A 115,343-nucleotide genomic window follows, 5' to 3' on the forward strand; every position below is an offset into this window, starting at 1 on the left:
TTTTAATGTTCATTATTTTGTAGGCTTCTTTAATCTTAATTAACTTTCCCTATTTTAGAGGCTCAATAAATACTCTATAGAATGTAATGGCATTATTTCAAGCATCAGTACTTAAATCCCATCTCGCTTTACTCGATGAAGCAGTAGTAGATAAAGCATATAAAAAGTATCAAAAATATTTCTGGAATACGGCGATACAAGAAAACATCAAAAGTGCAAAGGAAGAACAGTATCAGGCAACCTTTCTAAATGAGTTGTTTGTGAATATTCTTGGCTACACGCTGTTTCCAAATCCCAATTCCAATTTAACTACGGAATTTAAGAACGAGAAAAACCAACGTAAGGCAGACGGTGCTATTTTAAAAGATGGTGTTGCTATTGGTGTTATTGAATTAAAGGGAACAAACACCAAAGATTTAGAGAGTATCCGTCGTCAAGCCTTTGATTATAAGGCAAATCAAAAAGACTGTGTCTATGTGATTACATCTAATTTCGAAAAGCTTCGCTTTTACATCAACGATGCCACAGAGTTTGAGGAGTTCGATCTGTTTACACTCTCGCCAGAGCGCTTTAAGCTACTATTCCTGTGCTTACAGATAAATAACATACTAAATCAGACACCGCTTAAAATTAAGGAAGCATCGGTTAGAGTAGAGGAGGAGATTACCAAAGCATTCTATAAGGACTATTCAATTTTTAAACGTGAACTGTTTAGGGATCTCGTTAAACGTAATGCCAAAACTGTAAAAGCGAAGTTAAGTGAAACTAATCTTCTAGAAAATCAAGAGTATATTGTTAGACTTGAAAAGAATGTGAAACTCACATTGTTTCAAAAATCTCAAAAATTAATTGACCGTTTCTTATTTGTTTTCTTTGCAGAAGACAGAATGTTGTTGCCTTATAACTCGACACTTCAAATTCTCAAAAAATGGAAAGATGACTGGGATTTTGGCGATGAACGTCCATTATACGATCTTTTTAAACAGTATTTCCACTTCTTAGATACAGGCAGAAAGGGAACACAAAGTCGCGCTGAGATTTACGCCTACAACGGTGGTTTATTTAAGCCAGACGCCATTCTTGATGCATTGGAAATTGACAGTGAGTTATTGTATAAATACACGTCTAAACTATCTAATTACGATTTTGAAAGTCAGATAGATGTCAACATTCTTGGACACATTTTCGAGAATTCCCTTAATGAGATTGAAAGTGTAAATTCAGAAATTGAGGGTGGCAATTTTGATAAGCAAACAAGTAAACGTAAAAAAGATGGTGTTTTTTACACGCCCAAATATATTACTAAGTACATCGTAGAAAATACAATTGGTAAACTTTGTGAAGAAAAGAAAATCGAGTTAGACTTCCACGAAGAGGAATACTTCAAAGGACGAAAAAATAGAAATAAAACAACCATTGAGAAACTCGTAAATATTCTTGATGAATACCGTGAATGGTTATTACAACTTACCATTTGTGACCCTGCTTGTGGTTCTGGTGCATTCTTAAACCAAGCATTAGATTTTCTAATCAAAGAACATACTTATATTGACGAACTAAAAACCAAAATTTTAGGAGGTGGCTTACAGTTTCCGGATATTGAGAACACCATTTTAGAAAACAATATTTATGGTGTTGACTTGAATGAAGAAAGTGTTGAGATTGCTAAGCTCTCCCTTTGGTTGCGTACAGCACAACCTCGCCGAAAACTAAACGATTTAAGTAGTAATATTAAATGTGGTAACAGTTTAATTGATGATAAAAAGGTTGCTGGAGATAAAGCTTTTAAATGGGAAAAGGAGTTTCAACATGTTTTTGAAAAAGGAGGGTTTGATATAGTTATAGGCAATCCGCCTTATGTGAGTGTTGAAAATATACCTAGTTTAGATAAGAGTTATTATGGTAAACGCTTTTTAACATTTTATAAGAGAAGCGATCTTTTCGTAAATTTTATTGAACTATCAACTATGACTCTGACTGGAAATGGAATGATTTCATTCATTATACCTTCTATAATTTTAAATAATTTGTCATACAAAAAAATTCGAAACTTACTTTTAGCTAATGAATGGTTGGCGGAAGTTTGTTATACAGGCGGAGGAGTTTTTTCCGATGCTACCGTTGATACAGTTATAATTACTATTAAAAAATCTAATTTAAAAGAGATTAAAGTTATTGATGCATTGGATTTTGAAGCCAAAAGAGAACATGTTTATCCGTTGAATTATTTTGAAAAGTATCAAAATACAATTAGTGTATCAATAGATGGAAATGAAAAACTGTTTAACAAACTTTTTAATGGAAAATTCGTTCTTGTTAAGGATTATTTTAAGGTTTTTCAAGGTGTGGTCACAGGAAATAACGAATCATATTTATTTGAAAATAAAGAGAGGTTGAGACACGCAAACCTTGATGAAGAATTATTAAAACCAATTGTTTCGGGAAGAGATATTGCTAAGTGGAAAATAAAAGATGATAGTAAACGAATTTTATATGTAGACTCGAAAACAAATATTGATAACTTCAAAAAAACCTTGAAATGGTTAGTTCCTTTTAAATATAAATTAGAAAAAAGAAGAGAATGTTTGAGTGGCGTAATCCCATGGTACTCATTGCAATGGCCTAGAGATAAAGAGGATTTGGATTATACTCCAAAAATAATGTTACAGCGAACTAGAAATGAAAGTTTGAAGACTAGAATCGTCGCTACTATAGATGAAAATGGGACATATGGAATGGAAAGTATAATTTTCTTGACTCCTATCACGAATAAAGTCAGCACTTACTATTTCTTGGCAATATTAAACTCCAAATTGATTAATTACTTATTTGCTACCAAGTTTTTAAACTTAGCCGTTAAAGGCAATTATCTAAAAGAATTGAGATTTCCATTAAGTGATGATAATAAAATTTTAGAGGATTGTGCAAAGTATATGATCTCTGGGAATACGAACTTAAGCTCTATAGTTAGCCAGTTTCTTAAATATGTTTTGAGCAATTACAGTATAGCTAAAATGAGCAATAAATTAAAATCTTGGCATGAACTTACTTTTGGTGATTTTATCAAAGAACTCAACAAAGCCATAAAATCCACCAATAGAGAAAGAGCCAAAGAATGTTTAGACCCAATCCCAGAACTAACCAAAAAAGACGAATTTAAATGGATGGAGCTCTTTGAGGAAAATAAAAAGAAAGCACAAGAACTTCAAACCAAAATCGGCCAAACAGAAAAGGAAATCGACAAGATGGTTTATGAGTTGTATAGGTTGACAGAAGAAGAAATTGCAATTGTAGAGAACAGTTGATTTTTATAAAATTTTGTTCATTGAATTAACAAAATAAACATCATAGATATGAGTGAAAATAAATTTGATATTGGAGATATTATTACTTTAAAGTCTCATCCATTAGTCTATCAGGAAGATGGGTTAATTGATGCTTATGTAAACCAAATTCCGCCATTAATGTGTGTTAAGGAAGTTTATATCGAAAGAAAAAAGCAACTCTACAGTAACGAGTTAATAAAAGCTAAAATTGCGGATAATGTAAAATATTTATGTGCTTATTTTAATCAACATCGAATGATTTTTGAGGAAGCTTTTTTGTACCAAGATTGTATAGTTTCAATTAAGGATCTCACTTTTCATAGTGAAAACGAAGAAGTTGAACAAAGTCATAAAAAATTAATAGATGAAACTTTGAAATATTCAGTGGCAGATTACGAATTTGGTAAAAAAGTATTTTTCAAAACATACAAGATAGAAAAACGAAAGAAATTCAAAACCGCGGGACAAGATGCAAAGTCTTCTACAAGAACTACATTAACCCATACATCACCAGCCTTCATTTTAAATGGTTATAAGGCAAATACTCAGAAATCCCAATTTTGTCCAAAAAGCGGAGAATTACAACGTAAAAGTTCTGAGGAGTTATATAAAATTATTTGGTACAATTCCTTCCAAGAAAAATTCTCGGAGGAATATTTACCGAAGGAGTTCTTTACTGATGATTCACTTATTTATGAGAATATTAAAAAGATCCAGAAGAAAAAAAATAATACTGTATCAAATAAGAAATAATAGTTAAATTAGGCTTACAATTAGGAAGTCCTTTACATTTAAAAATGACATCTACAGTACCGTGGTGAGGTAATACTCCAATCAATCAGACCTCTAAATTTAGAGGGATAAATCATACGTAGATTGATTTCTGTGTACCATTTCTCCATAAATGTCAATCCCAACGTTGGGCTCAACATTTATTACGAAAGGTATAAGAACCAGAATAAGAGCATATATCAATCTTTGATAGACTTTCATACTATTTGGAAATTTATTGATTAGAGATGACATTATGGCTTCTATAATATGGTCCTGCAAATATCGTAACGACGCGAAGTGAACCGAGAATTCGGTTAGTGGTACAATTAAGTTTTCTTAATGTTATGCATTTTTAGTTAATTAGCTTTGAGGGCTTCCTTTTTTTAGAACTATGCAACACTCTTCCTTAAAGAAAAAAGATTGGTTTAAGGATAGAGGATATCTGCATTTAACTAACCGAATCAATAAAACCGATAAATCTAATGTAGAAATCTATGTCTCTAGTCCCAAAAATGTACAGAAGCATAGATTTACACCATTTATATTAAAACAGACAAATAATAGACGATATAAATTTTCAGCAGGTTTAAATAGGCGCTCGCATAAAACTGTCGATGATAAAGGACACATTTCTTCAAATGTAAAAATGCGTCCAATTATGTACGCTACACACATAGATTCCCATATCTATTCTTATTATTCTCATAAAATTATTCAACCAAAATATGAAAAGCTCATAAAAAGCGATGAGCTTTTAAATGAATGTATTACGGCCTATCGACAAATTCCTAATGAAGATGGGATACGTTATAAGTACAATGTCGATTTTGCTAAAGAAGTTTTTGATGAAATTAAATTAAGAAAGGACTGTGCTGTTTTAGCATTTGATATTAAAAATTTCTTTCCAACCTTAAATCATTTACAGTTAAAACAGATATGGAGTAGGATCTTAGGGACTAAAAGCTTACCCAAGGATCATTATGCTGTATTCAAATCAATAACTAATTATAGCTATTTTTATTACGATGATTTAAGACAGAGACACAAAGGACATTTGGATGAAAAGAAGATAGCTCATTTAAAAAATAAAGGCAAATTCCAATTATTTGAGGACTATCCCGATTTTAATGAATCAGAAATTCAAGTTTATAAGAATCAAAAGAAAAAGGATGGAGTGATTTCTGGAATTCCACAAGGTTCACCTATAAGCGCAATGCTTGCAAATTTGTATATGCTTCCATTTGATGAAAGTATAGTAGAGAAATTGGTAAAAATGAAGGGGTGCTATTATCGGAGATATTCAGACGATTTGGTTGTTATTTGCCAAATTGACGATATAGAAGAAGCTCATAAGACAATATTGGAAGAAATGGAAAAAATTAAGTTAGCCATTTCAACCGATAAAACTGAAAAATTTATATTTAAAACTATAAATAACAAACTCGAATGTTTCAAAATTAAAAATGATCAGTTGATTCCAAATTCCTATTTGCAATATCTAGGATTTGATTTTTATGGATATAAAACGTTAATAAAATCTGCGAACGTTTCTCGGTTTTATCGTGAAATGAAAGAAAGTATTGCAATGAAATCTAAGCGGATAGAGAAGGTACAAGCAAAATGTTTGACAGATGAAGCAGTTGTTTTTAAGAGAAAACTTTATAGACTATACAGTTTCAGAGGGGTTAAATCCAGAGAATTGCCAGGTTCTAAAATAGTTTTTAAGAATGGAAAGCTTGAAAAAAAGACATTCTCTCGAAAATATAGAGGAAATTTTATAAAGTATGGTTACCGTGCATCTGATATAATGGAAGCTCCTGAAATTAAGAGACAATTAAGAAGGCATATGATTGTCTTGAAGAAGTACATGCAACAATTTAATTTCGATAACATTCCTAAATAACAATTCTATTATCATGTTGCAAACTTTTATTTCTTAATTAACTGTTCCAATCTAAGAATCACTATCCTGATAAAGTAAAAAAAAACACCCAATTCATACAGAATTGGGTGTAATTTTGGGTGTCAAACTCATAACTAACTGATTATCAATTGACTTCGCGGAGAAAGAGGGATTAATAAATTGATCCCAAAAGAGGAATCCTGGGCAAGCATTGAAACCCACGCATCGTCTAAAAAGACGATGCTAAGTTTTTTATTTATAGTCTCTCTCCTTCAAGCCTAAGGGGCTTGAGTCGTTCCTATAAATAGAAAATCCACGACTAAAAAGTCGTGGGTTTCCTTTTGCGGAGAAAGAGGGACTATTTGTTTAGCTTTAAAACGTTGTAAATCAATTAATTAAATTTGCACGTAGAGAGTTCCCCGCCGAATAACACACCTCACGTAAAAAAATCGTTAATGCCAGCAACATTTTATTGCTGATCTTTCATTTGGACTTTCTTAAAACTCAATCAAATTATTCATTGAGAATATTTACATTATTCCTTATGTGTCCAAATCTTTGTCCGTATATACCTAGAATTCTTAAATCACAAACAAATCCTAAGATCTGGGAAATTGGGACCTTAATAATTTACATGTAAGCAATTGATTATTAGTATTTTTTTATTAAATTTACAAGTGATTGTTTCTATATTGTTAAAAGTTATTGTCATTACATTTCTCCCCAACGAGCATTTAATAAAAAGGATTTTTTCTAAGTCGTGTATTATTTAAAATAATTGAGCTTGGTTCAGTATGTTTAAACGCATATCCTATTATACTTTGCATCTCTAGTTTATTTATATTCATTAGTGTCCGATAAAAATAAATAATAAATTAACAAACTCATTTTAAGCAAGGGACATTAGAAGATTTCCGAAATGAGACCTTGCAATTTAGGAACTGTTTCTACCGAGAGGGAATGTGCGATTTTAATTTTAATGATCGTTGTTTGTCAGTTAGTTGCAAACAAGTCTTAATTCTTTATTCTAACAGCGCAGCGGTCTTGATTCTTTATCGGACAACAATGATTTATATTATTTCTTTGGACAAAATTCTTTAATTTTTTCTGATTGGAGATTATGAAAATTCAATTGACGAACCTAAGAACAAATTGAGAATTATAATAAATAAATTATATAGTCATGAAACAATTCACGTGTCACAATATAGGTTGCTTATGTTTTATCCTTTAGGTTTATAACCTGTATATATTATAACCTGTATATAAGAGATCAAACTCACCAGTCAGATATGGGTTTGTTTTAAGTGTCTACCAGGCTGATTTACTTTGAGTTGGTGCAAGAAAAATATATGTATTTAATGGATTTTTAAATTTGGAGATGAGGCTTTTTTTTTTACCCAATTTAACACCAATAGTTTAGTTGAAATTTTGGTTTTTCTCCTCACAACCACTTTCAAAGATATGATTGGGTTACCTCCCTAAGATTCATGTTTCTAATGCGCTTTCGGGACCCATCAGCCATAAAATATTCTTGGAAAACCAATACTTTGATAAAAATTAACTATGAGCAAAAAGGCAAAAATAGTAGGGGTAAAGCGTGAAGTGGAGGGCATAGATTATATTGTTCCAAAAACTCTCAACCAGAAATTTGAACTAAAATATTACATAGAAGTATCAGCAACACGATCGCAAAATCAGATTAATTTGGTGAATTTTGATGAACACGATATCGTGGCTTTGCAATTTACTGACGATACGGAGTGGATAGGTCATCCAGAAGATGTGCAAGCTATTTACGATAAGGACGTAAGGACCAAACGATCGCTTTCAAACGGCGATTATATTTTTGATATTCAAATTACATCAGAAGATGCCAGTCGTGGTTTCTTAAAACGTGCGGTGGTTAAAGTTTTTAGTGTTTTTAAACCTAAAGAAGTGGCCAAAATAGGTATTAGAGAATTGGCCGATGCCTACGATAAAAGAGTACAATCACATCCTGGCTTATATCAAATAGATTCTAAATTCAATAGAATTGAATACTCCAAAAACTTTTCAAATTCAAAACCTTTTTTATTGCTGTTGCACGGCACTTTGTCAACAACCGTTGATGCTTTTAATAAACTATATGACCATAATGATGCTTGGGACAAAATCATTGACATTTATGATGACCGTATTCTTGCGTTAGAGCATTATACACTGTCTCTAAATCCTCTTCAAAATGCACTGGATTTTTTAAATGATTGCCCGAAAGGATGCAGTATAGACATAATAAGCCACTCACGAGGTGGTCTCATCGCGGATATTTTAGCGAAATGTGATCATAGAAATACCATTGTAGGCTTTAGTTCAACCGAAATCGGGATTTTAAGTTCGGATGAAAATGAAGAGAAGAATCTACAATTACTTAATCTGATAAATGAGATTGCAAGGATCAAGCGCATCACCATTAATAAAGTAGTTCGCGTCGCATCACCGGCAAGTGGCACCACTATTTTATCGCGTCGGGTTGACCATTTTTTCAATTTGTTTTTAAACGCGGTTGTATTGGCCTTTGGTGCCGGTAATCCTATTTATCATTCTGTAAAAGCGTTTTTATTGGAGCTGGTAAGCCAGAAGGAAAATCCCTTAGTCTTGCCAGGATTAAATGCCATGATGCCAGAGTCACTTTTTCAAAAGATGATGAATTCATCAGAAACTACCGTGGTGAGTGACCTTTACAATATTGCTGGTGATGCAGATGCAGGAGGTCTTAATTTCAGTTCCTTAAAAGTAATTCTTGCTAATCTTTTTTACCAATCTGAAAATGATTTGGTAGTGGATACCAAACGTATGGAGCATGGTGTAAAAAGAAGGGATGGTATTTATAAGTTTCTGGCCAAAGGCAGTACTATCAATCACTTTAATTATTTTTCTGCCGATAATTCAAGTTTGGCCATTGTAGAAGCTTTAAAGGCAAATGAAACTACGCCCTCCACTTTATTTGTAAAGCACGTTTATGCCGAAGGTGAGCGTGGTATTCTACTCGAGCCATTATCTATGGTGGGTTTCAAAAAAACACCAAAATCCATTTCTAAGGATATCGTCATTATTGTTCCAGGTATTATGGGTTCAACCCTTGCTAATAATAATGAGGAACAATGGGTGAATATGCCAGAATTAAATCGGGGTGCCATTGTTAATAAATTGAGTATTAATGAAGAAAAGGTGACGGCCAGTGGCATTATAAAGAATTATTATTACGATCTAGCCGATCATTTATCTGAAAAATATGACGTGCTTACATTTCAATTTGATTGGCGGAAGTCTGTTCATGAAGCTGGTGCGCAATTAAAAACTCAATTAGAGGATTACCTTAAAAACAATAGCACCAAAATTCATATTATCGCCCATTCTATGGGTGGATTGGTGGTAAGACAATGTATGATTGATTATCCCGAAACGTGGTCAAAGTTTAAGGAAAACGTACAGAATAAATTCATAATGCTGGGTACGCCATGGCTTGGATCGTACCTGATTATGGAAGTATTGACAGGACATAGCAAAAGGGTAAAACAATTAGCCTTCATCGATTTTAAGCATAGCCGTAGAAAATTATTAGAAGTTTTTTGGAATTATCCAGGGGTATTTGAGTTAATGCCCATAGAACCCGATGCGGTTAATAGAGCGTTTTGGGCACAAAGCTTTTGGGATTCTGTGAAAAACAAAGCAAACCTTGAGGATTTGCCAGATCCGAAGGAAAATGAAAAACCTTTACAAGACTTTAAAGCTTACAGAGATGCTGTAATGAAATTTTTAGATAAGGATTTGAACAACGATGATTTTAGAAACATCTATTATATTTGCGGACAATCCGAGCAGACAGTTTTTGATTACACCTTTAAGAACCGCTTCCTGTCCAAGAGTGAAAAATTAGTTTATAAAGCGACCTCCTTCGGAGATGGTAGTGTCACCTGGAAAAGTGGCATTCCAAAACAATTGCTAAATTCGCCCAATCTTTACTATACCCACACCTCTCATGGAGATTTAGCTAATGAGGTGTATATCTTTAATGGTATTACAGATATACTTGAAACTGGTCACACCAATAGGCTGAGCACGCAGCAACCAGCTTCCCGTAGTGGGGAAGTTATTTCAGAAGTATTTGAAGCGCCGGAACCACTTTATGATTCTAAAGCTGTAGTTGATGCTATTTTTGGAATTCATAAAAACATAGAACCCGAAGCTGAATTATTTAATGTCAAAGTTATTCATGGCGATTTAAAAATGTCTGCATATCCAGTTATGGTAGGACATTTCTTTACGGATCTTATTTTGAGTTCTGAAAAAGCTCTGGATAATTATTTAGATAATCGTTTATCTCAAAGGTTTAGTATTGGTAATTATCCAGGAAAAATTGGAGAGAGTGAGGTGTTTTTCAATCTTAAAACCCAACCTAAAGGGGCCATTGTTTGCGGATTGGGGGATACCGATGCGTTAACGCCATATGTCTTGTCTAAAACCGTGAGACAAGCAGTGTTAAAATATGCCATGTTTATTCGTGACAATTATACCTTACCCGAAGCTAAAGGGTATGCGACTGGAATATCATTTGTATTGATGGGCACTGGCTACGGAAAGCTTCCAATCGAAGATTCCATTAAGGGGATCTTACTTGGGGTGGCCATGGCGAATAAGCAAATAAAAGCGATGGGGGAAGGTCTAAAACCTATAAAAGATTTAGAGATGGTTAACTATTATGAGTCTATTGCAAGTGAGACTTATTTCAGCTTAACAAGATTATTTAAAACCGACAATAGAATTGCTTTTACCTACACTAAAGGCATATTAAGACGGCCGGGAGCTAAGAAGAAAAATACATTTGAAAGTTACGCTAACAACTGGTGGTTTAATCTTCATATTGGTAGTGTAAAGCTAATTAACGGATCTGCATCTGAACAGGAGAACATAAGTGGATTTACCTATTACGCCTCTAATGGTTTGGCTAGGGTAGAACAAGAAATGGTGGGCATAGGATTAAATAAAATCGATCATTTGTTGGGAGAGATGTCCACATCTTCACGCTGGGACGAACGTTTGTCCAAAGCGCTCTTTGAAATGTTGATACCCAACGATTTTAAAAATACGTTCCGAAATCAGAATAATTTAATTTTGAAATTGGATAAATATGCAGCTCAAATTCCTTGGGAATTGTTGCATGATTGCCGCACCACAGAAATTCCTGCTTCAGTAACATCGAGTTTTATTCGACAGTTGATTTCTGAGGAATCCACACGGTTTAATCAGTTAGGATTTTATAATAAAGATGTATTAGTTGTGGGCGACCCTATATATAATCAGGAGGGTTTATCGCAACTTCCAGCGGCCAAGGTAGAAGCTGAGATGGTCGCAGGCAAATTATTGAAAGAGGGTTATAATGTGAATGTCCTAATAAATTCCAACGCAAAAAGCATCATGATGGAATTATTCAGCAAGCATTATATGATTATGCATTTTGCAGGACATGGCATTTACGATCCTAAAAACAATAATATAGGAATTGCCATCGGAAGTGACATTTGCATTGATCCGGCAATGATTAACCAAATGGGATATGTGCCAAAATTCGTTTTTATCAATTGTTGTTTTTCTGGTGTGGTCAATGCCAAAGATGATATTTATAGTCAAAATAGATACCGGTTGGCAGCGAATATTGGAACGCAACTTATTGAAATGGGTGTTAAGGCAATTGTCATTGCAGGTTGGGCGGTAGATGATGCGGCGGCCATGGCCTTTTCTCAGACATTCTACGAACGGATGTTACAAGGTTATGATTTTGGCAGCGCGGTGCAAGCGGCCAGATTTAAATGCTATCAGCAATTTCAGCATACCAATACATGGGGAGCTTACCAATGTTATGGAAACCAATTTTATAAATTCAGTGATCGACAAGAAAAAGATGAAGACCACCAGGAATACGTCGTGGCCTCTCAGGTACATACCGATTTGGACAATTTATTAATTTCCATTCGCGATAAAAAAGAGGATGAGAAATCTGCATTTACTAAGCTTGATGCCTATATTGACAAGGCGGAAGCGTCGAATTTATTGGATGCCATGGTGCTCGAAAAAGAAGCACTTATTTATGACGAAATGGGACATGTGGATATGGCATACCAAAAGTACAAAGGTCTTTTTAAATTTGATAACGGCAACTATTCCATAAAAGCCTTGGAACAATATTGTTCAATCCAAGCCTATCGATTAGAGGGTTTGATCGCGACAGCATTATTGTCAGCTAAACCAACTGCCGTAGCCCTTACTATTTCAGAATATCTAACTGAAATAAGTTTGTTAACACTTGCTGGTAGAAATGCTAGTAGATTAAATATTGTTGGAAACGCATATAAGTTATCCGCAAAATATTTGGACCAGAAAAAGGAAATTGAACATTTAAAAATCGCCTATAAATATTACAATGAAGCGATGGAAACAGCCACAGATAAATACAGCGGCCAGTATTTAGATGCGCTATCCAATATGTTGTTCATTGGTCATATTCTTGAAACTTTAGGAAGTGTAAAACTAATTAAACGCCTAAAAACCAACAAGCTTTTTGATAAAGTCACCGATTTACCTAAGTTTTTAACAGCATATCTTCAAGAATTGGATGATTTTGATAAGGCAGATTTGGATATGTCCGTGTTAATAGGAATGACCGAGATCAGTTATGCCATACTTTTAATTTCAAATAATAGCAAAGCAAACCAGGAACAAGCCATTCTTGGATGGTATAAGGAAATTTACCAGCAAATATATAGCCCAAGGTATGTAAAAATAGAAATTTTACAAATTGATTTCTTGTTGAATTATGCCAAGGAAAAACATATCGTTACTGTGTTAAATTCTATAAAAGCAGAATTGCAGAATATTTTAACTCACTAAAATAGTATAACATGGCCGTATTAAATTTAGGGCATTGCGATGCAGGGAAAATCCCAACTATTCGAGAAGATTTTCTTAAACCTTATCATATGGATGGTTTGCTAGTGGGCAAAGTGTCCTTTAGAGATGATGATAGAACGCAGTGGCGATCATTTAGAGAGGGTCCGGGGACGGATGTTTTAAGGCTCCAACAGTTTTTGTTTAAAGCTGGTTTCATGCCACGATGTGTTTTTGATGGCGTTTTTGGCTATGTTACCCAAGCAGCGGTAAGATTATTTCAAGAATATATCAGGACCATGGAAGGCGTTATTGATATGGTACCAGACGGTATTGTCGGTAGCATTACACTGAGCCACGTAGAACGATGGAGAGCTGAAAATAAAGTTTCAGAATGGGGAAGCGTTACGAGTAATAATCCTTCTGATCGTTATAAGGAATGGATGAGTTTACTGGATCAGGCAAAGCATTATTACACCGCTAACCCTGGACCAATTTTAAAACTTTTAAATAGTTTAACAAATACTTATTCTTCCAAGAAACCATCGGAGTGGGAGTTTCATAAGGATCAGATCCATCTCATAGGAATCAGAAGAAAACAAACCCAAAGTACAGTTAAAAGAGACAATGATGATTTGTTTGTTTTGCTTATTAATGGCATGGTATTTACGTTTTGGGGATCTACAGATGCAAGCGTAGCCATGGCGAATAGGGGTGATGAACCTTTTCTAATTGAGGGGCAACATCTTTATCGGTTTGGGTGGCATAAAATTTCTGAAGAAAATAAAATTTACAGAGCTTTAAAACCTGCCAATCCTAATGGCGTGATAGTGGTGAGAGATTGGGATGGTGATAATGCATATACCGATAACGATATTCTTGTAAAAAACAGTTACGGTACATTGCAAGAGCTTAGTGTAAATCCATCTATTAATATTCATTGGTCTGGGATTGGTACCACCAATTTTTCAGCAGGTTGTCAGGTGATTGCGGGTAAAAGTTATCTAAATCATAAAAACGAATTACAAGATTGCTCTAATTTTGCATCTTCGAGTTATAGTGGACTTACGGAATCCAATAAAAAAACTAAAGGCGCCTATAATGTGTTGACCGATTTAATATTATGCTATGCGCCACAGGGAATTAACCACATTTATTACACCTTGGGACGCGAAGAATCTCTGAATTTATCGGCAAGTTTTGGTGGGCAATATGCACTGAATACATTGAATAAACTGCAATCTGTATAGTAAATTTAATCTTTCAAATAACATAAAAATCAGATACTATGAATTCAATTCTTGTAAGATTAGGGCTAATCGCATCATGTTTTATTTTCACATCGTGTTATACGGTAAGGCTCAGAAGTGTCAATGGTACGATGCAACCAGATCCATTGATGTCTAGGGATGATTATTATCGCGGGATGGAAGTTGTGGAACTGGACACGGTTATTAAAATAAATCTGACTTCTAAAGATTTTACATATCTCATTAAGGAAACTGACAAATGTAAGTCTGGAAAACTACATACCATTGAGTTTAAAAACACCTTTGGAGGCTCACTTTTAAGTATGGTTACCTTCGGCAGAAATCGGAAGATGAAAATAAAATATGTATGTATGAATTCAACCAATTAAAATATGGCAACTACCAAAACACATCATCTTAAGGAATGGAATACTTTACATAGAAATGGACCCTTTCCGTTGAAAACACTTTATATCACAGAGTTGGAAGGCGATGGTAATATGCCTATAAAACTAGAGCGCTACAATGATGTTGCCAAAGAAATACAACGACTGATAAAAGAAACCCATGAGGCCGGATATGGATTTAGAGCCTATGGTTCTGCTTGGTCTATGAATGATATTGCGCATCAACGTGATAGAATGCATTATAATGGATTTATGAATATTCATATACCGATCGCTTTGGACGATTTGCATCCCAACACAAATTTTGATGCTTCAAATTTGTTTTTATTTGAATGTGGTACGACCATCAAGCGGATGTCTGAAGTTCTTTCTGCCCATGGCAAATCACTAAAAACCACAGGAGCAAGTAACGGACAGACTATAGCGGGTTGCATCTCCACCGGAGTTCACGGATCAGCATTTAATGTGGGGGCCGTGCAAGATTATGTGGTTGGCATTAATTTAATTATTGGACCTAATCCAAATGACATTGTTTATTTAGAACGACATACGGTACCAGCCCTGACTGATAATTTTGCCTCGAAAATATGCGATAGAATCATAAGAAATGATAAATTATTTAATGCAGCCTTAGTTGGGTTGGGTTCCTTCGGATTTATTCATGGCGTCGTTATAGAAGCCGAACCACGCTTTCTCTTAAAACGTTATGTTAAGAAAATTGATAAAAAAATCGCACTAAAGCTGTCAGATACTTTAGACTTTAAAAACTCGTCATTCAAAATCCCAGAGGAAACAGATGCCCAAGATTTTGGGAATATCCCATACCATTTTAAAGTCTTTATCAATCCATATAATAATGAAGCGGAATACGTGGTAGAGTTGATGTACAAAAAGCCCTATGTTTCTAATTATGACGATCCGTTTCCAATAATCAAGCAATCTTTGTATCGCGATCTCATTCATTTATTTACTAAAATGGCAGAAAATTTTCCAAAAAGTATCCCTTGGTTGGTAAATCAGCTGAAAAAATCAATTTTGCCAAAAGTCGATGAAGAGTTGATTGGCACCTTGCCTGAAATATTTTGGGATGCACCATATCAAGGACCTGCCTTTGCGTGTTCTGTTGGTGTTGATCATATAAATGCTTCAAAAGCTTTGAAACTGCTTGCAGATTTAACCACATCCGAAGGACCCATTCCTGGCATATTTGCTATGCGTTTTGTAAAACAATCTAAGGCCACATTGGCATTTACGAAGTTTCCCGTCACTTGCATGTTAGAAATAGATGGTGTATTATGGGAAAAGACCAGAAAAATTATGAGTCTCACTGAATATTCCAAAAGAATTATTGAAGTCTTAAAACAAAATAATATACCGTTCACATTGCATTGGGGTAAAAATAGTGATTGGGCGTTTCCAGGATTATTAGAAACGATGTACAATGAAACTAAAATTAATGAATGGAAAGCCTGTAGAAAAGCCTTGTTGGGGGAGGCAATGGCGACATTGTTTTCTAATGATTTTTTAAAAACGATTGGCTTAGTTGATGATGAGGTGTTTATAGATGAAGATTTGATAGTTTCATTGTGACCGGAAGATGATGCCGCGGTTAAGCTGAATAACTTTTTTAATTAAGATGATCGTTTATGAAATCATTTAGATTTTTGTCTCATCGATAAAAGTACCATCTTCAGGAAACATTTCCATTGAAGATAGAACTGCTGATATAAGTTGATTTTCTTGATGTGCTCCAGTTTTTGATATGTTGCCAAACTCAGAATAGTTTATCTCTTCGGGTAATACCATATTTAACTGATTAAAAGATTTTTTGATGATATCAATGGCACCGGTAAAATTTCCCTTTTCTAATTCTGTAGTTATAATTTTGATCAATTCTTTTTTGTTAATACGTCTATCCTCCTCAATTCTCGGAATCTTCCAATTCTGCAACCGCTCTTTATCCATATCCTGTGCGGTATAGATAAAATAAAATGTTTGTTGTCGATTCATGATCTATATTTTAAAAGTTATTGAGCATAAGACATTGCTTCTGCAATAGTTTTTTTATCAATCGCGAGTGCCGTATAAAATTGTGTTGCGAAAGTATAAGCCGTCCAATCATCAATTCTGTCTTTTATTCCTATTCCTAGCTTAAACGTATCTTTTAATAATACATTAATTATTTCTTCTCCGTAGCAACAATTCACAAATAGCAAAGGGGTGTCAAATCTTTCAATTTTAATGCATTTAAAAAATTCGATCCAATCATCAGGTTTCATGTGTTGAAGCTTATTTTCTGAATCTGTAAGAACATCCATCTCATAACTCGCAAAATGTAGAATTGCCAAACGATTTTGGTTACTATAAATACTTCTGTTTAATTCCGCAGCTTTGGGATTAGTTAATTGAATAACTTCAAGACCTGATTGTTGGCAAATTCTTGAAACCTCTTCTATTTCAGGTAATATATTTGGGAGTTTGCTTTCATAATCCAGAGCAATAAGCATAACTATAGGTATGTTATTATTGGAATTGTCTACCTCAGGAAATTCTTTTAAATACGTCACAAGGTCATTGCCAAGATTAGTGATATCGAAGTTTAGAACTGCGTTTCCGGTCAAATCTAGCTTCTCTAAATTAGGAAGGTTTCGCAGTTGATTTGGAATAAATTTAATGGCATTATTAGCAAGATCTAATTCTTGTAAGTTAGGTAGTCCTAAAACCAACTTTGGAAAATAATTTAGATTGCAGTTTCTCAATTTCAAAACTTTAAGATTGCTAAGTTTGTCAATATTTAACTCATTGGGATCTATAGGATTGCCAGATAAGTGAAGTTCCTCCAAATTAATTAATCTGCCTATTTTTTCGGGTAGATGTTGAATGGAGTTATCTGAAATATCAAGAATTTTTAAATGTTTTAAATCGAAAATCACCTCTGGTAAAAAGGTCAAACCCATGCCATTTAATGTTAGTGTGGTTTCTTTTTTATCTATATTATTTTGAATTAGTTTAACACAGGCCGCAAATGGGCTAGCTATAAATCCGTTGAGGAAATTATCGTTTACTGATGATTTTCCAAACACAGATAACGTAGTTCTTTGACTAGAATTAAGAGAATCCATGTAAATATTTATGGCACTTATTAAATGTTGGTTAGTGATATTTTGTTCAGATAGATAGAGCACTTTAAAAAGGAATTTTGTGAAATATCCATGATCAGTGTCTTCTAATGCCCATTGCGTATCCTTGGCCGCAGTTATGACAACTATATTTTTGGAGATTAAATCGGATGTTGCTTTTTTAATATTGTTTATTTCTTTAAAATCATCTCTAATCAAATTATCTAAATGATATGAAAAATCAGTATCCAAGAGGAGCGTATAAGTACAATCGTTAGGGAATTTATTAATCTGCCTCAAAACTTCCAAAAGAGAAAGCGTTGTAGAATCACTTAATATTAAGGCTTTGTCTTGTATATTTTGAATTATACTTTGAGGTTCAACATGTGATGCGATGTCATTATTTTTTAAATTATCAATAGAGCCACCTTGTCCAGAATAATAAAAAACAAAAGAGTCGCCACCTTTAATCTCCTTGAAAAGAATGTAGTCAAAATATTCTTGAATTTTATTATAGTTTGCATGTTCATTGATAAGAAGATGGGTTCTGCAAATATAACCTTCAGCTACATGCTCCTCTAAATAATCACGTATTGCAGTAGAATCATTAACTGCGGACCGCAGGCGAAGATTATCATAACTTGGATAGTCATTAATGCCCAAAATCAAAGCATGTAGGGTAGGGGTCTTAGATGTATTTGTCTTGATCCCATCAAGGATTTTTTTCTTGATATTCGTGGGAAGTTTTATGGTGATCGTTTCTGAGGAATTATGATCTTGACTTAAAAAATCTTTAAGTTTCTCAATTTGAGGGCTGAAATTTTGTTTTGAATCTTGATCTAACTGCTGATATATATTTAAAAACTCAACCAGTTTTTTTTGTTCGACGGTCAGATTATTATGGTTAAGCACTTTCAAATAGTAACCCACGGCATTTTTTTGATCGTTGATGTTGTTGAGCCTATTAAATCTATTAACAATATTATGTGTAACGCGCTCTGCCTCAGCAATGGGATTTAAAATAATATTCCCCTCTATCCTGTAGGATTCAAGATGTTTTAAACTGGGAAAATGTTTTTTACATTCCCAGATGTAGGACAGCATAAAATTCCCAATTTCTTGAAGAATTTCATTTGCATTGTCCTTGTGCATCATTTTATTTCTCAATTTATCCTGGATGGTTGGGTGGATGATGAACGAGTTGTAACCTATACGCTCAATTTCGGGTGATTGCAGTAAATCAGCACATGTAATAGCTCTCAGCTTGTATTTGTTGGTTTCCTCTTCAGGTTCAAATTTCTCAAAAATATTGAGGTATAGTTTATGGAGAATGTCAATATTGAACCAAGGGAGAATGGCGCCATAGCATGAGAAATTTTCCAATCGCGATTGGCGCTTATGATCTATATGTGGCATGCCTTGAGCGATCATGGTTTATATTGTAGGTTTTGCTTCATGAATGATTTTATGCAAACTTATATCGTCGGGATGACTCATGGGAATCATCATTTGAAGTCGCTTAGCGGTACAATCATTTAAATACTCAAAAGGAATTGGATTGATCCAATGCACAAAGTCTGAAAAACTTTTAAGATATTTCCATAATCTCACGGTTGCGGTCATTCGGTCCTTATTTACAATTCCTGAATGACCTCCAGCATCACTTAAAACAAAAAACCAAGTTTTGCTATTCCATTGGGGATTTTTAGAAAGCTCATTTTTAAAACTTCCAGCGGTTTTAAATTGATATTTCCCGTCAATATATTCTGGCAAATTATTAAAAACATAGTGCTCCACATGACAATGTGGAATTTGCCGTAAGCTTTCTTTAAAATTATCTTCAATAAATTCATAGGCCAACATAGACCCATTACGATCTGCCAATAAGACCACGTTGGAGTAACTGGCATCATCAAATTCATAAGTAAGATCTATAATAAATCCTTTTTGAATGTACTCTATGACCATTTCTGGAATATCTAATCGGTCGGATATAACTTGTTCCGTGGTTTCCACTTTTCTTCTGAGACGTTGTGCAAAGTTTCGGACCTCAAATGGCATGATTGCTTTATCCGCTAACATAAATTTATGGTTTGGTCGGGTGAATTCAACATCGTCGTCTGCGTTTTCTTTTTTGATATCCCGGAGTACCAATTCAAAATCGATCATACCTTCCTCTTTCCTAGTGTCTTCTAATATGTTTTCAGGCTTCTTTTCGTTTATTAGGTCTTTATCTGGAGAATTGGAAACCTGGGTAGCATCTTGATTATGTAAAACTTCTGGCGTGTTTTCCTTTTCGTTGGGTAACACTTTCTCAAACAGCACTTCTTTATCAAAAAACAGATTAAAATAGCGATCATATTCTAGCTCGTATTGAGGATTGTTGAGCCAAAATATTTTAGTAAAATTCAATAAACTGCTGCGTCCCTCTAATAGATGTTTTTTTTCGCCACTACTTTTGGAAGTATTCACAAGAGGGATTTTATGAATGGCTTCGATTAGATAAAAATATTGATCGATAGCCAAAGGAGGGCTGAACTTATTTTTTATAAATTCGAAAAATCCCCATAAAGGTGCGACCATTTTATCCATGTCATGAATTTAATTTTAGGGCAATTTTTTGAAGCTGTGCATCATCAACTAAGTGTTCGAACTTATCACCGTGATGCATCACTCTGAAGACCAGAATTTTTAGCCAATCTAACATTTCACTTACGGAAGGTGGTTTACTACCGGTTTCTTCTTTTTTTAAGGCAACATACTTGTCCACGAATAAGGCTAGTTGATCTTTTGAAAGTTCGATGAATTCATGTTCACCCAAATCACTGTAAAACTCTTCCATTTTGACTAGGGCAATTTTATTTAAAAATTCTTTATTAAAACTCGGGATATAATAATACAAACAACGCCTTAAGAATGCCGGCGGTAGTTCTCTTTCATTATTGCTGGTTATAAAAATTAATGGAATTAATTCTCGTGGTGCTTGGATATAGGTGTCATTTTTTTCATTGATTTTAAAGCGCATTTCATCCAATTCCAGCAAGAGGTCATTTGGAAAATCAATATCACCCTTATCAATTTCATCAATTAGCAATATGGTTTTTTTTCCCATTTGGGAACCCGCGGTAAAGGCTTTGCCCAATGCTTCAAGCGTTATGTAATTGTCCGGATTTGATGCTCTTTTACTTGCTTGTATATCTGAAGAAGAAATGGTAGCATCACGCATTCTGCCCACATGATCAAAAATATACCCGCCATCTTTAGCTTTACTTTTTGACTTGATATGCCATTCAAAATAATATTTATTGGCTTCTTCTTTATAAAAATAGGATGCTAAGGCTTGAGCAAGTTTGGTTTTTCCCGATCCTGGTTCTCCCTTTATTAAAAGTGGCCGTCCCGTAACTATGGCAGCATTGACCGCAATAGCCAATTCTCTGCTTAACATATAGGCGCTGACAGGTTTGGATTTGCCTTCGAGTTCATTATAATTTAATTTTCGGTGCTCAAAGTCATAGGTAATATCATACTCTTTGATATTAATTCTAGGAATTTCTATCTCAAGTACGCCATTTAAGTCAAGAAGTTCAAGTGTCTTCATACGTATCAGTTAAATTCGGATAATTTTTTTTGGTGAGATGTTATAGGTGTTGCATACAAATTCTATTACTGACGACGGACAGCACGTTATATATTGATCTAGATTTATTGAGTTTGCAATGCGCTTCACACTTTGTTCAATTTCATACGTGCTATTTTCTAAATTGTGCCTATCGCACCATCTTTTAATGGACTCAGCGTTAACGGGTTCAGGATTTTCAAAATTTTTAATATATGCCCGATTTAGACGGGGGTTCAATTGAAATCCATTGTCCTCCTGTAAAAAGAAAAAATAGGCAGGTTTTATTTCTACATCTGGGCTTTCTTTAAATTCAATAATCTTTTCAATTTCCAATAAAAAGTTTTTACAGATTTCTGTCCATTTTTGTAAAGGAATATTTCGGTTTTTAAAAATAAAAATAGCTTCCTCGTCCAAGAGACTCATAAATTTACCTCTTAAACCTTGTTCGTTAATGCCATATGTGTGCTCAATTTCCTTTAAAAGTGTAGAGTTAAACATTTCATCTGGATCGCTATAAAAGCTATCCACAACTATCACAGGTCTTTTATAGGAGAATTTCTTTTTAATATTGTTAATGATAAAATTGATCAGGTTTTCATTGAAAAATCGACCCGTATATATCCTAAGATATTTGTCGTTATATTGAGCGAAATCGGAGTATAAAAAGTTCTTTGACGGAACCTCAAAATCTAATGTGATTTGAGTTCTTAAATAGTAGTCTAAGTCATTTGGTAGAAGTTCTGATAAGAATTTATTATTTGCCAAAAGTGGATTATTCTCTAACAATTCAGATGGTTTAGCCTTGAACTTGTAAATCTTCGTGTTTTTATTTATTTCAGATAATATCTCTGGATTGTTAATGACTTTATTCAAATCGATATTATCCTGAGCACAAATTAAAACTCGATAATGAGTTATTTCCCAATTAATTTCCTGCAAATGTTCTTTAATTGCCTCTGGCATTTTATTGTCTTGGTCAGTGATAATCAGCAATAAAATGGGTTCATGCATCATAAACGCCATTTTATCTTGGTTTAGGAGTTCAATTTCATTTTCAGGAATAACAATGAGTTCTAATCTTTCATTAAGATCATTGGCTACAAAGTCTTCTTTAAACTTTTTAATATAATTAGTGTCATTAAACCAAGTGAGCACGACCGGTCTATTGTTGTCTATATCTTCCATTTTTTTTAAGAAATTGGGAGGTGCCAAATAATGTTGCTTGAATCTTTCTTTTAAAAAAACAATTTGCAGTTTGTTGATTTGAGATTCTTCCACCTCGCTTTTGGCGCCCTCTCCTCGAGATAATGTAATGGAATTATCAGATGATCCGCGTTCAGAAACGGCAATCAATGCCTGTGCAAATGCCAGTGAAAAAGTTAAGCTATTTTCCAAAAGACGCTGGTAAAATTCAACTTGAAAGTTTATTGCCCAATCATTGCCAATGTCGTTATGTTCTTTAGTTCCAATGACAATAGGAATATTGTGTTTGTTGACCAATTGTACTAAATCTGCCGAACGACATGACGAGAAAAAACAAAATTTGATTGACTCGTGTTCCAGTAATTTTGCCAGTTCATCATTTTTAATAATCCAATCCACATAAGGAATTCCTTGAACTGTGCCATGGCTACTGAAATGCAGGTATAAATCATGTCTATTTTTATGTTTAGTTAGTTTCTGTAAATAGTCGAATAACACATCCTTGTTAGGACAAAATTGGACATCAATGTCAACACCAGTACCCGTATTATTTTTATTAAGAATTACTTTATAAAATTGTTTATAATCACTGTTATTTATTTCAGCATTGTCTTGCGAACCGTTATATAAAACAATGAGCTTTTTCATTTTTATAATTCAATTAATAAGGGATATTCTCTATTGTTATCGATCTCTAATCTCTCGAGTAAATGCATGTCATCTTTAGTGAGGTTTTCAAAACTTTTTTGCTCACCTCTGGCAGATTTTAAATTTTTCATCAATTGCCGCGTGAGAACTTGCCCGTTTGTGGATCAATAATCAGTTCCAGAGCACTGAATGCAAAGCTCAAATCATAAGGGGCCTCAAAGGCAACAACATTTTCGGCAGTTTTGTTCACTTTCACATTGATGTTGAGACCAGAAATAGCTTCTTGAATTAATGGAACTTCAACATTGACACCAATTTCGGATTCTGAAAATGTACTTATCGAAAAATTATTGGATACCATGACGTCAGTAATAAGGCCCAATTGTACCTTTTTATCTTTAATCGCTTTACTTAGAATGAAATTATCAGGATCTCCTAGTACATTATTTTGAGAAAGAATCATCCCAAATTGAAGTGGGTCAATATATCTTCGCCGAACGTTTTGAAAGGAGAATGCCATCTTCTTTGATTTCTTAAAAGCGGCACCTACTGAAGCTGGATCTACCCCCAATACTTTAAGAAAACCACTTAAAATTTGAAATCCAGTTTCAAAATCTGTTATTTTAGATTGTTTATCTGAAACAGATGCTACTGGCTCTTCTTGTATGGGAACATCGTGTGGAAAGCCATTTTTTACCAAATATTTGAATTCTCCTAAATAGGATGGTTTACTTCGGTCAACTTCCAGCATACAAAGCGGTTGGATCCTAGCTTCAGGAGCTTTTAAAGGGTTAGCACCAAAATGATCCCTGATGTGATCAGTAATGTCGTTTTTGCAAATTCGTCCCATGATTTATGTATTTTATGACTAATTAATACTTGAGAATTCTTTCATTTTTTTTAGAAAATTCCCAGCAACCTTACCATAACCAATATTGTTGGGATGGATTTCATCCATCCATTCATGGTAGGCTACTGTTTTTCGGTTGTTGACATATCCAACAAAGTTAAATTCCTCCTCGTACGCTTTTAATATATCATTAAATCGGTCCACTAGAAAATGAATGACACGATCTCTCTCTATAGGATTATCAATACCCGCTCCGATCATATATTTATTGGCCCATCCCTTTTCAATAATTTTCTTATCCCGATCGCCCGGAATGTAATCATAACCATGTATGAAAATTTTCACATTGGGCACTAGCAATTTAATTTTTGAAAAAAACAGGCGGTAACTTTCATCCAAAAAATTCATTTTTGCATCCAAAATGTCTTCTTTAATATAGTCTTTGACAGACTGAACATTACTGACGTTTTTACGAAGCATGCTTCGTATCTCTGAACCCAAAACATCATTCCCACCACCACTAATTAATACAAAATCAGGTTTTATCTCTCCAACTTTAGTAATGAGTTCATTGTTCTTGATGTAATCGGCCACATCGTCGCCAGCATCAGCCAGACTGAACACAGCGTATTCATTCATGATATAATCCAAAGTATCCTTTACACCTGGTCTCGGATATAAAAACCATGAATCTCCCTCCGCAACTACAATATTACCTCCGGATATTCGCTGTTTTCTAAATCGCCTTCTTCTAATGGTATTATATATCTTATTGAGCTGTTTTACAACCCAACTATCTGTGGCTTTTTCTGCTGATTGAAATTTATTTTGTTTTAATTGGATTTCAAATTCTTTTCCGTTCCAGAAATCCTCAAAATAAAGTTCTTTGATGAAGGGCGCGAGCTCTTCGCTTTCTAAATATTCATCGAGAAATGTTTTAAGTCCAGCCGTAATAACGTTAAACGTTGGATTTTTTAATTCAATACGTGTAATGCAGGTTCCCCATCTATTTCTGATTTCTTGAAGTTCTTCTGATGATCCCTCTCCTTTAGCTTTATTTTCGAAGGCATTCCTTAAGGGATGAGTAATGGTTAATGGCGGCGATAAGCTAGGTTGCAGAAAGGAGTGGTTTTGTATAGAAGCGGAAAAATCTTCATAATTATTGATAATGAATTTATAATAAAACCATTCTTCGCTCCAGTTATAAACTTCCTTATAAGGATCAAAATAGACTTTCGCGATAGATGGGTCTTTTTCTTTGTGATCATAAAATAATTTACTATCGCCTTGCGTGCCTTTAGGTGATAACTCTATAACATTCCCATCAAAAGGTTTTGAAGTAATTGAAAGATCTGAATTAAGAGTCAGCACTCCAATAAACAGCTTTTCATGACTTATATTCCGCACTCTAATTTGAAAGGTGCCGAAAAGATTGGTGTCTTCTTTTTCTCTGGTTTCCGCATTGATGGTTAGAATGCCATTGGTAATATCGCTCCAACCACCATCTCCAATATTAGCTTCGACTTTAATTGGCGAGATTTTGAAATCCATACTCGGATTCTCAAGCGAATAAAAATGGTTCCATTTTATAAATGACAAAAGTTGATTGGACAGTTCGGCTTCCAATTTGATAGAATCATAGTCAATCTGTTTGGAAAGTGGTTGGAATTCTGTTTCTGGCATAGAAAAGTAGACCATATTATTAAAGCAATTTACAAAAAATCGAGCTTCTTCTTTAGCCACCAATTCAACACCCTCATATTGTTTTAAAACTTTTGCTACGGCATCGGCAATTTCCTGATCATCATCTACATTATTAATATACAGCTCTAAGGGATCATAAGTGCTCCATGGCGTATTAGCCGGATAACTTTTATTGAAATCCATTTTATTAATGGCGGTCATAGGTAGCTCGAGTATTGCATATTCTGCATGTACTGTTTTTACTTTGCCCACAATCTCCTCGCCATCTAGTATTACTATAATTTTTGCTCCTTCTTTGATACCAAGCAACATGCCTTTATTATAGAGCCAACCCAGTTTTTTATTATTACTAACCTGCCCATCCATTAATTTAACACCCTCCGGATTGAAATTTAACCAAGACGAATTTTGACTAAGTTTACCTTCGCCCTGAACGGTGACTTTGGGTGTTTGTTTTTTAGAAGTAATTTTTAAGAGGGTCATTTTGGACCATCTTGCAATATCTAAATAGCTGAGGTTTCCATTAGTGGCATTTAGAAGTTGGAGCAAATAATTAGTAAAAACACCTCCTTTACTATCCTCCCAAGACGATTCACTCGAAAGGCAGGCCGCCAAATGGATACTATTTTTGTAGGGGATATCCAGAGTTAAGTTGCCATGATTTCGAATTTCAACAGATTTGTCGCCGGCAAATAAAAATTCTTTGTACGGTCTGGGTGCAAAAACACCACTTAACCGTCTTATGGCACCATTATCGTTGTTTGATTCTTCAACATAGGATCTCACAATATTGCCCGAATGACACGAGTCAATTACACTAATCAGATGAGGATTATGAGTCATGTTGTGGAAGAGATAGCGCAATTCCTTATTAGCAAGAAGATCTGATGATGTGGTATTGGTTTGAGAATAAGGTACCAAACAATCCAAAGTGCCGTCATGTTCTTCGGGAAATAGACCATCGGTACTCTCCAATGCGCCATGGCCACTGTAATAAAAGAAGGCTACATCGTCATCCTTTGCTTTATAAAGGTGAGATTTTATTTTGTCTACAATGGCAGTTTTGGTTGCTTGATCATCATGGAGCGTTTCTATTAAAACCTCCTCACATCTGTCTTTTATAGAGTTTAGATACGCTTTTAATTTGTTGGAATCATTAACGCATTCATTGAGTGGATTACCCGAATACTTATCTATCCCCACCAGTAGAGCAAATACTTTCATAATGTTGTATTTTAAATTAAGTGGGGAAGAGCAAGCAGGTCAAAATGCCTTATGACGTTTGCACACAGCAATTTAAAACAATAATCACACACAAAAAAGCTTTTTATTATTTATCTGTAAGGCTATAGGATAAATAATTTTTGTAGAAAATCATTAGAAATCCGACTTGTTTTGAATTACCAATTTTTAACAAACGAGATGATAATATTGTGTTGGTAAAGAAAGGGTTTTCCTGCTAATTGACAGGGTTACGAAGTTTTTTGATGGGAATGCATGGCTTACTGATGGTTTATATGGTCATCAACCAGAGATAGTTGAAGCTTAATTTTCTACAGGAAGTCTTTATTTATGTGCAGAGGCTTATCTATTGCTTGGATTACTGGCCAAAGACCAAATATGGAAAAGAAAAAATAAGGATTGGAAGGCAACATAGCTTTTGGGGAAACAAACCCATAACTATATTATTCATTAAGAAAGTACGACAGTTGAAAGGTTCATAAGTTATTGAGAACATTTAGCAACTATGCAAACACTAGTTATTAAGGACCACTTATTATTTGTTAAAAATAAAAATCAACGGCATTACAACTCGATTGCAAGGTTAAATCACGACTATTTATAAACTATGGATAAGATTGGAATAGATTCACGTTACTATCATAAATCAGCTGTATGATATTCTATATATTTGCACTGCTTTTCGTAAATTTCTGGGGAGACAAATACATGCTCGGCAAATATGCTGTGATATAATGTCGGATAGATTCAATTCTAACTATAATTTTACGCTTATTATTGACTTTAATGACTTCGCAATCTAGACCATTTAAGGGTCCATAAGAGATTCTCATTTTTTGACCTTTACTAGGAAGGTTGTTTTCGACCTTAATCTCCGAAATGTTTTCAATGTTTAATAATGCTTTTATGTGAAAAATTTCAGTAGCCCTTATGACTGCATATTCGTTACCAAATTTTAGATATTTTATAACCCCCTCTGTAGACAATGCATGATAAAATTCTTTTCGAGAGAGGGCGTGAACGAATATATACCTTGGGAAAAGAGGAGTCCATATTTGCTTCTTACGATCACTCCACACTTTGATAGATTTTATCAATGGCAAGAAGACTTCTATATTTTTTTCTTGCAATAATTGTTCTACTTTTTTTTCATGCTGATGTTTAACATAGAGTACGTGCCAATGAAGAAGACTAAGAGATTGCATAGTATAGATTTTATATCATTGTTGTCCGATAAAGAATCAAGACCGCTGCGCTGTTAGAATAAAGAATTAAGACTTGTTTGCAACTAACTGACAAACAACGATCATTTAAATTAAAATAGCACATTCCCTCTCGGTAGAAACAGTTTCTAAAATGCAAGGTCTCATTTCGGAAATCTTCTAATGTCCCTTGCTTTAAATGAGTTTGTTAATTTATTATTTATTTTTATCGGACACTAATGATTTTATATAGTATTTAAGTGATTTTTTTTGGATACACTTATAGCCAAAAAAATTTAATAGTTGCTATTAATCACTAAGCACCATCGTAGAATAAATTCTCAATGCTTATGTATTGTGGAGATAATATAAATGTAAACATTTTTTTTTAATTCAGTGTAAAATGGTGGAAGCATTTAATTATCAGGCATTAACATTTGTCGAATTTAAAAAAATAACGTACTTTTAAATTATATGTGAGAACTTCTACTCATTTATTTTGGTGCCTTTTTTAAATGGTATTCAAAGCGGCGAAGCCTTATTCCCACTACTTAATTGTATGTTACTTTTCATTTTATAATCTTAATTTAAAATCTCTTATTATGCCAGTACAAACATCTTACCCTGGGGTATATGTAGAAGAGGTGCCCAGTGGTGTAAAAACCATTTCCGGTGTTTCTACTTCTATTGCCGCGTTTATCGGAAGCGCAACAAAAGGACATGAAAACGAACCGACCACCATTTTCAATTATGGTGATTACGAACGTGTTTTTGGTGGATTATCAAATGATAGTCCAATGAGTTTTGCAGTTCGCGACTTTTTTCAGCATGGTGGCGGCGAAGCCATAATCGTTCGAGTTACAAATTCAGTAACAAAAGCAACTAAATCATTTTTTGATTTTGCAGATGAAGATGGTATCGATACAACCTCTGCCTTCAAAATTGAAGCGTCATCTAGTGGGGTATGGGGAGATGGTATATGTTTTTGGATAGATTATAAGACTAAAACAGATCCGGATAATGAATTATTCAATTTGTTTATAGAAGATAAGGATGGTAAAAGTGAGACATTTTTAAATTTATCCATTGTTGAAAATTCGCCAGTTTTTGCCATAAACGTATTAAAGCAAAAATCTGAATTGATTGGAATGCGAAAGTTGACTGAAAGTGCGACTTCTATACTTCGACCAGCTGCTTCTTCGGTTGATGGAGATGGTGTGATCACTAAACAATCCTTATCGGGGGGTGGAGATGGTGCCGATATATCATCTACAGAAGTGAAAGGTTCAGAAACAGATAAAACTGGCTTATATGCTCTAGAAAAAACCGATATATTTAATATTCTATGTATTCCTCCCTACTCAAAAACTGCTGACATTGAAGCTGCTACCTATAATGATGTGATGCCCTATTGCAAAAGAAGGCGGGCTGTTTTATTAATTGACTGTCCAAGTTGGGGAGACATCCAGGCTGCCATAACTGGGTTGGGTAATTTTGACAAAGACAATTATGCTGCGTTGTATTTTCCTAGGCTATTAAAACCAAATCCATTGAAAAATAACCAAATTGAGGAATTCGTGCCTTGTGGTGCCGTAGCAGGTGTTTTGGCAAGAACGGACACCGAACGTGGGGTTTGGAAAGCTCCTGCGGGCACGGAAGCAAACTTGTCTGGCGTCAGTGGGTTTAGCGTTCCTTTAACAGATCAAGAAAATGGAAAATTAAACCAACTGGGCATCAATTGCTTGCGATCATTTCCCGTTTATGGAAAAGTTGTTTGGGGAGCGCGTACTTTGCAAGGTGCTGATGTTTTAGCCTCAGAATGGAAGTATTTACCAGTTAGACGAACTGCTTTATATATTGAAGAAAGTTTGTTTAGGGGATTAAAGTGGGTGGTGTTTGAACCTAACGATGAGCCACTTTGGGGTCAAATTCGGTTGAATGTAGGGGCATTTATGCATAACATGTTTAGACAAGGCGCTTTTCAAGGACAAAAGAAAGATGCCTATTTTGTAAAGTGCGATTCTGAAACCACTACTCAAAACGATATCAATCTTGGTGCTGTAAACATCGTAGTTGGCTTTGCTCCGTTAAAACCTGCGGAATTTGTAATTCTTAAAATTCAGCAAATTGCGGGTCAAATAGACGTGTAAATCTGACATATTAGAAAATAATCCATTTATCATTTAAAACCATTTTATCATGCCACAATTTACAGTTAATACCAATCGATTTGATCCATACAAAAACTTCAAATTTCGCATTAAATGGGATGGGAAGTATGTTGCAGGAGTTAGTAAAGTAAGCGGCCTTAAAAAAACAACCGAAGTGATTACACACCGTGAAGGCGGCGACCCGAGTAGCAGCAGGAAATCCCCAGGAAGAACAGAGTTTGAAGCCATTACGGTAGAGCGAGGCGTTACCCATGATACCGAATTTGAAAAATGGGCGAACAAAATTTGGAACTTTGGAGCTGGTTTGGGAGGCGAAGTATCTTTACAAGATTTTCGAAAAAACATTACGCTTGAAGTTTATAACGAAGCAGGACAGTTGGCCATTTCATATAATATATATAGGTGTTGGGTATCTGAATTTAATGCATTTCCAGAATTGGATGCCAATGCCAATGCCGTTGCCATTCAGTCTCTAAAACTAGAAAACGAAGGCTGGGAGCGAGATTACGCCATTTCAGAACCACAGGAAGTTTCCTTTACCGAACCTGAGTAATGACTGCTAATTCAATTCTCAATGTTTGGGACCATTGTGTCGGTAAAAATCAAACGTTTAAGGGTGTGGCTCTTGCATCCTTAGCCTTGAATGCAACTGACCATTCAAATATTGTGGATTGGAGTATTGAAAAAAGAGATATCGCATTATTTCATGTTCGTAAAAAACTCTTCGGAAATCAATTTGATAATATTTCCCATTGCCCTAAATGTAATCAAATGGTAGAATGGGATTTTAATTTTGAGCAGGTAGGAATTCCAAGCTTATACGATATTCCCGATAATATAGAAATATTGATTGATTCCCACGACGATATCTTGATGATTAGATTGCCTAATTCTGATGATCTTTTCACTAATGATGCCAGTCAGATTATTCGAAATTGCATGATAAATCTTAAAGATTTGCAAAGTCAAACATTTCATCAAAACATTCCCGATGATATAATAAATCAAATCAATGATAAATTTGATACGATATGTCAGGCTTCAAATATTACATACCATCTAAATTGTGTGGAGTGTTCTCATGAATGGCAAGTCAATTTTGACATTGTCGCATACTTATGGAAGGAGATTGACCATTGGGCAAAAAGCCTTTTAGATGAAATATATGTGTTGGCAAAAACTTTCGGGTGGTCGGAATCGGACATCATTAATATGTCCGAAAATAGAAGAAACCATTATCTCAATCTTTTAAATTCATGAATCATAATTATCTAAAAAATCTTTTAGACAGAAGTTCACAAACTCAAAGTATTGTGGAACCGCGGTTAAAAAGTAGATTTGAAGGTAGTGGTGGCTTATCTAGTGAAGCGGGGTTAATAAATACGCTTGGAAAAGAAGATGTTTCCATACAAGAAAGTAGTCCAAATGTTGCTATACCTACTGAAGCTAAGCAAATTAAGGAAAAATTTTGGACAAATAATTCCGAGGGAAAAACCACTAACAACAGTCAAGAAAATCAAACCAATTTTTTAAAAACAACTGAAGACCATTTTTTTTCGTTGGAACCTAAAAATGAAGAAAACAGGAAAGAAAGTATGGAGTCGATGCAATCAAAACACCAGGATATTAGGACCAAATCATCTGAAACACCTAATCAGAATGCGGATAATATTTTGGTAAGTAAGACTTATGGGCTATTAAACAAGCCTAAAAAAACCACATCTATTAATGAAAATAGTGTTAATGTAAACCACGATGGTATTACTGATAATAAAACTGACGCTACACCTGTGCAACGGTCTATTAAAATATCTATTGGAAGGATAGAAATTAAGGCTGTTAATGCTACTCATAAGGCGCCAACTAATCCAAAACCAAAACCCAATCTTAAGTTATCTCTTGAGGATTATATTAATAAGAGAAAATGACTGCTGTGAGTTCTCTATAAGCCTTCTGATGCGTTAATCATGCAATACAGTCTAATGTTGATTCAACTTTTAATCAAAATTTCAAATATAATCAGAATGAGACGATGTCGTTAAAAAAATAAATGAGATTAATTTAACATACCAAAAAATGCAAACCAAAAGACACACACAAAAGGACATCCCTATAAGAAATTTATGTTCCATGCCCATAATGCCTGAGCGAGCACCACGACCAGGACATGACGCATTGACGGAACGAATGATTATTCTTATAGCTAAGAAATGGGTGAATGGTACCAATCTAACTTTCTATTTTCAAGATGGTAGTGCTGCCGAAAAGGAAAAAGTAAGACAAGGATTTAATACATGGAAAAATGTGGGCATAGGACTCACATTTGAAGAAGTTAACAATAGAAATGATGCTATCATAAGGATTGGTTTTGTCGATGGTGACGGCTCTTGGTCATATGTTGGAAGGGATTGTTGGAACATTCCCAAAAATCAATTAACCATGAATTTTGGGTGGGATATTAGAAATGATTTGGATACTATTTTGCATGAAATAGGACATGCTATGGGTTTTCCCCATGAGCACCAAAATCCTTTTGCAGGGATTGTTTGGAATGAGTCGCAAGTTGTAAATGATCTTAGTGGACCGCCAAATAATTGGGATATAGGCACAATAAGGCATAATGTTTTGGACAAAAAAGCTGCTGATGAAATTCAAGGTTCCGAGCTAGATGAAGACTCTATTATGATGTATCCTATGCCAGGTGCATGGATTATTCAACCTCCAGAATTAACAGATGGTATCTCGCCAGCTCCTGGATTATCTACTCGTGATAAGTTATGGGTAAAATCATTTTATCCAGAAGAACCATTTGTTGAAACCAAGGAACTTGAACTTTATAAATGTCACCAATTAAAAATTAAAGCCGGTGAACAAATCAATTTTAAATTTATAGCTCCATCAACCAAAGATTATGAGATTAGGACTTTTGGAGATATGGATACAGTGATGGTTCTTAATGAAATAGATCAAAATAATAGTAATGAGATCTTTCTAGCAGGGGATGATGATAGCGGTTCGAATTTTAATTCTTACATCAAAATAAAAATGGTCAAAGACAGAAATTATATGATTCGTATCAGGCTATACAGTAAATCTAAAATAGGGAATACGACTGTTATGGTATATTAAAACTATTGGCAAAAGACACTCAAAAGTTGCCTGTCAAGCCAAAAACAAAAGCTAATCTTTAATTGTCACTCAAAGATTTTATTAATAAAAACAACAACTATTTGTGAGTTCTCTAAAAGCCATAGGTGCCGTTACCCATACATTAAAATCCATACTTCATGAAAGTGTAAGTGATGAAGGGATTAGTTCATTGGGTGCGGTTGTGTTTACTGAACCTTTGGACAGGTTGGAAGCAGAACTAAACAAATCCGATAATGCGCTAAACCTCTATCTATATATGGTTAAAGAAAATGATGGGTGGCGCAATCAAGATTTAACATCAAGAAATAATTATGGGCAGCGTATTTCCAACCCTTATCTGGCGCTGAATTTATATTATGTGTTGAGTGCACATGGCAGTGAGAAAGTAAATGCAGATTTAATGATGGGTTATGGTATGGTGGCGTTTCATGATAATGTCATTATTGGCAGAGATTTCATAGCCAATACATTAGCGGGCGAAGCCATTTTAGCAGATTCAAATTTATCTGATCAAATTGAACAGATTAAAATAACCCCAGAATATCTTAATACCGAAGAGATTTCAAAGCTTTGGACCATGTTTGGAGCAAAATATAGGCTAAGTGTCTATTACAAGGTATGTGTGGCGTTGTTACGAAAAGACAAATCTGTTAGACAAGCTCTACCGGTTTTGAAAAGCAAATTATATGTAAAACACATTAAGTTCCCGTCTATCCATGATATTGTGGCACAAGAGCGTGTAGGAAGTGACTATTCGAGCAATCGGATTTTTATTGAAGGTGACACTTTAATTGTTAAGGGCAATAGTTTGCAAGGGGAAGTGACCAAAGTACAATTTGATGGCAGTCTTGCCCTACGCACAGATGTTGAACTGGACAGTAAAATAACTCTCCCCATTCCAAATACGTTACGCGCAGGAATTCATGGCGTACAAATAGTACACGAGATGTTGCTGGGTGAACCTGAAGTTCCTCATAATGGTTTGAATTCCAATCTGACCGCCTTCGTTTTAAGCCCTATTTTGAAAAATATAAACCTTGTTGGTTTAGATTTAACCGCGGATGTACATCCGGAAATTGAAGAAGGAAAGCGCTATTCGGTTTTTTTAAATGAAATCGATTTTGATACAATAGCACGAAATGCGAATGAATACAGTTTTGAAAACATAGCTGAAACTGATTTAAATGACATTGCTATTAATATAGTTGGTGTGGAAACGGGAACTTATTTGGTGCGTATTAGGGTCAATAATGCCACAAGTCCCATTTTCGATAATTTTTCAGGACCTTTAATTATAATACCATAAATGGACAAAAATAATTCCTTTTGGCTGGAATTGAATAGAAGCTATTTAATGACTTCCATTCAAATGACCATGGATGAGCTTAGCTTTCATTTTTCAGAAAGCGGAATAGAGAAGCCATTTGAAAAATCGGATGAATCTACCAAGCTGTTGGAAGAGATTGGGAATATTAGCCATAGAAAACCAAATTTGGATGTTTTAGTGGAACGATGTCAACTTTCAGAATTTGAAAAAAACATCTTGTTGGTCTGTGCAGGAATAGAATTAAATTCCACATACAGCCAACTCATTTCAAATATACAGGGGAATCCAGAAGCCGTTTATCCCTCCTTCAATTTGCTGCTTTCAGGATTTTGTTCAACACATTGGGATGCTATTTCGCCAATTTCACCACTACGGAAATGGGATTTAATCCACTTCAATTCAGGAACCCTGTTGGCTAATCAACCCATGAAAATAGATGAAGGCATACTACATTATTTAACGGGCTTTTCTTTTTTGGAAGAGCAATTGGCTTCACTTATAAAGAGGGATGATGAAAAGTACCTTATTACCGAATCTCAACAATATTTGGTGAAGCAGATTGTAAGCGATTATTCCAAAAATGTTCACTCCCCAAAAACAATTGAATTAAATGGTATTGAAACTAAAGACAAGATGGCGGTTGCCAAAAATGTATGCGAAAAATTAGGATTCACGCTTTACAATCTGGATGCAATCTTAATTCCTCAAAAATTGGAAGATGTTATTATTATCGAAAAGCTTTGGAATCGGCAGGCTAGCTTAAATCGGTTTGCACTATATATTGATTGTTCCAATAGTACGGATGACCAGCAAGGCAATAACAATACCTTAAATCATTTTGTTAAAAATTGTAAAGACTTGGTCTTTATTGGCCAAGACGCTTCGCAAAAAACACTCTCGAAAAATCCAAATAGATACGAAGTTGAAAAGCCTAGCCAAAAGGAACAAAAGCTGTTATGGGTTAAATTATTAAATGATGGTGACGAGCACTCCAAAATAATTAACACTTTAGTAGAGCATTTTAATTTGTCGGCCAACGGAATTAAGGTTGCTGCGCATGAAATCAACCAAGCGGACAGCCACTCAAACTACGAAAACCTATTATGGAAAACCTGCTGTAAACATACCCGCCCTGTTTTGGAGAATCTTGCACAAAGAATAGAGACCTTGGCTACCTGGAGTGATATTGTGCTACCGCGGGAGGATATTAAAATGCTCAAGGAAATTACAATGCATGTAAAATATAGATCTAAGGTGTATAACGAAGGCGGTTTTGCTAAAAAACAATCGCGAGGTTTGGGCATTAGTGCTTTGTTTTCAGGAGAAAGTGGTACGGGTAAAACCATGGCTGCGGAAGTGATTGCCAATGATTTGATGTTGGACCTTTATCGGGTTGATTTGAGTCAAGTAGTTAACAAATATATAGGCGAAACAGAAAAGAATTTGAAGAAAATATTTGATGCTGCTGAAGAAGGCGGCGCTATTTTGCTTTTTGATGAAGCCGATGCATTATTCGGAAAACGAGGCGAAGTGCGGGATAGTCATGATCGGCACAGTAATTTGCAAATTGGCTATTTATTACAACGCATGGAAAACTTTAATGGTTTGGCCATATTAACCACCAATATGAAAAACGCTATTGATAAAGCGTTTGAAAGACGGATTCGATTTTCTCTCCATTTTGAGCGACCGGATGTTACTCAAAGAAAACGCATTTGGGAAAAGGCATTTCCTAATAAAGAATGGGTGAATGGTGTTGATTACACCAAATTGGCCCTGGCAAATATTCCTGGAGGAAATATAAAAAACATTGCTATGAATGCTGCATTTTTGGCTGCTTCAGAAAATGTAAAAATAGGCATGCATCATTTGTTACAAGCTACAAAAAGCGAATACAAAAAAGTAGATAAGCATTTAAGTAATTCAGAAATAAAGGATTGGGAATGAAACCGAATATTGAATTAAATATTGACCAATTAGTGTTGGAAGGGTTTTCTAGAAACGAGGCGTTAGCCATTAGTCAATCGATACAAACCGAGTTACACCAAATGATCAAAAATGGCAATTTGGAAAACACATTTACCGAAGATTTTAATCAAAGAAACATGCATGTCAATGCCATTTCTACAAGTTCCAATTCAAGACCAGAAAGTGTTGGACGGCAAATTGCGCAATCCATTTTTAATGGATTATCAACAAACAATCTCAATAACGGATAATGCTCACTACTGCAAAACATAAAGGCAATAAAGAGAATCAGTCACACGAATTGCATAGCAGATCTGTTGAAACAAAAAGTGCATTTGTATTGCAGCAAAACAAATTCAATAGGAACCCATTCGATTTCAATCAAATTCCGCTGCAAGCAAAATTACAAATTAATACTCCAGGCGACCCTTATGAGCAGGAAGCTGATAGGATTGCCGATAAAGTGGTGAATATGAAAGAAGTTGGCAGCATAGAAAAAGGTGGAAAGCCCCAAATTCAAAGGAAATCACTTTCTGACGAAATTTCGAACATTAGTAGTTTGACAACGCAAAGAAAATGTTCACAATGCGAGGAAGAGGAAGAAGAGGTGCTTCAACGTAAATCGTTAAACACACAGTCAACTACAGCAACATCATCTTTTAATTCTCAATTAAACGCAACGAGAGGGAAAGGGAGTTCGATGGACGCCTCTACCAATCAATTTATGTCTTCAAGGTTTGGAATCGATTTTAGTGGTGTTAATATCCATAGTGATGATAAGGCGGCTAAAATGAGTCGAGCTATGGGTGCAAAAGCATTTACATCAGGTAAGGATATTTATTTCAATTCTGGAGAGTACAAACCACAAACCCATGGCGGAAAAGAATTGTTAGCACATGAGTTGGTGCATACGGTGCAGCAAGGCCGATCATTTGCAGGAACTGATATTCAAAGAGATGTTTATAGTGGCCCTACAACTGCTGCTGAAATTTTGGAAGAAATTAATAGGAAGTTATCTAATTATGATTTAATCAGGATAGATGAATTAGTTACTAATTTTGTGTTAATGAGTTCCAATGAGGAAAAAATAGAACATGGAATTGGTTTGGTGGGTAGACTTCTCGAACATAATTTAGAAGCAGATGCGAGAAATGTTTTAGATGGCGTTAGTAGCGCATTTATGTTTGCTTTTGCAGTTAGTAGCGAATTGTTGAATAATAGCATATTTTCTCTTGATAATCCGATTGAGTCATTAATTGAACAAGCGAATAGGCAGGAAGCTCATGGAAATAATGATATTTCAATTGAATTATTAAGAAATGCATTCTATATCGCTCAGATTCTTGTTTTGTTAAAAACGGAAAGACTAGACGAAGACATTTCCCAGAGGTTAGCGGATAATCCGGTGGTTGCAAATGCAAGTTTTTTTGGTATCCTGGGCGTAATGTTATATTATTCTTTTACAACTTTGTATAACATTATGCGAAATGTTGTTACATTTTATATTCAAAAACAAAGACAGGCACAACTAGTTGGAAATTCAGTAGCGGCAAGGCAATATGATATATTGGATGGTCGATTAAATGCAGCACTGTCAGAAGATAGGATTTCATTTTCTGGATCTGTAGGCCGAGGATTAACCGTTATGTCAACAATACCAACCACCCCTGATCCAAATCCTGAACTAATTGGAGCAAATAATACAAGAGAAACAATTAGACCTTTACCTGGTACTCCCAGACCTGATGAAATTGCCCAACATCCTTATTATTCAATAGAAATGCCAACGCTATTAAATACTATCAGAAATCAGGAATTACTTGTAAATGAGGTTTTTGCATTTCCAGAAGTTGTTGCAGCATTTCCTGGTCAAACGATTGATTGGGAAAGTCGAAGTGATAGGATTAAACTTTGGAATGCATTGTACGATGGATTGGTTCGACTGCATGGAACTACAAATGCTTTGCCGGAATTAATGCATTGGATACAGCGCTATCTGCAAAATTATACTTTCCATACCGAATACGATATTCGGGATTTTGGGAGAAGCTATCTTGATAGTGAAATGCCAACCGATTTAATTGGTAGAGTGGCACGAGATTGTGGTGTCTATGCGGTAACAGTTGCATACGAGATTTACCGAATTGCCAGACATGGATCATTGAATATTAATTTTAGAATCTATACCAGTTTGGACCATGTTATTTTAATAATATTAGATGCTGCAGAGAACAGGCATTTTGTTTTAAGCAATGATGTTATAGACGGCCCAAATAGCGGAGTATCTGATTCGGAAATTATCAATTCTGTAGGAAACAGTTTTGCAGCCATTGGCCAAACTCAATTTGGGGTTTCTCCAATTTTGCACAATGATGCTGGAAATTCTTCAATGGGAGATCGGAGTTTCCAAAGGCAAGCATGGAATAATTTTCGGCAAATTGGCCACCAGTGGGGCTTAAGAGATAGGGAAGTAAATAATCCTGAAACATCTGAGCCAGAATCACTCACCGATCGGCACTATCAGGACTTGAGAGCATTTAATCAAAGGTCACTTAGAACAGTTGAAAAAGTTCAGAGAATCGAAGAAGAGTTAGCTAGTGCAACAGATGCAATGGAAAGAAATCGCATTCTGCAGCGCGATTTAATTCCTTTGGCAAATGCAGTAATTACGGATTTATGGCCATTATTTATGCGTTTGGGAGAATGTGCAGATATTGCTACAACAAGTAGAAGTTTGGCAAGGCGTTCCAGAGAATTCGTATTTAATTCGGGAGGTGCAGTTCATCCATTAGTTCAGGTAGCCATTAAGCTGTTACAATTTCAAAATAATGGTGGCGTATTAGAGGCTCATCAAAATTTCTTTATTTGTTCGTTGCAACGAATAGATATGTTTAATTCCCAATTGCAAACTAGTGGTTTTACATTACCCGCTTGTTCATCTTCATCAACCACGGATTATAGAAATCTATGTCAGGAATTAATGGCCACTTAATAATTTAATTTATGTCATCCCACCCACGTTCCCCATACATCCTAAAAGGCGGTATCGTCCTCTTAAATGCTGAAAACGCATCCATAGAGCGCATCGTGACCCTGCAATACAACCCCGATACATTGACCCGGAACTTGCAAGTGCAAGGTGCTGGAGAAGATGGCGATCGCTCAGAAGCCTTGCGTTTAACTGGGCCACCTGTGGAAACCTATACTTTGGAAGCAGAAATAGATGCCACTGATGGCATGGAGTCCGCAGATGATGTTACAGTTGATGTAGGTATTCAGCATCGGCTAGCGGCCTTGGAAACCATAATTTACCCATCAAGTAGCACCTTGTTTAACGCGAACCTAATGTCGCAAATAGGAACCATAGAAATTGCTCCTGCCGAAGCACCATTAACCTTGTTTATATGGAACAAGAACCGCGTGGTGCCAGTTCGGATTACGGAGTTTAGCATTACCGAAGAAGCCTTTGATACGAAGTTAAACCCCATCCGAGCCAAAATCAGTTTAGGGATGCGGGTATTGAGCATCAGTGATTTAGGTTTTAACCATCAAGGAGGTAATATTTATATGAACTATCAACAAAATAAAGAACGTCTTGCTAAAATGTATTCAGGCGGTAATCTGCAGGACTTCGGAATTAACTCTATAACATGAACAATCCGTTAGAAACTATATTACAGCAAACAGGGCTTAATAACAGTTATTTTTCACCTACCAGTAGATATTATGGTTTGGAAACTAAAATATTGGAATCCAAAGACCATAAAAAACATGTTTTTGTTAAAAGACGCTTTATAGCTCAACCTGAAGCCTTCCAGTTGTTGCAGGAACATCAGGTAAGCCAAGATGACCGATTGGATACTATAGCTCATCAATATTTGGGAGACGCCGAGCAATTTTGGCGAATTTGCGACTCTAATGCTGTACTGCACCCAAATAGTTTGACCGAAGAAATCGGGAATATTATTAAAATAACCTTGCCAGAAGGCATGTCAGGCTAAAAATAAATGTTAAAGGGAATCAATCTTACATTAATGATGGGACCAGGAATTGCAGTTCCTGTTCCAAAGATGGTCATCGATGCACTCACCAATGTAAGTGTTACGGTTGGCAAAGCGCAAAGCGGTTTTCAATTGGGATTCACCATCGGGAAAAATTCACCCTTACAACATACCTTGTTGCCAAGTGGTTTTTTTGATCCTATTATTACCCGAGTTATTATAGTAGTCACCATGAATGGGATGCCACAAGTTTTGATTGATGGCATTATTACCAATCATGAATTATCCCCATCAAATCAAGCAGGAGCATCCACTTTAACCATAACTGGCGATGATTTAAGTGTAATTATGGATTTGGTGGAATACAATAGCTCTTATCCTAGTATGACCGACAATATAAAAGTGATGACAGTGTTGGCAAAATATACCGCTTTAGGAATTATTCCGCTGGTAATTCCACCCATTATTCCGGTTATTGCTGCACCTACTGAAAAGTATGAAAGTCAATATTCCACCGACAAGGTTTTTATCCAGAAATTGGCAAGAAGAAATGGTTACGTATTTTATATAGACCCAGGCCCTTTGCCAGGGCTGAGCTTCGCATATTTTGGGCCAGATATCAGTATCCCGATTCCACAAAGTGCATTATCAACAAATTTCGATGCCTTATCAAATGTGGATTCGTTGACTTTTTCGCTGGATGGAATGGCAAAAAAGATTAAAGTATTCACTATTTATGATCCAGCTACGAAAAAAGTGCCGATTCCTGTGCCCTTGCCTAATGTGAATATTTTTAAACCGCCTTTGGGTGCCAGACCTGTGCCTATTGCAAAAATTGAAACTGCAAATGATTCTTCTAAATTGGCAGTTGATGAGGCTGCAAGGGATATCTTAAGTTTTTTAATGTCAGGTTCCAGCCCTAGTGTAACGGCAAGTGGGGCATTAGACGTGTTGAGATATGGGAAGCCCTTAAAATCACGTATGATAGTTGGCGTTCGAGGTGCAGGTTTAACGTATGATGGTCTCTATTATGTTGATACGGTTACCCATACTATTAAAGCAGGTTCCTATAAACAAAATTTCACTTTATCTCGGGACGGCGTTATTTCAAACACACCATTAATGGCAGTATAATATGGACAAAGAGTTTTATGGAAAATACAGAGCCACGGTACTTAATAATATAGATCCCAACCAAAAAGGGCGATTGATGCTTAATATTCCCGATGTTCTGGGTCTCATACCAAGTTCTTGGGCAGAGCCTTGTGTGCCACTTGCTGGTCCAACCGGTCCGCCAATGGGCGTTTATATGGTGCCTCCAATAGGGACAGGAGTGTGGGTAGAGTTTGAACAGGGAGATCCCAATTTTCCTATTTGGGTGGGGTGTAGATGGGGTGCTGCTTCAGATGTGCCATCTGCAGCGAACCAAGGATTGCCAACCTCTCCAAACATTGTGATACAATCATTTTTACAACACAATATCGTAATAAGTGATTTGCCTGGACCAACTGGCGGCATAACACTTTCAAGTGCCACTGGCGCTACCATTAAGATAAATGATATCGGAATAACCATAGACAACGGCAAAGGCGCTAAAATTGAGATGCTCGGACCGGTAATTGATATGAACAACGGTGCACTTAAAATAATATAATTGGAATTTACAAGGTGAAACATTTTAAACCAATCAATAATTGAATTTAATATAACATGCCAGGATTTATTTTACATCAAGGCGCTACCATACTTTGCGCACACGGGGGGCAAGCACAACCATCAACGATGAATCCTCGAGTGATGGTGAACGGACAACCAATAGTGCTCCAGCCCAACCCACACATGGTTTCGGCATGCCCGTTTACCACACCGAACGGTAGCCCGCTACCCTGCGTAACGGCAACTTGGATTACTGGTGCAACACGAGTTACCTCCAACGGTATGCCTGTTTTACTGATGGATAGTCAAGCTACCTGCGCTCCTAACGGGACGCCCGTAACCATTGTTTCTACACAAACAAAAGTAATGGCTACATAATACAATGACTATTAAATATCCATATCAATTCAATAAACTGGGCAGAACTGCTACTTCTGATGAAGATTTGCATATTAAAGACATGATCTATCAATTGTTGTTCACCAATCCCGGCGAACGTGTAAATCGACCAAATTTTGGATGCGGATTGCTACAAGCTGTTTTTGAACCGAACAATAATGAAATGGCTGCTACCACACAATATTTGGTGCAAGGTGCATTAAATCAGTGGCTAAGCCATCTTATCCAAGTGAATGAGGTTTTCATAAGCACAATAGATTCTTCATTAGAGGTCAAAGTGAATTATACACTACTACGAAATAAAAAAAATCAAACCATAGTGTTTCAAAAATAAGAATATACAACGTGAAAATTTTTTGCTGTACAGAAAATAGAAGACGGTTAATAGAGGCTACCACAGATCTTAATGGTATCGATTATATTGAGGTTTTACCTGCTGCTTTGATGGAAGACAAACAGAAATCACTTCAAATAACCTTCTTAAGATCGTTGGTAAATCCTATTGAAACGGCTCAGGTTTTTTTAAGTATTGAAGGCCAATGGAGTGGTATTGTGATTGAAGAAATCATTTCAGGCCCTTCAAATCAAAGTATCACATTGAATCTTTCTGATAGAGGTGATTTCTCGATCTATACGCTCCATCTTATGGAAAGCTGGGAAGAACAGGAGTTTATACCGGGTTTTGATAAGCAATTATCGTCTATTGAATTTTCTTTTAAAGTGTCATGTTTTACAGATGTCGATTGCAAGCCCGCAGCTATTAATTGCCAGAATGAGGAATTACTAAATATTCCAGAAATAAATTATCTGGCCAAAGATTATGCCTCTTTTAAACAACTTTTATTGGATAGGCTTTCTCTTTTAATGCCCGATTGGACGGAGAGAAATGCCGCTGATTTGGGAATTACGCTAGTCGAAATATTAGCCTATGTAGGGGATTACTTAAGTTATAGACAAGATGCCATCAGTACAGAAGCTTATTTAAGAACTGCACGCAAACGAATTTCAGTAAGAAGGCATGCCCGATTGATTGATTACTATATGCACGACGGGCTTAACGCACGAACATGGGTTCAGATTCAGGTGGATGAAGAATCGGACAGGGCCATTCTTAAGAAAGTGGATGAAACAGGTTTTATCACCAAATTCTTAACTAAAGGTATGGCGGATAAATCGGATACTGCTTTGATGTCCAAAATCCAATTCGATAGCACATTCGAAAACAGTCAACTAGTGTTCGAACCGGTTCATGATATTCAATTGTTTTCAGCACATAACAAAATGTCTTTTCATAATTATGGCGAGCAAAATTGTTGTCTGCCCAAGGGAGCAACCGAAGCGACTTTAGTTGGACGATTGGACGATTTAAAGATTAATGATGTGCTGATTTTGGAAGAAATTATCGGTCCAAAAACAGGAGCGACAGTCGATGCAAATCCAGATCACAGACATGCCATAAAAATCACCGATATTAGTTTCCATACGGATTTTGATTTTACTGATACTTTAGCAGAAGTTATTGATATTACGCTGATTACTTGGAGCGAAGAGGATGCGTTGCCATTCCCTTTATGTACTTCAACGGTTTTGGATGTAGAGGATCGGGATCAAGTATTTGAAGTAAGCGTTGCAAGAGGTAATGTGGTGCTAGTGGACCATGGCCATTCTTTTTCGGATTTGGAAGGTGTTAATGACGCGTTTCCCTTTGAAAATGTTCAAGGCAGTCTGTCTCCAACATTAGTTCCAACAGGCACATATCAATATGCCATTGCATCGCCTTCCAATAGGTGTGAGCCTGAAACTATCATGCCAGTATTGCCAAGATTCAATCCTAAATTAGGAGCCGCTCCACTAACACATTCAGAACGATTAATCTTTGCTGAAACCGACGCTTCAGATTTAAAAATGTCTGCAAAAAAAATGATAAGGCAAGATATCCGAAATACCATTCCATCAATTTATTTGAGCGAGGTGGTAGAAACAGGAAGTTCTTTCGAGATCCTCGACGATATATGGATAGCCGTAAAGGATTTATTAATAGACAGCGCTATTTTGGACACTCATTTTGTGGTTGAAAATGATGCCGACGGCGTTTCATATATAAGATTTGGAAATGACCACAATGGAAAATCACCAGATCCTGGGTCTAAGTTTTTGGCAAATTATAGGATAGGAAATGGCACCCGAGGCAATATAGGAAGGAATAGTATTGAAAAAGTTGTAAATAACACAACAATCAATATTGTAAGAATAACCAATCCAATGCCGGCCATAGGAGGAAAAAAACCAGAGACTAAAGAAGAAGTAAGGCAATATGCGCCGCAAGCTTTTAGAACACAAGAAAGAGCCGTTATTACATCAGATTATGAAGAAATGGCAAAACGCTGTAAGGAGGATATTCAGTCGGTATCTGCAAAATTCCGCTGGACAGGAAGCTGGCAAACGGCGTTTATTGCGGCTGATAGATTAAATGGCAAGAAAGTAACCCCAGAATGGGAAAAAGAACTTCGAGATTGCTTGCAAAAATACCGATTGGCAGGTGTGGACTTGGAAGTTGATGATCCCGAATATGTTGGATTGGAAATTGATTTAGAGGTTTGCATTCAACCGAATTCTTTTGAAGTTGATATCCAAAGAGAAATTTCAAGTGTTTTGAGCAATCAAACCTTAAAGAATGGACAAAAAGGATTTTTTCATCCAGACCAATTGGTTTTCGGACAATCCTTATATCTAAGTCGGATATATGCTATAGTTCAGGCGGTAGATGGAGTTGTTTCGGTAAATATTACAAAATTCAGGCGTTATGGATTGATATCTTCAAGTGGGTTGGACACAGGGAAACTGGATTTCGGAAAAAATGAAATTCCAAGATTGGATAACGATCCAAATCATATTGATATGGGAATGTTAAAATTACGTATAAAAGGCGGCAGATAATGAAGCATACTAATTGTGGGTGTTGCGCGGGCATTCAATTAAGATCTCCAATTAAGATAATAAATCGGGCAGGCTTGTCTGCGATAGATTATCGTATTGGAGATTATAATGATTTTAAAGCGTCCCTGCTCTCAAAACTTACCGTAAGCCAATTGGAAACCTTGAAAAAACTCACGACAAGGTCTGATGACGATTTTACAATTGCGCTGATCGATGCTTTTTCCATACTTTCAGATGTGCTCACTTTTTACCAAGAAAGAATTGTAAATGAGTCTTACTTAAGAACAGCCACTGAAAGGTTGTCCGTGGCCGAATTGGCAGCCATGATTGGTTATGAATTAAATCCAGGGGTAGCTGCTACCACTTATCTCTCCTTTACTTTAGACGAAAGCTCCATGCAACCTGGAGCAGAGAGTATTCGGAAAATAAGGGTTTCTGGCAATGAAAACCCGATTGTTAACATGGTTGAAGGGGTGAAGGCTCAAAGTGTTCCTGAACAGGACGAAGAACCCCAGGTTTTTGAAACGGTTGAAGATATAGATGCAAAATCAGACTGGAATTCTATGCTCGTAAAATCGTTTGTTGAACAGGAAAATCTTGCTAGCTCCAGTATCATATATATCAACGGAATAAACAATAATATTAAAAAAGGGGATCAAATTTTAATTGTTGAAGGCGGTAATAAAAAAGTAAGGAAAGTAAATAAGGTTGACCTTTTGAAAGATATTGATACCACTGAAATCTTTTTTACAAACCTACCGTTATTAACGGCTTACCTACCTGTTTTTCAGTGGTTTCCGATGGTGGCTTATTATGCAGAGCCTTTCGCATTAAGTTCTGGTACTGTATCTGGAATTATTGGACCCTTAAATAAGGTAAGTTCCTATGAACTACAATCTGCTTTGACTATTCAAAATTGGAGTCCATATGAATTCAAAACGAGCGTAAATAGTTCAAAACCTGTGCAAAATTCCGAGATTAAAGTGTATGTTTTTCGTAATAGAGCGGCTTTATTTGGATACAATGCGCCCAAAAAAATCACGAATATTGCTGCTAACGGGAATGTTACCACGACTGAACACGTCATTGCCGAAACAATAAATGAAATCACTTTAGATGCGGAATATGTTGAAATTACAAGTGGTGACGATGGGTATATCGCATTGAAAAAACCTGGAGATTCTGAGTTTACAACATATAAAATTTCATCGTCTGAGCTTGTACCTCAAACAAAATATGGCATCAGCGGCAAATCAACAAAAATAAAACTGGAAGGAAGCCCTGCTTGGTCATTGAGTAATATGGCTCAACTTCGCTCTTCCATTGCATACAACCAAAGTGAAAAATTGGGTATCGCACTAAAACCAATTACGTCACCTTTAGAAAAAGGAACAACCAAAATCGTATTATCAAAATTCTACGTCGATTTAAAAGTAAACCAAAAAATCCTTATTTCTGGAGAAGTAAATGATTGGCCAGGTGTTATAAGGACCGAAATCCACACCATCCAGGAGGTTGCTCTAGTGGATAAATACACGCAGATTATCACCGAAAAAGGTCTGGAAAATAGTTTTGTAAGGAACACCGTTCGGATTAATGCAAATGTAGCATTGGCGACCCATGGCGAAACGGTTTCGGAAGTTCTGGGCAGTGGAGATGCCAGGATGTTTTTTCAAAAATTTGAACTCAAACACATTCCGGTTACTTATGTGGCGGACAATTCGGCATCAGGATCTTCATCATCCATTGCAATTAGAGTCAACGATATTCTCTGGAAAGAAGTGCCTTATTTTTATGGTAGACAGCCAGATGACCATGTTTTTACGGTGCGTAGGAGCAATGAAGGTAAGACTACGATAAGGTTTGGCGATGGTGTACATGGCTCCCGATTGCCAACAGGAAAATTAAATATTCGGGCTGTATATCGTAAAGGAATAGGGTCAAGTGGTTTGTTGAAATCCAATCAAATTTCCCAACTGATTTCAAAACCATTATACCTTAAGACTGTTAATAATCCTGTAGCACCTGAAGGTGCTCAGAACCCAGAAGAAATTGAAGATGCTCGGCGAAATGCCAATTTATCTATACATACACTCGATCGGATTGTTTCCTTAAAAGATTATGAGAATTTTGCGAAATCTTTTGCGGGTATTGATAAGGCAAAATCTGTTTGGCTTTGGTCACAAGGTGGTAAAATAGTCCATCTTACTGTGGCGGGTGCCAATGGCTCAGAAATTGAAGAAAACAGTAAGTTATTCGATAATTTAAGTGGCGCAATTCAAAAATTCTCTTATCCCGGCGTGCAGCTTCATATACAATCTTTTAGAAAAAGATATTTTAGAATTGTTGGAAATTTGAACGTTGGAGAAGACTATGTTTTTCAAAAAGTTCACGATCAGATCGTTGAAAAGTTGAGAAATGCCTATTCCTATAAAAACAGCCAAATCGGGAAAAACATCCATTTAAGTGAAGTTATTTCTATTATCGAATCCACTGAGGGCGTTAATTATATCGATATCGATCAACTCTTTATTACTGGCGGCGTTGAAAAATTAGAAAAAGTTTTAATTGCGCAAATTATAAATGCCAGTAACACCACCATCACAGCTTCAGAACTTATCATGCTAGACCCATCACCATTTACATTCAATGAGATATGAATTTTGATTTAGAAAAGTTATATCAACTTCTTCCTGCCATTTATCGGATTAAGGATTCTGAATTAGTTGATAATGACCATGAGCTACCGCCTTTAAAAGCACTTTTTTCCATATTGTCTGAAGAGATTGGCATGCTGGAGGAAAATATGGACCAACTCTATGACGACCAATTTATAGAGACTTGTTCTGAATGGGCCATACCTTATATTGGTGATCTTATTGGCTTTCAGCCACTGGCACCCATTCACGATCCTAAATATACATCGCGCTCTGAAGTTGCAAATACCATTGGCTATCGAAGACGTAAAGGCACATTATCCATCTTGGAGCAGCTAGCTAGGGATGTAACAAACTGGGATGCCAATGTTGTGGAATATTTCAGATTGTTGGCAACCACGCAATATTTGAATCATTTAAGACCTAATAACATTGCCGTCCCTAATTTAAAAAATTGGGAACAATTGGAATATGTGGGCACGCCATTCGATACTATTCCTCGATCTGCGGATTTAAGAAATATCAGTTCGGAACGTGGTAAGTACAATATACCCAACATTGGGATATTTTTGTGGCGTATTCAGGCTTTTTCAAGAACAAAGTCCGTGGCATTTCAAGTGGACGGGTCTCGTTACACGTTTCATCCTTTAGGTATAAATACGTCCTTATATAATTTTCCAAATGCTGAAATCACTATTACTGAATTAGCGAGACCTTACCACATGCCGGTTGCATTCAAAAGGAGACTTTTAAAAGAACATTTAAATTCTCATTACGGTCAAGGAAAAGATATTTTAATACGTATTGGCCCAGATCGTAATATTTTGGAAAGTGAGCTTTGTATAGGTGATTTGTCAACATGGGATGATCCTGCAACAAGTCCGCCAGCTGGGCTTGTAGTTATTGATCCAGAATTAGGGAGAATGATGTTTGGTGCTGACTTTGCCACCGAATTAAGTATAAACGACGTCATTGTTTGGTACAAGTATGGTAGTTTGCAAGAAATTGGTGGAGGGGAATACAGTAGAACATCAAGTTTCTCCAATTTTGAAACCATAGTTACCGTTTCAAAAGATGTTGATTTAGGCGATTTTTCAACTGTACAAGCTGCCATTAATGCGGTTCAATCTCAACCAAATAACGCCATTGTAGAAGTTTTGGACAGCTATACCTATGAAGAAAATTTACAAATACTGCTCGGAGTAGGTCAATCTGTTGAATTGAGGGCAGCAGAAAACAAGTGCCCCGTTCTTAAATTTTCAACTGATTTTACCATTGAAGGAGGCGCACTTTCTGAAGTAACGATTAATGGCTTTATAATTGACGGAGCCAATATAGATGTCCTCAATAATACAGCTCTGGAAAGACTCTCTATTGTGCATTGCACATTAAAGCCCGATGCCTCTGATAACAGGATTGTTTTAGGCGCAGCTATAACATTGAATATAGAAAACGCCATTGTAGCTCGCATAGATACTTTTGAAAACGCCTCCATAATTATTGAAAATAGTATTGTTGATGTGCTCAATAAGGAGGAAAAAGCCATTAGTGCCTCAGAAGACCAACGCGCCATACTTAAAATAAAAAATGCTACCATTTTGGGAGAAGTGGATGTTAAGTCAATATCCTTAGTAGAAAACGCCATATTCACATCGTTGGTGACTGTTCAAGTTCTGCAAACGGGTTGTATTCGATACAGTTATCTTCCTTTCAATTCTATCACTCCAAGAAAATATCAATGTTATCCAAAAACGGCTGAAGAAGGACTAGTTATCGTTCCCGATTTTATGTCCACCATCTATGGAAATCCAGCTTACTTTCAATTGAGTAAATGGTGTAAAACTGAATTTCTTATGGGAGCCGATGATGTGTCGGAAATTGGCGTTTACCACAATTTATTTCAGCCACAAAAAGAGTCAAACTTACGGATAAGGCTCAACGAATATCTACGATTTGGAATGGAAGCAGGTGTGTTTTATGCTTCATGAATATTATTAATGTCTTAAACAAAATATTATGTCAAGTGATTATTCTCGATTGATTTTTGATAGAAAAAAACATTACAGTGCTGTGAGAATGCAGCAAGGAAGGGTGTTATTGGATTCAGATTGGAATGCACAATCTGATTTGTATCAAGATCGACTTCATAAACAGACCGTTGACGTTATAGGGAAAACGGGAGTTCCTATTCATTCAAACGGCTTTCAACTAGCCTTGCATTCGGCTTCGGAATTATCAATTTCAACAGGGCGAATCTATGTTAACGGCCTACTGTGCGAACTTGATGACAAGGTTAATTTCGGAATCAATAATGAGGGAGTTCTGATTCCATCTGGGGGAGTGCACTTGCCCTATGGGTTTATCCATACAAAAATGGATGCCGGTCGTTTTCTGCTTTATTTGGAGGCGTGGCAGCGTGAGATTACTTTTTTAGATGACCCGCAAATTCGAGAAAAGGCTTTGGGTGATCCAGACACCACCACGAGATTGCAAACAACTTGGCAATTAAAAGCTGCTCACATTGATGATGGTGTACAATGCGAAGATATTCAAATACCGTCCGGGAATATAGGAGGAACTTCTACTGGGACTTTGGAAGCCAGAACGGTTTCGTCAGATACTAGTACAGATCCCTGCAGTTTTAATCAAACGGGTGGTTTCAGGAGGTTGGAAAATCAATTGTACCGCATTGAAATTCAAACGGGTGGCAATTTATCTGAATCCACTTTTAAATGGTCAAGAGAAAATGCCTCTGTTGCGAGCAATGTTTTGGAAATTACAGGTAGTGATGTCGTAAAAGTCAATTCACTCGGAAGAGATGAAGTTCTTGGTTTTTCGGTAGGAGATTGGGTGGAATTCAAAAACCATAAAACAAGTCTTGGTAGAACTGTTCATAACCTCGTTCAAATAGAGGGGATTAATAGGAATACCATGGAGATAAGTGTTAGTGCATCAGTGGATGGACTCGATGTTCAGGGATTAAAAGTTGTCCGCTGGGATCAAAGTAATGAGAACATCCCGTTGAGTTCAAGCTTTGTTCAAATTGAAGATGGTGTTGAGGTGAATTTTAGTACAGGAACTTACACGGCTGGAGATTATTGGTTAATTCCGGCAAGGACTATTGATTCTTCCATTGAATGGCCATTGGAGGAGAGAAAACTGCCAAAAGGTGTACATGTTTCTTATGCCAAGATTGGTGTTGTAGCGGTTGAAGATGGCGAAATCGAATCCATCACAGATTGTAGGAATTTGTTCCCTCCGCTTACCGAATTACCAAAAACGGGAGGTGGGTGTTGTACCTATCATGTGAGTCCTGAAGCAGGTTGGGAAAGGGTGTTTGATCACATTAAAGAAAATGAAGATGCCAAAATTTGTTTTGATATCGGAGTTTACACACTTGAAAGCACTGTAAATATTAAAAATAAAGGGCATTTATTAATTACCGGTTGCGGACAAGGCACTATCATTCAGGCAACAAAACTTCAAGTGGCTTTTAGAATTGATGGCTGTAACAGTGTGGATATATCCCATATGGCTTTTAAAACAAATCAAGTAAAAAACCAAGATAAAGATGATGTAGTTAGTCGAAAAGGGGCGGTAACAGTTGTTAATACCCCGTCACTGTCAATTGACAAACTACATATAAGTTGTGGACATGGCAGGAAGCCGCAAGCCTCATGCATTTCGTACTATAATACTGAACAAAACCCTGGTGCCATTCTAGTTACCAATTGTAAATTAAATGTAGGCTTTTATCAACACGGTTTAGTAATCGTCAACTCAAAGCGGAGTGTGGTTGAAAACAATCTCATTTCGATGAGATTAAAACCCGAAAGTTTTACTGTTCGCGATCGGATTAAAAAAGACAACCGTACCCGTAAGGCTTTTATGGAGGTTTTTATGTCCAATATCAGTGAGAAATCGAATTCAAACACCAATGAAACAGTAAGATTTGGAAATCAAAGTCTCAGCTTTAGAACCAATTCCGATCTTAGAAATGCCAAGGTATGGCATGCATTAATTAAAAAAAACCCTCCCTCAGATAACATCAGCACAATTGATGAACTTAAAAAACATTTGCAACTGACCGTTTTAAAATATGTCCACAGTAAAGATAATAAACTGCCAGAACTGAGCAAGTTTGTAGATTTGCTAAGTGAGCAGGATCCATCGGTGGGGTTTCAAGGCATTGTTATTGGTGGGAAAGTATCCACGGACGTCCATGTGATTAGAAATAGAATTGAAGATTTTTTACAAGGCATCCATATTGGGTTGAGCCACCAGGACAATTCGCGCGAGGATTTCGATATAATAAATACTGTAAAAATAGAAAAGAACTTTGTACGCAATACGCTTCCGCTTTTGAACAATTATGCTCGGCACGGCATATTTGTAGGTAATTGTGAACGGTTGTTTATTGATAATAACCAACTGGATTTGAATAGAATGACTAGAGCCAATAAAGTTCCTATTCATGCTATAAAAGTTTGGGGGGTATTAGGTAGAAAAGGAACCATTACTAATAATGATATTTATAGTACTTCCAGACCTGCTAACAGTTATCACACAGGAATTAGAATTAATAAATTACGGCAGAGTGAAAAGGTCATCCATTGGAACATCACTTGGAATTCCATTATAGCAACAACAGACCTTGATGTAACGGGGAATTTTTTTGATAGTTATTTAGATACAAATCTATGATCTCAAAATTGGAAATATGCGTTTGTTTTTGTATATTTAAAATCACGTCTTATTGCACGGTAGCGTCGATTGGTGCGAGATAAGTGAATTCTGTTAGAGCATGAAGTTTTGATAGTAAATGCGGTTCTTAAAGTATAGATAGGGTTCGAGTCCCATGGCGTAAACTGCGAGTCATTCCACAAGGTTTGACTCGTTTTTTTATGGAATACTATTACCTAATTCGCATTTGACTTGAACCAGCTAGGCACAATTCACGAAGATGTCGATTTATATTACGTCTAAGAAATACTAAAACCACAATTAATAGTATCACAGAATTACTGAAGTGTTCATTTAATTTTGACCCCAATACGAGAATGCTTTTATATCGAAGACAAGCATATCCTGTTCCTCATTAACAATCCTTTCCTGCTGATTGTTCAGCTTTATAGTTTTGATTTTATAAATTTGAAGAACCATTTTGTTCTTAGTATCTTTTCTAAAATATAAATTGAGTTGTTTCGAGGCCTGAATATTTAGATATATACAATTCTATCACGCTCTTTTAAAGTTAACATACTAATGAATATTTTTAAATAAATATTACAGATTCGGTGAGTATATCCATCTAATTATTCACGCACCTAATCCCTCACCGAATATTTGAATTTATATAAATCTGATTGATTTTGAAAAAAAATTAGCAATCTAAAAATATATCGCTATTTGGTGAAATTTAATGCAATCGTTGTGGAGACAACGGGTTCAGAACCATTGATTATATATTCATTCAAAATATCGTATAAAAAAACCCTGACCATCAATTGATTGTCAGGGTTTTAGCGGAGAAAGAGGGATTCGAACCCCCGGAGGTGTGACCCTCAACAGTTTTCAAGACTGCCGCATTCGACCGCTCTGCCATTTCTCCAGTGTCTCTTGCGTTTGCCTTTTTCGAAGCTACCAACGCTTTAAACAATAACAGTTCTCAGCGGGCTTGCCCGAATAAGCAAATAGTTGTTTGCTTAGGCGGGTGCAAATATAGAACCCTTTTTTAATTCTTTCAAATAAAATCACAACTTTTTAGTCAAATAAATTAGACCATAGAATTTAATGATTAAAATGCCCTCTATTTGTAAATCACATCCCGTATTTTTGTCCTTATATTTAACGTGTACCAATGGATATTATAGAAAGTTTACAGTGGCGCTATGCTACTAAAAAATTTAACCCTACCCAAGTGCTCTCTTCTGAGAAGTTGCATATACTCAAACAAGCCTTCAATTTAACGGCGACGTCCTTTGGTTTGCAGACCATTTCATTGCTCATCATTGAAAACAAGCCGTTGCGCGAAAAATTATTGCCCGCGGCCTACCATCAAAGTCAAATTGTAGACGCATCCCATTTGTTGGTACTGTGTATTAAAGACCACGTAAATACAGATGATATTGACGATCTATTTGACAATGTGGGGGAGTTACGAAATACGCCAGAAACCATTTTAGAACCTTACAGAAACGATCTGAAGTCCATCATGAACAAGATGACCCAGGAAGAACAGCAACAGTGGGCCATAAAACAGGCCTATATCGCCTTGGGCAATTTAATGACCGTATGTGCCGTAGAACGTATTGATTCCTGCCCTATGGAAGGTTTTGACCGTCCAGCCTTCGATCGTATTTTAGAGCTCCAACAGAAAGAATTAAAGTCTGTGCTCTTATTGCCCGTAGGTTACAGGTCAGAAGAAGACATGTTCGCGGGCTTTAAAAAAGTCAGAAAAGCGTTAGAACATAGTATTATCGAGATGTAATAAATGTCGCTAACGCAATTTTAACGCTTTGATTTAGTCGATTATTTTTTTTCCAGACGTTTTAAAGTCTTCTCCCATTCCTGATACATAGCCTTTAAAGAGCAAGCTGTCAAAAGTACCGCTAAGATTAAATTCAGCATCCTGAATCGTAAATCCGGCGGAAAGGGTATCGTCCACCAATTTGAAATCATAGAGATCGAAGTCGCCCAAATCTGAACTTAAGTTTCCGGAATAGGTGCCTTCTGCACTTTTCATAATTTTGATAATTGCGGAAACATCACCTTGTGGTGTATCTTCTACCAACATATTCCATGAGCCTACATAAAGATCCACCGGTGTAACACTTTTTCCCGGACCACAACTGATGATCATCATTGAAAACAATAAAATAACTAATAGAGAGCATTTTTTCATAGTACTTATATTTTTTATCATTGTTGTCCGATCAAGAATCAAGACCCTGCCTCCTCGGCAGGCAGGCGCTGCGCTGTTAGAATAAAGAATTAAGACTTGTTTGCAACTTACTGACAAACAACGATCATTTAAATTAAAACCGCACATTCCCTCTCGGTAGAAACAGTTTCTAAAATGCAAGGTTTCATTTAGGAAATCTTCTAATGTCCCTTGCTTTAAATGAGTTTGTTAATTTATTATTTATTTTTATCGGACACTAATGATTTTTTATGAATTGAATTTACAAAAAGTTTATCAAAAACAACTATTTATAATGAGGGCTTATCGAGCTATTAAATTATGAAGTTTCACTTTTTCAATGACTATAGAAACCGTAATTTTGTTCTTACAATTAAGAAAATATATAGTATAGTTATGCCAGGATTTGAATTGTTTGGAAATGCGGAACGCAAAGAAGTAAATGATGTATTAGATAGTGGGGTGTTGATGCGCTACGGCTTTGACGGCATGCGCAACGGACACTGGAAGGCAAAGGAGTTAGAAACGGAGTTGCAGGCCACTCTTAAAGCCCAGCATGTGCAGTTGGTATCTAGTGGTACGGCGGCGGTTTCTGTAGCCTTAGCGGCGGCAGGCGTTGGTGCAGGCGATGAGGTCATCATGCCCTCATTTACATTTGTGGCCAGCTTTGAAGCTATCATGATGATGGGAGCTATCCCAGTGTTGGTGGATATTGACGACACCCTGGCTTTAGATCCTAAAGCGGTCAAAAATGCCATTACGCCAAGAACTAAAGCCATCATGGTGGTTCAGATGTGCGGTAGTATGGGCGACATGGCCGCGCTCCAGGCCATTAGTGATGAACATGACTTGATCTTGATTGAGGATGCCTGTCAGGCCATTGGCGCTACTTATAAAGGTCAAGCGTTAGGGACTATCGGTCACTTGGGCTGTTTTTCGTTTGATTTTGTCAAAACCGTGACTAGCGGTGAAGGTGGGGCAGTGGTTACCAATAATAAAGCGTTTTATGTCAATGCCGATCAGTACTCTGACCATGGGCATGATCACGTTGGGAATGACCGTGGTGCTGAAACTCACCCGTTCTTAGGCTATAACTTTAGGATTTCTGAACTTCACGCAGCCGTAGGCTTGGCTCAGGTCAGGCGTCTGCCAGAGTTTTTAAACATTCAAAAACAAAATTATACAGTGCTTAGAAAGGCCCTTTCAGAAATTCCTGAGGTGACCTTCAGAACAGTGCCTGAAGGGGGCGAGGAAAGTTATGCTTTTCTCAATTTTTTTCTACCTGATTTGGAAACTTCCAGGAGGGCTTCGGCAACTTTAAAAGCGGCAGGTGTCGATGGCTGTTTTCATTATTATGACAACAGTTGGCATTATGTTCGAAAGTGGGAGCACCTAAAAAATCTAAACACTTTGTATCCAATTTCACAAGAAGTTAAGGAGGGATTGGCCTCTCTTCAAACCAAAACTTTTAAGCAGTCTGATCACTATATCGGGCGGAATATATCCTGTTTAATCAAGCTTTCCTGGTCGTCTCAAGATCTAGAGGTACGAGCAAAAAATATGGTAGCAGCTATTAGAGCTTCTGTTTAATTAAGAAGTGTTAAGACTCTGATTAATAAATGTCTATAGTTTTAAAATATTTAAAATCACAGTTTAGGATTCTGCGTTTATTTGACCTTTTTTCATAAGTTTAAGAAAAAGAAGTCGCCCTATAAAGCCGAGCGCGTTCTTTGCGTAATACTGTCAGTTTAGACCGTATGATACAAGAGATTTGCCTAACAATTGGTATATTGAAGGTGGGGGATTACTCTAAAAATTTAGGAGAATTAATAATCGACGTGATCCACAATTTCTAAACCATATCCGATAATTCCTACACGTTTGGTGTGTTCGCTATTGGACATTAAAAGGAGTTTGTGAATGTTCAAATCATGAAGAATTTGAGCGCCAATTCCAAAATCTTTAGAGTCCATAGAAATGCTCGGGGCCTTAATCACATCTTTATGATTCTGCTCTTGTTTTAGCGTTTTCAACCGGTTTAATAGGTCGGTAGATTGGTGCTGCTGATTGATAAAAAGAATGGCGCCTTTGCCTTCTTTATTGATCAATCTAAACATGTCATCTAGTTTCTTGTCCGCATTATTGGTAAGAGTGCCTAAAATGTCGTTGTTGACTAAGGTGGAATTGACTCTGGTTAACACCGGCTCATTGGTTTTCCAAGCACCTTTAGTTAAGGCAATATGTACCTGACTATTGGTCGTCTGTTGGTAGGCTCTCAATCTGTATTTCCCAAAACGGGTCACAATTTCAAAATCTTCCTTCTTTTCAATCAACGAGTCGTGTTGCATTCTATAAGCCACAAGGTCTTCAATAGACACAATCTTGACATCAAATTTCTCTGCCACTTTCATCAATTCTGGTAAGCGTGCCATAGTACCATCCTCATTCATGATCTCCACAATCACTCCCGCAGGTTTTAAGCCCGCTAAACGCGCAAAATCGATAGCAGCCTCCGTGTGTCCCGTACGTCTTAAAACGCCGCCTTGTTTCGCTACAAGAGGGAAAATATGGCCAGGACGTCCTAATTCGTGAGGTTTTGTATCTGGATGAATGAGTGCTTTGACTGTTTTAGCGCGATCACTCGCTGAGATGCCCGTAGTGACACCATTACCACGTAAATCTACCGAAACCGTAAAAGCAGTCTCCATAGGATCTGTATTATTATGGACCATAGGATGCAAATCCAATTCTTTGCAGCGCTTTTCGGTCAGTGGGGTACATATCAATCCGCGTCCGTGGGTAGCCATAAAATTAATCATTTCTGGAGTTACCATTTCAGCAGCAGCTACAAAATCACCTTCATTTTCTCTATCGGCATCGTCTACAACAATAATAACTTTCCCATTCTTTATATCTTCAATGGCTTCTTGAATGGTATGTAATTTTATATCAGATGTGTATGTGCTTGTGGTCATGTTTTTTGAAATTATATGCAAAGATATAGCTTATTTTACATTTTGGATAGCGCTACGGTCTAAGTCTTCCTTGATTTTGTTCTTAAGTAAAAAGTGGGAAACTCCATAAAAGGGAAGTCCCATGAGCATTAAAAATGGGTTTAAAGCTTTAATGTTTAAGCCAAGGTGTTTGTAGAATGCTGTGGCTTTTACAAAGGTTACCACATAATACAACACATAAATGAGTAGGGAGATAATGCCCAAATTGATGGCTGATGCTGCCGTTTCAGGGAGGCCATTATTTTTCAATATGAAATGCACGCCAATTAATACGAGGCCAATCAGATAAAAAATAATCGCAAAATTTGAATAGCCGATGGTGTCTAGGGCATCTTTTCTAGATTTAATATAGGTGTCCGTGATGGCAATGCCTTGTTTTTGAAGGTCTTCAACACTTTGATTGCGCTTTAATAGTTGGTTTAAGGCGAAGGGTTTCACACTTTGATCAAAATCGAGCTCGTCATGATTTTTAATCACTTCAATCAATTTTTCATTGTGATAGCCATCTAAGAAACTATACTGCACCAGTTCACCATCCACCATAACCGAATTTTTAGGGCGGAGGTTGAGAAAACTTTTGATGGGATTGAGATAACTGTCAAAATCGAACAGACCTTTGTCATTGGTTGCGCGTGTGGTGAGGTAAACGCCCAAGGGAAGCATGATTAACGTGGAAAGCCAAGTGGCTAATATTGGATTCAAAGTCCCATCTTCGGCACTGTTTTTAGCGAAAATCCCAATAAAATGGTAGGTCAGAAATAGGAGGATAGCGATTACTAAGGGCAAGCCGATCCCTCCTTTACGGATCAATGCGCCCAGTGGTGCACCCACAAAAAACAAGATAAAACAGGCAAAGCCCAACACATATTTTTCATGGAGGGCAATTAAATGTTTGTTTAGATTTTTCTCGGATACTTGTAGAAACTGCTGCTTGGTATCCATAATTTGAGTGGTGCTGTTCACCGTATTCAAAGCCAAATTCACCAATTGCAACTTGGTTTTCGTATCGTAAAGATCGGTAATGTCGCCTTCAAAAGGCGGGATGGGTTTAGAGATGTCTTCGGGGGTGTTTGGTACCGTTTCTGAAATAATTTTACGGTCCAGAATCAGATTGGAATTGATTGTTCCTATTGACGTCCTTGTGTATAAGGTTTCTGAAAAATCTTTGTATTCCTGAGATTTGGTGGTATATAAACTGTCAATTGTATAATTAAGCCCACCAACATCTAACATATTGTACCGGCTGGTGTAATTCTTTTCGTCCAAATCGACATCGTTCAATTCTTCCAAATCGACATTCATAGTGTAGGTCTCAAAATAGCTTCTAACGTGGGGCTTCTTTTCTATTTCAGCCGGTTTTTTACTAAACACTTCTTCGTAATAATTACCGTTGAACAACACCAATTGCAGAATATTGGAGTTGGGACTGCTTTTTAATTCTCCAGACTCCGCAATAATCACCGTGTGGTTGCCCGGCCTGTTGTTTTTACGTTGGTGCATGATGACCTTAGTCAGAAACTGTCCGCGATCGCCCGTTTTTTTATCTACTTTGATATTGAAATCGCCTAACTCATTGAATTGGCCTTCGGCAATGGCCATTTGGGGCTTAACCTTGGCAATGTTTTTCCGCAAGTTATAGGCATTGTATTCCGCCCAGGGGATGACATTGTTTGCAAATAGGAAGGTAGTGACTGAAAGTAGGATGATAAAAATACTCAACCCTCTCATAGCGCGTTGCAACGAAATACCTGTGGATTTCATGGCTGCAAACTCATAATTTTCGGCAAAACTTCCGAAAACCATGATCGAGACCAATAAAATGGTCAGCGGTAATATTAATGGGATTAGGGTAGGTGTAATGTAGAGCAAGAATTTGAAGATGACGTCAACGTCCAAATCTTTTCCTGCCAATTCAGAAATATAAAGCCAAACAGCTTGTAAAACAAAAATGAGCATGAGTATAACAAACACGCTCAAAAATGTTTTTAAGTAGGTCTTAAGTATATACCTATCCAGTATTTTCATAAAGTGTACGCCTTATCTAGTCAAGCTTATTGATATAATAACCCTTGTACTTATTGGCGTCAAAAGTAAATAAGGTTTTTGAGATAGGCTCATTAGTTTTAAAACTATTTACAGTTAATGTAGTTTGCGTTCCGTTTTTGCCTACTTCAATCAGATTGTAAATATGTTTGGTTTGCGCATCGATGCCCAAAAGCACTTGCTTGATCTCTGAATTGCTGTCCATTGGCGTTAATTTGACATACTGAATTTTACGTCCGTTGACATTCTGAACGATATCCATGGCATAGTTGTAGCCTTCTTGATAAAACGAAAGCATTTTACTTGGTGTAATCGTGTTTTCGTCCTCTGTGTTGTTCTTAGAAATAGTCACCTCTTCATCTTCAGGATTGATGGTGTAAAGGGTTTTGCCATCAAAAATACGGGTGACGCCAAGAATGTTTAGTAAATACTTATCACCTTCAATAACCACATCACCACGAGTTTCCTGATTGATGTTCTCACTGGTGTTTTTAAGTACATATTTAAAATCGATACCAATATTTTGGTATCCTTTTACTTTAGCGTTGACCTCGTTAAGCAAGACTTTCGCTTTTGCGGCGTCCTGTGCGTAGGTGGTAAATGATAATAATACAATTGCTAATCCAAATAGTTTTTTCATTATTCTGTTTTTTAAAATCCCTTGGGAATTAATCCTGTTATCAAAAAAATTAAATTTCATTGGCTAAATGCTGGTCGAGTGCCACTAAATCAGGTACCAGCACTTGTCGGGCCTTACTGCCTTCAAACTGTCCGACAATGCCGGCAGCTTCCAATTGGTCAATTAATCGACCGGCTCTATTATAGCCTAATTTCAATTTACGTTGTAATAAAGAAGCGGAGCCTTGCTGTGCGGTGACAATAACTTCAGCCGCTTCCCTGAACAGTTTATCTCTGTCCGAGATGTCTATATCAAGACTTGTGCCATTCTCTTCGCCAACATATTCTGGCAAGAGATAAGCATCCGGATAGGCCTTCTGATTGCCGATGTACTCTGTGATCAGCTCCACTTCAGGAGTATCGACAAATGCACATTGAATTCTGGTGAGTTCATTTCCTTGGGTAAATAACATATCCCCACGGCCAATCAATTGATCGGCTCCAGAATTATCTAAAATAGTCCGGGAATCAATTTTTGAAGTCACCCTAAAAGCGAGTCGCGCCGGGAAGTTCGCCTTAATAATACCAGTAATAACATTTACAGAAGGTCGTTGGGTGGCAATGATTAAGTGAATCCCAATGGCTCGCGCCAATTGCGCCAAACGGGCAATAGGGGTTTCAACTTCTTTACCTGCGGTCATAATCAAATCAGCAAACTCATCAACCACAAGAACGATATAGGGTAAGAACTGATGGCCTTCTTCAGGATTGAGTTTACGCGCCTTAAATTTATCGTTATACTCTTTAATGTTACGACACATGGCGTTTTTTAACATCTCATAGCGGTTGTCCATCTCAATACATAGCGAATTCAGGGTGTTGATTACCTTCGTATTGTCTGTAATAATGGCGTCTTCACTATCTGGTAATTTGGCCAAATAATGACGCTCTATTTTATTGAATAAAGTCAGTTCTACTTTTTTAGGATCGACCAGCACAAATTTTACTTCGGCAGGATGTTTTTTATAAAGCAAGGAGGTCAATACGGCGTTCAATCCTACCGATTTCCCTTGTCCGGTAGCTCCTGCCATCAGTAAGTGGGGCATTTTTGCTAAATCCACCACAAAGGTTTCATTACTGATGGTTTTTCCAAAAGCAATTGGCAGTTCCATTTCTGACATTTGGAATTTTTGGGAAGCAATTACCGAACGCATGGATACGATCGTCGAGTTTTTATTTGGTACTTCAATACCGATCGTTCCCTTGCCAGGAATTGGGGCAATAATACGAATACCCAAGGCAGCCAAGGATAGAGCAATATCGTCTTCTAAATTTTTAATTTTAGAGATCCGTACGCCGGCGTTTGGCACAATTTCATAAAGGGTTACGGTTGGTCCAATGGTCGCCTTAATGCTGCTAATGCCAATATTGTAATTGTTGAGGGTTTCAACAATTCGGTTCTTTTTTTCTTCAAGTTCGTCCTGATCAATGGTGATGCTTTCAGAATCGTAGCGTTTAAGTAGGTCTAAAGGAGGAAATTGATATTTGCTCAATTCTAAGGTCGGATCGAATTGTCCAAAATCGGCCACCAGTCTGGCGGATAAATTGTCACTTTCTGAAGCTTCTTCGGCCACCTGTTCTACTTCCATTTCTACCGCTTCAACGGCAACAGGCTCCTGTTTTACTTGAGGCACTTCAATGTTAAGCTTAGGGACGGTAACTGGAGTTTCGGTACGTGGCTTAACGGGGGCGATAACTTTTTCCTTTTGGGGAATTTCCTTTTGTTGGGCGGGTTTTAAATCGAAGGCAGTCTTAATGTCTTCAGCTTCCGCCGATAGATCGTTATCTAGTGGCGCATAGCCGTCTGACGATTGGGAATTAGTGTTAAAATCGTCTACCATTTCGTTCTTGGCCGATTTGAAAAAGGCAACAATAGATTGGCCTGTAACATTCCACTTGATGGCGGCATAAATAATCAAACCAAAAAAGAGAAGGAGGGCGGTACCAATTACGCCGATATAATCTTGAAAAAAGGAATTCATTTCAAACCCAATAGTGCCGCCGAGGGCATCGTATTTATGGGTGAAAAATCCGAAGAAAATGGACAGCCAAATGGCGGTAAGGGTTCCCCAAATCCAATTGCTTCTTAACTTCGCTCTATTAATGTCTAAGGTAACGTAAATGCCAGTCAGGAAAACCAAGCCGGCAAAGATAAAGGCGGCGACTCCAAAGCCCTTCATGATAATGAAATCGCTTACCCAAGCGCCCAATTTATTCAGCCAATTTTCGGCAACCACGTCCCGTGTTCCAATTTCTGTAAGTGTACTTTGATCTGCTTCCCCTGTAAAGAAGAACGATAGAAAAGCAATGGAAAGTAAAATGCCAATAATCATCAACAAGCTTCCAAAAACAAGTTTCTGTTGACTTGTCAATTTGAATTTTGGCTTTTTAGTTTGTGTTGTAGTGCTGCTTTTAGTCTTGATTTTCTTCTTCGCCATAGTGCCTTTCCGTGACCACGGAAATCTATTAATTCTTAATTATATTACTGAAATAGGTTAGGATTGCATGTTTGCCTAAGGAAACAAAAATACAAATTACTAACGTTAATCCTAACGGAAATAGTATTAAAAAAGCTTTGGATAATAAATGATTGCGGCCACGATAATAGCGGCAATGGAGGCGATAAAAACAGCACCAGCGGCCACATCTTTTATGCGGCCAATACTGGTGTGGAATTCTGGATGAATAAAATCAGCAATATATTCAATGGTCGTGTTGACTCCTTCAATACTCATCACCAATCCAATCATGGCAACTTGAAAAAGCCACTCCGTTTTGGATATGTCAAAGTAAAAACCGGCGATGGTGACCGCAATAGCCACACAAAATTGAATCTGGATGCTGGCTTCAGTGCGGAGCAACAGCCATGCCCCTTTAAATGCCCAACCGACGCTCTTGAGGCGATTGACCAAAAAGGAATCTTTTTTACCCGACATATATTGAGATTAAGACAGCGTGTTTATAACTGCTTCGTAATTAGGTTCTTCTGTGATTTCTGAAACTTGTTCCGTGTAAATGACTTCAGCATCTTCATTTAAGACCACCACACATCTTGAGTGTAAGCCCTCTAAAGGACCATCCACAAATGTTAAACCATAGGATTTTCCGAAATTACCATCTCTAAAATCTGAAAGACTTTCCACATTTTCTAAGCCTTCGGCACCACAAAAACGGGCGAGGGCAAATGGTAAATCTTTAGAGATACATAATACTTTGGTATTGTCTAATTGACTCGCTTTTTCGTTAAACGTTCTTACAGATTGTGCACAGGTGCCTGTGTCAATGCTTGGGAATATATTAAGGACCACTCGTAACCCTATATAATCATTTAGGGATCTTGACGATAAATCAGTAGCGACCAATTTAAAATTAGGAGCATCAGTACCCGTTTTTGGAAGTACTCCAGAAGTTGTTACCGGGTTGCCTTTAAGTGTGACTGTTGACATAGTGTGTGTGTTTTGGTTAAGATGTTAAAATTAAGAATTATTTGAGGCTTTACTATTAAATAAAACATAATTTTCAAACAAAACGATAGCTTTTCGCTACCGTTCTGTTGTTTATTAAAGTAATCTCTACTTGTAAAAAATGCTATCTTAATTCTGCGCCCAATTTCTCTTCAAAATTAGATTGCAACTTGCCCATAATTTTATCTATCTGCTTATCGGTCAATGTGCTATGCTCATCTTGAAATTTAAAACTCACGGCATAACTTTTCTTTCCTTCCGGAAGATGCTCACCTTGATACACATCAAATAAATCGACATCTTTTAGTAAACGTTTTTCGGTTTGATTGGCAATAGTGTCAATATCTTCAAAAGTGACGGCATTGTCCAATAATAGGGCGAAGTCGCGACGGATAGATGGGTATTTTGCCAGTTCCTTAAAGCTAGCGCTGTTGTGTTTCGCCAGGTCAATAACATTGTCCCAATTAAAGTCAGCGTACAACACGTCTTGGGAGATATCAAAATGTTTTAAGATTTTTTTACTCACTAAGCCAAATTCAACCAAGGTCTTATTTCCTAAGACTAAGCTAATGCCCTCGCTGAATACGTCATTCTGAAGTGCAGCTGATTTAACTCTGTTTAAACCTAAGCGTTCTAAAATGGCTGCAATAATTCCTTTTAATTGGAAGAAATCGCTCGGTTGCTCGGCGGCATTCCAACGGGTGGCCGTTTTATTGCCATTTAAAAATAAGGTGAGATGTTTATTCTCAACCCGATTTTCCGGATAACTGTGGTACGATTTGCCAAATTCGAATAATTTCAAGTCTGAACGTCGTCTATTTACATTCCGACTGATGGCTTCCAAGCCTGAAAACAACAAACTTTGGCGCATCACACTTAAATCTGTGCTTAGCGGATTAAGCATCACCACGTTGTGTTCTTCTTTTAAGTTTTCCGTTAATTTAACATAGTCAGGTGTGGTTAAGGAGTTGGATAATATCTCATAAAACCCTTGTCCTACCAATTGGTTGCCCACAATATTCTGCAGTTTATAATCTTCAAATTTAGTACTGTTAGAAATGGAGGCGTTGAGTTTTTCGTGGGTGTTGATATTATTATATCCGTAAACCCTCAGAATTTCCTCAATAATGTCCGCCTCACGCACCACATCATTACGATAAGCAGGAACAGTAAGTCCTAAGCCGGTTTCTGTGACATTGTTGATTTTGATATCTAAAGACATCAAGATGCTTTTGATCACATCTTTAGGAATCTCTTCGCCGATTAATTTTTGAGCGTTTTCAAAACTTAAACGTACCTGAAAATCTTCTATGCGCTTCGGATAAAGATCTACCAAATTACTGGTCACATGGCCGCCAGCAACTTCCTGAATCAATAAAGCTGCACGTTTTAAAGCGTATTCAGTAATATGAGGGTCAACGCCACGCTCAAATCGGAAGGAAGCGTCCGTATTTAAACCATGACGTTTGGCTGACTTTCTAATGCTTACTGGATTAAAATAAGCGCTCTCTAAGAAAATACTGGTGGTATGCTCCGTAACTCCAGAGAGTTCACCACCAAACACGCCTGCAATACACATCGGTTTGGCAACATCACAAATCATCAAATCCTCTTCATGAAGTTCGCGTTCAATCCCATCTAAGGTTTTAAATTTAGTGCCCTTAGGCAAGGTTTTAACGATTACTTTATGGCCCTCAATCTTATTGGCGTCAAAGGCATGCAACGGCTGACCTAAATCGTGTAAAACATAATTGGTTACGTCAATAATATTGTTTTTGGGAGTCAACCCAATCGCTTTTAATCTGTTTTGAAGCCAAGCAGGAGAAGGTCCTACTTTAACATCTGAAATGGTCAGTCCACAGTAGCGCGGTGCCAGTTCTTTATCTTCAACTTCAACATCTACTTTTAAAATGGTGTTATCCACCCGAAATGCACTCACTGAAGGGGTGATCATTTCCATATTGATGTCTTTTTGCAACAAGCCCGCCTTTAAATCCCGCGCAGTTCCAAAATGGCTCATCGCGTCAGCGCGATTTGGCGTCAGTCCGATTTCGAAAACGTGGTCATTCTCTACGTCGTAAAGTTCCGCGACCAAGGTCCCAACCTCAGTGGCTTCATCCAATACTAAAATGCCGTCGTGAGAGGCACCCAAGCCTAACTCGTCTTCGGCACAGATCATTCCGTGACTTTCCTCGCCTCTAATTTTTCCTTTTTTGATGGTCCAAGCTTCACCTTTATCTGTATAAAGAGTAGTTCCGATAGTGGCTACCGGAACTTTCTGTCCTGCAGCAACGTTAGGAGCGCCACATACAATTTGCAAAGGAGCGCCATCGCCAATGTTTACCGTGGTAATTTTAAGACGATCAGCATTAGGATGTTGAATGCAGGTCAGCACTTCACCTACAACAATGCCTTCCAATCCGCCTTTCACAGATTGAAATTTCTGAATGCCTTCAACTTCCAGGCCTAAATCTGTGAGGAGTTCTCCTGTTTCTTCTGGAGTCCAATTAATATTGACAAATTGCTTTAACCAATTATAGGAAATTTTCATCTTTTAAATCTTATGCTTTAAGGAGTTAGGGTTTTTAATACGCTTTATACGCCGATAAATCGAAATACCTGAATATTGTGTCCTGTTTAAATTCGGCGTAAAGATAATAATAGTATATAGTTATAGAAATTGTAAATTATGTTATTTTCCATGTTTTTCTTATTAATTTCGGCCACCAACCAAAGTCACAGTGCGATATGAAATATTTCCTCCTAATTCTTTTTGCGGTTCCCATGCTCTCTTGTCAAAACAAACCCTCAGACAAAATGAAACAAGGGGAGTGGTTAGGGTACTTGCAATTAAATGCGGATGTCCGATTGCCGTTCAATTTTGAAGTTACCTCAGACCACAGTTTAAAAATAATTAATGCAGATGAGATCATATTAGTTGATGACATCAGCTATCAAAATGATTCCATTCGCATTCAGATGCCGGTATTTGACGGGTACTTTCAGGTAAAGCTCAGCGATGAACGCATGGTTGGGGTCTATGTTAATGAAAGCATGAACATGGAAATTCCTTTTACAGCAGAATATGCGATTAAAGAACGGTTTGAAACACAAACGCCTCCGCAGATCAATGTTACTGGGAATTGGGAAGTGTTATTTACTCCAAAAGGGGATGGTGAAGGCTATGCCGCCAAAGGTGTTTTTGGGCAGCAAGGAAAGCGGGTCACCGGAACGTTTCAAACTAAAACTGGCGATTACAGATATTTGGAAGGTGTGGTAGATGGCGATCAGTTGAAATTATCCACTTTTGATGGTGCCCACGCTTATTTATTTTTGGCAGCGGTAAAAGATAGCACCTTACAAGGTATATTTTATTCGAGTACGACGTGGCAAGCGGACTTTGAAGCGCAACGAAATGAAGATTTTCAGTTGCCAGATGCGAACACGCTCACGACGTTTAACGATACCTATGAGCGATTAGAGTTCAGTTTCCCTGATGAGAACGGTCAGTTGGTTTCCTTGACAGATGCCCAGTTTAAAGATAAGGTGGTAGTCGTGCAGTTAATGGGAACTTGGTGCCCTAATTGTCTGGATGAGAGCACTTATTTTACTGAATTTTATAAAAACCATGCCAACAAGGATATCGCTTTTGTAGCATTGGCTTTTGAAAATGCGAAAACCGAGGCTCTGGCTTTTGCTGCAATCAAGCGATTAAAAGACAGATTAGGGATTACCTATCCTATTTTGTTGGCGCAACACGGCGGCTCCGATAAATTGGCGGCTCATAAGAAGCTGCCGATGCTTAGTGAGGTGATGTCGTATCCCACCACGATATTCTTGGATAGAACAGGAACCGTGCGTAAAATCCATACCGGTTTTAACGGGCCTGCAACCGGAGAAAAGTATGTGGCGTTTAAAAAGGAGTTTAGCAGTTATTTAGATGAGCTTTTGGCCGAATAGACCGACATAAATCTCAATTAAAACCAATGTTGTTGCTGTACTTTCTACCGGTTAGCCATGAATGCTTTCGCTTTTCCCGTAGCTTTTGATGAGTTCGCCCTCAAAATCTACCAATTCCTTCCAGCGTTTATCTACATCAATGTCTTTACCATACTTCCGGGCAAATCCAATAAATAATGTGTAGTGCCCTGCCTCACTGACCATCAGGTCATAATAAAATTTTGATAATTCAGGGTCTTGAATGTGTTCGGACAACATTTTAAAACGTTCACAGCTTCTGGCTTCAATCATTGCGGAAAATAGAAGCCTGTCTACCATGCTTTGAAGGTGATTCCCACCTCTGTTCATAAATTTGTATAGCTCATTGACGTAGCTGTCCTTACGCTCTCTTCCCAACGTGTAGCCCCGTTTTTTAATGATGTCGTGCACCATTTGGAAGTGTTCTAATTCTTCCTTGGCCAATTCCAGCAGTTCGGTTACGAGGTCTTCGTATTGTGAATTGTGGGTGATGATGGTAATGGCATTGGTTGCCGCTTTCTGCTCACACCAGGCGTGGTCCGTTAAGATTTCTTCAATATTTTCTTCGGCAATCACCGCCCAACGCGGATCGGTCTCTAGTTTTAGATGTAACATAGGATGAAATTAAATTCGAAGTGCTGATTTTCGAATAGTAAGGGCCGAAGATACCACTATTTTTGAAGATGCAAATGGAGTAGATTCTACAGTAGCAGGAGTAAAATATCGGTTGTTAGCGTAATTGAGCGATAAAAAATCTCAAGCATTTAATTTGTTATGTAATGCAGAACCGTCTAGGAAATGTAATTCCAAATATTCTTATACTTGCTCAATTGGGCATACGTGTAACGCAGGACGACATTTTCTGGTGCGGATAGGGAAGGATCTGCCTTTAAAATGGCTTTGGCGTAATAGCGTGCATGCTGTAAAATGTCTTTATCCTTTATAACATCGGCAATTTTGAGGTTTAAGACACCACTTTGTTGTGTCCCCATCAAATCTCCAGGACCCCGCAAACGCAAATCGACTTCGGCAATCTCAAATCCGTCGTTGGTGCTGACCATAGTTTGCAGCCTGGTTTTGCTGTCCTCACTTAATTTGTGACTCGTCATTAATATACAATAACTTTGTTCAGCACCACGGCCTACGCGGCCTCTTAATTGGTGCAATTGGGAGAGGCCAAAGCGTTCCGCGCTCTCAATAATCATTACGGAGGCGTTCGGCACGTTGACCCCAACTTCAATAACTGTTGTGGCTACCATGATTTGAGTTTCTCCTTTAACAAAGCGCTGCATCTCAAAATCTTTATCTGCCGGCTTCATTTGACCATGTACAATGGAGATTTGATAGGTAGGAAGTGGGAATTCTCTAGAAATGCTTTCGTAACCATCCATCAAATCTTTGTAATCCATTTTTTCACTTTCTTGAATTAAGGGATATACAATATAGATCTGTCTGCCTTTTTTTATTTCATCTCGGATAAACCCAAACACTTTTAGCCGATTTTTATCGTAGCGATGCACCGTTTTAATGTCTTTTCTGCCCGGCGGTAATTCGTCAATTACAGACACATCCAAATCGCCATATACGGACATGGCCAAGGTTCTCGGAATGGGGGTAGCAGTCATGATTAAAATGTGAGGTGGCGAGGTGTTTTTATGCCATAATTTACTCCGCTGAGCAACCCCAAATCGATGCTGTTCATCAATGACGGCAAGCCCCAAATTCTTGAATTTCACCTTGTCTTCCAAAAGAGCATGTGTGCCAATTAAGATGTCCAATTCGCCATTCTCTAAAGATTCATGAATTTTTCGTCTCTCTGAAGTTTTGGTTGAACCGGTGAGTAGTGCAACACTGATATTCAATTTGTTAAGTAACTCTTGTAGTCCATGGTAGTGTTGTACTGACAAAATTTCAGTCGGTGCCATTAAACAGGCCTGAAAACCGTTGTCAAGTGCCATTAACATTGACATTAACGCAACAATAGTCTTCCCAGAACCCACATCACCCTGTAAAAGCCGATTCATTTGGGCATTGCTACCAAAATCTGCCCTGATTTCTTTTAAAACGCGTTTCTGTGCGTTGGTGAGTTGGAAGGGTAAATGCTCTTGAAAAAACGTGTTAAAATGTGCTCCCACGTGTTCAAAATTATAGCCTTTAATTTTTGATTTATGGATCAGGTTTTTGATGATTAATTGCAGCTGAATATAGAATAATTCTTCAAATTTCAAACGGAATTGTGCCTGCGCTAAGAGCTCACTATTCTCGGGAAAATGGATGTTAAAAAGTGCTTTGCTTTTGTCAATTAATTTCAGTTCTGAAATGAGGCGTGGGGATAAGGTTTCTTCAAATCGTCCATGAGTTTCCAGGAACAATTGCTGCATAATTTTGTTCAAAACCCGATTTGAAATCCCTTTATTGGCCAATTTTTCAGTAGACGGATAAATAGGTTGCATGGCAGACCGTAAGTTCTTCTCATGCTCCTCCAAGGCTTCCATTTCGGGATGCGGCATGCTAAAAACGCCGTTAAACCAATTGGTTTTTCCAAAAATGACATACTTGGTGCCTGGGGTGATGCTGTCTCTAATCCATTTATGGCCCCTAAACCATACCAATTCTAGGATGCCCGTGTCGTCTTTAAAGGTCGCTACCAAACGTTTCGCACGGCCTTCACCAACGTCTTTAAACCCCGTAATGACACCAATAATTTGAACATCCGCGCCATTGCGTTGTAATTGGTTGATTTTATAGTAGTTGGTTTTGTCTATATACCGATTGGGAAACAGGTTGATCAGATCTTGATAGGTGTGTATGCCAAGCTCAGAACGAAGTAAAGCCGCTCGATTGGGGCCGACGCCCTTCAGGTAGTCAATGGGGGTTTGCAATTTGGCATTCATAATTGCGAATTTAACAATTTCCGGTGAATGTAAAACTGAAGAAGTTGTTCCAATCGGGTTTTTAAAACGCAAAGAGCGAACAATCTCAATCTTATATTAAATTCAGCTCAGCGGCTTTTGGGTGAATATCGCCTGGCCTCAAACGCTATTAGCGATTTATTTTCTTAATTTGGTCTCAGTTTAGTAAATACTTGTTTATGAGATTGTTTTTAATGACCTGTCTTGCGCTGATTACGGTGCAGGCCTTCGCGCAGCAAACCGAAGTTGTCGACTTTCAGAGCCTCAAGGCGGATCTTGAGTTTTTGAATCTAGGAGCGCTTTCCGGCGATGTATCCGTGAAGTTTGCTGTATTAAAGGATAGTGATTCCGTGTACTTGGACGCCGTCGGAATGACTTTTAATAGGTTGAAAATTAAAAATTTAGATGCTGCAGCCTATCAAGACCTAAAGTATAAGGTATATCCGGACAAGGTGGTTTTCTATCGCAACTTTAAACAACAGGGCGAGTATGAGGTGCAATTCTCCTATACTGCAAAGCCAACTCAAGCGCTTTATTGGATAGGTGATCAAGTTTGGACCCAAGGTCAGGGCAAGTACACCAGTCATTGGTTGCCTAGCAGTGATGATGTTAACGATAAAATTGAATTTGATCTGTCCATCATTCATGATGAAGGCTACACTGTGCTGGCAAACGGTCTGCTTGTCAAAAAGGAAATCTTACCCGAAGGACGCCTGAAATGGTCATATGATATGGAGGCGCCAATGAGCAGTTATCTTGTGGCACTTGTTATTGGCGAGTACGAAGTCAAATCTGAAATTTCTAATAGAGGCATTCCTTTAGAGTATTACTATTACCAAGACGATTCCGCCAAAGTAGACGCTACTTATCGCTATAGCAAACAGATGTTTGACTTTTTGGAATCCGAAATCGGGGTCGATTTTCCTTGGAAAACATACCGACAAGCACCTGTGAAGGATTTTCTGTATTCGGGGATGGAAAACACAACGTTAACCATTTTCTCTGATGCGTTGGTGGTGGATGATATCGCATTTAACGATAGAAATTATGTCAACGTCAATGCGCATGAGTTGGCGCACCAGTGGTTTGGCAATTTAGTTACTGCTAAGAGCAGTACGCACCATTGGTTGCAAGAAGGATTTGCTACCTATTACGCGCTTTTAGCGGAACGAGAGGTGTTTGGTGAGGACTATTATTATTGGCGCCTGCACGAATATGCTCAGCAGTTATTGGCGCAGGAAAACGCGGGGAACAACACGTCATTGCTCGATCCTAAATCTAGCAGTCTGACCTTTTATCAGAAGGGTGCTTGGACTTTACATGTGTTGCGAGAGCAAGTAGGGGACGAGGCGTTTAGGACTGCCGTAAGAAACTATCTTGAAGAGCACAGTTTTCAAAACGTAGAAACATCTGATTTTATATCTGAAGTTGAAAAAGCCAGTGGTCAGGAATTGTCTGATTTTGTCAAAACTTGGTTGGAAGATGTAGCCTTGCCTCAAGATGCTATGGTGAAAAGTTTAAAGGCCTCTGCGTTTATTCGGGAATATATGGAGGTGAGTTGTGAAAGGCATCCGGATTTATGCAATGATTATTTGGTATCTGATATTTCTGATCAAGCCAAAATAAAAATTCTCTCCCATGAGTCCTATGTTGTTAAATTGGAAGATTTTAATAACAGTATGGAAGTGCGGCAAGCTATTGCACAAAAATTGACCACCGTTCCTCTAGATTTTAAGCAGCGTTACGAGAGTTTGCTGCAAGATGCCTCTTACTTAACTAAGGAGGCGGCACTGTACAATTTATGGGTTAATTTTTCGCAAGACCGTGCTCGGTATTTGCAGCAAACTAAATCTATAGTTGGTTTTAGTGATTATAACGTTAAGTTGCTTTGGCTCGCTTTGCATTTAAATACGGTAGAGTATCAGCCTGATCAGAAAGAAGCAATTTTTGATGAGCTCAACGGCTATACAGATCCGGAATTTGGGTTTGAATTGCGGATGAATGCATTTCATTATGTGAAGCTGATCAATGGCTTTGACGAGCGATCATTGGGTAATTTAATTCAGGCCACCAAACACCATAATTGGCGATTTAAAAACTTTGCTATACAGTTGCTTGAGGAGTTGAGATCCGTGGAAGCATATGCTCATATTATAGATAAACTAACTAATTAAGTATAAATGCATAATTTATAATATATGAGGGCATTAGTAATTTCGGGTGGAGGGAGTAAAGGGGCATTTGCGGGTGGTGTAGCTCAATATCTTATTGAACATAAAAAACTCGATTATGATCTGTATATCGGCACCTCTACCGGTAGTCTGTTGGTGTCTCATTTGGCGCTAAAAAAAGTGCAGGAGATCAAGGAGATTTACACCAATGTGACCCAGGATTCCATTTTTAATGTCTGTCCGTTTAACATCAAAAGAAAGAAAGGAATTGAAACCATTAGCATCAATCACTTTAATGTTTTGCGTAATTTGTTCAGTGGCAGCAAAACCTTTGGAGAAAGCCAAAACCTGAAGAAATTGATCTATTCGCACGTTACGGAAGAGGGATTTAATGTCTTGAAAAGTTTGAAGTCTGATATCGTGGTCACCGTTTCCAATTTATCTTTGAATCAGGTGGAATACAAGTCGGTTAAAGATTTTGATTATCACGAATTTATAGACTGGGTATGGATTTCCTGCAATTACACCCCGTTCATGTCCTTGGCAAAAAAAGATGGCTGCGAATATGCTGACGGTGGTTTGGGATCTATGGTGCCTATAGAAGAAGCTATTAAGCGCGGCGCCACGGTGGTAGATGCAATCATATTACAGACGGAGGTGACCCAGGTCAACCGGATGCCTTCTTTAAACGCCTTTTCATTATTGACAAACATGTTTGCGTTTATGCTGGATCGGATAGAATTTCAGAACATTCGCATCGGAAAATTTGTGGCCAACAACCAAGGTGCGATTATTAATTTCTACTACACGCCAACGGTTTTGACTACCAATTCATTGGTTTTTAATAAAGAGAAAATGAATTTATGGTGGCAGAGCGGTTTTGATTTTGCCAAGTACAAAGATTCTGAAACAAGTCCGTTAAAGCCCGAAAAAACGGAATAGAGATTGAGAGTGTAGATGGAATGATTTGTAGTAAGATTTTGATTTTACATTCTCATCCATTAATCCTAATAAAGTAATTACGCTGATGCAATAAGTCAGTATTTCATGTCTCACTGATGGGGATATGGTGTGGTGATGTTGATTTTAAGTATGCTTCAAGAATCTTGGAAGTGGAACTGATCATAGGTTACCACATCTGACTTGCCTCTTGTTTGATGTAGGATAATGCCGTATCGCTAGGGGCGCGTTTCTCCATCATTTCATTTAAAATAACCTCTCTCAGCTTGTCAGCAGAATCAATTTTTTCTGAAAGACTGGCTTTCCGAATTAATTGAATGGTGGCGTTTTTTGCAGCGGAAATAATGCTCCAACAATCGTCAGAAATGTAAATTTGTTGTGCTAAATTATGCTCAAATTCCTGTTCAATGTTTGCTATAAGTAAATTTTCGTAACTGTCTTTATTAGAAGATGTTGGTACGACTCTAACAATGAGTTTTGTGGGAGTGATGCGCTCTAGGAAAATGGCCATACGTTCATAGGCTTGGAGGCGCAATGGCATGGCGTTAACCTGCATATCTTTTTGCAATAAAAAGCGTCTTCTTCCATCTTCATTCTTGGTGTGCTCCTTAAAAAAGTAATAAGCTACTAAACCTGTAATCAACGCAGGAATTGCGTAAAGTAATGCATCAATTAATTTCGTTCCAAATTCCATAGTGGACTTTTAAATTTCATCAAACATAAGATGTTTTTTTTAAAATTTCGTAAAGTATTTTAAAAAAACAGACCTTTATAACCTGAAGGAATAGTGCTCTGTGTATTTCTGATTATTTTAATTTTATTTTAAACCATATACGGCTAAAATCATATCTTTAACTCATGACAAAACCTGTAAAAATTACATTGATAACGGTACTGACGCTATTGGTGATCGGTGTTGTGGGTTATTTTGTGGCGAATGCCATGATCACATCCAAGCTTGAAAATTTTCTGGATAATGAGCTTCCTGAGACCATTTCTCTGGATTATGAATCCTTAGATGTTAATCTGTGGGGCGGCACCGTGATCATAGTCAAACCTAAACTAGTCAACAGAGGCACGCACAGCTCGAAGATTAATTCTGAATTGGAGTTGGATTCGCTTTTAGTAGATGGGTTTGGGTATTGGAACTATTATTCTTCGGATAATATTAGTGTAGAGAGTGTGCAATTAAGGAGCCCGAAATTGCTTTACAATCATAATAGTACAATTCCTAAAAAGGAATATAAATATTCAGCTTTAGAGAAGTTGAAGAAAGAAATAAAAATAGGGCGCTTTAACATTCAAAATGGCGAACTCCGTATTAACGATATAGATACAGACTCGCTCATCTTACACACCACAAAGCTGACTGCAAACGTGATGGGTATAAAAGCAAATAATACCTCAGTAAAACAGCGCATCCCGTTTGCTTATGGTGATTATAACCTCTCTTTTAATGATGTACATCTTAAAATGGGACCGTATGAAGATTTGAGATTGGCATCCGCTGTGATAACTCAAGATCGTGCCAATTTTAATCAGTTGCAGGTGTATACTAAATATTCAAAAGCAAAACTTAATCAAATGATCAGTGTGGAGCGTGATCATTTTGATGTGACTATTCCGTCGTTGAGTTTGGAGGGTCAAGAATTTGGTTATGAAAAGGATTCGGTGTTTTTCTTTAGAAGTCCGAAAGTAGTTTTTGAGAGTCCGGATATGTACATCTATAGAAACAAATTAGTTGCAGATGATTTTACACGTAAAAATTTGTATAGTAAGATGTTAAGGGAGCTTAAGTTTGATTTAACTTTAAGTGAAGTTCAGTTAAAAAATGCCAGTATTGTATATGCTGAAAAGGTAAATGCAAACATGGCCGCTGGAGAAATTTCCTTTACAAAGATGAATGTTGATATTAAAAATATCAGTAATACTTATGCGAGTCCAGAAAAAACAAGGGTAGCCATTGATGCCGTTTTTATGTCTAGAACACCCTTAAAAGTTGATTGGGAATTTGATGTCAATAATTTAAATGACGCGTTTGTATTTAGAGTAGACATCGGCAAACTTCCGGCACCAGATTTAAATCCGTTTTCGCAGCGTAATTTAAAAGTTAAATTTGAAGGCGAGCTGCTCAAAACCTACGCTACAATTTCTGGTGATGTCAATACATCTCGGGTAGACATGAGGGTCAACTACGATGCTTTTAAAGTTATTGTCCTAGACAAGGAAGGCAAAAATAAAAACAAGGTATTGTCCGCAATCGCCAATCTTTTTATTAAAAAGGACAGCGAGGCTTCTGCAGATAATTTCAGAGAAGGCGCAAAAGAAGGTATTGAGCGCGACCATACCAAATCTGTTTTTAATTTCTTATGGCTTAGTGTCCGTTCAGGACTGGTCAGTGTCTTGACTGGCGATGGGAAAAAATAAGTTTTTTTAATTACAACCCGCGCATTTTAGTTCTGATTTAAATAGTCTAAGGCTAGTTGGGTCAGCGTTTTGATGCCCAATAGCATGCCGCTTTCATCAATCACGAAGTCTGGGGTGTGGTGCGGAAATGCCTCTGTATTTCCTGGAGTCATGCCACCTAAAAAGAAATAGAGTCCGGGAACCACTTCTTGAAAATACGAAAAATCCTCACCACCCGTTACCGCTTTTGTGAGTACAACCTTTTCAGTACCAGCTACCTTTTGGAGGGTAGGGAGCATTGCAGCGGTCAAATCAGGGTCGTTATAGGTTATGGAGGTGTTGTTTTCAAAGCTTATAGTAGCTGTGCCACCGTAAGCTTTAGCAATGGTTTCAGTCATTTCCGTCATGCGTTTAATGATCTTGGTTTTCATTTTAGGATCTAAGGAGCGTACAGTCCCAATGAGTTCAGCACTTTCAGGAATGATGTTAAATCGAACCCCACTCGTTATTTTCCCTACGGTTATGACGGCCGCTTCCTCGGTAAGGTCTAATTCTCTGCTGACAATGGTTTGCAGGCCATCAATAATCTTTGCAGAAATTAAGATAGGATCTACACCAGACCAAGGTTGAGAGCCGTGCGTCTGTTTGCCTTTTACGGTGATGACAAACCGCTCTACCGCAGCCATAATGCCTCCAGATTTGTATTTTAGGGTGCCCACAGGGGTAGCGGAGTTGATGTGCAACCCAAAAATAGCATCAACTTTAGGGTTTTCTAACACGCCTTCCTTAATCATCAATTTGGCACCGCCCTCTTCCCCTGGAGGTGGTCCTTCTTCGGCCGGTTGAAATATGAACTTTATGGTGCCGTTAATTTTATCTTTATGCTTAGACATTACTTCCGCCACGCCCATCAAAATGGCGGTATGTGTATCGTGGCCACAGGCATGCATGACTCCGGTTTTGACGCCCATAAATTCTGCCACTACATCCGATTTAAATGGCAATGCATTGCGTTCAGTGACGGGCAGTGCATCAATATCCGCTCTTAAAGCCACGACCTTTCCGGGAGAATTACCTCTTAAAAGTCCTACCACTCCGGTTTTTGCCACGCCTGTGGTGACTTCCATGCCCAAGGATTTTAAATGTGCTGCAATTTTTTCAGCTGTTTTAAACTCCTGATTGCTGAGTTCTGGGTGTTCATGAAAATCGCGCCGCCACTCAATGACTCTGGCTTCTACAGCTTTTAAATCAGCCTCAAGCTCATTTTGCGCATTACAAATCATAGAAGCGAAGAGGCAAGTTATAAGAGAAATGTATTTCATGATATTTACAATTGGGTTAGTATTTTAAAGGTATTCAAAATATTTTAAAGTGTTAAAACAATCGCAATTGTTTATAATTAATCATCAAAATGCTTACTAAAAACAGAAGCTTTGGTTAATTTCACACTCTTAAAATTGAAGGAGATTTGGAAAAGTATTTAAGTCAGTTAAACGAAGCGCAACTAGCACCAACATTGCAGAAGGAAGGCCCTATGATTGTGATTGCGGGAGCCGGTTCTGGTAAAACCCGTGTGTTGACATTTAGGATTGCCTATTTAATGAGTCAGGGTGTGGACCCGTTTAACATCCTTTCTTTGACGTTTACCAATAAAGCTGCTCGCGAAATGAAGGGCAGAATTTCAGAAATTGTAGGCACTAGTGAAGCAAAGAATTTGTGGATGGGTACATTTCACTCTGTCTTTGCTAAGATTCTGCGAATTGAAGCAGATAAATTAGGGTATCCTAGCAATTTTACCATTTATGATGCACAGGATTCCCAACGTCTGATTGGGGCCATTATTAAGGAAATGGGACTGGATAAGGATATTTATAAAACCAAACAGATCAGCTCTCGAATTTCCTCCTACAAAAACAGTCTGATTACCGTAAAAGCCTATTTTCAGAATGCTGAACTTATTGAGGCAGATACCATGGCCAAACGCCTGAGATTAGGCGACATCTATAAGAATTATGTAGACCGTTGTTTTAAGGCGGGGGCTATGGATTTTGATGATTTGCTTTTAAAAACTAACGAGTTACTGACTCGTTTTCCGGATGTATTGGCAAAATATCAGAACCGGTTCCGCTACATCTTGGTAGATGAGTATCAGGATACTAACCATTCTCAGTATTTAATTGTAAGGGCTTTATCTGATAAATTCCAAAATATTTGTGTGGTGGGAGATGATGCCCAAAGTATTTATGCCTTTAGGGGTGCCAATATCAATAATATTTTAAATTTTCAAAAGGATTACGATGATGTAAAGATGTTCCGTTTGGAACAGAATTACCGATCGACCAAGAATATTGTCAATGCAGCCAATTCCATCATCGATAAAAACCAGACTAAACTTGAGAAAGTGGTGTGGACAGCAAACGATGACGGCCCTAAAATTAAAGTCAACCGATTAATGACCGATGGGGATGAAGGCCGTTTTGTTGCAAGTTCCATCTTTGAAAATAAAATGGAGCACCAGCTCGATAATAGTGATTTTGCGATTCTCTACCGTACCAATGCACAATCCCGTGCTATGGAGGACGCCTTGAGAAAACGAAACATTCCCTATAGAATTTACGGAGGACTTTCTTTCTATCAACGAAAAGAGATTAAAGATGTGCTATCCTACTTACGCTTGATTATTAATCCGGCCGATGAAGAAGCGCTGAAACGTGTGATTAACTTTCCGGGTCGTGGTATTGGTCAAACGACAATAGATCGCTTGGTTGTGGCCGCCAATGGTTATAACCGCTCCATTTTTGAGGTGATGAAGCATGTGGTTAAAGTAGATATCAACATTAATTCGGGAACAAAAAATAAATTAAAGAATTTTGTCACCATGATCGAAAGTTTTCAGGTGATGAACCAAACGGCCAATGCTTTTGATTTGGCCGAGCACGTAACGAAGGTGACTGGTCTGATCAAGGAATTCAAAAATGACGGGACGCCAGAAGGCATAGCCAAAATGGAAAACATTGAGGAGTTGCTCAACGGGATTAAGGATTTTGTGGAAGGTCAGGAAGAATTGGCTGATGCCACTGGATCTCTTCCGGAGTTTTTGGAAGATGTCGCACTGGCAACAGATTTGGATGCCAATAAAGGCGATGCCGATCACGTGGCGCTGATGACCATTCACTTGGCGAAAGGTTTGGAGTTTCCTTATGTTTATATCGTGGGGATGGAAGAAGATCTCTTCCCGAGTGGTATGAGTATGAACACCCGTAGTGAATTGGAGGAGGAGCGCCGTTTATTTTATGTCGCGTTAACCAGAGCTGAAAAGCAGGCGTATTTGACCTATACGATGTCGCGCTACCGTTGGGGAAAATTAATTGATGCAGAACCGAGCCGTTTTATTGAGGAAATTGACGAAAATTTCTTGGAGATCTTGACACCAATTGATGACCGACGATTCAATCCGATGTTATCTGCAGATATTTTTGGAGATATTGAGCCCAACCAAATCCGTTTCAAAAAACCGACCAAGCGAAAATCTGAAGAAAAACCCGCAAAATTTATTCCGCCAGCCAAGTTAAAACCTATAGGCAAATCGACAGGAAGTCCTGATGTGAATCTTTTTGATGGCAAATTGACCGTAGGCAATGTGGTAGAACACATGCGTTTTGGAAAAGGGGAAGTTTTAAAAATAGAAGGTGTTGGTACCGATACCAAAGCTGAAATAAACTTTGAACACGGTGGCGTCAAAAAATTATTATTACGATTTGCCAAATTGGATGTGCTAGGATAACTTTCGCAAGCGCATCAAAGCAACTCATTTATACAAATGTCCAGATTTAGGGTTTTCGTGGTAGCGCAAAAGATTTAAGGATCTTATAAGACCTCAAGCAGTTGATCCTTAATTACGTTATTAAAATCAGCCTCTTTTTCGGTAAAATAGTTTTTATGATTGATGGATTTGCGAAATAGGTTGTCTTCCGTTTCCTTCCGCTAAGACTGAGATAGTTGAGAACGTCATCATCTGAATATGGGATAGCATCCCATTTTTATAGGTTTAAAAGGTCTTCAAGGGACGCTCTCGCCCACTAAAACAAGATTTATACCCTTCATAATAAAATATTTAATTACTTTGTAAATAAACTCATAATCTTTACAGTATGGCTGAATTTATTAGAATTTACGAAGAGAACCCCAACGCCAAGGAAATTAAGAAAGTCATTAAAGTGCTTAAAGCTGGCGGACTTATCATTTATCCTACTGATACCGTTTATGGATTGGGCTGCGATATCAATAATATAAAAGCTTTAGAGCGGGTAGCGCAGATTAAGGGGGTGAAATTGGATAAGGCCAATTTTTCATTTATCTGTAGCGATTTAAGTAATCTGAGTGATTATGTTAAGCAGATCGACTCCACCACATTTAAAATTTTAAAACGCGCCCTGCCAGGGCCTTATACCTTTATTCTTCCAGGAGCCAAAACACTACCGCATCCGTTTAAGAAAAAGAAAACTGTGGGCATCCGTGTGCCCAATAACAATATTGCACTAGAAATTGTAAGACAGTTAGGTCGCCCCATTATATCAACTTCTATTCGTGATGAGGACGAAATTATTGAATACACCACAGATCCGGAATTGATCTTGGAAAAATGGGATAATTTGGTCGACTTGGTAATTGATGGGGGTTATGGCGATAATCAAGCCTCAACCATTATCGATTTGTCTGAAGATGAACCAGTAATCGTCAGGGAAGGTAAAGGAAGTTTGGAGATTTTTTAAATCGGTACATTTGAAAATAAGGGCACTGTAAGTCATAAAAAAAGCTCAACGTTTACACGCTGAGCTTTTTTAATATTGTTTAAGAAAATGACTTATTTTTTAGACTGTGCATCTGCAGCAATCATGTTTTTCATTTCTTTTTCTACCATTTCGTAGAATTGGTCAATTTTAGGAAGTACTAAAATACGAGTACGTCTGTTTGTAGCTCTGTTTTCAGCAGTATCATTAGAAACTAATGGTACATACTCACTACGTCCAGCTGCAATTAGTTGTTTAGGGTTAACACCTAAATCTTCTAATACTCTTACGATAGAAGTTGCACGTTTAACACTTAAATCCCAGTTGTCTTGTAAGATACCGCCTTTTTTGTAAGGAACGCTATCTGTGTGACCTTCAACCATACATTCAAAATCAGGTTTTCCATTAACTACGGTTGCAACTTTACTTAAGATTTCTTTAGCTCTAGAAGTTACGTTGTAGCTACCACTTTGGAATAATAATTTGTCAGCAATAGAGATGTAAACAACTCCTTTTTCAACATTAATTTGAATATCCGGATCGCTAAGACCAACATCTTTCTTTAAACTTGTAACGATTGCAAGTGTAACACTGTCCTTTTTAGTCAATGCATCTTGTAAACGTGTGATCTTTAAATCTTTTTCTTTAAGACTTTCTAAAGACTTTTCAAGGTTTTCAGCACCTTTTTGAGTAAGTGTAGTTAAGTTGCCTTTGGTGTCAATAAGATCTTGATTGGTTCTACGCATATCAGCCAATTGCTCTTGTAAACCTTGAACTCGAGCGTTAGCGGCAGAGTAGTCAGATAAACAGCTGTTCAATTTAACAGTTGCGGTGTTTAATAAATCTTGTGTTTCTTTTTGTTTTGCTTCCAGAGCAGCGTATTCCTTTTTAGAAACGCAGGAGCTCAAGATGAACAATGAAAACACACTTAATAACATGATTTTTTTCATAATGGTAGCGATTAAATAATTAGTAATTCAACGAACCAAAATTATATAAAAAACGGCACTTACAAGAAGAATTAACAAAAAAATTAACAAATTTTTGCATTCCTAAAATATCCTTCGTTTTCGCAGGTAATACTGCCAAACAATGGAGCTTATATCGTAGTATTTTGAATTGAAAACGTGGGCATTCTGTCGCCTTAAAAGTTTTCTTTCTTTTAAAAGTTGCGGAAGTCGTAAATAAAAATGTCCATGGGCTTTTAGGATCGCTAAAATATGCGAAACCTTAAATTCCAGCAGAAACTTTACACTTGCTAATCCGTCCAAAAGCAATCGGGTAAAAATCAAAAAAAATAAATTTTTAGGTGCATTTTTCGTAATCGTAAACAAACTGTTTCTAAAATTGAGATATGTTTTTTTAGGGTTTGTACTGCTTAAAGTTGCGCCTCCTACATGATAGACCGTAGACGTGCCCACATATGCGGTGTGATATCCGGAATTATGGGCGCGCCAACACAAATCAATCTCTTCCATGTGTGCAAAAAACGGTTCGTCAAACCCATTTAGTGCTTTAAAAACCGATTTCCGAATAAAAAAGCAGGCACCTGAAGCCCAAAAAATGGATGTGGTATCGTTGTACTGTCCTAGGTCTTTTTCAATCGTATCAAAAATGCGTCCTCTACAATAGGGATATCCAAATTTATCTATAAATCCGCCCGCAGCGCCAGCGTATTCAAAGTATGCTTTGTTATTATAATCTAAAATTTTTGGCTGCACTATGGCGGTTTCTGGTTGCGTGTCAAAAAGTTCTTGAACAGGATTAAGCCAGTTTTCAGTAACTTCAATATCGCTATTTAACAGACAAAATATATCTTCATCTACTTGGCGGAGCGCATGATTATACCCTTTTGCATAGCCACCGTTTACATTATTCTGTATGATTTTGACGGTTGGGTAATGTGATTGTAAAAATGTCACGGAATCATCAGTAGAGGCATTATCTGCAACATACACTGTGGCGGAGCTAGAATGGGCCATGATTGAAGGTAGAAATTGCTCCAGCAAGGCTTTACCATTCCAATTTAGGATGACAATTGCTATCTGATTTTTAATCACTTTTGTGGTGTTATCAAAGCCCACTTTTGGGCTGTATATAGTTATAATCTGGAATGTCCTTTAAAAATACATAGCTTTCCGCTTCAAAATCCATCTGACAATAATAATGATCCAAGCCATTGGTCACCATTAAGTATTCAGCTTTTAAAGATAAATTGTACCGAGCAATCTGATCAAACGTGCTTTGATCAATTTTTATCTGTGGCGCTTTACATTCCACAATTAAAAACACTTGGCCTTGGGGGTCAAAAACCACAATATCATAGCGTTTTTTTAATGTATTGATGGTCAATTCCTTTTCAACATTTATTAAGGAATGCGGGTAATGTTTCTCCGTGATCAAATAGTGTACACAGTGCTGACGGACCCATTCTTCCGGCTGTAAAACGATAAACTTTTTACGAACCGTGTCAAAAATAGATACTTTATTTTCGCTATTTTTGAATCGGAACGAAAACTTTGGAAAATTGAGTGGTTGCAAGGCTTTTTAATTAGACAATCCCAAAGTTAATCTTCAATACCCAATTACCAAACTTCACAAGCAGAAATTGGTTTGTGGTGTTTTAATATTTGAAAACTTTACAGATTTTGGACGAAGTAAAACAGTTGGCGGCTGACATTAAGAGCAGAAAGTTAAAGCCTATTTATTTTTTGATGGGAGAGGAGCCTTATTATATTGATAAGATTTCAGACTTTATAGAAGATCATGTGCTCACCGAAGAAGAACGCGGTTTTAATCAGATGGTTCTTTACGGACGCGATGTGACTATTGATGATATTGTGGGGAATGCCAAACGCTTTCCAATGATGGCAGAATATCAAGTAATTATTGTAAAGGAAGCTCAAGATTTATCCAGAAGCATTGAAAAGTTGGTAGATTATGCTAAAAATCCGCAACCGACCACCATTTTGGTGATGAATTATAAATACAAAACCATTGACAAACGCAAATCCCTTTATAAGACACTGAATAAAATGGGGATGGTGTATGAGAGTAAAAAACTTTACGAAAATCAGGTAGGCGAATGGATCAGAAGAATTCTGGCGCCTAAAGATTTTACAATCGCTCCCAAGGCTTCTCAAATGTTAGTGGAGTTTTTAGGCACTGATTTGAGTAAAATCAATAATGAATTGGAAAAACTCCAAATTATCCTTCCTAAAGGCACTCAGATTTCTCCGGAACATATCGAAGAAAATATTGGCATAAGTAAAGATTTTAACAACTTCGAACTGCGGAAAGCTATTGGCGATAATGACGTTAAAAAAGCCCATCAGATAATTACCTACTTTGCGGAAAATCCCAAGGACAATCCCATGGTGGTCACGGTATCTTTGCTCTTTAATTTTTTCTCCCAGTTGCTCCATTTTCACGGCTTAACCGATAAATCGCCACGCAGTGTGGCCTCTGCCTTAAAAATCAATCCGTACTTTGTAAATGAGTATATCACCGCTGCTCGAAATTTTCCTATGAGAAAAGTGAGTGCCGTGGTGGCTACTTTACGAGAATTTGACCTTAAAAGCAAAGGGGTTGGAGCCAATGCCGTGCCTCAAGGCGATTTGCTCAAAGAACTGCTCGTACACATAATGAGATAATCTGTGTAAAGACATCAGTACTGTATTTTAAGAGGTCTTAACAAATTTTATTAAGCTTAGGTTAAACCGACTGTGTAATTTCTGTATCCTTTATATTTTGGTTAATTTGATGCTTAATCAATTATTAATTTAAAAATAAAGACCACTCATGGAAAATTTAAATAAGAAAAAAGTCGCCATATTAGCCACCAACGGATTTGAAGAAAGTGAATTAAGAGAGCCTAAAAAAGCTCTGGAAAAAGCTGGAGCAGAAGTCCATATTGTTTCAGAAGACAAAGGTACAATTAAAGCTTGGGCTGATGGAAATTGGGGTTCAGACTATAAAGTTGACAAAACTTTGGACGAAGTAAGCCAAAGCGACTATCACGCATTAATGTTGCCGGGAGGCGTGATTAATCCGGATAAGTTACGCGCCAACCCAAAGGCAGTTCAATTTATAAAGTCATTTTTTGAGAATAAAAAACCAGTAGGTGCCATTTGCCACGGACCATGGTTATTGGCAGAGGCTGATGTTTTAAAAGGACGAAAAATAACCTCTTATGGTTCCATTAAAACGGATTTAAAGAATGCTGGTGCCCATTGGGTAGATGAAGAAGTTGTGGTAGATGAAGGATTGGTGACCAGTAGATCGCCGAAAGATTTACCCGCATTTAACGCCAAACTTGTAGAAGAGGTGTATGAAGGGAAACATGAAGACCAAACAGCCTAATAATAGAGTCTTATAAAAAATCATTAGTGTCCGATAATAATAAATAATAAATTAACAAACTCATTTAAAGCAAGGGACATTATAAGATTTCCGAAATGAGACCTTGCATTTTAGAAACTGTTTCTACCGAGAGGGAATGTGCGATTTTAATTTAAATGATCGTTGTTTGTCAGTTAGTTGCAAACAAGTCTTAATTCTTTATTCTAAAAGCGCAGCGGTCTTGATTCTTTATCGGACAACAATGATAAAAAATATAAAGCGTCGTACATAAGTTGTGCGACGCTTTTTTTATGGTATGGAAAATGGTCCTGTTACCCTTCTAAATCTTCCAATTGCACCTGATAGTCGTATTGTAGATCCTCGTGCAAACCGCTAACTATTTTCTTGATTAATGCAATTTGTCGGTCATAAATGTTCAATAAGGTGGCGTTTTTTGACATGGACGGTTTAAAATCTTTGAGCTTTGTACAAAAATGGAGCAGGAGTTCTACTTCGGTTTCTTTTTTAAGAGAATAGCGCGCGTATTTTTTAATATTTCTCAGGATTTTCCGAACACTCTTTTTTATGTAAAAATAACTGTTGGTGTTTATGGCTTCAAACTGTTCGTCTATTTCTACCTTTACGGTTTCAATATAGCCTTCTTCATCGTGAGATTCAAACAATAAATAAGTGAGGAGCTCTTTGTTTTCTTTTTTAAATTTAGAAAGACGCAAACACAGTTCCAACAACTCTTCTGTTGAACGGTGCTTTAATTCTTTCTTAATGGTAACAACTGAGACCGCCTTCATTTCCTTATTTTTTACCGTCTACTGAATATTTTCCTGGTCCAACCATTGCGATAATGATAAATGCTAAAAGATAAAGAATCGCTTTTTCTTTGGTTCCAAAATCGTCATTAATGTGAATAAAAAAGGCGGCTGTGGCCATAGTAATAATAACCGGGATGGCCGCAAGTCGTGTTTTAAATCCAATAAGCACGAGCAGTGGGGCAATCACTTCTCCAATAATAGCGAGCACTAAAGACGGCGTACTACCTATCCCAAATGGATCAGGAAATCCGGATGAATTTGCCATAAGCATGGTGAGCTTTGGAATGCCATGGGTCAGCATCATTGCTGAAAAGGAGACTCTTAAAATTGCAAAAGCTAAGTCGTTTAGGTTGTTATTTTTCATTTTAATACATTAATTTATTTAGATGGCAAATATATGAAAATATAGGAATGAGGAAGTGTGCATAAATTCCTTCTACAATTTTAAACTGAAATGTCCGCTATAAAATTCACCCTCAGACAATCGAAAAGTAAACCAGTAATCGTCCGGAATTAGCAATTGCCCATTATAAGTTCCATCCCAACCTCGAGATTTGAGAGGGTCAAAACTGTAAAGCAACTTCCCGTATCGATTAAAAATAGTAATGTCGCTATGCGTGTTGGTAGTCGGTTCTAACCCTTTTACATTCCAATATTGATGGTGACTATCATTGTTAGGCGTGAAGTATTTTGGAAAGCCCATAACATAAAACTCTCTAGAGACCGTAGTGCACTGGTTTTTATCCCTTACAAATACACTGTGCTTACCAGGGGCAATATTTACGAATTGATTGCTCGGTTGGTAAGGCCCGAGTAGAGTGGTTAAGGCAAATTCAAATGCTTCAATTGGCTGACTTAAATGTACAGTAACAGTATAATCGGTTACATCAATAGTTTCAATTGTGGCTATCTCATTTTGAACCACGGTAAAATTTATTGTTTCTCCACAACCTATTGTAGGGTCAGAAATACTGAGTTGGTACACCCCAGGTTGACTTACTTCAATAAAATTACTTTGCTGTCCAGTGTTCCACATATAGGTGAAGTTTTTAATTTGTGCTAGTGGAATGCCCGATTCTACAATTATAGGAAATTCTGATTGACACACTTCAATAATCTGATTTTCTAATGTAGGAAAAACCTGCACCATCAGTTTTAAAACTCCATTACCATAGCATATATTATCATTTTCAGCTCTTATATAAAGTGACGTGGCCATTGATGTGAACTGATCAGGAAGGGGATGTATTCCTATTGCCCCATCAGATTCATTTTCATGAAATGTAAGGGTGACATTGTTGGGCAAGGCGAGTTCTTTAATAATATTTTGCCTGGCGATATCCAAATTGAAAATCCCTTCTCCGTTGGTGCCAATAGCACAGCCCATTAATTGAAACGACTCCAAATCGATAGCCTGGGTGGTTGTTAATTTAACCTTAGCCATGCTGTAACATGCGGTATTGGCTTTAAAAACTTTGGCGTGGAGCAGTTCTCCTTGAGTCTTATTAGTGTAAATAGGGTTTAAGGCTTTTGAATTATTAAGGTCAGCCTCGGCTGAAGCCTTGTCGGTATAATAAAACACCTTAATATTATCCGTGGTATTAAAGGTCAATGGTCCATTAGCGAGTTCTAAATTAAAAGTGGCTTTACCATCAGCAGGATCAGAATCATAGGAATCACATTGAATCAACTCATAGGACGTAGGCATCACTTTTGGTGGTTCAGAAATTGTGATTTGCTTAATCAATGGATCATTTGTAATGCCATTTAAGGTTAAGGACAAGCTAACGGTGTAAACGGCTGGGTTGGTATACGTATGCTTTGGGTCTTCTAGAGTTGACTTTTGTCCATCTCCAAAATCCCAGACTACAGTATCATAAGGATCTTCAGAGGTGATTATAAATGTGGTGTTATCACCAAAACAGGTAAATTCATAATCAAACGTATATTTAAAAATAGATTGCACAAACGGCGGAAGTCCAAGTTCTGCTGTCCGATTGCTTCCCAGGTCTACGCTATTATGGGCGTAGTTTGCGCCTCCCCCAATAACGTTTGGAGCATTAATTACGGATAACTTTTTGCCTCCCTTTTGAAACACTTCATAACCAGCACGATATATCTTACCGTCGATTGCCAACTGTAATGCGCCCGCCACATTTAATGATGTTTTGACATTGTATTGAGATGCCACAATATTTGAACTTTCCAGATTGTATTGATAGAGATTACTATCCTTAAATACATCTGCCGTACTAAAGTTGCTAACGGTGATATACAATAATTTTGAATCTGGAGAAAATTCAATGCCGTAAGGATAGGTGTCCCGTATAATGGTTTGCTGGTGAGATATCATGCCGGTGGTATTGTTGAAATCGTAAAGTAATACACTGCCGGAGCGTTTGGTTCCTGTCTTTGGACTTCCCAAAGAGAGTGAACTATGCGCTATGGCCAACTTTTTTCCGTCAGGTGAAAGCTTCATGTAACCAATTGCCGAGATATTTGCGCCGACATCATCAATACGTGGAAAAACTGTTTGAGGTACGGTTGAAACAATTGGTGTTTTATTGACACCGTCGGTATTAACCCTAAAAGCATAAAATTTATTTATAAATTGAGTGATCACCCAAATGCTGCTGCCATCACTGTGGGTAACCGCAGTGATCTTTTCTGAAGATTTGTATTCTTTTTCGACAGGGTCATTGCTATCATAGGTGATCAGGTGAACGTTTTTATTTGAGCTGACAATGTCCCCATACCCGTTGTTAAGAGACATATCAACTTCAGAATAGTTGACGCCATCAATAGGTTGTCCTCGAGTTAAAAAATAACTGGGCTTATCTATAGTAAAAATGTAATAGGAATTTAAATCGCCTGGTTTGGGAATAATTAAGGCAGACATGGTACTCGAGCTGTGACCTAAAAGGCCGGTACCATTAACCATAATACGGTGTTGACGATCCCAAACATTGGTGCCGTCCGTGTAGAACAATAAGTTTCCTTGAGGATCTGAAATTGTAGCACACCCTTCACTAGTGATCAATTGACCATTTTTCAGCGGAATAGGACTGCCACTATTAAAATCTAAGCCTGCCGAATCTCCAAAATACCAATTTGCTGACTCTTTTTGAGCATAAATCGCCCCAGTTCCTAGTAAGCCAAACAAAACGCATGCGATGAAGCAAGTATGGAAGTAAGATTTCAAGAGGAGTAATTTCTTATAAAGATAAAATTCTTAAATTAAATTCCTCTTGTTTTCAACAGTTTATCTCAATTTTGGATAATCTTTAGGGCTCACCTCGTGCATCACAGCGTAAACACTTTCAAAAATATCTTCTAAAGAGGGTTTTGAGAAGTAATCGCCATCCGTACCATAAGCCGGTCTGTGCGCACGAGCTGTTAATGTTTTTGGTTGGCTGTCTAAATATTGATAAGCGTCTTGGGTGTTTAAAATAGCATTCAATAAATAGGCTGAAGCGCCGCCAGGGACATCTTCATCAATAACCATCAATCGGTTGGTTTTTTGAACACTTTTTGCAATATCGTGATTGATATCTAGCGGCAACAAGGATTGTACGTCAATGACTTCGGCATCAATACCAACTTCTAATAATTCCTTTGCCGCTTGTTCCACCATACGCAATGTAGATCCGTAAGATACGAGCGTAATGTCTTTACCTTCCTTAACAGTTTCAATGACGCCTAAAGGTGTTTTAAATTCTCCTAAATTAGTTGGTAATTTTTCTTTAAGTCGGTAGCCATTTAAACATTCAATGACCACGGCAGGTTCATCACATTCTAATAAGGTATTATAAAAACCGGCTGCTTTAGTCATGTTGCGTGGCACTAACACATGAATCCCTCTAATTAAGTTTAAGATACCCCCTAATTGAGACCCGGAATGCCAAATACCTTCCAATCGATGACCTCGCGTTCTTACAATCACGGGAGCTTTTTGACGGCCTTTGGTTCTATAGTGTAAGGTGGCTAAATCATCACTCATAATTTGGAGTGCGTAAAGTATATAATCTAAATATTGTATTTCAGCAATAGGTCGTAAACCACGCATGGCCATCCCGATGCCTTGACCCATGATGGTCGCTTCGCGAATTCCAGCGTCAGCTACTCTCAGTTCGCCATATTTTTCTTGTAGTCCTTCTAAACCTTGATTCACATCACCAATAGTTCCTGCATCTTCACCAAAAATTAAAGCCTGTGGATATTTTTTAAAGATAATATCAAAATTGTCCCGTAATACTAATCGGCCATCTACATCCTCTGCAGTATCGTCATAAGTAGGTTTCACCTCCTTAATCTGTAAAGCAGATTTTTTTGATTGGCTGTATAAATGAGAACTGTATTTTGGTTGAATTCGTTCGATATAGGCATCAATCCATTGATGGGTAGCATCTTTTTGTGCCGATTCTTCAGAAATCACGTAACGCAAGGATTTTCTAACTGCTGAAGCAATATCTTTTCGGATGGCTTCATTCACGTTAGAAAGTTCTGTAATCGCCCGCTCAATAAATACTTTATTAGCACTAGATTTGGCTAAATTTGTCAGCAACTGTATGGCTTCCTGTTGTTCTTCCTTAATAGGATTTTGATACGCCTCCCATGCGGCTTTTTTACCTTCTCTGACTTGCTTTTTGATGTTTTTATCAATAGCATCCAATTCAACTTCTGTAGAAATGCCGTGTGTTACAATCCAATCCCGCATTTTTCTGATGCAATCGTTTTCTAATTCCCAGTCTAAACGTTCCTTGTTTTTGTAACGTTCATGAGACCCTGAAGTAGAATGGCCTTGAGGTTGTGTCAATTCTACCACATGAATAATCACGGGTACATGTTCTTCTCGTGCAATTTTAGACGCACGTTGATAGGTTTCTACCAACTCCACGTAATCCCATCCTTTTACCTTGAGTATTTCGTAGCCTTTATTATCTTTATCTCTTTGAAAACCTTTAAGGATTTCTGAAATGTTTTCTTTGGTGGTTTGATGTTTGGCATGCACTGAAATACCGTATTCGTCATCCCAAATGCTGATAACCATTGGTACCTGTAAAACGCCCGCAGCATTAATGGTTTCAAAAAACAAACCTTCACTGGTACTTGCATTCCCTATGGTGCCCCAAGCCACTTCATTTCCTTTGTCAGAAAATTTAGGACTGTGGATGCCACTTACATTTCTGTATATTTTTGAAGCCTGTGCCAATCCTAATAAGCGTGGCATTTGACCCGCAGTAGGAGAGATGTCGGCACTCGAATTTTTTTGTTCTAATAAATTTTTCCAGTCGCCTTTTTCATCCAAACTATGCGTGCCAAAATGACCGCCCATTTGACGTCCTCCAGACATAGGATCATGGTCAATATCCGCATCGCCATATAACCCAGCAAAAAACTGTTGGATACTCAACGCTCCAATAGCCATCATAAACGTTTGGTCGCGGTAATATCCCGAACGGAAATCGCCGTTTTGGAACACTTTAGCCCAAGCCAGCTGTGGCACTTCTTTCCCGTCACCAAAAATACCAAACTTCGCTTTTCCGGTCAGAACCTCTCTTCGGCCAAGTAGACTACATTCTCTACTGGTCATGGCTATTTTATAGTCACTCAGAATTTCTGTTTGAAATTCTTCGAAAGATATATCGTTGATCGTTTTTTGACTTGTCTGCATGCTGTGCGTTTTAGATATTGCAAAAATAGTCAAAACTGACAAGGATTGCAATTGAAATAGTTGTAGTAAGCGTGAATTAATGATTAATAATCAGCTCAATAGGCGCTATAGCTCTGTAGGTCAAGAGCTGATAATTAAGTCGTTAACATAAATTATTTATTAAGAAGGGTGGTGTTAAAGAGCTTTAAAATGCGCTTGTATTCATCCGTCCAGCTACTTGGTTCTACAAAACCATGGTCTTCTGCGGGATAAACAGCCATCTCCCAATTATCTTTTCCTAATTCAATCAGGCGTTGTGATAAGCGGACCACATCTTGAAAATGTACATTCACATCTACCATACCATGGGCAATCAGTAAGTTACCTTCCAAGCCTTCCGCAAAGTAAATAGGCGAGGAGCGCTCATACGCGATAGGATCATTAATGGGTTCATTTAAAATGTTTGAAGTATACCCGTGATTGTAATGTGCCCAATCTGTAACCGATCTTAAGGCAGCGCCTGATTTAAAAGTTTCCGCTTCTGTGAAAAGCGCCATTAAGGTGATGAAACCTCCGTAACTACCGCCGTAAATCCCGATGTTTTCTTTATCGATGCCGTGAGTGTCCACCAAGTATTTGGCGCCGTCCACTTGATCAGATAGGTCTTTACCACCCATATGTCTGTAAATTCCGGTACGCCAATCTCTGCCGTAACCTGCACTGCCACGGTAATCGATATCAATAACAGTATACCCTAAATCCGTTAGCAAATTATGGAACATGTATTCTCTAAAATATGAGGACCACCATTTATGGACGTTCTGCAAATATCCGGCGCCGTGCACAAATATGACCGCAGCATTATTTTTTACCGAAGCTTCCGGAAGATAGAGGCGGGCAGGAACATCTGCACCATCTTGGGCTTTAAAAGTAACGAGTTGTGGGTCTCTCCACGCATATGTTTTAAATTCTTCAGACTGACCAGAAGTCAATTGAAGGGCTTCTGCTTTAGCAGCGGTTTTTTTGTAATAAAGTTCCCAAGGTTGATTGCTGTAGGAGTGTAATATGGCCATGTGCTTTTCATCAGGAGAAAGACTGACGTCATTGTTCCCAGGCATTGTGGTCAGTTGTTCCATGGATCCACCCATCAGTGCCATTTTATAAAAATGGCGTTCTCCAGGGCCTACTTGTGAGGTGGTGAGGTACCAACTTTTCTTGTCATTAGACATAAAGGGTTCGAAAACCTCATAATTACCAGAAGTCAAAGCTTTTTTAGTACCATTGGTAACATCTAATAGATAGAGGTGTGAGTATCCAGTAGCCTCTGACTGAAAATAAATATGTTTGTTATCCGGTAACCAACCCATGGTGCCGCCGCTCATGCTCCAACCAATTCCCGGGCCAGCTATCCACGCCTCATCACGTTGTCGGTCTAAACTGCTTAAGGCTCCAGACTTTAAATCTAATGTTGCTATCCAACGGTCCTTGTTATCTTTAGAGCGCACGTTAACAATGGCATGTTGTCCATTATCAGAAAAATAGGCTGGGGAACTGATGACTTCGCGTTCTTTTTCTTCCCATTCTTTATCTGGATAGTCCGTTACGTAATCTGGTAAATCTGTTATGCCTGGCAGATTTGTAGTATTGACGGTATATACCGTGTCTTTTTCAACATTGTAGATGGCTAATTCTACTTTAGTGTCGTCAGCCCCAACTTTAGAACGGGTGTTTAAATCCTTAGTATAACTGGAAGCATCAATATAATTTGGAACGATGGTATTGTCACTCTTGCCCCGGTCGTAAAGGCTAAAGGTAACATATTTGGCGTCTGGCGATACTTGTAAATTCATGATCTGACGTTCACCTGCATAATAGGTATAGGCATCTTTGTCTTGGCGGACCTCCCTGATTTTCTTAGAGATCTCCTTCTCATCTTCACGCTCTTTTACCACGCTTAGAAGTTTAAGGTTTTCGTTTTCTAAAAACGTCGATTTGTCTGATGTTTTTGGATCTTTCTTTTTAGGTGCTTCACCCGTTTTAATTTGGGTTAATTTCTTTAAAACTCCTGTGTCCTGCGAATATACATACGCATTATTGTCCAACTCAAAAGCTATCCAATCTTCATTGGCTAAAAAATTGGCATTGCGGATGTTTTCTGGCAACTGTAATAATTCAGTTTCTTTTCCAGATTTTAGGTCATAAATACTTAAAGTATTGCCTATAATCTTTAGCTTTTTAGTCTTTTTAGCGTTGTAAGTACCTCTAGAAAACTCAGTGTCTTTTTCTTTGGACCAGCTCACTTTTTCAATAGACTTGGTGTTTTTTAAACCAATGCAGTATAATGAATCTGCCGGATCAGCATCTTTATTGTAGTTGAAATAAATAGCACTGCTATTTTGATCCCATTTAATGTTTGAAGGGAAGGTGCCCATCCATTTAGGATCTTGCATCACCTTTTCTACGGATAGAGCGCTCTGTTGGGCGTGGATGTTAATAAAAAGTACTGAAAAAAGAATGCTAAAGAAAATAGATTTCGTCATTACGTAGAGTTTAAAACACAAAGGGACTAAACTACATAATTTTAGAAATATAAACTTAATGAAAGTCTACTTATTAAACACCGGACCGTTTAAATGTGCGAGAACAGCAAAAAGATTCCCAAATTTTATCAATACCATTTACGTCTGAACAATCCTAAAAGTGCTTCAGGATCCAAGGTGAATTTGATGCGGATGCGCTGGCTGTAGTTGGGTTCATCAACTTCCCATCCTAAATTGGAATACAATGGAAAATACAGTTCAAAATAATCGGTGACCAAATTGAGCCGGATGCCAGCATCGTAAACAAATATAGGGTCAACCGACTTATTTTTCACCAATCCAATATCACCATAAGCTTCAATATAACGCCATAATGTGGTGCTCACGTTGGCTGTGGTCATCCACTGATTGGCAAATGGGGTGTCCAATTTCGATTTGAAACCACCTTCTGCAATAATAATTTGTTGACTAAAGATGCCTGAGGCTTCTGAGCGTCCCAAATAATTGTAATCAAATAAATAATCGGTAGGTCGGTCTAAGGCAAAACTGAAGTAATCAGAATTGACGTCTGTATTGTTATACAGGAACGTGCCGGCAAAAAAGCGGAAATTAAATTGTCGGTTATTTTCCGCCAGTTTTCGAAATTCATAATTCACCGCTAGTTTTCCAAAATCTTGGGCCACTTGAAAATCATAATAGAACTTTGAGTAATCAATTAAGCCGGTAAGGGCATTCACGTATCTCACGTTAAAAACACTATAATCCGGATTGCTGACGGTCAATAAAGAGTTGTTATTAGTTCTGGAAATGTTCAAAAATCTAAAATTCAAATAACTGCCTTTATTCGATCTGTAATTGGAATGATCTCTAAAATAAAATGAAACACTTGGTTTGATGACGGATACAAAAGCGTCTTCTGCAAAGGAGGAATAACTACCGCCAATGCCATAAGTAATCCTATACAAGTCTCTATCTTCCAAATGCTGCGTGTACCCTACGGTAGCGCCACCAGTAATCGTTTGGGAATTGAATGAATATTTGGGAGAGATGCGGTAACTGAAATTCTTCATCAGCAGCGTCTTATTATAGATTTTAGCCCCTAACGTAATCCCATCGTAAATATTGTTGAATTCCACCAAAGGCATAAAAAACACCTGATTGTAATTAGGATCTTCAATGTCCTGAAACACTCTCAATTGCAGAGGTTTGTTGTTAAATAACCAACCTTCTAAAGATTTCCAATTGTCCCTTAAATTGTATTCCGGAATGGTGTTATCATAGTTTAAGACCAATTTTGTAGCATCTGTTCTAGGAATGGTCAATGTTTTAGAACCATGGATGTGTTCAATCCATTGTTTGGATTGGATGGTATCATTTTTTATGGTAAAGAGCGAAACCGGAACGTCAGTATCACGTTTATTCTTTATGGTGAATGTTACCGAGTCTTCAGTCTTGATCACATCTTTAATTTTAAAATCAATTTTTTTGGAGGTGTTGATATAGTCTTTAAAAAACCAATCCACATCTTTGTCTGTGTTTTGTTTCAACAAGTCTTCAAAATCAGTAGTTGTAGTTCTCTTTAAGCTGAATTGCTGCAGATATTGTTGAATGGTGTTTTCAACGGTATCTTCATTTACAAAATCATCCAAATATTTTAACCCAATACCAGCTTTGTACTTACTAGCAATATTGGCATTAAATTTCAAGAGTGCATCTTTTGGTGTGGTCAAAGCTTGATCTCTATTGGTACGAACCATTTGCATGAAATACAGATTGTATTGTTCGTTAAAATCAACATCAGCGGCATGAAATGAGCGAACTCCCCAAACATTGGCCAAAGTTCCCAATAATTTCAGGTCTGGATATTGTTCTTCAACATATTTCATCAAATAATACATTTGAATTCCGTCTTTAAGCCAATAATCGGTTCTGGGATTTAACAGTAGCGTATTTTCCAGATAATTTTTTAAGGTGGTCTTGAGCAGTTTCAGTTCATACTGCAAATTTCCGGGAAACGGGTTGATAAATTTTGGCAACTGATTGATGCCATAAAGCGGATCCTTTCGGTATTCTATATCAGTCACCAAAAGGGATTTATGAGGATAAGAGCCTAAGTTTTGATGGATGAATTGAGTGACTTTATCGGTGATGATGGCCCGATCCATGGGTAAAATCCCGCCACTTTCAAGATTGGTGATGACGGTAAAATGGTCCGTTTGCACGACATTGAAGTTGGGAAATTTATTAAGGTATAACTTACTGTCTACCCGATCTTTCCCAAAAAGATAAAAGGTTTGAGTGTTGTCATTTTGAGTAATATTTTGAATGTCGAGCTCTGAAAACAGTCCGTAATTTTTAGGAAATTCTAACTTTAAATGAAGGTCCGCCTTTGGGATGTATAAATCGTCTAGATTTTTATTACTGTAATACTGCCAAGCGCCATCATAAACGGCTGGGGTAAGGTACCAGTATTTTAAATTGAATTCATTAGTGTCCGTAACGCCATAATCTGTAAAAGTATCCACAGGAAATTGGAGTATGTAAAACAACTGAATTTCATAAGACTGCTCTGGTAAGAGAGCTGCTGCCAAATGTACTTCAACCACATCTGGATGTGCTTTTAACCGATTAAATTCTAACGGCTCATCAGTATCAGTTTTAATGGCCGTAATACTTGTAAACCCACGCATATCGCTTTTAGCAAAATGAAACTTGGTGCTGAACTCTTCAGTAAACCGATCAGCTAAAGGTGTGCGCTTGGTAGAAAAACTATTGTTCCAATCGTTGAGGTAGATTGTTTTGAGCGTGTCTTTTGAAGTGTTTTTATAGCGAATGCTTTGCATCACTTTCGCGGTTCTGTTATCCATGTCAAATTTCGCATCGATGTTAATGTCATTCTGACCAAACATGGATGTGCAAATGAGCAATAGGATACAAAAAAGAAAGTGTTTATTCAATGGACCGTGGCATCTATAGGGTGAAAACTTTAGTAAAATAGTATGTTTATATGAACTGCTATCAGTTATCTAACGGATAAAACCGTCTTATGGTTTTATGAGAGCAGTAAATTGTGAAAATATTTTAGAATCACCAACCAATATCCATAAAAAAATAAAAGCACATCTTAATTGTCATTTAAAATGTGCTCTACTTATGAATAGGATGTGGTTGTAATTGTAAAAAAGTACGAATCTTAGAAATTTGGACTCAGTTCAAACTCTTTATAGAACGCATCCAGAATATTAATTACTTCATCAGGAGTATCTACCAAGTGCACCAAATCTAAATCTTTGTCGCTAATATTGGCGAACGAATCTAATAACGTCGCTTTTACCCAATCCAACAAGCCCGACCAGAATTCAGTACCGACAAGAATGATAGGGAATTTCTCAATTTTATTTGTTTGGATTAAGGTAATGGCCTCAAATAATTCGTCTAAGGTTCCAAAACCCCCAGGCATTACGACGAAGCCTTGAGAATACTTAACAAACATGACTTTTCTGACAAAAAAATAGTCAAAATCTAAACTTTTATCGCCATCAATATAAGGGTTGTCATGTTGTTCAAATGGCAAGTCAATATTTAAGCCTACAGAAGTTCCGCCGGCAATATGGGCACCTTTGTTTCCTGCTTCCATAATCCCTGGGCCACCACCAGTGATAACGCCATAACCATGTTCGACTATTTTTTTGGCAACTTCTTCCGCTAATTTGTAATATTTATGATCAGGCTTGGTACGGGCAGATCCAAAAATAGACACACATGGTCCAATTTTGCTCAATTTTTCATAGCCGTTAACAAACTCACCCATTATTTTAAAAATGGCCCAAGAGTCGTTAGTTTTGATTTCATTCCAAGCTTTACTGTGTTTTTCTAATCTCATTATGTGTAATATATAGTGTTTTATGTTATCAAGTGTAAATTTGACATGTCCGTAGAACTACTGCTACAAGAGCTGCCAAAACACACAAATTTAATAGAAAATACGATAATACCTTCTATTCACTTGATTTTAAAAATACTGCTGTTTTTAACTTTTATAAGTCTAGGTAGTTAAATTCTGTGGTGTTTGTACCAAATCTATCAAACTTAAAAAGGCAAATCTTTCGATTTGCCTCATATTAAAATCATTTCGTTTTATACTTACTATAGTGGTTTACGACCTGATATAATGTTGTAAAGAATTACAACGATTGCAATAACTAAGAGTACATGTATTAGTCCTCCTGTTCCAATGCCTTCAACAACACCTAAAAAGCCCAAAAGCCAGACTATGATTAAAATTACGGCTACTAGCCAAAGAATACCTCTCATAATTGATAGTTTTAAAGTTATGATACTAAGATAATAAAGTTTTGATACTATCAGAGTGCGAATATGAATAAATTTTTAACACTATCCGTGAACGGTATATAAACTACGCCTTAACGCTCGATTGCTCTGCCGCAATTTCCAATTCTTTCTTTAAAAATTTGGCAGTGTAGCTCTTTTTGTGTTGGGCCACATGCTCTGGCGTGCCTTCCACAATAATCTGTCCGCCACCTTTACCACCTTCATAACCAACGTCAATGACATGGTCCATGGTTTTAATGACATCCATATTGTGTTCTATAATTAATATGGTGTTGCCTTTATTGACCAATTCATTAAGGACGTCCATCAAAACACGAATATCTTCAAAATGTAATCCTGTCGTAGGTTCATCGAGAATATAAAAGGTGTTTCCGGTATCGCGTTTACTTAACTCCGTCGCTAATTTAATGCGCTGTGCTTCTCCTCCAGACAATGTTGTGCTTTGTTGCCCCAAGGTGATATAGCCTAAACCGACATCTTTTATGGTCTTTAACTTCTTGAATATTTTAGGGATATGCTCAAAGAAATCCACCCCTTCATTAATGGTCATGTCTAAAACATCACTGATCGATTTGCCTTTGTAACGAATTTCTAAGGTTTCCCGATTAAAACGTTTGCCTTGGCAAGTTTCACATTCTACATACACATCAGGGAGAAAATTCATCTCAATCACGCGAAGTCCACCTCCTTGACAGGTTTCGCAACGACCGCCTTTAACGTTAAAACTGAAACGTCCTGGTTTATAGCCGCGAATCATCGCTTCCGGAATTTTCGCAAACAAGCTTCTGATTTCGTCAAAAGTTTTGGTATAGGTTGCTGGATTACTACGTGGTGTACGACCAATGGGCGACTGATTAATGTCAATGACCTTGTCTATATGCTCCAAACCTTTGATGCTCTTGTAAGGCATCGGCTTTTTAACACCATTAAAATAGTAAGCGTTTAAAATAGGGTAGAGGGTTTCATTAATCAAAGTCGATTTACCACTTCCCGATACGCCGGTAACACCAATCATTTTACCCAATGGAAATTTAACCGATACATTTTTAAGGTTGTTACCCGTGCAGCCTTTCAGTTCGATAAACTTGCCATTGCCTTTACGACGCGATGCTGGTACTTCAATTTGTCGGGTGCCGTTAAGATAATCTGCCGTTAGGGTATGGTGGGTTTTCAATTCTTCCGGTGTGCCCACACTGATAATTTCGCCACCGTATTTACCAGCTTTCGGTCCAATGTCAATCACATAATCCGCGCATTCAATCATGTCTTTATCGTGTTCAACCACAATTACCGAGTTGCCAATATCGCGCAGCGCTATTAAAGATTTGATCAATTTTTCATTATCGCGTTGGTGTAAGCCAATACTTGGCTCATCTAAAATATACAGTACGCCCACAAGTTGCGATCCAATTTGGGTGGCTAAACGGATCCGTTGTGCTTCCCCGCCAGAAAGGGATTTTGAGCTTCTGTTCAGTGATAAATATTCCAAACCTACATCCAATAAAAACTGCAAGCGGGTTCTGATTTCTTTGATAATTTCTTCGGATATCTTAAGTTGCTTCTCAGACAATTGCGGCGTCAGTTCTGCAAACCAGCGCGCTAGGTCCACGATATCTTTATTGGCCAATTCGGCAATGTTTAGTCCGTTCACTTTAAAGTAAAGCGATTCTTGGCGCAAACGCGAACCGTGACAAGCATCACATTCCACTTTGTCCATATAATCCTTGGCCCAACGTTTTAGTGATGTTGTTTCTGCTGTGGTGAACTGGTTTTCGATAAAGTTCGCAACGCCTTCAAAATCGATTTTATAATCACGGGTAACCCCTAATGTCTTACTTTCGATTGAAAACTTTTCATTACCCCCGTATAGGATCATTTTTTTTGCCTCGTCCGGAATGTCCTTGTAAGCATCAGTCAATTGAAAATTGAACCGTTGCGCAATGGTTTCAAACTGCTTAAAAATCCAGCTGTTTTTGTAAGGGCCGTGTGGTGCCAAAGCGCCGCCTTTGATAGACAGATTTACATCAGGAATAATTTTCTTTTCATTAACCTGATACAATTTGCCAATGCCGTTACACTTAGGACAAGCACCTTTTGGGGAGTTGAAAGAAAAGTTATTAGGTTCAGGATTTGGATAGGAAATCCCAGAGGTAGGACACATCAAACTTCTACTAAAATAGCGGGTTTCCTCAGTGTCCTGATCGAGGATCATTAACACATCATCACCATGATACATGGCGGTGTTAATAGTCTCTGTAAGACGTTTTTCATTGTCCACCGTGTTGTCAATTTTCAGTCGGTCGATGACAATTTCAATATCATGCATTTTATAGCGATCCAACTTCATGCCCTTCACCAAGTCTTTTACTTCGCCATCAGCGCGGACTTTCACGAAGCCTTGTTTGGCAATTTGCTCAAACAATTCGCGGTAATGACCCTTACGAGACCGAACCACCGGTGCCAAAATGTTGATGCGTTTGCCGTTAAAACTTTCTTGAATCAACTCTTTAATCTGTTCATCCGTATAACTTACCATTTTTTCGCCGGTATTGTAGCTGTAAGCATCACTTGCTCTGGCGTACAATAATCGTAAAAAATCATAAATTTCAGTGATGGTCCCCACAGTAGATCGCGGTGATTTGCTCGTAGTTTTTTGTTCGATAGCAATAACTGGAGAAAGTCCATCAATTTTATCGACATCAGGACGCTCTAAGCCGCCCAGAAACTGACGGGCATAAGCCGAAAAAGTTTCGATATAACGACGCTGTCCTTCAGCATAAATGGTATCAAAAGCTAATGACGATTTACCACTACCAGACAAGCCTGTAATGACTACAAGTTTTTCTCTGGGAATGCTGACGTCTATATTTTTAAGGTTGTGAACGCGTGCGCCTTGAACCTCTATTGTTTCTTCAAATGTACTCATAGTAGTGCAACCTTATCTGATTTACAGACAAGTTTGCAAAGGTACGGATTATGACCTAAAAAATAAAGGCCCGAATATGTAGAGTTTTGTTAAATTATATGATGGTGAGAGGGTTATATCGCATTGGCTAATTTTAGCTCTTATTAGCTACTTCTTGCCAACCACATCCGTGATTTCAATCCCAAAAACCAAAAATTTATGGAATGTGGGTAAATGAGCTCCAGAATCAGTTGTGGTCCAATCGCTCCACGAGGCTTCTAATCCCCCAATTGGCAGAATATCTACCCACATTTGGAAACTATTAGGTTTCCCTGTATCTTCCAAATGCCACAGATAAGAATCGCCTGGGGTCGTGCCGCCAGAATTGTATGTTACCAGCAATGCTTTTGAACCATTATCCAAGGTAACCACCTGGCGCTCTGTACCAGCATCAAAAACTTTATACGGCGCCACTACCCAAAAAGAATCGTTGTTAAAATAGGAAAGGGCCTTATCAATCAGTTCTTGCCCTTCTTTGCCTTCAATTATTTGTTCATTTTGAAAGACTTTGCTATTGGAAGGGGAATTTAAATCTAAAGTCACTTTGTAGTCTTTCCAATAAACTTCGCAAGTATTTTCGGCCTTATTCCATTTAAAGTGATGGCGTTTTTTAAAGGTCCATTCTAAATAATTGGTGTTTTTATAGGCGTCATGATCCAATGCATGGAGCATTTTGGTGGCCAACTGTTCCGCTTGTTGGCCTTTGGTGCCCGTTGGTACATCTTCATTGTATTTGAAATACACAAAACCGAAAAGCAGCAAAGACGGCAACGTAAGGAAGATGATTATCCCCGCAATTATTTTTAGTATTTTTTTTGGTTTGGTCATTACTAGTATAAAAAGGTTAATAAGTTAACTTATCGTAGTGGAGTTTAGTGTAAAGCGTACAACTGATGTAGCATGGCTAATTTTTCGTTAGAGAACGCTCGCAACTCTTCAAAGAAATCGGTAAATTCTTCTTCAAATTCGTCGTAAAACTCCTGAAGTTCGTCAGTGGCGTTGTTCATCCCAGAAATATTGTTGGTACGGTGGTTCATTCCATTTAGTACTTTTTGAATGCCTTCAATATGAGCATAGTTTAACAACCAATTATCAGCAATCATATAGGGCATCATTTTCTGAATGCGTACGGGTAGTATGGTGAAATTTGCTTTTAAATCGTCGTAAAAGTTTTCTATATAAAGATCTAGTGGGATATCGGAATATTGCGACCAATTTTTCGCTAAAAAATGATCGTATAATATATCTACAATTACGCCGCTGTAGTGGCTGTAATTTTTATGAAGTCGTTTGGTGCTCATTCTCACGGTTGGGTGCGCATCTGTAAAGGTGTCAATTTTGCGATGGAGCAAAATACCAATTTGAATAGCATCGGGGTATTTTGCATACCGCTTTCCTTTGATGCCGTCGGCTATAAAATTGCCAATCGTAATGGCCGTGTTGTCTCCAGAAAGATAAATGTGGGCTAAAAAATTCATTGGTCTAATTTACGGAATTGCAATTTACATATCCAAGATTGTAATCGTATATTTGCTTTTCATTTTAAAAAACACATATGACACTCATAAAATCTATTTCTGGAATACGAGGAACCATTGGAGGCAAGGTAGGCGATAATTTAACGCCTATTGACGCGGTAAAATTTGCATCCGCTTACGGCGTATGGTTAAAACAGCAACGCAATAAAGACAACTATCGGGTTGTGGTAGGGCGTGATGCGCGTATTTCTGGAGAAATGATTCAAAATTTAGTGATGAATACTTTGGTGGGGATGGGCATTCATGTCATTGATCTTGGCTTGTCTACCACGCCAACGGTGGAGGTTGCCGTACCTATGGAACATGCAGATGGTGGTATTATTTTGACCGCAAGCCACAATCCGAAACAATGGAACGCGCTAAAACTTTTAAACGCTAAAGGTGAATTTTTAAATGGTGAAGAAGGTGCCAAGATTTTAGAAATAGCTGAATCAGGCGACATGAGTTTTGCAGAGGTGGACGATCTTGGAGAAATCACAAAAAACGAAGCCTATATTGATATACATATTGATGAGGTTTTAAAGATGCCATTGGTGAATAAAAAAGCCGTTGAAGCAGCGCAATTCCGAGTGGTTGTAGATGGTGTGAATTCTACTGGTGGCATCGCCATTCCACTATTATTGGAGCGTTTAGGTGTGCACGCTATTAAATTGTTTTGTGAGCCAAACGGTCAGTTTCCTCACAATCCAGAACCTTTAAAAGAGCATTTATACGATTTGGCTGCTGAGGTAGTTAAAGAAAAAGCCGATTTAGGGATTGTGGTCGATCCAGATGTTGACCGATTAGCCTTTATGGACGAAAATGGAGAAATTTTTGGTGAAGAATATACCTTAGTGGCTTGTGCCGATTATGTGTTGAGCAAAACACCGGGAAACACCGTAAGTAATATGAGCTCCACTAGAGCCTTGAGAGATGTGACTGAAAAGCACGGCGGAACTTACGAAGCGAGCGCTGTAGGTGAGGTAAATGTTGTGGAACTGATGAAGAAAAATAACGCCATCATTGGTGGTGAAGGAAACGGAGGTATCATTTACCCTGAACTTCATTATGGACGTGATGCCCTTGTTGGTGTAGCGCTATTTTTAAGTCTGTTGGCGGAAAAGAAAATGAAAACGAGCGAATTAAGAGCTACCTACCCAAATTATTTTATGGGCAAAAAGAAAATTGAACTGACTCCAGGCATGGATGTGGACGGTATTTTATCTAAAATGGAAGAGCGTTACCAAAATGAAAATTTAACCACAATTGACGGGGTTAAGATTGACTTTAGTAACAGTTGGGTACATTTGCGCAAGAGTAATACCGAACCAATTATCAGAATTTATACGGAAGCCCCTTCGCAGGAAGAAGCAGACGCTTTAGGTAATAAGATCATTGCAGAGATTAAAACCATTGCCAATATTTAGTACGAGAAGGAATGATTCTAGTGAAAGCGTAATGGCATTTCACAATTAATTAATGAAGAAGACCTGTCCTTAAGCAGAAACACATAGCATCGAAAATTGTAACCACATGATTTCAACAGATACATCAGTAGGAAAAATCACCGAACTTGAAGCTTATTTTCAGCAGTTCAGGCAGCACATTATTGGCATTGACCAAGATTTTAAGACGCCTTACGGAAAGCAGAAGATCATTTATACAGATTGGACGGCTTCGGGTCGCTTGTACCGACCTATAGAAGAAAAGTTGATGAATGACTTTGGACCCTATGTAGCCAACACTCATACGGAGACCACGGTGTCCGGAACAGCCATGACCAAGGCGTACCATAAAGCCAAGCACATCATTAAAGATCATGTGAACAGTAATGCAGACGATGTTTTGATTTGCTGTGGCAGTGGGATGACGGAAGCCATCAATAAATTCCAGCGTATTTTAGGTTTGAAGGTTCCTGAAAACTTGCAAAAACATACCACGGTGCCTGATGAAATGCGCCCGGTGGTATTTATCACTCATATGGAACACCATTCTAATCAAACCTCATGGTTGGAAACCATTGCTAAAGTTGAGGTGATTCCTCCAGGTGAAGATGGGTTGTTTTGTATGGATAACTTGAAAGAACTTTTAGATAAACATGAGGCACGGCCAATAAAGATCGCTTCCGTAGTTGGAGGGTCTAATGTGACTGGCATCCAAACGCCCTATCACGACATTGCAAAAGTAATGCATCAAAATGGCGGGGTCTGTTTTGTAGATTTTGCTTGTTCTGCACCTTATGTTGATATTGATATGCATCCAGCAGACGAGGACGAAGCCTTAGACGGTATTTTCCTTTCGCCTCACAAATTTTTGGGAGGTCCTGGCACTTCAGGTGTGTTAATTTTTAATAAGAAATTATACAAAAATATGATTCCGGATAGTCCAGGTGGCGGTACCGTAAGTTGGACCAATCCTTGGGGAGAGCATAAATATATTGACAATATTGAAGATCGGGAAGATGGTGGAACACCAGGGTTTTTACAAACCATAAAGACTGCCTTGGCGATTAAATTGAAAGAACAAATGGGCGTGGCCAAAATGTTGGAGCGTGAGCATGAACTCATCGACTATATTTTTAGTGCTTTGAATCCCATTGAAAATATTAACATTCTTGCAGGTCAACACCAAGACCGTTTGGGGGTGATTTCTTTTTATATAGATGATTTGCATTACAATTTGGGTGTAAAGATCCTCAACGATCGTTTTGGAATTCAAACCCGTGGCGGTTGTAGCTGTGCGGGGACTTACGGACATTTCTTGTTACACGTAGACGTGGAAACCTCAAATGCACTGACTCAGGAAATTTCTTTAGGGGAATTGATGCGGAAGCCAGGCTGGATCCGGATGTCTATTCACCCGACCACCTCTACTGAAGAAGCGATGTATTTCTGCGAAAGCTTAATTGCATTGGCCGAAAACCATAAAACATGGGCCAAGGATTACGATTATATTGCTGCAACGAATGAGTTTGTGCATAAGTCGACCGTAATTGAGGACAAATTTCAACTGCCGGTGGAGGAGTGGTTTGAGTTGTAGAATAGAACGTTTGTGCATAAGGTTAATTGCGTGTTTTAACACTAAAGTCAGTAACTAAAATACTGACCAAGAATATCCATATGGACTTTTGTAAATAAGCTAAAACTAGCAATAAATGACGGGGTGGGGCATAGTTTTTAATTTTCAATCCAACTATAGAATTTAATATTATTCCAACTATAAATTGAAATTGTAACTCCAGAGTTTTCTTCTATGTTTTTTGAAGAATAGTCGTTCAGGATGCTACCCAGATCATTAAATTCTGCGAAATCCGAGTATTTATAGAATTTAGAAGGGTGATTAACCCGATTCCCATCAGTTGTTTCAGGATATGGTATTCTGCCCTCTCCTTCAAATTCAAATTCTTCGAAATCAGGATTTTGTTCTAAAATCGTAAAAAAATCTGAATAAATGTTGGTGTTATTTGTATTAGTTCCACAAACATAAGCGAATGAATTTTCAGGAATCCTAAAAGTTTTGTCGTATAATGAACTTGTAAAATTCTTTTCGATAAGCGTTAAAGAAATTTTTTCTTGATTAATGTCTATTGAATATTTGTCAATTGTATTTCCATTTATAAAAGTTACTTTATTTGTGTTTAGAGGCAAGTCAATATAAGAAATGGCAGGTCCAAATGCGGTTAAACAAATTTCTGGTTCAATTATTCCATCAAACCTTATAATTAGTTCACTGCCCTTTGTAAATTCAGTTGTAGATAAACTAAAGTTTACACAAGAAAAAATTTCAGAACTGATTAATTTCAGTTTCAAGGAGGGCTCTTGTACGTCATTAGTATTAAATATTTCTTCGGGCATGAAATTTATTTCAGTTTCAATTAAGTTTCCCGTAATAAATTCAGAATATTCCGTTTCATTAGCCATCTCATCATCGGTACTACAACTAAATATAATGATTGATAGGATTAATAGTGTAAGTTTTTTCATTTGTGTTCTTTTCAGAATAGATGAATAAATTCCAAATTGGTTGCGTCAAATTATGCCCTACACTTAAAAATCAACAACTTCCATTTTAAAGCGTGTACATTATTGAAATTAATAACGACATTATAATGCTTTATTTAAATTCTTCGGGCACCGCATTTCGATGTTTCCAGCGTCGATGTGTCCATAGGTAATATTGGGGGGCTTCGCGAATTTGTTTCTCTAATTTCTTGGTAAATATATCCGTTATCTCGTAGTTGGGATATTCATTAGGATGCACTGCTAGGGTTTCAAAAGTAGTTTCATAGAATCCCCTTTTTAAACGTTTTACTCTAAAAAACACGACGGACATGTCTAATCTTTTGGCTAGCATTTCAGCGCCTGTATGAATCGGGACTTTAATTCCCATAAATTCATTCCAGTGATATGCTCGCGCAATACGAGGTGTTTGATCAGACACGAATCCATTGATAGTTAATTCGCCTCTTTGTTTCGTTTTGGTGAGCGTAGGGACAGTCTCCTTGGTGGTGATCAGCGTGCTGTCATATTTTGCCCGGATACGCTTCACTAACCGATCGAAATATTTATTACCTAACCTGCTGTAAACCGCGTATCCCTTGTGCGACACGTATTTTTGCATAATAAATATCCATTCCCAACTTCCGTAATGCCCGCACATTAATACGATACTTCTATTTTGCTTTTCCAAGTCATTAATCAGCTCAATATTGGCAAACGTAAAGCGTTCTTTCATTGCTTTTTCAGAAATGGTCAAGGATTTGATCGCCTCTACCATCATATCGCAAAAATGGTGATAGAACTTTTTGGTGATTAAATTTATCTCAGTTTCGGGTTTCTCAGGGAAAACCAATCTTAAATTATCCTGCACCACTTTTTTTCGGTAGCCGAGCAATTTATAGATAATCAAATACAGACCATCAGAAAAGGCGTAAAGCAATCGAAATGGTAATATTGAAATCAACCAAATTAGTGGATAAACCAAGATGTAAAGGAGAAATTGCATTTTTTAATATTAGATTTGCAGGTGCAAAGATATGCTTAAAAATATTTAATACGTTTGGAGTTTATGGGTAATTTAGATTTGGTCACCATTATTATAATCGCGGCAAACGCCATTATTTCTTACAAAGGATTTAATGATTATAGCTTTTTTGAACGCTATAAATTCAATGTTGGCGGCATCGTTAGAGGCGAGAAAATCAGGATGTTCAGTTCAGGGTTTTTACATGTGGATATGATGCACCTCATCTTTAATATGTTTACCCTTTACTTTTTTGCACCAGTTGTAGTCTATCATTTAGGGACGCTGTATTTTCTCATCATTTACATTGCAAGTTTGCTTTTAGGAAATTTATTATCACTATTTTTTCATAAGCATGAACACTTCTATAGCGCTGTTGGTGCTAGTGGCGCCGTAACCGGTGTTTTGTACTCCGCAATTCTCCTAGAACCTTCTATGCAGTTGGGACTATTGTTTATTCCGTTGCCAATTCCGGCCTATATTTTTGGAATCCTATATTTGATGTATTCTATTTATGGGATGAAAAATAAAGTGGGTAATATTGGTCATGATGCCCATTTTGGTGGTGCCATCGGTGGCTACGTGGTTACCCTCATGCTCATGCCTTCACTGTTTCAAACTGATTTGTTGATGGTAGGCTTATTAGCCGTACCAATTATCATCTTATTTGTGATGCATAAAATGGGTAAGCTTTAATAACATTGTGTTTGTGAGTTTCCATAAAACGTTTTAGTAAAAAATCTCAAAGTATGATTTCAAATGACACTATTGTAGCATTGGCAACACCTTCTGGCAGTGGTGCAATTGCGATTATCCGACTTTCAGGACAAGACGCCATCACTATAGGGTCAAAATTCTTTAGATCGGTTTCCAGCAAAACATTAGCTGCACAAAAATCGCATACCGTTCACTTGGGGCATATTGTTGACGAGCCTCGCATAATTGATGAGGTTTTGGTGACTATTTTCAAAAATCCACACTCGTACACAGGCGAAAATGTGATTGAAATTTCCTGCCACGGTAGTTTATACATTCAGCAGGAAATCATCCAACTTTTTCTTAAGAATGGGTGCCGAATGGCAAATGCGGGAGAATTTACTTTGCGAGCGTTTTTGAACGGAAAACTAGATCTAAGCCAGGCTGAAGCAGTTGCCGATTTAATTGCGAGTGATAGCGAAGCCTCCCATAAAATTGCGATGCAACAAATGCGTGGTGGATTTAGTAATGAGATCAAAAATTTACGGGATGAGTTGTTGAATTTTGCCAGTTTGATTGAATTGGAACTCGATTTTGCAGAAGAAGATGTCGAATTTGCCAATCGCGATGAATTCTATAAGCTCATCACCAGAATAATTCACGTGTTAAAACGATTGATCGATTCTTTCGCCGTGGGGAACGTTATCAAAAACGGAATTCCTGTGGCGATTGTAGGAGAACCAAATGTTGGGAAATCGACTTTGTTGAATGCATTACTCAATGAAGAACGCGCTATTGTTTCTGAAATAGCAGGAACAACCCGAGATACTATTGAAGATGAAATCATCATAGGCGGGATGGCATTCCGATTTATCGATACAGCGGGTATTAGAGAAACCGAAGATATTGTAGAAAGCATCGGGATCAAGAAAACTTTTGAAAAAATTGAACAGGCCCAAGTGGTATTACTTTTAGTCAGCAGTATTCAGTTGGCACTAGGCACTGACGCTGTAAAAAGTATTATCTTCGAAATCGAGAAAATCAAGAATAAATTCCCCCAAAAACAACTGATTGTCATCCTCAATAAAATTGATCAGGTTGCAGCTGACGAACTTTCAGATGTCATCAAGCACCTCACACCTCATGCTTCCCAACTTATTCCAATTTCTGCTAAAACGGGGTTTGGGGTAGAGCAACTCACAGATACACTTCTAAATTTAATCAATACAGGAGCCCTTAGAAACAATGAAACCATTGTGACCAACACGCGCCATTATGATGCACTCTTAAAAGCCTTTGAAGAAATTCAGAAGGTAAAATATGGCTTAGATTCTGAGCTATCTGGCGATTTATTAGCCATTGATATCCGACAAGCACTTCTGCATTTTGGTGAAATTACCGGAGAGATTACCAATGATGATTTATTGGGGAATATTTTTGCTAATTTTTGTATTGGGAAGTAGGAGAGGAAATTATTGTTTGTTTAAAGTTTATAACTAAATGGTTTTCAGTTCATTAATGGAATAATATTTTTGTCTATATTAATTTTAGCATTAAATTTGTACTCCATTTTTAAATTAAGGAGTACATATGTATGCCATTCTTCAAACGGGCTAATGAAAAAATTAATGCAAAAGAAATTGTTATGAAAGCTGGTTTTAGAAAAACAACTGATGGTTTTAAACTATGACTAACTAAGTGCCAAAAAAATTCTAAAATCAATTAAACCGCTACTATGCGGTTTTTTTGTTTCTAAGAAGAAAAGTATAGTTTTCTTTCTCTTTTCACTAGCTGAATTCAATCGCATTTCCAATTTCCTTTGGCTTCTTATGTTTGGTTTTCCTACATTTACAGTTAAGCTAAAAATTACCCTAACCAATCTATTACATGGCTAAAAAAGTCCAGACTAAAAGTACTGAGGAAATCCTATGGGATTCTGCAAATAAATTACGCGGTTCTGTAGAACCATCCGAGTATAAACACGTTGTATTAAGTTTAATCTTCTTGAAGTTTGCCGATGATAAATTTCAAAGACGACAACAAGAATTGATTGCTGATGGCAAAGCACAGTTTTTGGATATGCCATCATTTTATCAAGCCGAAAATGTATTCTATTTACCACTTGAAGCCCGATGGTCTTACATCATGGAGCACGCCAAGCAAGAGGATGTGACGCTTAAAGTTGATGCGGCTTTAAAACTGATTGAGCAAAACAATAAAGCCTTAGAAGGCGCTTTACCTGACAACTACTTCTCACGCTTGGGATTAGATCAATCCAAATTTTCTGCGTTATTAGATACTATTAATAATATCGACACCCTCAAAGACGAAAGTCAAGATGTGATTGGGCGTGTATATGAATACTTCCTTAGCAAGTTCGCTATTGCAGAAGGTAAAGGAAAAGGGGAGTTTTATACTCCGAAATCTATTGTGAATCTGATTGCCGAAATGATTGAGCCTTACAAAGGCAAAATCTATGACCCATCCTGTGGCTCTGGAGGGATGTTTGTACAGTCTTTAAAGTTTATAGACAAACACCAAGGCGATAAAAAAGATGTGTCGATATACGGACAAGAATTGACCAATACCACCTATAAACTTGCTAAGATGAATTTGGCGATTCGTGGTATCTCTGGGAATTTAGGCGCAAAAGCAGCCGATACGTTTAACGACGATCAGCACAAGACCTTGAAAGCTGATTATATCATGGCGAATCCACCTTTTAATTTAAAAGATTGGCGTGCCGAAAACGAATTAACCGACGACCCGCGTTGGGCGGGTTATGAAGTGCCACCAAAATCCAATGCCAACTACGCTTGGATTTTAACGATGATTGCGAAGCTATCTGATAATGGTGTTGCAGGTTTTATCTTGGCAAATGGCGCCTTATCTGGCGGAGGCGATGAATACAAAATCAGAAAACAAATCTTAGAAAATGACTTGGTAGAAGCTGTTGCTATTTTGCCACAGGATATGTTTTACTCCACCAACATTTCAGTAACGCTTTGGATCTTAAACAAAAATAAAAAACAAAGAGCGTTTAAAGTCAACGACGGCATTAAAAATTACCGTGATCGTCAGCATGAAGTGCTATTCATCGATTTGCGCCAAAAAGGCGAACCCTTTGAAAAGAAATTCACGCAGTTTTCAGAAACTGAGATCGAAAACATTGCTTTAAATTATCATAATTGGCAACAAGATAGTTGGAAAGAAACCTATCAAGATATTCCTGAATATACATATACTGCTACTTTAGAAGAGATCCGCAAGAAAGATTACTCCTTAGTACCAAGTAAATATATCGAATTTGTAAACCGCGATGAACAGTTGGATTATGGTACGCAAATGCAAACCTTACAATCGGAATTAAAAGGTTTGTTTGAGCAGGAAAAGCAATTGAAAGAAGAGGTTGAAAGTGTGTTTGAAAGTTTAGGATATAAAATTGGTTAGTGATGAAAGAACAACAATTAAATTTATTCGATTTTGAGGATACTTATTCCTTGTTCTCTTTATTAGATAATGAATTTTTACCTAATGAATACTTTGAAGTCGAGTACAAATCTGGTAAAGGAGGTTTTCCTAAAGAACTTTGGAAAACCTATTCTGCTTTTGCAAATACTAATACTGGAATTATTGTAATTGGTATAAAAGAAAATAGAGGAGGTTTTGACATTGAAGGCTTAAGCGATGAACAAATAGAAAATTATAAAAGACAGTTTTGGGATGGATGTAATAATCCAAACACAATTAGTCGTAATATATTATCGAATGATGATGTTCGGGTCGTGGAGCTAAAAGGTCGAAAACTTCTAGGTTTAAGAATTCCATTTGCAAACAGGACTGAGAGGCCTGTATATCTTACTCGAAATCCATTTGGCAATACGTATAAAAGAAATTACGAAGGTGATTATAGATGTACGGAAAATGAGGTTAAGAGAATGTTGGCCGACTCAAGTTCAGAGCTTCAACTTGATGCGTTGATTTTAGAACATTTCACTATTGAAGACTTAGATCCTACAAGTATTCGCCATTTCAGACAGCTATTCGCATCTTCTAGATCTGGACATCCGTGGCATGCCTTAGAAGATGGCGAATTGTTGAGAAAAATTGGCGCCTATAGAGTAGATAGAAAATCAAGAAAGGAAGGAATTACTTTAGCTGGGCTTTTAATGTTCGGTAAAGAGGATAGTATAAAAGATCAGGATGCGCTATCAGATTACTTTCCTGATTATAGAGAGCGATTGACAACCGATGAAAAGATCAGATGGACAGATCGTATTTATCCAGATGGCACTTGGGAGTGTAATTTATTGCAATTTTATCTTAAAGTATGGCCGAAAATCTCCTCGACTTTACCAAAACCTTTTCAGTTAAAAAACGATGAAAGGGTTGATGAAACTCCCACTCATATTGCTCTGCGTGAAGCTTTTGTTAATGCCATTGTACATACAGATTATTCTTTAAGTGGGAATATTATTATTGAGTTAGATACTGAAAAATTTGTTTTTTCTAACCCAGGAACATTATTGATTTCCCTACAACAATACTATGCAGGTGGCATTAGTGAGTGTAGAAACCCTTCCTTGCAGCAAATGTTTATGTTGATTGGTCGAGCGGAAAAGGCAGGAAGTGGTGTGGACAAGATTATGACAGGATGGAGAGATTCTCATTGGAGAAAACCCTTTTTGGAGTTGGAAGGTCAACCAGATCGCGTAAAGCTAACCTTGCCAATGTTTAGCGTTATTCCAGATGCGACTTTACAGGAACTTGAAACCATTTTTGACTCTGTAGGCAACCTAACTCCAGACGAGCTAACTGCTTTATCTTTTTGCTTAATTGAGGGTTCTATTTCTAACCAACGTCTGCAATATGTATTAAATATGCATAGTACAGACATTACCAACTTGTTGAAAAAACTATGCACAGATGGCTATTTAGAATCTGACAAGAATGGCCGATGGACTATTTATAAAGTAAAGACAAAGGTTGACACCTCAAGCCAAAAGGTATCAACCTTAGGCAGAAAGGTTGACACCTCAGTAAAGGTCGCAATCTCCATAGAAGACACTAACAGTAGTGGGTTTACAAATAAAAAGCTTGCAACCTCGGATAGAAAGGTTGACACCTCTGATAGAAAGGTTGACACCTCAAAAAAGATGGCAACGCGATTAAGCAGAGAAGATTTAGAGAAAGAGATTATTACTATCTGTTCACAAGATTATTTGTCAATGGAGGAAGTTGCGAATCAACTCGGCAAGTCAATTGATTATCTAAAGAATAAGATTTTTCCAGACATGATAAAAAATGGCAAATTGAAAAAACGCTATCCATTTACTCATAATCATCCTAATCAAGGTTATAAAGCCAACGATGAGCATTTAGAGGATGAGAACTAATTTGAAAAATGAAGTTTTTAAAAAGTCATTTTTTAAATACCCTCATAAAAACGAAACCATGAACGAAGGTTATAGGAAAATAGGAGATTTAATACAGTTGGTTGATATCCGGAATAAAGACTTATCAATTACTCATTTGGTTGGATTAACTATAAATAAAATGTTCATTCCTTCTGTGGCAAACACTATTGGCACCGATATGACTAAGTATAAAATCATTCGGAAAAATCAGTTTGCGTGTAGCACCATGCAAGT

At 37.4% G+C, this 115,343-nt stretch carries 79 protein-coding genes and 1 tRNA gene (1 of these 80 only partly in view); 43 read left to right on the forward strand and 37 right to left on the reverse strand.

Annotated features, from left to right (window positions below; translation table 11 throughout):
- The first annotated feature begins 86 nt into the window (after window positions 1–86).
- The 7 genes from ES711_RS10375 (at window position 87) to ES711_RS10405 (ending at window position 16,174) form a co-directional block, all read left to right on the forward strand.
- Window positions 87–3,305 carry an Eco57I restriction-modification methylase domain-containing protein gene (locus ES711_RS10375; RefSeq protein ID WP_146893224.1) on the forward strand — a complete coding sequence of 1,073 codons (3,219 nt, stop codon included), beginning with the start codon at window positions 87–89 and terminating at the stop codon, window positions 3,303–3,305.
- Window positions 3,306–3,353: 48 nt separating this feature from the next.
- Complete coding sequence (locus ES711_RS10380) at window positions 3,354–4,079, forward strand: hypothetical protein (protein ID WP_146893225.1); 726 nt, start codon at window positions 3,354–3,356, stop codon at window positions 4,077–4,079.
- A gap of 412 nt (window positions 4,080–4,491) precedes the next feature.
- Window positions 4,492–6,003, forward strand: coding sequence for a reverse transcriptase domain-containing protein (locus ES711_RS10385; RefSeq protein WP_146893226.1), 1,512 nt, complete (start codon window positions 4,492–4,494; stop codon window positions 6,001–6,003).
- A gap of 1,566 nt (window positions 6,004–7,569) precedes the next feature.
- Window positions 7,570–12,930, forward strand: a complete 5,361-nt coding sequence (locus ES711_RS10390) for a DUF7379 domain-containing protein (protein ID WP_146893227.1) — start codon at window positions 7,570–7,572, stop codon at window positions 12,928–12,930.
- A gap of 11 nt (window positions 12,931–12,941) precedes the next feature.
- Entirely contained in the window at window positions 12,942–14,177 is a 1,236-nt protein-coding gene (locus tag ES711_RS10395; RefSeq protein WP_146893228.1) for a peptidoglycan-binding domain-containing protein, read from the forward strand.
- A gap of 38 nt (window positions 14,178–14,215) precedes the next feature.
- Window positions 14,216–14,566: a hypothetical protein gene (locus tag ES711_RS10400; RefSeq protein WP_146893229.1), complete on the forward strand. Its 351-nt coding sequence runs from the start codon at window positions 14,216–14,218 to the stop codon at window positions 14,564–14,566.
- Between the two features lie 3 nt (window positions 14,567–14,569).
- A complete protein-coding gene (locus ES711_RS10405; RefSeq protein WP_146893230.1) occupies window positions 14,570–16,174 on the forward strand; it encodes an FAD-binding protein in 1,605 nt (534 codons plus the stop codon).
- 66 nt (window positions 16,175–16,240) lie between these two features.
- On the opposite strand, the gene ES711_RS10410 is transcribed toward ES711_RS10405, so the two are convergent.
- The 8 genes from ES711_RS10410 to ES711_RS10445 all read right to left on the reverse strand — a co-directional run bounded on the left by ES711_RS10410 (window position 16,241) and on the right by ES711_RS10445 (window position 28,174).
- Window positions 16,241–16,594, reverse strand: a complete 354-nt coding sequence (locus ES711_RS10410; protein WP_146893231.1) for a hypothetical protein — start codon at window positions 16,592–16,594, stop codon at window positions 16,241–16,243.
- Window positions 16,595–16,611: 17 nt separating this feature from the next.
- Window positions 16,612–19,134: a leucine-rich repeat domain-containing protein gene (locus ES711_RS10415; protein ID WP_146893232.1), complete on the reverse strand. Its 2,523-nt coding sequence runs from the start codon at window positions 19,132–19,134 to the stop codon at window positions 16,612–16,614.
- A gap of 3 nt (window positions 19,135–19,137) precedes the next feature.
- The gene (locus tag ES711_RS10420; protein WP_146893233.1) at window positions 19,138–20,295 is read right to left on the reverse strand and encodes a hypothetical protein; all 1,158 of its coding nucleotides are present in this window, start codon (window positions 20,293–20,295) and stop codon (window positions 19,138–19,140) included.
- Window position 20,296: 1 nt separating this feature from the next.
- Entirely contained in the window at window positions 20,297–21,301 is a 1,005-nt protein-coding gene (locus ES711_RS10425) for an AAA family ATPase (protein ID WP_146893234.1), read from the reverse strand.
- A gap of 9 nt (window positions 21,302–21,310) precedes the next feature.
- The gene (locus ES711_RS10430; protein ID WP_146893235.1) at window positions 21,311–23,173 is read right to left on the reverse strand and encodes a hypothetical protein; all 1,863 of its coding nucleotides are present in this window, start codon (window positions 23,171–23,173) and stop codon (window positions 21,311–21,313) included.
- Window positions 23,174–23,303: 130 nt separating this feature from the next.
- The gene (locus ES711_RS10435; protein ID WP_146893236.1) at window positions 23,304–24,023 is read right to left on the reverse strand and encodes a gasdermin; all 720 of its coding nucleotides are present in this window, start codon (window positions 24,021–24,023) and stop codon (window positions 23,304–23,306) included.
- Window positions 24,024–24,041: 18 nt separating this feature from the next.
- Complete coding sequence (locus tag ES711_RS10440; RefSeq protein WP_146893237.1) at window positions 24,042–26,951, reverse strand: caspase family protein; 2,910 nt, start codon at window positions 26,949–26,951, stop codon at window positions 24,042–24,044.
- A gap of 680 nt (window positions 26,952–27,631) precedes the next feature.
- The gene (locus ES711_RS10445) at window positions 27,632–28,174 is read right to left on the reverse strand and encodes a UpxY family transcription antiterminator (RefSeq protein WP_146893238.1); all 543 of its coding nucleotides are present in this window, start codon (window positions 28,172–28,174) and stop codon (window positions 27,632–27,634) included.
- Window positions 28,175–28,773: 599 nt separating this feature from the next.
- Here ES711_RS10445 and ES711_RS10450 point away from each other — a divergent pair.
- The 19 genes from ES711_RS10450 to ES711_RS10540 all read left to right on the forward strand — a co-directional run bounded on the left by ES711_RS10450 (window position 28,774) and on the right by ES711_RS10540 (window position 53,141).
- On the forward strand, window positions 28,774–30,321 hold the full coding sequence (locus tag ES711_RS10450; protein WP_146893239.1) for a phage tail sheath family protein: 1,548 nt from the start codon (window positions 28,774–28,776) through the stop codon (window positions 30,319–30,321).
- A 49-nt stretch (window positions 30,322–30,370) separates the two neighbouring features.
- A complete protein-coding gene (locus ES711_RS10455; protein ID WP_146893240.1) occupies window positions 30,371–30,895 on the forward strand; it encodes a phage tail protein in 525 nt (174 codons plus the stop codon).
- A complete protein-coding gene (locus ES711_RS10460) occupies window positions 30,895–31,602 on the forward strand; it encodes a T4 family baseplate hub assembly chaperone (RefSeq protein WP_146893241.1) in 708 nt (235 codons plus the stop codon). The genes ES711_RS10455 and ES711_RS10460 overlap by 1 nt, the downstream gene beginning before the upstream one ends.
- Window positions 31,599–32,270 (forward strand): hypothetical protein, encoded by a 672-nt coding sequence (locus ES711_RS10465; protein ID WP_146893242.1) that lies wholly within the window; start codon window positions 31,599–31,601, stop codon window positions 32,268–32,270. The genes ES711_RS10460 and ES711_RS10465 overlap by 4 nt, the downstream gene beginning before the upstream one ends.
- A 148-nt stretch (window positions 32,271–32,418) precedes the next feature.
- Window positions 32,419–33,471, forward strand: coding sequence for a M12 family metallopeptidase (locus tag ES711_RS10470; protein ID WP_146893243.1), 1,053 nt, complete (start codon window positions 32,419–32,421; stop codon window positions 33,469–33,471).
- Window positions 33,472–33,574: 103 nt separating this feature from the next.
- The gene (locus ES711_RS10475; protein WP_146893244.1) at window positions 33,575–34,798 is read left to right on the forward strand and encodes a DUF4255 domain-containing protein; all 1,224 of its coding nucleotides are present in this window, start codon (window positions 33,575–33,577) and stop codon (window positions 34,796–34,798) included.
- Window positions 34,799–36,766 carry an ATP-binding protein gene (locus ES711_RS10480; RefSeq protein ID WP_146893245.1) on the forward strand — a complete coding sequence of 656 codons (1,968 nt, stop codon included), beginning with the start codon at window positions 34,799–34,801 and terminating at the stop codon, window positions 36,764–36,766.
- Window positions 36,763–37,038 (forward strand): hypothetical protein, encoded by a 276-nt coding sequence (locus tag ES711_RS10485; protein ID WP_146893246.1) that lies wholly within the window; start codon window positions 36,763–36,765, stop codon window positions 37,036–37,038. Before ES711_RS10480 ends, ES711_RS10485 begins: the two co-directional genes overlap by 4 nt.
- Window positions 37,038–39,779: an eCIS core domain-containing protein gene (locus ES711_RS10490; protein ID WP_146893247.1), complete on the forward strand. Its 2,742-nt coding sequence runs from the start codon at window positions 37,038–37,040 to the stop codon at window positions 39,777–39,779. The genes ES711_RS10485 and ES711_RS10490 overlap by 1 nt, the downstream gene beginning before the upstream one ends.
- A gap of 11 nt (window positions 39,780–39,790) precedes the next feature.
- Window positions 39,791–40,441 (forward strand): hypothetical protein, encoded by a 651-nt coding sequence (locus tag ES711_RS10495; RefSeq protein WP_146893248.1) that lies wholly within the window; start codon window positions 39,791–39,793, stop codon window positions 40,439–40,441.
- Window positions 40,438–40,788, forward strand: a complete 351-nt coding sequence (locus ES711_RS10500; protein WP_146893249.1) for a LysM domain-containing protein — start codon at window positions 40,438–40,440, stop codon at window positions 40,786–40,788. Before ES711_RS10495 ends, ES711_RS10500 begins: the two co-directional genes overlap by 4 nt.
- Before the next feature lie 6 nt (window positions 40,789–40,794).
- On the forward strand, window positions 40,795–41,922 hold the full coding sequence (locus tag ES711_RS10505) for a hypothetical protein (protein ID WP_146893250.1): 1,128 nt from the start codon (window positions 40,795–40,797) through the stop codon (window positions 41,920–41,922).
- Window position 41,923: 1 nt separating this feature from the next.
- Window positions 41,924–42,442: a phage baseplate assembly protein V gene (locus tag ES711_RS10510; RefSeq protein WP_146893251.1), complete on the forward strand. Its 519-nt coding sequence runs from the start codon at window positions 41,924–41,926 to the stop codon at window positions 42,440–42,442.
- Between the two features lie 56 nt (window positions 42,443–42,498).
- On the forward strand, window positions 42,499–42,822 hold the full coding sequence (locus ES711_RS10515; RefSeq protein WP_146893252.1) for a PAAR-like protein: 324 nt from the start codon (window positions 42,499–42,501) through the stop codon (window positions 42,820–42,822).
- A gap of 4 nt (window positions 42,823–42,826) precedes the next feature.
- Window positions 42,827–43,177 (forward strand): GPW/gp25 family protein, encoded by a 351-nt coding sequence (locus ES711_RS10520; protein ID WP_146893253.1) that lies wholly within the window; start codon window positions 42,827–42,829, stop codon window positions 43,175–43,177.
- 11 nt (window positions 43,178–43,188) lie between these two features.
- Window positions 43,189–45,780 carry a putative baseplate assembly protein gene (locus ES711_RS10525; RefSeq protein WP_146893254.1) on the forward strand — a complete coding sequence of 864 codons (2,592 nt, stop codon included), beginning with the start codon at window positions 43,189–43,191 and terminating at the stop codon, window positions 45,778–45,780.
- Window positions 45,780–48,440, forward strand: a complete 2,661-nt coding sequence (locus tag ES711_RS10530; protein WP_146893255.1) for a baseplate J/gp47 family protein — start codon at window positions 45,780–45,782, stop codon at window positions 48,438–48,440. Before ES711_RS10525 ends, ES711_RS10530 begins: the two co-directional genes overlap by 1 nt.
- Window positions 48,437–50,425 (forward strand): hypothetical protein, encoded by a 1,989-nt coding sequence (locus tag ES711_RS10535; RefSeq protein ID WP_146893256.1) that lies wholly within the window; start codon window positions 48,437–48,439, stop codon window positions 50,423–50,425. Before ES711_RS10530 ends, ES711_RS10535 begins: the two co-directional genes overlap by 4 nt.
- Window positions 50,426–50,453: 28 nt before the next feature.
- The gene (locus tag ES711_RS10540) at window positions 50,454–53,141 is read left to right on the forward strand and encodes a DUF6519 domain-containing protein (RefSeq protein WP_146893257.1); all 2,688 of its coding nucleotides are present in this window, start codon (window positions 50,454–50,456) and stop codon (window positions 53,139–53,141) included.
- Window positions 53,142–53,963: 822 nt separating this feature from the next.
- Here the strand turns inward: ES711_RS10540 and ES711_RS10545 are convergent.
- Window positions 53,964–54,048 (reverse strand) — tRNA-Ser (locus ES711_RS10545).
- A gap of 249 nt (window positions 54,049–54,297) precedes the next feature.
- Here ES711_RS10545 and ES711_RS10550 point away from each other — a divergent pair.
- Window positions 54,298–54,927, forward strand: coding sequence for an NAD(P)H-dependent oxidoreductase (locus ES711_RS10550; RefSeq protein WP_146893258.1), 630 nt, complete (start codon window positions 54,298–54,300; stop codon window positions 54,925–54,927).
- 33 nt (window positions 54,928–54,960) lie between these two features.
- Here ES711_RS10550 and ES711_RS10555 read toward each other — a convergent pair whose 3' ends face one another.
- The gene (locus ES711_RS10555) at window positions 54,961–55,341 is read right to left on the reverse strand and encodes a hypothetical protein (RefSeq protein ID WP_146893259.1); all 381 of its coding nucleotides are present in this window, start codon (window positions 55,339–55,341) and stop codon (window positions 54,961–54,963) included.
- 414 nt (window positions 55,342–55,755) lie between these two features.
- On the opposite strand from ES711_RS10555, the gene ES711_RS10560 reads away from it, so the two are divergent.
- Window positions 55,756–56,949, forward strand: a complete 1,194-nt coding sequence (locus tag ES711_RS10560; RefSeq protein ID WP_146893361.1) for a DegT/DnrJ/EryC1/StrS family aminotransferase — start codon at window positions 55,756–55,758, stop codon at window positions 56,947–56,949.
- 236 nt (window positions 56,950–57,185) lie between these two features.
- On the opposite strand, the gene ribB is transcribed toward ES711_RS10560, so the two are convergent.
- The 7 genes from ribB to pheT all read right to left on the reverse strand — a co-directional run bounded on the left by ribB (window position 57,186) and on the right by pheT (window position 67,109).
- The gene (ribB, locus tag ES711_RS10565; RefSeq protein ID WP_146893260.1) at window positions 57,186–58,334 is read right to left on the reverse strand and encodes a 3,4-dihydroxy-2-butanone-4-phosphate synthase; all 1,149 of its coding nucleotides are present in this window, start codon (window positions 58,332–58,334) and stop codon (window positions 57,186–57,188) included.
- 30 nt (window positions 58,335–58,364) lie between these two features.
- A complete protein-coding gene (locus tag ES711_RS10570; protein ID WP_146893261.1) occupies window positions 58,365–60,398 on the reverse strand; it encodes an LptF/LptG family permease in 2,034 nt (677 codons plus the stop codon).
- Between the two features lie 16 nt (window positions 60,399–60,414).
- Window positions 60,415–61,056 (reverse strand): LolA family protein, encoded by a 642-nt coding sequence (locus ES711_RS10575; protein WP_146893262.1) that lies wholly within the window; start codon window positions 61,054–61,056, stop codon window positions 60,415–60,417.
- A 49-nt stretch (window positions 61,057–61,105) separates the two neighbouring features.
- Window positions 61,106–63,532 carry a DNA translocase FtsK gene (locus ES711_RS10580; protein ID WP_146893263.1) on the reverse strand — a complete coding sequence of 809 codons (2,427 nt, stop codon included), beginning with the start codon at window positions 63,530–63,532 and terminating at the stop codon, window positions 61,106–61,108.
- 126 nt (window positions 63,533–63,658) lie between these two features.
- The gene (locus tag ES711_RS10585) at window positions 63,659–64,030 is read right to left on the reverse strand and encodes a diacylglycerol kinase family protein (RefSeq protein ID WP_146893264.1); all 372 of its coding nucleotides are present in this window, start codon (window positions 64,028–64,030) and stop codon (window positions 63,659–63,661) included.
- 9 nt (window positions 64,031–64,039) lie between these two features.
- Entirely contained in the window at window positions 64,040–64,540 is a 501-nt protein-coding gene (gene tpx, locus ES711_RS10590; RefSeq protein ID WP_146893265.1) for a thiol peroxidase, read from the reverse strand.
- Between the two features lie 142 nt (window positions 64,541–64,682).
- Window positions 64,683–67,109, reverse strand: coding sequence for a phenylalanine--tRNA ligase subunit beta (gene pheT / locus ES711_RS10595; RefSeq protein ID WP_146893266.1), 2,427 nt, complete (start codon window positions 67,107–67,109; stop codon window positions 64,683–64,685).
- 197 nt (window positions 67,110–67,306) lie between these two features.
- Here pheT and ES711_RS10600 point away from each other — a divergent pair, with 197 nt between their 5' ends.
- On the forward strand, window positions 67,307–68,518 hold the full coding sequence (locus ES711_RS10600; protein ID WP_146893267.1) for a TlpA disulfide reductase family protein: 1,212 nt from the start codon (window positions 67,307–67,309) through the stop codon (window positions 68,516–68,518).
- A 51-nt stretch (window positions 68,519–68,569) separates the two neighbouring features.
- Here ES711_RS10600 and miaE read toward each other — a convergent pair whose 3' ends face one another.
- On the reverse strand, window positions 68,570–69,151 hold the full coding sequence (gene miaE, locus ES711_RS10605) for a tRNA-(ms[2]io[6]A)-hydroxylase (RefSeq protein ID WP_146893268.1): 582 nt from the start codon (window positions 69,149–69,151) through the stop codon (window positions 68,570–68,572).
- A 176-nt stretch (window positions 69,152–69,327) separates the two neighbouring features.
- Window positions 69,328–71,430, reverse strand: a complete 2,103-nt coding sequence (recG, locus tag ES711_RS10610) for an ATP-dependent DNA helicase RecG (RefSeq protein WP_146893269.1) — start codon at window positions 71,428–71,430, stop codon at window positions 69,328–69,330.
- 197 nt (window positions 71,431–71,627) lie between these two features.
- Here recG and ES711_RS10615 point away from each other — a divergent pair, with 197 nt between their 5' ends.
- Together ES711_RS10615 and ES711_RS10620 are read left to right on the forward strand one after the other, a co-directional pair.
- Window positions 71,628–73,622 carry a M1 family metallopeptidase gene (locus ES711_RS10615; protein WP_146893270.1) on the forward strand — a complete coding sequence of 665 codons (1,995 nt, stop codon included), beginning with the start codon at window positions 71,628–71,630 and terminating at the stop codon, window positions 73,620–73,622.
- Window positions 73,623–73,646: 24 nt separating this feature from the next.
- Window positions 73,647–74,561, forward strand: a complete 915-nt coding sequence (locus ES711_RS10620) for a patatin-like phospholipase family protein (RefSeq protein ID WP_146893271.1) — start codon at window positions 73,647–73,649, stop codon at window positions 74,559–74,561.
- A gap of 187 nt (window positions 74,562–74,748) precedes the next feature.
- Here the strand turns inward: ES711_RS10620 and ES711_RS10625 are convergent, their stop codons facing one another.
- The gene (locus ES711_RS10625; RefSeq protein ID WP_146893272.1) at window positions 74,749–75,273 is read right to left on the reverse strand and encodes a DUF7935 family protein; all 525 of its coding nucleotides are present in this window, start codon (window positions 75,271–75,273) and stop codon (window positions 74,749–74,751) included.
- 164 nt (window positions 75,274–75,437) lie between these two features.
- On the opposite strand from ES711_RS10625, the gene ES711_RS10630 reads away from it, so the two are divergent.
- Window positions 75,438–77,006, forward strand: a complete 1,569-nt coding sequence (locus tag ES711_RS10630) for a DUF748 domain-containing protein (protein ID WP_146893273.1) — start codon at window positions 75,438–75,440, stop codon at window positions 77,004–77,006.
- 26 nt (window positions 77,007–77,032) lie between these two features.
- Here ES711_RS10630 and ES711_RS10635 read toward each other — a convergent pair whose 3' ends face one another.
- A complete protein-coding gene (locus ES711_RS10635) occupies window positions 77,033–78,307 on the reverse strand; it encodes an amidohydrolase (protein WP_146893274.1) in 1,275 nt (424 codons plus the stop codon).
- A gap of 146 nt (window positions 78,308–78,453) precedes the next feature.
- Here ES711_RS10635 and ES711_RS10640 point away from each other — a divergent pair, with 146 nt between their 5' ends.
- Both ES711_RS10640 and ES711_RS10645 read left to right on the forward strand, forming a co-directional pair.
- Entirely contained in the window at window positions 78,454–80,769 is a 2,316-nt protein-coding gene (locus ES711_RS10640; RefSeq protein WP_146893275.1) for an ATP-dependent helicase, read from the forward strand.
- A gap of 367 nt (window positions 80,770–81,136) precedes the next feature.
- Window positions 81,137–81,757, forward strand: coding sequence for an L-threonylcarbamoyladenylate synthase (locus ES711_RS10645; RefSeq protein ID WP_146893276.1), 621 nt, complete (start codon window positions 81,137–81,139; stop codon window positions 81,755–81,757).
- 92 nt (window positions 81,758–81,849) lie between these two features.
- Here ES711_RS10645 and ES711_RS10650 read toward each other — a convergent pair whose 3' ends face one another.
- The 3 genes from ES711_RS10650 to ES711_RS10660 all read right to left on the reverse strand — a co-directional run bounded on the left by ES711_RS10650 (window position 81,850) and on the right by ES711_RS10660 (window position 84,316).
- On the reverse strand, window positions 81,850–82,725 hold the full coding sequence (locus ES711_RS10650) for an OmpA/MotB family protein (RefSeq protein WP_146893277.1): 876 nt from the start codon (window positions 82,723–82,725) through the stop codon (window positions 81,850–81,852).
- Window positions 82,726–82,827: 102 nt separating this feature from the next.
- Window positions 82,828–83,835 (reverse strand): glycosyltransferase family 2 protein, encoded by a 1,008-nt coding sequence (locus ES711_RS10655; RefSeq protein WP_146893278.1) that lies wholly within the window; start codon window positions 83,833–83,835, stop codon window positions 82,828–82,830.
- Window positions 83,836–83,848: 13 nt separating this feature from the next.
- Window positions 83,849–84,316: a type I restriction enzyme HsdR N-terminal domain-containing protein gene (locus tag ES711_RS10660; RefSeq protein ID WP_146893279.1), complete on the reverse strand. Its 468-nt coding sequence runs from the start codon at window positions 84,314–84,316 to the stop codon at window positions 83,849–83,851.
- Between the two features lie 107 nt (window positions 84,317–84,423).
- Here ES711_RS10660 and holA point away from each other — a divergent pair, with 107 nt between their 5' ends.
- Window positions 84,424–85,428, forward strand: coding sequence for a DNA polymerase III subunit delta (holA, locus tag ES711_RS10665; RefSeq protein ID WP_146893362.1), 1,005 nt, complete (start codon window positions 84,424–84,426; stop codon window positions 85,426–85,428).
- A 148-nt stretch (window positions 85,429–85,576) separates the two neighbouring features.
- Complete coding sequence (locus ES711_RS10670) at window positions 85,577–86,137, forward strand: type 1 glutamine amidotransferase domain-containing protein (RefSeq protein ID WP_146893280.1); 561 nt, start codon at window positions 85,577–85,579, stop codon at window positions 86,135–86,137.
- A gap of 311 nt (window positions 86,138–86,448) precedes the next feature.
- Here the strand turns inward: ES711_RS10670 and ES711_RS10675 are convergent, their stop codons facing one another.
- The 11 genes from ES711_RS10675 to ES711_RS10725 all read right to left on the reverse strand — a co-directional run bounded on the left by ES711_RS10675 (window position 86,449) and on the right by ES711_RS10725 (window position 103,935).
- Window positions 86,449–86,925 (reverse strand): hypothetical protein, encoded by a 477-nt coding sequence (locus tag ES711_RS10675; RefSeq protein WP_146893281.1) that lies wholly within the window; start codon window positions 86,923–86,925, stop codon window positions 86,449–86,451.
- 4 nt (window positions 86,926–86,929) lie between these two features.
- Complete coding sequence (locus ES711_RS10680) at window positions 86,930–87,310, reverse strand: DoxX family protein (protein ID WP_146893282.1); 381 nt, start codon at window positions 87,308–87,310, stop codon at window positions 86,930–86,932.
- Window positions 87,311–87,382: 72 nt separating this feature from the next.
- Entirely contained in the window at window positions 87,383–90,109 is a 2,727-nt protein-coding gene (locus tag ES711_RS10685) for a T9SS type B sorting domain-containing protein (RefSeq protein ID WP_146893283.1), read from the reverse strand.
- A gap of 99 nt (window positions 90,110–90,208) precedes the next feature.
- Complete coding sequence (locus ES711_RS10690; RefSeq protein WP_146893284.1) at window positions 90,209–92,620, reverse strand: alpha-ketoacid dehydrogenase subunit alpha/beta; 2,412 nt, start codon at window positions 92,618–92,620, stop codon at window positions 90,209–90,211.
- Window positions 92,621–92,772: 152 nt separating this feature from the next.
- Complete coding sequence (locus tag ES711_RS10695) at window positions 92,773–95,139, reverse strand: S9 family peptidase (protein WP_146893285.1); 2,367 nt, start codon at window positions 95,137–95,139, stop codon at window positions 92,773–92,775.
- A 128-nt stretch (window positions 95,140–95,267) separates the two neighbouring features.
- Window positions 95,268–98,006, reverse strand: a complete 2,739-nt coding sequence (locus tag ES711_RS10700) for a M1 family aminopeptidase (protein ID WP_246139177.1) — start codon at window positions 98,004–98,006, stop codon at window positions 95,268–95,270.
- A 326-nt stretch (window positions 98,007–98,332) separates the two neighbouring features.
- Window positions 98,333–99,022, reverse strand: a complete 690-nt coding sequence (locus ES711_RS10705; RefSeq protein ID WP_146893287.1) for an LOG family protein — start codon at window positions 99,020–99,022, stop codon at window positions 98,333–98,335.
- A gap of 263 nt (window positions 99,023–99,285) precedes the next feature.
- Window positions 99,286–99,453 (reverse strand): lmo0937 family membrane protein, encoded by a 168-nt coding sequence (locus ES711_RS10710; protein ID WP_146893288.1) that lies wholly within the window; start codon window positions 99,451–99,453, stop codon window positions 99,286–99,288.
- A 103-nt stretch (window positions 99,454–99,556) separates the two neighbouring features.
- Window positions 99,557–102,418, reverse strand: a complete 2,862-nt coding sequence (gene uvrA / locus ES711_RS10715) for an excinuclease ABC subunit UvrA (RefSeq protein ID WP_146893289.1) — start codon at window positions 102,416–102,418, stop codon at window positions 99,557–99,559.
- A gap of 147 nt (window positions 102,419–102,565) precedes the next feature.
- Window positions 102,566–103,285: a hypothetical protein gene (locus ES711_RS10720; RefSeq protein ID WP_146893290.1), complete on the reverse strand. Its 720-nt coding sequence runs from the start codon at window positions 103,283–103,285 to the stop codon at window positions 102,566–102,568.
- Between the two features lie 44 nt (window positions 103,286–103,329).
- On the reverse strand, window positions 103,330–103,935 hold the full coding sequence (locus ES711_RS10725; protein ID WP_146893291.1) for an acyl carrier protein phosphodiesterase: 606 nt from the start codon (window positions 103,933–103,935) through the stop codon (window positions 103,330–103,332).
- Between the two features lie 77 nt (window positions 103,936–104,012).
- Here ES711_RS10725 and glmM point away from each other — a divergent pair, with 77 nt between their 5' ends.
- Together glmM and ES711_RS10735 are read left to right on the forward strand one after the other, a co-directional pair.
- The gene (gene glmM, locus ES711_RS10730; protein ID WP_146893292.1) at window positions 104,013–105,401 is read left to right on the forward strand and encodes a phosphoglucosamine mutase; all 1,389 of its coding nucleotides are present in this window, start codon (window positions 104,013–104,015) and stop codon (window positions 105,399–105,401) included.
- A gap of 106 nt (window positions 105,402–105,507) precedes the next feature.
- Window positions 105,508–107,013 carry an aminotransferase class V-fold PLP-dependent enzyme gene (locus ES711_RS10735; protein WP_146893293.1) on the forward strand — a complete coding sequence of 502 codons (1,506 nt, stop codon included), beginning with the start codon at window positions 105,508–105,510 and terminating at the stop codon, window positions 107,011–107,013.
- A 137-nt stretch (window positions 107,014–107,150) separates the two neighbouring features.
- Here the strand turns inward: ES711_RS10735 and ES711_RS10740 are convergent, their stop codons facing one another.
- Entirely contained in the window at window positions 107,151–107,957 is an 807-nt protein-coding gene (locus tag ES711_RS10740; protein ID WP_146893294.1) for a hypothetical protein, read from the reverse strand.
- 130 nt (window positions 107,958–108,087) lie between these two features.
- Window positions 108,088–108,978 (reverse strand): lysophospholipid acyltransferase family protein, encoded by an 891-nt coding sequence (locus ES711_RS10745; RefSeq protein ID WP_146893295.1) that lies wholly within the window; start codon window positions 108,976–108,978, stop codon window positions 108,088–108,090.
- Window positions 108,979–109,041: 63 nt separating this feature from the next.
- Between ES711_RS10745 and ES711_RS10750 the strand changes: the two genes are divergently transcribed.
- From ES711_RS10750 to ES711_RS10770, 5 genes are all read left to right on the forward strand, one after another.
- Window positions 109,042–109,692, forward strand: coding sequence for a rhomboid family intramembrane serine protease (locus ES711_RS10750; RefSeq protein ID WP_146893296.1), 651 nt, complete (start codon window positions 109,042–109,044; stop codon window positions 109,690–109,692).
- A 53-nt stretch (window positions 109,693–109,745) separates the two neighbouring features.
- Window positions 109,746–111,155, forward strand: a complete 1,410-nt coding sequence (gene mnmE / locus ES711_RS10755) for a tRNA uridine-5-carboxymethylaminomethyl(34) synthesis GTPase MnmE (RefSeq protein WP_146893297.1) — start codon at window positions 109,746–109,748, stop codon at window positions 111,153–111,155.
- 424 nt (window positions 111,156–111,579) lie between these two features.
- Window positions 111,580–113,142 (forward strand): type I restriction-modification system subunit M, encoded by a 1,563-nt coding sequence (locus ES711_RS10760; protein WP_146893298.1) that lies wholly within the window; start codon window positions 111,580–111,582, stop codon window positions 113,140–113,142.
- 2 nt (window positions 113,143–113,144) lie between these two features.
- Complete coding sequence (locus ES711_RS10765; protein WP_146893299.1) at window positions 113,145–115,088, forward strand: RNA-binding domain-containing protein; 1,944 nt, start codon at window positions 113,145–113,147, stop codon at window positions 115,086–115,088.
- A gap of 58 nt (window positions 115,089–115,146) precedes the next feature.
- A protein-coding gene (locus ES711_RS10770) for a restriction endonuclease subunit S (protein ID WP_146893300.1) crosses the window boundary here: on the forward strand, window positions 115,147–115,343 show its 5' end (the start). 985 nt of this gene lie beyond the right edge of the window; only the first 197 of its 1,182 coding nucleotides appear in the window; the start codon lies at window positions 115,147–115,149; its stop codon lies off the right edge, out of view.

Source organism: Gelidibacter salicanalis (assembly GCF_007997285.1).
Lineage (GTDB): Bacteria > Bacteroidota > Bacteroidia > Flavobacteriales > Flavobacteriaceae > Gelidibacter > Gelidibacter salicanalis.

Bases quoted from the DNA above. Each gene is read 5' to 3' on its own strand.
- ES711_RS10400 (WP_146893229.1), top strand. From the start codon at position 14,216: ATGAATTCAATTCTTGTAAGATTAGGGCTAATCGCATCATGTTTTATT.
- ES711_RS10750 (WP_146893296.1), top strand. From the start codon at position 109,042: ATGGGTAATTTAGATTTGGTCACCATTATTATAATCGCGGCAAACGCC.
- ES711_RS10720 (WP_146893290.1), bottom strand. From the start codon at position 103,285: ATGACCAAACCAAAAAAAATACTAAAAATAATTGCGGGGATAATCATC.
- ES711_RS10495 (WP_146893248.1), top strand. From the start codon at position 39,791: ATGTCATCCCACCCACGTTCCCCATACATCCTAAAAGGCGGTATCGTC.
- ES711_RS10725 (WP_146893291.1), bottom strand. From the start codon at position 103,935: ATGAATTTTTTAGCCCACATTTATCTTTCTGGAGACAACACGGCCATT.
- miaE (WP_146893268.1), bottom strand. From the start codon at position 69,151: ATGTTACATCTAAAACTAGAGACCGATCCGCGTTGGGCGGTGATTGCC.
- ES711_RS10700 (WP_246139177.1), bottom strand. From the start codon at position 98,006: ATGGATAACAGAACCGCGAAAGTGATGCAAAGCATTCGCTATAAAAAC.
- ES711_RS10555 (WP_146893259.1), bottom strand. From the start codon at position 55,341: ATGAAAAAATGCTCTCTATTAGTTATTTTATTGTTTTCAATGATGATC.
- ES711_RS10575 (WP_146893262.1), bottom strand. From the start codon at position 61,056: ATGAAAAAACTATTTGGATTAGCAATTGTATTATTATCATTTACCACC.
- ES711_RS10765 (WP_146893299.1), top strand. From the start codon at position 113,145: ATGAAAGAACAACAATTAAATTTATTCGATTTTGAGGATACTTATTCC.
- ES711_RS10430 (WP_146893235.1), bottom strand. From the start codon at position 23,173: ATGAAAAAGCTCATTGTTTTATATAACGGTTCGCAAGACAATGCTGAA.
- ES711_RS10460 (WP_146893241.1), top strand. From the start codon at position 30,895: ATGACTGCTAATTCAATTCTCAATGTTTGGGACCATTGTGTCGGTAAA.
- ES711_RS10435 (WP_146893236.1), bottom strand. From the start codon at position 24,023: ATGGGACGAATTTGCAAAAACGACATTACTGATCACATCAGGGATCAT.
- ES711_RS10645 (WP_146893276.1), top strand. From the start codon at position 81,137: ATGGCTGAATTTATTAGAATTTACGAAGAGAACCCCAACGCCAAGGAA.
- mnmE (WP_146893297.1), top strand. From the start codon at position 109,746: ATGATTTCAAATGACACTATTGTAGCATTGGCAACACCTTCTGGCAGT.
- ES711_RS10465 (WP_146893242.1), top strand. From the start codon at position 31,599: ATGAATCATAATTATCTAAAAAATCTTTTAGACAGAAGTTCACAAACT.
- ES711_RS10490 (WP_146893247.1), top strand. From the start codon at position 37,038: ATGCTCACTACTGCAAAACATAAAGGCAATAAAGAGAATCAGTCACAC.
- ES711_RS10520 (WP_146893253.1), top strand. From the start codon at position 42,827: ATGACTATTAAATATCCATATCAATTCAATAAACTGGGCAGAACTGCT.
- ES711_RS10615 (WP_146893270.1), top strand. From the start codon at position 71,628: ATGAGATTGTTTTTAATGACCTGTCTTGCGCTGATTACGGTGCAGGCC.
- ribB (WP_146893260.1), bottom strand. From the start codon at position 58,334: ATGACCACAAGCACATACACATCTGATATAAAATTACATACCATTCAA.
- ES711_RS10690 (WP_146893284.1), bottom strand. From the start codon at position 92,620: ATGCAGACAAGTCAAAAAACGATCAACGATATATCTTTCGAAGAATTT.
- ES711_RS10625 (WP_146893272.1), bottom strand. From the start codon at position 75,273: ATGGAATTTGGAACGAAATTAATTGATGCATTACTTTACGCAATTCCT.
- ES711_RS10455 (WP_146893240.1), top strand. From the start codon at position 30,371: ATGCCACAATTTACAGTTAATACCAATCGATTTGATCCATACAAAAAC.
- uvrA (WP_146893289.1), bottom strand. From the start codon at position 102,418: ATGAGTACATTTGAAGAAACAATAGAGGTTCAAGGCGCACGCGTTCAC.
- tpx (WP_146893265.1), bottom strand. From the start codon at position 64,540: ATGTCAACAGTCACACTTAAAGGCAACCCGGTAACAACTTCTGGAGTA.
- ES711_RS10385 (WP_146893226.1), top strand. From the start codon at position 4,492: ATGCAACACTCTTCCTTAAAGAAAAAAGATTGGTTTAAGGATAGAGGA.
- ES711_RS10395 (WP_146893228.1), top strand. From the start codon at position 12,942: ATGGCCGTATTAAATTTAGGGCATTGCGATGCAGGGAAAATCCCAACT.
- ES711_RS10710 (WP_146893288.1), bottom strand. From the start codon at position 99,453: ATGAGAGGTATTCTTTGGCTAGTAGCCGTAATTTTAATCATAGTCTGG.
- ES711_RS10445 (WP_146893238.1), bottom strand. From the start codon at position 28,174: ATGCAATCTCTTAGTCTTCTTCATTGGCACGTACTCTATGTTAAACAT.
- ES711_RS10620 (WP_146893271.1), top strand. From the start codon at position 73,647: ATGAGGGCATTAGTAATTTCGGGTGGAGGGAGTAAAGGGGCATTTGCG.
- ES711_RS10570 (WP_146893261.1), bottom strand. From the start codon at position 60,398: ATGAAAATACTGGATAGGTATATACTTAAGACCTACTTAAAAACATTT.
- ES711_RS10485 (WP_146893246.1), top strand. From the start codon at position 36,763: ATGAAACCGAATATTGAATTAAATATTGACCAATTAGTGTTGGAAGGG.
- recG (WP_146893269.1), bottom strand. From the start codon at position 71,430: ATGAATGCCAAATTGCAAACCCCCATTGACTACCTGAAGGGCGTCGGC.
- ES711_RS10375 (WP_146893224.1), top strand. From the start codon at position 87: ATGGCATTATTTCAAGCATCAGTACTTAAATCCCATCTCGCTTTACTC.
- ES711_RS10600 (WP_146893267.1), top strand. From the start codon at position 67,307: ATGAAATATTTCCTCCTAATTCTTTTTGCGGTTCCCATGCTCTCTTGT.
- ES711_RS10405 (WP_146893230.1), top strand. From the start codon at position 14,570: ATGGCAACTACCAAAACACATCATCTTAAGGAATGGAATACTTTACAT.
- ES711_RS10420 (WP_146893233.1), bottom strand. From the start codon at position 20,295: ATGGATAAAATGGTCGCACCTTTATGGGGATTTTTCGAATTTATAAAA.
- ES711_RS10415 (WP_146893232.1), bottom strand. From the start codon at position 19,134: ATGATCGCTCAAGGCATGCCACATATAGATCATAAGCGCCAATCGCGA.
- ES711_RS10650 (WP_146893277.1), bottom strand. From the start codon at position 82,725: ATGAAAAAAATCATGTTATTAAGTGTGTTTTCATTGTTCATCTTGAGC.
- ES711_RS10505 (WP_146893250.1), top strand. From the start codon at position 40,795: ATGTTAAAGGGAATCAATCTTACATTAATGATGGGACCAGGAATTGCA.
- ES711_RS10500 (WP_146893249.1), top strand. From the start codon at position 40,438: ATGAACAATCCGTTAGAAACTATATTACAGCAAACAGGGCTTAATAAC.
- ES711_RS10630 (WP_146893273.1), top strand. From the start codon at position 75,438: ATGACAAAACCTGTAAAAATTACATTGATAACGGTACTGACGCTATTG.
- ES711_RS10560 (WP_146893361.1), top strand. From the start codon at position 55,756: ATGCCAGGATTTGAATTGTTTGGAAATGCGGAACGCAAAGAAGTAAAT.
- ES711_RS10580 (WP_146893263.1), bottom strand. From the start codon at position 63,532: ATGGCGAAGAAGAAAATCAAGACTAAAAGCAGCACTACAACACAAACT.
- ES711_RS10675 (WP_146893281.1), bottom strand. From the start codon at position 86,925: ATGAAGGCGGTCTCAGTTGTTACCATTAAGAAAGAATTAAAGCACCGT.
- ES711_RS10740 (WP_146893294.1), bottom strand. From the start codon at position 107,957: ATGAAAAAACTTACACTATTAATCCTATCAATCATTATATTTAGTTGT.
- ES711_RS10380 (WP_146893225.1), top strand. From the start codon at position 3,354: ATGAGTGAAAATAAATTTGATATTGGAGATATTATTACTTTAAAGTCT.
- ES711_RS10410 (WP_146893231.1), bottom strand. From the start codon at position 16,594: ATGAATCGACAACAAACATTTTATTTTATCTATACCGCACAGGATATG.
- ES711_RS10515 (WP_146893252.1), top strand. From the start codon at position 42,499: ATGCCAGGATTTATTTTACATCAAGGCGCTACCATACTTTGCGCACAC.
- ES711_RS10530 (WP_146893255.1), top strand. From the start codon at position 45,780: ATGAAGCATACTAATTGTGGGTGTTGCGCGGGCATTCAATTAAGATCT.
- ES711_RS10425 (WP_146893234.1), bottom strand. From the start codon at position 21,301: ATGAAGACACTTGAACTTCTTGACTTAAATGGCGTACTTGAGATAGAA.
- ES711_RS10585 (WP_146893264.1), bottom strand. From the start codon at position 64,030: ATGTCGGGTAAAAAAGATTCCTTTTTGGTCAATCGCCTCAAGAGCGTC.
- ES711_RS10635 (WP_146893274.1), bottom strand. From the start codon at position 78,307: ATGAAATACATTTCTCTTATAACTTGCCTCTTCGCTTCTATGATTTGT.
- glmM (WP_146893292.1), top strand. From the start codon at position 104,013: ATGACACTCATAAAATCTATTTCTGGAATACGAGGAACCATTGGAGGC.
- ES711_RS10705 (WP_146893287.1), bottom strand. From the start codon at position 99,022: ATGAGATTAGAAAAACACAGTAAAGCTTGGAATGAAATCAAAACTAAC.
- pheT (WP_146893266.1), bottom strand. From the start codon at position 67,109: ATGAAAATTTCCTATAATTGGTTAAAGCAATTTGTCAATATTAATTGG.
- ES711_RS10680 (WP_146893282.1), bottom strand. From the start codon at position 87,310: ATGAAAAATAACAACCTAAACGACTTAGCTTTTGCAATTTTAAGAGTC.
- ES711_RS10550 (WP_146893258.1), top strand. From the start codon at position 54,298: ATGGATATTATAGAAAGTTTACAGTGGCGCTATGCTACTAAAAAATTT.
- ES711_RS10440 (WP_146893237.1), bottom strand. From the start codon at position 26,951: ATGAAAGTATTTGCTCTACTGGTGGGGATAGATAAGTATTCGGGTAAT.
- ES711_RS10390 (WP_146893227.1), top strand. From the start codon at position 7,570: ATGAGCAAAAAGGCAAAAATAGTAGGGGTAAAGCGTGAAGTGGAGGGC.
- ES711_RS10695 (WP_146893285.1), bottom strand. From the start codon at position 95,139: ATGACGAAATCTATTTTCTTTAGCATTCTTTTTTCAGTACTTTTTATT.
- ES711_RS10760 (WP_146893298.1), top strand. From the start codon at position 111,580: ATGGCTAAAAAAGTCCAGACTAAAAGTACTGAGGAAATCCTATGGGAT.
- ES711_RS10535 (WP_146893256.1), top strand. From the start codon at position 48,437: ATGAATTTTGATTTAGAAAAGTTATATCAACTTCTTCCTGCCATTTAT.
- ES711_RS10450 (WP_146893239.1), top strand. From the start codon at position 28,774: ATGCCAGTACAAACATCTTACCCTGGGGTATATGTAGAAGAGGTGCCC.
- ES711_RS10480 (WP_146893245.1), top strand. From the start codon at position 34,799: ATGGACAAAAATAATTCCTTTTGGCTGGAATTGAATAGAAGCTATTTA.
- ES711_RS10510 (WP_146893251.1), top strand. From the start codon at position 41,924: ATGGACAAAGAGTTTTATGGAAAATACAGAGCCACGGTACTTAATAAT.
- ES711_RS10735 (WP_146893293.1), top strand. From the start codon at position 105,508: ATGATTTCAACAGATACATCAGTAGGAAAAATCACCGAACTTGAAGCT.
- ES711_RS10470 (WP_146893243.1), top strand. From the start codon at position 32,419: ATGCAAACCAAAAGACACACACAAAAGGACATCCCTATAAGAAATTTA.
- ES711_RS10745 (WP_146893295.1), bottom strand. From the start codon at position 108,978: ATGCAATTTCTCCTTTACATCTTGGTTTATCCACTAATTTGGTTGATT.
- ES711_RS10540 (WP_146893257.1), top strand. From the start codon at position 50,454: ATGTCAAGTGATTATTCTCGATTGATTTTTGATAGAAAAAAACATTAC.
- ES711_RS10670 (WP_146893280.1), top strand. From the start codon at position 85,577: ATGGAAAATTTAAATAAGAAAAAAGTCGCCATATTAGCCACCAACGGA.